The organism is Staphylococcus sp. 231237_7MaSpsaltlick (assembly GCF_043107035.1).
Genome location: NZ_JBICNX010000019.1, coordinates 1 through 82,265 on the forward strand (window position 1 = coordinate 1; position 82,265 = coordinate 82,265).

The 82,265-nt window shown below is 33.1% G+C and carries 78 protein-coding genes, 2 tRNA genes and 1 riboswitch; of the genes, 28 read left to right on the forward strand and 52 right to left on the reverse strand.

Annotated features, from left to right (window positions below; genetic code table 11):
* Positions 1–273 precede the first annotated feature (273 nt).
* Positions 274–2,121: a translational GTPase TypA gene (gene typA, locus ACF91D_RS23650; protein ID WP_107513333.1), complete on the reverse strand. Its 1,848-nt coding sequence runs from the start codon at positions 2,119–2,121 to the stop codon at positions 274–276.
* Between the two features lie 98 nt (positions 2,122–2,219).
* Here typA and ACF91D_RS23655 point away from each other — a divergent pair, with 98 nt between their 5' ends.
* Positions 2,220–2,411, forward strand: coding sequence for a DUF5325 family protein (locus ACF91D_RS23655; protein WP_042738981.1), 192 nt, complete (start codon positions 2,220–2,222; stop codon positions 2,409–2,411).
* Between the two features lie 140 nt (positions 2,412–2,551).
* Here ACF91D_RS23655 and ACF91D_RS23660 read toward each other — a convergent pair whose 3' ends face one another.
* Positions 2,552–3,373 (reverse strand): inositol monophosphatase family protein, encoded by an 822-nt coding sequence (locus ACF91D_RS23660; RefSeq protein ID WP_107527696.1) that lies wholly within the window; start codon positions 3,371–3,373, stop codon positions 2,552–2,554.
* Positions 3,374–3,633: 260 nt separating this feature from the next.
* On the opposite strand from ACF91D_RS23660, the gene ACF91D_RS23665 reads away from it, so the two are divergent.
* On the forward strand, positions 3,634–4,245 hold the full coding sequence (locus ACF91D_RS23665) for a YktB family protein (RefSeq protein ID WP_107527695.1): 612 nt from the start codon (positions 3,634–3,636) through the stop codon (positions 4,243–4,245).
* A 92-nt stretch (positions 4,246–4,337) separates the two neighbouring features.
* Here the strand turns inward: ACF91D_RS23665 and ACF91D_RS23670 are convergent, their stop codons facing one another.
* Positions 4,338–4,850 (reverse strand): DUF4064 domain-containing protein, encoded by a 513-nt coding sequence (locus ACF91D_RS23670; RefSeq protein ID WP_107527694.1) that lies wholly within the window; start codon positions 4,848–4,850, stop codon positions 4,338–4,340.
* Between the two features lie 190 nt (positions 4,851–5,040).
* Here ACF91D_RS23670 and ACF91D_RS23675 point away from each other — a divergent pair, with 190 nt between their 5' ends.
* A complete protein-coding gene (locus tag ACF91D_RS23675) occupies positions 5,041–6,381 on the forward strand; it encodes an Nramp family divalent metal transporter (protein WP_392437807.1) in 1,341 nt (446 codons plus the stop codon).
* A 250-nt stretch (positions 6,382–6,631) separates the two neighbouring features.
* Here the strand turns inward: ACF91D_RS23675 and auxB are convergent, their stop codons facing one another.
* From auxB to ACF91D_RS23735, 12 genes are all read right to left on the reverse strand, one after another.
* Entirely contained in the window at positions 6,632–7,825 is a 1,194-nt protein-coding gene (gene auxB, locus ACF91D_RS23680) for a lipoteichoic acid stability factor AuxB (protein WP_107527504.1), read from the reverse strand.
* A 73-nt stretch (positions 7,826–7,898) separates the two neighbouring features.
* On the reverse strand, positions 7,899–8,972 hold the full coding sequence (locus ACF91D_RS23685) for an ABC transporter substrate-binding protein (protein WP_042738987.1): 1,074 nt from the start codon (positions 8,970–8,972) through the stop codon (positions 7,899–7,901).
* Positions 8,969–9,781, reverse strand: a complete 813-nt coding sequence (locus tag ACF91D_RS23690; RefSeq protein ID WP_042738988.1) for an ABC transporter permease — start codon at positions 9,779–9,781, stop codon at positions 8,969–8,971. The genes ACF91D_RS23685 and ACF91D_RS23690 overlap by 4 nt, the downstream gene beginning before the upstream one ends.
* Positions 9,782–9,786: 5 nt before the next feature.
* Positions 9,787–10,590: an ABC transporter permease gene (locus ACF91D_RS23695; RefSeq protein WP_107513109.1), complete on the reverse strand. Its 804-nt coding sequence runs from the start codon at positions 10,588–10,590 to the stop codon at positions 9,787–9,789.
* Positions 10,577–11,677, reverse strand: a complete 1,101-nt coding sequence (locus ACF91D_RS23700; RefSeq protein ID WP_107513108.1) for an ABC transporter ATP-binding protein — start codon at positions 11,675–11,677, stop codon at positions 10,577–10,579. The genes ACF91D_RS23695 and ACF91D_RS23700 overlap by 14 nt, the downstream gene beginning before the upstream one ends.
* 13 nt (positions 11,678–11,690) lie before the next feature.
* A complete protein-coding gene (locus ACF91D_RS23705) occupies positions 11,691–12,230 on the reverse strand; it encodes a helix-turn-helix domain-containing protein (protein WP_042738991.1) in 540 nt (179 codons plus the stop codon).
* Positions 12,231–12,383: 153 nt separating this feature from the next.
* Positions 12,384–12,662: a UPF0223 family protein gene (locus tag ACF91D_RS23710; RefSeq protein ID WP_107527501.1), complete on the reverse strand. Its 279-nt coding sequence runs from the start codon at positions 12,660–12,662 to the stop codon at positions 12,384–12,386.
* Between the two features lie 131 nt (positions 12,663–12,793).
* Positions 12,794–14,200: a dihydrolipoyl dehydrogenase gene (gene lpdA, locus ACF91D_RS23715; protein ID WP_042738993.1), complete on the reverse strand. Its 1,407-nt coding sequence runs from the start codon at positions 14,198–14,200 to the stop codon at positions 12,794–12,796.
* Between the two features lie 3 nt (positions 14,201–14,203).
* Positions 14,204–15,496, reverse strand: coding sequence for a dihydrolipoamide acetyltransferase family protein (locus ACF91D_RS23720; RefSeq protein WP_042738994.1), 1,293 nt, complete (start codon positions 15,494–15,496; stop codon positions 14,204–14,206).
* 147 nt (positions 15,497–15,643) lie between these two features.
* On the reverse strand, positions 15,644–16,621 hold the full coding sequence (locus ACF91D_RS23725) for an alpha-ketoacid dehydrogenase subunit beta (RefSeq protein WP_042738995.1): 978 nt from the start codon (positions 16,619–16,621) through the stop codon (positions 15,644–15,646).
* Positions 16,622–16,624: 3 nt separating this feature from the next.
* Complete coding sequence (pdhA, locus tag ACF91D_RS23730) at positions 16,625–17,737, reverse strand: pyruvate dehydrogenase (acetyl-transferring) E1 component subunit alpha (protein ID WP_042738996.1); 1,113 nt, start codon at positions 17,735–17,737, stop codon at positions 16,625–16,627.
* Positions 17,738–18,003: 266 nt separating this feature from the next.
* Complete coding sequence (locus ACF91D_RS23735) at positions 18,004–18,630, reverse strand: YkyA family protein (RefSeq protein WP_042738997.1); 627 nt, start codon at positions 18,628–18,630, stop codon at positions 18,004–18,006.
* A 123-nt stretch (positions 18,631–18,753) separates the two neighbouring features.
* Between ACF91D_RS23735 and def the strand changes: the two genes are divergently transcribed.
* Positions 18,754–19,305 carry a peptide deformylase gene (gene def, locus ACF91D_RS23740; protein ID WP_107528026.1) on the forward strand — a complete coding sequence of 184 codons (552 nt, stop codon included), beginning with the start codon at positions 18,754–18,756 and terminating at the stop codon, positions 19,303–19,305.
* Positions 19,306–20,077: 772 nt separating this feature from the next.
* On the opposite strand, the gene ACF91D_RS23745 is transcribed toward def, so the two are convergent.
* Entirely contained in the window at positions 20,078–20,350 is a 273-nt protein-coding gene (locus ACF91D_RS23745) for a hypothetical protein (protein ID WP_042738999.1), read from the reverse strand.
* Between the two features lie 499 nt (positions 20,351–20,849).
* Between ACF91D_RS23745 and ACF91D_RS23750 the strand changes: the two genes are divergently transcribed.
* Positions 20,850–21,065 (forward strand): DNA-dependent RNA polymerase subunit epsilon, encoded by a 216-nt coding sequence (locus tag ACF91D_RS23750; RefSeq protein WP_042739000.1) that lies wholly within the window; start codon positions 20,850–20,852, stop codon positions 21,063–21,065.
* Entirely contained in the window at positions 21,065–22,939 is a 1,875-nt protein-coding gene (gene rnjA, locus ACF91D_RS23755; RefSeq protein WP_107528037.1) for a ribonuclease J1, read from the forward strand. The genes ACF91D_RS23750 and rnjA overlap by 1 nt, the downstream gene beginning before the upstream one ends.
* Positions 22,940–23,481: 542 nt before the next feature.
* Here rnjA and ACF91D_RS23760 read toward each other — a convergent pair.
* The 3 genes from ACF91D_RS23760 to ACF91D_RS23770 all read right to left on the reverse strand — a co-directional run bounded on the left by ACF91D_RS23760 (position 23,482) and on the right by ACF91D_RS23770 (position 26,605).
* Positions 23,482–24,141: a potassium channel family protein gene (locus ACF91D_RS23760; RefSeq protein WP_042739002.1), complete on the reverse strand. Its 660-nt coding sequence runs from the start codon at positions 24,139–24,141 to the stop codon at positions 23,482–23,484.
* 95 nt (positions 24,142–24,236) lie between these two features.
* A complete protein-coding gene (locus ACF91D_RS23765; RefSeq protein ID WP_107527967.1) occupies positions 24,237–25,253 on the reverse strand; it encodes a cytochrome d ubiquinol oxidase subunit II in 1,017 nt (338 codons plus the stop codon).
* A complete protein-coding gene (locus tag ACF91D_RS23770) occupies positions 25,250–26,605 on the reverse strand; it encodes a cytochrome ubiquinol oxidase subunit I (protein WP_042739904.1) in 1,356 nt (451 codons plus the stop codon). The genes ACF91D_RS23765 and ACF91D_RS23770 overlap by 4 nt, the downstream gene beginning before the upstream one ends.
* 197 nt (positions 26,606–26,802) lie before the next feature.
* On the opposite strand from ACF91D_RS23770, the gene ACF91D_RS23775 reads away from it, so the two are divergent.
* On the forward strand, positions 26,803–27,036 hold the full coding sequence (locus ACF91D_RS23775) for a glutaredoxin family protein (protein ID WP_042739890.1): 234 nt from the start codon (positions 26,803–26,805) through the stop codon (positions 27,034–27,036).
* A gap of 262 nt (positions 27,037–27,298) precedes the next feature.
* On the opposite strand, the gene ptsP is transcribed toward ACF91D_RS23775, so the two are convergent.
* The 5 genes from ptsP to auxA all read right to left on the reverse strand — a co-directional run bounded on the left by ptsP (position 27,299) and on the right by auxA (position 32,727).
* Positions 27,299–29,014, reverse strand: a complete 1,716-nt coding sequence (gene ptsP / locus ACF91D_RS23780; protein ID WP_107527898.1) for a phosphoenolpyruvate--protein phosphotransferase — start codon at positions 29,012–29,014, stop codon at positions 27,299–27,301.
* 1 nt (position 29,015) lies between these two features.
* Positions 29,016–29,282 carry a phosphocarrier protein HPr gene (locus ACF91D_RS23785; protein ID WP_042739888.1) on the reverse strand — a complete coding sequence of 89 codons (267 nt, stop codon included), beginning with the start codon at positions 29,280–29,282 and terminating at the stop codon, positions 29,016–29,018.
* A gap of 164 nt (positions 29,283–29,446) precedes the next feature.
* Positions 29,447–29,989 carry a hypothetical protein gene (locus tag ACF91D_RS23790; RefSeq protein WP_042739887.1) on the reverse strand — a complete coding sequence of 181 codons (543 nt, stop codon included), beginning with the start codon at positions 29,987–29,989 and terminating at the stop codon, positions 29,447–29,449.
* 57 nt (positions 29,990–30,046) lie between these two features.
* The gene (locus ACF91D_RS23795) at positions 30,047–31,216 is read right to left on the reverse strand and encodes a class I SAM-dependent rRNA methyltransferase (protein ID WP_107527899.1); all 1,170 of its coding nucleotides are present in this window, start codon (positions 31,214–31,216) and stop codon (positions 30,047–30,049) included.
* Positions 31,217–31,425: 209 nt separating this feature from the next.
* Entirely contained in the window at positions 31,426–32,727 is a 1,302-nt protein-coding gene (gene auxA / locus ACF91D_RS23800) for a lipoteichoic acid stability factor AuxA (protein WP_107589486.1), read from the reverse strand.
* Between the two features lie 263 nt (positions 32,728–32,990).
* On the opposite strand from auxA, the gene graF reads away from it, so the two are divergent.
* From graF to ACF91D_RS23820, 4 genes are all read left to right on the forward strand, one after another.
* A complete protein-coding gene (gene graF, locus ACF91D_RS23805; protein ID WP_198643875.1) occupies positions 32,991–33,125 on the forward strand; it encodes a glycopeptide resistance-associated protein GraF in 135 nt (44 codons plus the stop codon).
* Between the two features lie 220 nt (positions 33,126–33,345).
* Positions 33,346–33,447: riboswitch (TPP riboswitch) on the forward strand.
* Positions 33,448–33,536: 89 nt separating this feature from the next.
* A complete protein-coding gene (locus ACF91D_RS23810) occupies positions 33,537–34,112 on the forward strand; it encodes an ECF transporter S component (protein ID WP_107527998.1) in 576 nt (191 codons plus the stop codon).
* Between the two features lie 12 nt (positions 34,113–34,124).
* On the forward strand, positions 34,125–35,540 hold the full coding sequence (locus tag ACF91D_RS23815; protein WP_107527997.1) for an ABC transporter ATP-binding protein: 1,416 nt from the start codon (positions 34,125–34,127) through the stop codon (positions 35,538–35,540).
* Positions 35,533–36,339: an energy-coupling factor transporter transmembrane component T family protein gene (locus ACF91D_RS23820; protein ID WP_232161364.1), complete on the forward strand. Its 807-nt coding sequence runs from the start codon at positions 35,533–35,535 to the stop codon at positions 36,337–36,339. The genes ACF91D_RS23815 and ACF91D_RS23820 overlap by 8 nt, the downstream gene beginning before the upstream one ends.
* Positions 36,340–36,510: 171 nt before the next feature.
* On the opposite strand, the gene purD is transcribed toward ACF91D_RS23820, so the two are convergent.
* From purD to purE, 11 genes are read right to left on the reverse strand one after another with little or no spacing between them, the layout of a single operon-like run.
* Complete coding sequence (gene purD, locus ACF91D_RS23825) at positions 36,511–37,749, reverse strand: phosphoribosylamine--glycine ligase (RefSeq protein ID WP_107527380.1); 1,239 nt, start codon at positions 37,747–37,749, stop codon at positions 36,511–36,513.
* A gap of 20 nt (positions 37,750–37,769) precedes the next feature.
* On the reverse strand, positions 37,770–39,248 hold the full coding sequence (gene purH, locus ACF91D_RS23830) for a bifunctional phosphoribosylaminoimidazolecarboxamide formyltransferase/IMP cyclohydrolase (protein ID WP_042739880.1): 1,479 nt from the start codon (positions 39,246–39,248) through the stop codon (positions 37,770–37,772).
* Between the two features lie 15 nt (positions 39,249–39,263).
* Entirely contained in the window at positions 39,264–39,830 is a 567-nt protein-coding gene (gene purN, locus ACF91D_RS23835) for a phosphoribosylglycinamide formyltransferase (protein WP_107512253.1), read from the reverse strand.
* A gap of 1 nt (position 39,831) precedes the next feature.
* Entirely contained in the window at positions 39,832–40,860 is a 1,029-nt protein-coding gene (purM, locus tag ACF91D_RS23840; RefSeq protein ID WP_107527379.1) for a phosphoribosylformylglycinamidine cyclo-ligase, read from the reverse strand.
* Complete coding sequence (gene purF / locus ACF91D_RS23845; protein ID WP_107512255.1) at positions 40,853–42,340, reverse strand: amidophosphoribosyltransferase; 1,488 nt, start codon at positions 42,338–42,340, stop codon at positions 40,853–40,855. Before purF ends, purM begins: the two co-directional genes overlap by 8 nt.
* On the reverse strand, positions 42,319–44,508 hold the full coding sequence (gene purL, locus ACF91D_RS23850; RefSeq protein WP_042739876.1) for a phosphoribosylformylglycinamidine synthase subunit PurL: 2,190 nt from the start codon (positions 44,506–44,508) through the stop codon (positions 42,319–42,321). Before purL ends, purF begins: the two co-directional genes overlap by 22 nt.
* Positions 44,501–45,172 carry a phosphoribosylformylglycinamidine synthase subunit PurQ gene (purQ, locus tag ACF91D_RS23855; protein ID WP_042739875.1) on the reverse strand — a complete coding sequence of 224 codons (672 nt, stop codon included), beginning with the start codon at positions 45,170–45,172 and terminating at the stop codon, positions 44,501–44,503. Before purQ ends, purL begins: the two co-directional genes overlap by 8 nt.
* The gene (gene purS, locus ACF91D_RS23860) at positions 45,172–45,432 is read right to left on the reverse strand and encodes a phosphoribosylformylglycinamidine synthase subunit PurS (RefSeq protein ID WP_042739874.1); all 261 of its coding nucleotides are present in this window, start codon (positions 45,430–45,432) and stop codon (positions 45,172–45,174) included. The genes purQ and purS overlap by 1 nt, the downstream gene beginning before the upstream one ends.
* Positions 45,433–45,434: 2 nt before the next feature.
* Entirely contained in the window at positions 45,435–46,136 is a 702-nt protein-coding gene (gene purC / locus ACF91D_RS23865; RefSeq protein ID WP_042739873.1) for a phosphoribosylaminoimidazolesuccinocarboxamide synthase, read from the reverse strand.
* Positions 46,136–47,263, reverse strand: a complete 1,128-nt coding sequence (gene purK, locus ACF91D_RS23870) for a 5-(carboxyamino)imidazole ribonucleotide synthase (RefSeq protein WP_042739872.1) — start codon at positions 47,261–47,263, stop codon at positions 46,136–46,138. Before purK ends, purC begins: the two co-directional genes overlap by 1 nt.
* Positions 47,250–47,732, reverse strand: coding sequence for a 5-(carboxyamino)imidazole ribonucleotide mutase (gene purE, locus ACF91D_RS23875; RefSeq protein WP_107512257.1), 483 nt, complete (start codon positions 47,730–47,732; stop codon positions 47,250–47,252). Before purE ends, purK begins: the two co-directional genes overlap by 14 nt.
* Positions 47,733–47,952: 220 nt before the next feature.
* Between purE and folD the strand changes: the two genes are divergently transcribed.
* Entirely contained in the window at positions 47,953–48,810 is an 858-nt protein-coding gene (gene folD, locus ACF91D_RS23880; RefSeq protein ID WP_107527377.1) for a bifunctional methylenetetrahydrofolate dehydrogenase/methenyltetrahydrofolate cyclohydrolase FolD, read from the forward strand.
* Positions 48,811–49,095: 285 nt separating this feature from the next.
* On the opposite strand, the gene ACF91D_RS23885 is transcribed toward folD, so the two are convergent.
* On the reverse strand, positions 49,096–50,241 hold the full coding sequence (locus tag ACF91D_RS23885) for a globin domain-containing protein (protein WP_107527376.1): 1,146 nt from the start codon (positions 50,239–50,241) through the stop codon (positions 49,096–49,098).
* A gap of 242 nt (positions 50,242–50,483) precedes the next feature.
* Here ACF91D_RS23885 and ACF91D_RS23890 point away from each other — a divergent pair, with 242 nt between their 5' ends.
* From ACF91D_RS23890 to rihC, 6 genes are all read left to right on the forward strand, one after another.
* Positions 50,484–50,801 carry an immunoglobulin-like domain-containing protein gene (locus tag ACF91D_RS23890; protein WP_107527699.1) on the forward strand — a complete coding sequence of 106 codons (318 nt, stop codon included), beginning with the start codon at positions 50,484–50,486 and terminating at the stop codon, positions 50,799–50,801.
* 254 nt (positions 50,802–51,055) lie between these two features.
* Positions 51,056–52,177, forward strand: a complete 1,122-nt coding sequence (gene qoxA / locus ACF91D_RS23895; RefSeq protein WP_042739867.1) for a cytochrome aa3 quinol oxidase subunit II — start codon at positions 51,056–51,058, stop codon at positions 52,175–52,177.
* Positions 52,177–54,165 carry a cytochrome aa3 quinol oxidase subunit I gene (gene qoxB / locus ACF91D_RS23900; RefSeq protein ID WP_107512261.1) on the forward strand — a complete coding sequence of 663 codons (1,989 nt, stop codon included), beginning with the start codon at positions 52,177–52,179 and terminating at the stop codon, positions 54,163–54,165. The genes qoxA and qoxB overlap by 1 nt, the downstream gene beginning before the upstream one ends.
* Positions 54,155–54,760, forward strand: coding sequence for a cytochrome aa3 quinol oxidase subunit III (gene qoxC / locus ACF91D_RS23905; protein ID WP_042739865.1), 606 nt, complete (start codon positions 54,155–54,157; stop codon positions 54,758–54,760). Before qoxB ends, qoxC begins: the two co-directional genes overlap by 11 nt.
* Positions 54,757–55,047 (forward strand): cytochrome aa3 quinol oxidase subunit IV, encoded by a 291-nt coding sequence (qoxD, locus tag ACF91D_RS23910; protein ID WP_042739864.1) that lies wholly within the window; start codon positions 54,757–54,759, stop codon positions 55,045–55,047. The genes qoxC and qoxD overlap by 4 nt, the downstream gene beginning before the upstream one ends.
* A gap of 141 nt (positions 55,048–55,188) precedes the next feature.
* Positions 55,189–56,103: a ribonucleoside hydrolase RihC gene (gene rihC / locus ACF91D_RS23915; protein ID WP_107527700.1), complete on the forward strand. Its 915-nt coding sequence runs from the start codon at positions 55,189–55,191 to the stop codon at positions 56,101–56,103.
* An 88-nt stretch (positions 56,104–56,191) separates the two neighbouring features.
* Here the strand turns inward: rihC and ACF91D_RS23920 are convergent, their stop codons facing one another.
* Positions 56,192–57,394 (reverse strand): serine hydrolase domain-containing protein, encoded by a 1,203-nt coding sequence (locus ACF91D_RS23920; RefSeq protein ID WP_107527701.1) that lies wholly within the window; start codon positions 57,392–57,394, stop codon positions 56,192–56,194.
* A gap of 20 nt (positions 57,395–57,414) precedes the next feature.
* Positions 57,415–59,073 (reverse strand): phospho-sugar mutase, encoded by a 1,659-nt coding sequence (locus ACF91D_RS23925; protein ID WP_107589494.1) that lies wholly within the window; start codon positions 59,071–59,073, stop codon positions 57,415–57,417.
* A gap of 360 nt (positions 59,074–59,433) precedes the next feature.
* Here ACF91D_RS23925 and ACF91D_RS23930 point away from each other — a divergent pair, with 360 nt between their 5' ends.
* The 4 genes from ACF91D_RS23930 to ACF91D_RS23945 all read left to right on the forward strand — a co-directional run bounded on the left by ACF91D_RS23930 (position 59,434) and on the right by ACF91D_RS23945 (position 66,060).
* Entirely contained in the window at positions 59,434–60,747 is a 1,314-nt protein-coding gene (locus ACF91D_RS23930; protein WP_107589495.1) for an LCP family protein, read from the forward strand.
* Between the two features lie 22 nt (positions 60,748–60,769).
* Positions 60,770–61,240: a DUF2538 family protein gene (locus ACF91D_RS23935; RefSeq protein WP_042739859.1), complete on the forward strand. Its 471-nt coding sequence runs from the start codon at positions 60,770–60,772 to the stop codon at positions 61,238–61,240.
* Between the two features lie 62 nt (positions 61,241–61,302).
* Positions 61,303–61,728, forward strand: a complete 426-nt coding sequence (locus tag ACF91D_RS23940; RefSeq protein ID WP_107527824.1) for a GNAT family N-acetyltransferase — start codon at positions 61,303–61,305, stop codon at positions 61,726–61,728.
* Positions 61,729–61,956: 228 nt separating this feature from the next.
* Positions 61,957–66,060, forward strand: a complete 4,104-nt coding sequence (locus ACF91D_RS23945) for a glucosaminidase domain-containing protein (protein ID WP_257044416.1) — start codon at positions 61,957–61,959, stop codon at positions 66,058–66,060.
* A gap of 112 nt (positions 66,061–66,172) precedes the next feature.
* Here the strand turns inward: ACF91D_RS23945 and ACF91D_RS23950 are convergent, their stop codons facing one another.
* Positions 66,173–66,592 carry a MarR family transcriptional regulator gene (locus tag ACF91D_RS23950; RefSeq protein WP_042739857.1) on the reverse strand — a complete coding sequence of 140 codons (420 nt, stop codon included), beginning with the start codon at positions 66,590–66,592 and terminating at the stop codon, positions 66,173–66,175.
* Between the two features lie 198 nt (positions 66,593–66,790).
* Here ACF91D_RS23950 and ACF91D_RS23955 point away from each other — a divergent pair, with 198 nt between their 5' ends.
* A complete protein-coding gene (locus ACF91D_RS23955; protein ID WP_042739856.1) occupies positions 66,791–67,795 on the forward strand; it encodes an acyltransferase family protein in 1,005 nt (334 codons plus the stop codon).
* Positions 67,796–67,912: 117 nt separating this feature from the next.
* Positions 67,913–69,073 carry an aminotransferase class I/II-fold pyridoxal phosphate-dependent enzyme gene (locus ACF91D_RS23960; RefSeq protein ID WP_392437824.1) on the forward strand — a complete coding sequence of 387 codons (1,161 nt, stop codon included), beginning with the start codon at positions 67,913–67,915 and terminating at the stop codon, positions 69,071–69,073.
* Between the two features lie 112 nt (positions 69,074–69,185).
* Here the strand turns inward: ACF91D_RS23960 and ACF91D_RS23965 are convergent, their stop codons facing one another.
* From ACF91D_RS23965 to ACF91D_RS23985, 5 genes are all read right to left on the reverse strand, one after another.
* Positions 69,186–69,635, reverse strand: coding sequence for a MarR family winged helix-turn-helix transcriptional regulator (locus tag ACF91D_RS23965; protein WP_107512716.1), 450 nt, complete (start codon positions 69,633–69,635; stop codon positions 69,186–69,188).
* A gap of 205 nt (positions 69,636–69,840) precedes the next feature.
* On the reverse strand, positions 69,841–70,659 hold the full coding sequence (gene menB, locus ACF91D_RS23970; RefSeq protein WP_042739853.1) for a 1,4-dihydroxy-2-naphthoyl-CoA synthase: 819 nt from the start codon (positions 70,657–70,659) through the stop codon (positions 69,841–69,843).
* Positions 70,652–71,458: a 2-succinyl-6-hydroxy-2,4-cyclohexadiene-1-carboxylate synthase gene (gene menH, locus ACF91D_RS23975; protein ID WP_107589505.1), complete on the reverse strand. Its 807-nt coding sequence runs from the start codon at positions 71,456–71,458 to the stop codon at positions 70,652–70,654. Before menH ends, menB begins: the two co-directional genes overlap by 8 nt.
* Positions 71,445–73,127, reverse strand: a complete 1,683-nt coding sequence (gene menD, locus ACF91D_RS23980; RefSeq protein WP_107527552.1) for a 2-succinyl-5-enolpyruvyl-6-hydroxy-3-cyclohexene-1-carboxylic-acid synthase — start codon at positions 73,125–73,127, stop codon at positions 71,445–71,447. The genes menH and menD overlap by 14 nt, the downstream gene beginning before the upstream one ends.
* Complete coding sequence (locus ACF91D_RS23985) at positions 73,120–74,472, reverse strand: isochorismate synthase (RefSeq protein ID WP_107512714.1); 1,353 nt, start codon at positions 74,470–74,472, stop codon at positions 73,120–73,122. Before ACF91D_RS23985 ends, menD begins: the two co-directional genes overlap by 8 nt.
* Positions 74,473–74,658: 186 nt before the next feature.
* Between ACF91D_RS23985 and ACF91D_RS23990 the strand changes: the two genes are divergently transcribed.
* On the forward strand, positions 74,659–75,597 hold the full coding sequence (locus ACF91D_RS23990) for a 1,4-dihydroxy-2-naphthoate polyprenyltransferase (RefSeq protein ID WP_042739849.1): 939 nt from the start codon (positions 74,659–74,661) through the stop codon (positions 75,595–75,597).
* A 105-nt stretch (positions 75,598–75,702) separates the two neighbouring features.
* Here ACF91D_RS23990 and ACF91D_RS23995 read toward each other — a convergent pair whose 3' ends face one another.
* A complete protein-coding gene (locus ACF91D_RS23995; RefSeq protein WP_107527550.1) occupies positions 75,703–76,257 on the reverse strand; it encodes a GNAT family N-acetyltransferase in 555 nt (184 codons plus the stop codon).
* Between the two features lie 175 nt (positions 76,258–76,432).
* Here ACF91D_RS23995 and ACF91D_RS24000 point away from each other — a divergent pair, with 175 nt between their 5' ends.
* Positions 76,433–76,645: a TM2 domain-containing protein gene (locus tag ACF91D_RS24000; RefSeq protein WP_107589507.1), complete on the forward strand. Its 213-nt coding sequence runs from the start codon at positions 76,433–76,435 to the stop codon at positions 76,643–76,645.
* Positions 76,646–76,987: 342 nt separating this feature from the next.
* Here ACF91D_RS24000 and arsC read toward each other — a convergent pair whose 3' ends face one another.
* Genes arsC through ACF91D_RS24015 form a run of 3 tightly spaced genes read right to left on the reverse strand, consistent with a single transcriptional unit; the run spans position 76,988 to position 79,008 of the window.
* Positions 76,988–77,389 (reverse strand): arsenate reductase (thioredoxin), encoded by a 402-nt coding sequence (gene arsC, locus ACF91D_RS24005; RefSeq protein ID WP_107527811.1) that lies wholly within the window; start codon positions 77,387–77,389, stop codon positions 76,988–76,990.
* A 12-nt stretch (positions 77,390–77,401) separates the two neighbouring features.
* Positions 77,402–78,691: an arsenite efflux transporter membrane subunit ArsB gene (arsB, locus tag ACF91D_RS24010; RefSeq protein ID WP_107527810.1), complete on the reverse strand. Its 1,290-nt coding sequence runs from the start codon at positions 78,689–78,691 to the stop codon at positions 77,402–77,404.
* Positions 78,688–79,008, reverse strand: a complete 321-nt coding sequence (locus ACF91D_RS24015; protein WP_107527809.1) for an ArsR/SmtB family transcription factor — start codon at positions 79,006–79,008, stop codon at positions 78,688–78,690. The genes arsB and ACF91D_RS24015 overlap by 4 nt, the downstream gene beginning before the upstream one ends.
* A 282-nt stretch (positions 79,009–79,290) precedes the next feature.
* Here ACF91D_RS24015 and ACF91D_RS24020 point away from each other — a divergent pair, with 282 nt between their 5' ends.
* On the forward strand, positions 79,291–80,427 hold the full coding sequence (locus tag ACF91D_RS24020; RefSeq protein ID WP_107527808.1) for a CapA family protein: 1,137 nt from the start codon (positions 79,291–79,293) through the stop codon (positions 80,425–80,427).
* Positions 80,428–80,548: 121 nt separating this feature from the next.
* Here the strand turns inward: ACF91D_RS24020 and ACF91D_RS24025 are convergent.
* From ACF91D_RS24025 to ACF91D_RS24035, 3 genes are all read right to left on the reverse strand, one after another.
* Positions 80,549–80,637, reverse strand: a tRNA-Ser gene (locus tag ACF91D_RS24025).
* Position 80,638: 1 nt separating this feature from the next.
* Positions 80,639–80,713 (reverse strand) — tRNA-Asn (locus ACF91D_RS24030).
* 154 nt (positions 80,714–80,867) lie between these two features.
* Positions 80,868–81,431, reverse strand: a complete 564-nt coding sequence (locus tag ACF91D_RS24035; RefSeq protein WP_107528054.1) for a competence protein ComK — start codon at positions 81,429–81,431, stop codon at positions 80,868–80,870.
* A 248-nt stretch (positions 81,432–81,679) separates the two neighbouring features.
* Between ACF91D_RS24035 and ACF91D_RS24040 the strand changes: the two genes are divergently transcribed.
* Positions 81,680–81,898 (forward strand): IDEAL domain-containing protein, encoded by a 219-nt coding sequence (locus tag ACF91D_RS24040; protein WP_042739842.1) that lies wholly within the window; start codon positions 81,680–81,682, stop codon positions 81,896–81,898.
* Between the two features lie 114 nt (positions 81,899–82,012).
* Here the strand turns inward: ACF91D_RS24040 and ACF91D_RS24045 are convergent.
* On the reverse strand, positions 82,013–82,265 hold a 253-nt coding region (locus tag ACF91D_RS24045; protein ID WP_392437829.1), incomplete at its 5' end, for a lipoate protein ligase C-terminal domain-containing protein.

An 82,265-nucleotide genomic window follows, 5' to 3' on the forward strand; every position in this document is an offset into this window, starting at 1 on the left:
TTTGTATTTTTTACCTAATTTTAAATTTAGTATTTTTTCTAAATTAAGAAGAAGTAAGGTATGTATCAAGGTTATGAGGTGATGTCTCTACTCTAAGCATTCTAGCTATGTTCGCTATATTTATACGATATATTAAAATAAAGAATGCCAACCCAAAAGATTAAAATTTAATCTTTTGGATTGGCATTTTTCAATGATTTATATCCGTAACTCCTATTGTAGTGAATAATCTAATGAGCGATTATATTTACATCTAAGAGATGAAAACTTCATTTATTCCTCTTCTTGCATCATTTGTTTTAAACGTTTAGATTCTTTTTCACGTGCTGACTTTTCTAAGATTGTTTTTCTAATACGAATACTTTCTGGCGTAACTTCTACTAATTCATCATCATTAATAAATTGTAAAGCTTCTTCAAGTGTTAATACTCTTGGACGTTTCATTGTAACTGTTTGATCTTTTGTAGCAGAACGAACGTTAGTTTGATGTTTTTCTTTTGTAATATTTACAGTTAAATCATTTTCGCGGTTATGTTCACCAACAATCATACCTTCATATACTTCTGTACCTGGTTCCATAAAGTTTGTACCGCGATCTTCAAGTCCCATAATGGCATATGAACTAGCTTGGCCTTGATCCATTGATACTAATGCACCATTTCTACGTCCACCAATTCTACCTTTAACACGTGGTCTAAATTCTTCAAATGTATGGTTAATAATACCATATCCACGTGTTTGTGACATGAACTCTGTTGTATAACCAATTAATCCACGAGCAGGTACCATAAAGATAATTCGCGTTAAACCATTATCTGTAGTAACCATATCCAACATTTCACCTTTACGTTGGCCTAATGATTCAATAACTGCACCTGTATATTCTTGTGGTACTTCACATTGTACACGTTCAAAAGGTTCACATTGAACGCCATCAATTTCTCTAATAATAACTTGAGGTTTAGAAACTTGTAGTTCAAACCCTTCACGACGCATATTTTCAATTAAGATTGATAAGTGTAATTCACCACGACCAGCAACAATCCACGTATCTGGAGAGTTTGTTGGAGTAACTTTTAATGAAACATCTGTTTCTAATTGTTGATCTAATCTTTCTTGAATTTGACGTGCAGTTACGAAGTCACCTTCACGACCTGCAAATGGTGAGTTATTAACTTTAAACGTCATTTCTAAAGTAGGCTCATCAATTCTAAGGACAGGTAACGCTTCTTGGTGATCGTGCGGTGTTACAGTTTCACCTACGTTAATATCTTCCATTCCTGAAACTGCAATTAAATCGCCAGCTTGTGCTTCTTTAATTTCTTCACGTTTCAAACCGAAGTAACCAAAGATTTTTGTAACACGGAAGTTTTTAACTGAACCGTCTAATTTTAATAGAGATACACTATCTCCTACACGCATTGTTCCACGGAATACACGACCTACACCAATACGTCCAACATAATCATTATAATCTAATAATGCAACTTGGAATTGTAAAGGTTCTTCTTTATTATCAACAGGTGCTGGTACATAGTCGATAATTGTTTCATACAATGATTGCATGTTTTCATCTTGCTTTTCAGCATCTAAACTTGCAGTACCATTAACTGCAGAAGCATATACAACTGGGAAATCTAATTGTTCGTCTGAAGCTTCTAATTCGATAAATAAGTCTAATACTTCATCCACAACACCTTCAGGTCTTGCTTCTGGTTTATCAATCTTATTTACTACTACTACTGGTTTTAGATTTTGTTCTAAAGCTTTTTTCAATACAAAACGTGTTTGAGGCATTGTACCTTCGTAAGCGTCAACAACTAATACAACCCCATCAACCATTTTCATAATACGTTCAACTTCGCCACCGAAGTCTGCGTGTCCTGGTGTATCTAGGATATTAATTCTTGTCCCTTTATAATCTACTGCTGTATTTTTCGCAAGAATAGTTATACCACGTTCTCTTTCTAAATCGTTTGAATCCATTGCTCTTTCATCTACATGCTCATTTTCACGAAAGATACCTGATTGTTTTAATAATTCATCAACTAGTGTTGTTTTACCATGGTCAACGTGAGCGATGATTGCTATGTTACGAACATCTTCTCTTAAATTAGTCATATTACAATTTCCTTTCTCGAGTAAATTCCCACTTTTCTTTGCAACTTTTTTATTATATCATATAATTGGTTAAAGAAAACTATAAAGGTGTGGTCGGGATGCAACAAAAAAAATCTAAAGCAATATTTTGGGTACTCGCTGTCGTAGCGATTGTATTCTTGCTTTTATTTAGCTTTAGTCTAGCAGCTACAAATGTTCCACTGATGATTTTAACACTTATATTATTCATTGCAACATTTGGTTACGGTTTCACGTTAAAAAAGAAATATCGTGAAAATGATTGGCTGTAATTCACTTTAAAAATAAACTTGTATAACAAAGATAACCATTCAAACACCTAAGATAAATCATAAGCTTCAAATTATAAGTAACAAAGCCCTTAAATGAAACATCAATTTCATTTAAGGGCTTTGTTCTTTTATAAATACACTCACTTATGACCTGTTAAACGTTGTTGAATCAACTCTATAATCTCTTTATTTTGAGGAAAGTGATGATATACAAGTTCTTCGTGAAGTTGAGGATTTGCCATAACAATTGAGTTGGCTCTGAATAAGGATAATGGTTGTCCTTGTAAATCAGTACCAACACCTTCTACTTCATTTAATATAATTAAACCACCTGCAAAATCCCAAGGTTGTAACCTAGGTGTTATATATGCTGCCAACCTTCCTGTTGCAACATGAATAATTTCTAATGCTGCCGAGCCATATGCTCTTGCACTTCTTGCTTCATCAACAATTGGCTTAAATACATCTTCTAATTTCGGTTTTGTTAACCAATTGGGATTTATCCCGATAATACTTTTCTTTAATGTAGTTGATTCTATAGGTGCAAGTGGCGTTTCATTTTCAAATGCACCTTCACCTACTTTAGCGTGATACAATACATCATTCATCACATCAAAGACAAAACCTGCATATGGTTTGCCATCAGAATAAATGCCTATAGATATTGCAAAGTTCTCCTTTTGATGTACAAAATTCAGCGTACCATCGATTGGATCAACTACCCAAATAATACCTTGTGTATCAGTTAATTCATGTCCATGACCTTCTTCACCTATCACTTTGTGGTCAGGATATGTCTTTTTTATTGTATCATATATAAATAATTCAGTTGCTTTATCTACATTAGTAACTAAATCATTAGGATTAGATTTCGTTTCAATTTCTATGTCTTGTTTCATAATTTTTTTAACATTATTGCCCGCTTCTAAAATCAGACCTTTTGCAAATTCATAAACTGTCATAGTCTCAGCTCCTTAACACTTCTATTATACATTACTTATTACATAAAAAGGTAACGGACGTATTTTTATCTATTTTCTTCATTATATGTATCAGTCCTATTTGAAATTTACATCCAATTTCGCTAATAATTTTGTTATACCCTATTTATTATCCCTTCACACGCGTGTTTACATTGTTTAACTTTGAAACAAACCAAATGTATGTTCTTAAAGAATGTGCTACAATACAACCAAACTATGAAGTTGTACAGGAGGTTAATATGACAAAATATACTTTTAAACCTAAGGATTTTAAATCATTCCAAGTAGATGGTTTAGATGCACGTATGCAAGCACTCGACGAACATGTTCGTCCACAACTCAATGCACTTGGAGAGTACTTCGCACAATACTTAGAGACAACTACTGGCGAACAATTCTATCCTCATGTTGCTAAACACGCACGTCGAAGTGTTAATCCACCAAAAGATACATGGGTTGCCTTTGCTACGAATAACCGAGGCTATAAAATGTTACCACATTTTCAAATTGGCTTATTTGAAGACCAATTATTTGTAATGTATGGTGTAATGCACGAAGCTAAAGATAAAGCCCAACGTGTAGAAGTCTTCGAAGATAAATTTGATGCAATTAAACAATTACCTACAGATTATAGCGTAAGTTTAGACCATATGAATCAAACAAAGACATATATTAAAGATATGTCTGACGACGAACTACATAAAGCAATTGATCGCGTTAAAAAAGTTAAAAAAGGTGAATTCTTTATTGCTCGTACTTTAACACCACAAGCAGCAGAATTAAAATCTGACAAAGCCTTTTTAAGCTATTTAGAAGAAACATTTGAACAACTACTTACTTTCTATAGATAATTCAAATTATCTCTCTATATAAAAGCCATGAATTAAAAATGCCGAGCCTCTTCATATGGCCCGGCATTTTTTATACTTTGCTGTAACTACTACTAATAAATGTATGGATCGTCATCTTTTTTTCTTTTACGTTGTTGTGTTTCCTCATCAAAGGTATTATTGTTGCTATTTATATTATGTTGCTTATCATTATTGTTGAAAGATTCACCATGATTGCTATTCTTGGTCTTGTTGTTTGGTCTTCTAGCGAATAACATGATACCTGCAATTAACCATAAAATTAATGCAATCAAGTTACTTGAAAAAATAGCAGTCAATGCTGCTACAATTAATAAACATGCAGCTAAAACTCTATTTTTCTTAATTAAAAATGTACCAATTACACCTAATACCAATGAAACTAACAAATAAATTGTCAATAAAGTCAATGAGGCTTTGAACGTACCTAATGACATATCTAACCCTTGTTGTTGATTCATTTGATTAAAGACTTCTTTAAAGTCAGGTACATTAATCATGAACAAACATAGTACGATAAACAATAAATATACAATACTTAAAGCATTGGCAATCCAAGATAGTATCTTTTCTGCTTTTCTATTCATCTTACTCCTCCTCTCAATGCTTTTCTTCTATCATAGCAAATTTTCATAAGTTTAAACATTCAAGTCAACTATTAATTTTAAGCGTTCAATATAGTACAATTCAAACAATTTCCAAATATTTTAGGTTGACCTAATATTTTTTTTGGGTTAATCTGATGATTATTAAGTTTTATATTGGAGGTGAGGCAATATGTCTCAACAAAATGATACACAACAAAAAAGTATGGACGAAATAAACAATACAGTTACTGTTGTTTCAGACGGTAAGTTCAGTCAAAAGCTATTGTCATATTTAGGACCGGGACTATTGGTTGCTGTTGGCTATATGGATCCTGGGAATTGGATTACATCTATGCAAGGTGGCGCACAATTCGGATACATTTTGCTATTCGTGATTTTACTTTCAAGTTTATCAGCTATGTTATTACAAAGTATGACTGTGAGATTAGGAATAGCAACAGGTATGGATTTAGCCCAAGCTACAAAGCACTACCTCAATAAACCCATGTCTTTTATATTTTGGATAATAGCAGAACTCGCTATTATTGCGACGGATATTGCAGAAGTTATTGGAAGTGCAATTGCACTCGACTTACTGTTTGATATTCCTTTACTTGTAGGTGCTTTAATCACTGTGTTAGATGTCTTTTTACTGTTATTTATTATGCGTTTTGGATTTAGAAAAATTGAAGCGATTGTCGGTACATTGATTTTTACTGTACTGGTTATTTTTATATTTGAAGTATTTATTGCTTCGCCAGATGTTACGAGTATGTTAAATGGATTTGTTCCTCATAGTAAAATTATAACTGATAATAGTGCCTTATTTATTGCATTAGGTATCATCGGCGCAACAATTATGCCCCATAATCTATATCTACATTCATCTATCGTACAAACTAGAATGTATGATAGACATGATATGAAATCAAAAGCGCAAGCTATCAAATATGCTATTTTGGATTCCAATATACAATTATCGATTGCATTTGTAATAAATTGTCTATTACTTATCTTAGGGGCGGCACTTTTCTATGGTGTAAATACTGAAAAACTGGGTGGCTTTTATGATTTATACACTGCATTACACTATCAACCAATTTTAGGCGCATCCCTTGGAGCAATAATGAGTACTTTATTTGCTGTTGCCTTGTTAGCTTCTGGTCAAAATTCTACAATAACTGGTACTATGGCTGGACAAATAGTCATGGAAGGTTTTATTAATTTAAAAATACCAAATTGGTTGAGACGTTTAATCACTAGATTACTTGCAATACTTCCTATTATTTTCTGTTTAATTATTTTCAATAGTAATGAAGCAAAAATGGAACAATTGCTTGTCTTTTCTCAAGTATTTTTAAGTATAGCCTTACCATTTTCACTGATACCATTACAACTTGCAACAAACAATTATGGATTAATGGGTCAATTTAAAAATAAAACTTGGATCAATGTAATCTCATGGATACTTATAACAATATTAAGTATTTTAAATATTTATCTTATTGTTCAAACTTTCCAAGAATTATAACTAAAACTTAGATTATATATACTAGAAATCCCCCAAAAATTCCAATGAATTTTTGGAGGGATTTTTTATATCAATGTTTGTTAGCGTTATGAAACTTAAACATAAGACTTGTAACGCATCTATTTTAATATATACCATATTGAGCCACTAACGTATGCTTTATTCCATAATAAAAAGGCAATTTCTATATTAATAGAAATTGCCTTTCTCCATAGTTCAGAAATTTAAATACTTACTGAAACATTTTTAGTTATTTTTCCTTATCTTGCGATTGAGAACCATCTTCTACTGAACGTTCAGCCTTTTGTTGTTTCTCATCATGTGACGTCATTTTTTTACGTTCTTCAAAATTCATTCGACGTTGGTTGGCTGCACTTGGCATTTGTTTACGTCGTTCTTTTTCACGTTGTTTTCGTTCTTTCTTTTCTTGCTTTATGCGCGCTTTTTCTTCTGCACGTTCTTGTTTTTCTCTTTCTTTACGTTGTGCTTCTTCGTATTTCAAGCGTTGTTGTTCTTCATATTCAGCTTGTCTACGTTGAGCCTCTTCAGCCTCGCGTTGTTGTCTTTCTCTTTCCAATGCTTCTTGTTGTTCACGCGTCATTTCATCTTCTTCTTTATGCGCAGTATTATCATTTACAGCATTGCCCTCTTCATCATAAACGCTACTGACATCACCAAAATCGTCTTGTTGTTTTTTATTTTTATAATTATACTTGGCTTGTCTAGATAACACTGCTGGCTCTTCTTCTGAATCGCCATTTGAAGCATTTACCTTTTGTGCCACATCAGAAGAGTAACCACCACGACGTAATTGATTATCTGCTGAACCTTGTTGCTCTTGAGTAGTTCCTGTGTTAGATTGCGGTTCCTCTCTTACAGGTTCTACCGGCTCACTATAATGACCTTCATTTGTTTGACGTTCAGGACGTTCGTAACGCTCATATGCATCATATGGTTCATCTGCATAATAACCAGGTACAGTTTCAACTTTATCCTTTCTCGCAAACATCATGATTGCTGTGATAAAGAATAGAATCGGTATAATGAGTGGTACAAATAGTAATACTAAAGGTAACGTTATTACAGACGCTACTAAAAATAAAATTCCAGATAATATTCTAATATTCATAGAAATTAAGGCCAAAAATGACACTAATAAACAAATAATGAAATAAACAATTACTGCCCAAATACCATTTTGTAGCCATATTACAAATTGAGTTGTATTTAGACTATTATTCGCGAGTATTTGTTGAATAAAATCATTGCCATTTAAAGATGTCTCTAACCTTTGAATCGATGTATCACTACTAAATGAAACTAGTGCGATAAACATCGTAATGATGGTTAATAATAGTAAAAATATCCAACTTAACCATCCCAATACTTTTTCAGCTATACGACTCACAGGTCGCCTAACTTGAGTATATTGATCTCCTGACATGTAATCACAACTCCTTATAATGCTTGTCAAATAATTATATCTAATTAATCCTAAAATAACTACTATCTACAATCTATTTTAAGGACATTTTAAAATTTAAAAATCTTTCATTGTATTCACTTAATGCTTCTTTTCCTAAATCTTTATAAACTTCCAATTTAGACTGTGTTTGTTGAGAAGGATAAAAACGGTTATCATGCTTAATTTCAGCTGGTAACGAAGCTCTCGCTGCTTTATTCGGCGTTGCATATCCAACCCATTCTGTATTTTGTTTGTTATTACGTTCATCCAATAAAAAATTCATGAATTTATACGCCCCTGCTTTATTTTGTGCAGTTTTAGGAATAACCATATTATCGAACCATAAATTTGATCCTTCTTTTGGTACGACGTAATCAAAATCATCATTTTCTTGTACAATTGGTGCTGCCACACCACTCCATACAACAGCAATATTAGCTTCGTGCTGTTCTAGCATCATCGTAACTTCATCACCTACCACACCTTTAACATTAGGACCGAGTTTCGTCAAATTACTTTCCGCTTCTCTTAGATGTGTGTTATTCGTGTCATTTAAACTATATCCTAATTTGTTGAGTGATAATCCTATAATTTCTCTAGCTCCATCAACAAGCAATATATCATTCTTATATTGTTTGTTATATAAGCTTTGCCAAGAGTCGAATGATGCATTCGGGTAAGCTTTCTTATTATATAAAATACCTACCGTACCAAAAAAGTATGGCATTGAATATTTATTGCCTCTATCATATGGCATATTCATATAATCAGAATCTAAATTTTTAATATTAGGTATCTTTTTATGATTTAAAGGTAATAAAAGATGTTCACTTTTCATCTTTTCTACCGTGTAATCACTCGGAAAGGCTACATCATAATGTGTACCACCGTTACGGATTTTAGCTTCCATAGCTTCATTCGAATCAAATGTCTCATATACTACTTCAATGCCGGTTTCTTTTTGAAACTTTTTGATTAAACTTGGGTCAATATATTCTCCCCAATTATAAACATAAATTTTCTCACCGCTCTTAGTATGTTCTTTAGCAGTATACTTATGACTGATAAATAAACAAATCAAACCAATCAAGATAGAAACAAGTATTAGTTGTAAAAATCGTTTCATCGTTCAATACCTCGCTTCATTTGACCTCTATGTTTGATGAGATTCTGTATTAAGTAATAGCCTAAGACACCTAACAAAATAACCACAAATAGAATTGTAGATATTGCATTAATTTCCATACTAATACCTTTACGCGCCATAGCATAAACCTCAACAGATAAGACGCTGAAACCATTACCAGTAACAAAGAAACTGACAGTAAAATCATCCAATGAATAAGTTAGTGCCATAAAGAATCCTCCAATAATTGCTGGGAATAATTGTGGCAACATGACTTTATTCATAATTTGAAATTCACTTGCTCCTAAATCTCTTGCAGCATCTAGAGTATGATGATTCATTTCATACAATTTAGGTAATACGATAATAACCACAATTGGGATACAAAAGGCAATATGCGAGATTAGGACCGTTGTAAATCCTAACCCTAATCCTGTGAAATGTCCAATTGCTGTAAACATGATTAAAAATGAAGCACCAATCACTACATCAGAAGAAACCATTAATACATTATTCAAAGTAAGTAATGATACACGTATTTTCTTATTTTTTAAATGATACAGTGCAATTGCACCCATCGTACCGATAACAGTAGCAATTGAAGCTGCTAACAAAGCAACTGCAATTGTATTAAAAATAACTGCCATCAACCGATCATCTTGAAATAAATCACGATAATGGTCCAACGTGAAACCTTCAAAGTGTATCATATTACCTGCTGCATTAAATGAATAAACCATCAAAAATAGTATCGGAATATATAACAACGCAGTTAACATAAAGATATATAATTTACCATACCATTTCATGTGATTCACCCTTTTCCATTCGTAGATTTAGTATTTGTAATAATAAGTACAATAGCCATAAAGACAATTAGACATAACGCTATTGTAGAGCCTAGTCCATAGTTTTGAATCACTAAGAATTGTTCTTCTATCGCCGTACCTATATTAATCACTTTATTACCTGCAATCAGTCTAGTAATCATAAACAATGATAATGCCGGAATAAATGTAACTTGTATCCCTGTAAGTACACCTTGTTTTGTTAATGGAATAATGACCTTTCTCAATGTGGTAAATGCATTTGCTCCCAGATCTGTAGATGCTTGTAGTACATTATTAGGAATATCTTTCATACTGTTGAAAATGGGTAAAATCATGAATGGAATATAAATATAACTAGCAACAATTAAAAAAGCAGGTGTCGTAAATAACAAATCAGCTTTTGGTAAATGTAGCATAGTCAACACTTGATTGATAATACCATCATGACTGAATATACCAATAAATGCATAGGTCTTTAGCAGTAAATTAATCCACGTTGGTATAATAAGAATTAATAACCATAAACTTTGGTGTTTCGAAGCACGAATAAAATATGCTGCAGGATAACTGATTAGTAATGTGATTATCGTAATTGCTAGAGCATATAAAATAGAATCCCATATCATTTTAAAGTAAGTTGCTGAAAATATTTTTTTATAATTTTCAAAGCTAAAATGACCTTGTAAATCAAAAAATGAAAAATAAATCAACAGCAATACTGGCACAATAATAAACAGTATCATCCATAAAATATATGGTACAAATAAAAATTTATTAATTTGCTTCATGTTCATGCTCCTCATAACTCTCAATACGCTTATCAAATTCCTCTTCTGTTTCACCAGGCACCATAATATGTATTGCTTCTGGATCAAAATATAGTCCTACTTTACTTCCAATTTCAGCCTTTTTAGTGGAATGTATCATCCATTCATAGCCTTTACGATCAATACAGTTTATTTCATAATGGACGCCTCTAAATAACATTGTATCTACCGTGACTTCAAACAAACCTTGTTCTGCTGCTATAAGTGAAATATCTTCAGGTCTAATAACAACTTCAACATGAGTCCCTTCTTCAATTCCCATATCAACACAATCAAAGTCTTGACCGTAAATATTAACAACATAGTCTTTGACCATTTGTCCTTGTACAATATTTGACTCACCAATAAAATCTGCAACAAATCGATTTACAGGTTCATCATAAATATCAGTTGGCGTACCAAATTGTTGTATCTTACCATCTTTCATAACAAAGATATAATCGCTTAACGCTAAAGCTTCTTCTTGGTCGTGCGTTACAAAAATAAACGTAATACCTAATCTGGACTGTATTTCACGTAATTCATACTGCATCTCTGTTCTCAATTTCAAATCTAGTGCCGATAACGATTCGTCCAAAAGTAAAATTTCTGGTTCATTAACAATTGCACGTGCAATAGCTACACGTTGCTTTTGTCCACCACTCATCTCATCAATTGAGCGAGTCTCATAACCAGATAATTTCACTAATGCTAAGGCTTCTTTAACCTTTTGCTTTATAGTTCGCTTATTTAATTTCTTTAATTTTAATCCAAATGCGATATTATCATACACATTTAAATGCGGAAACAAAGCATAGTCCTGGAATACTGTATTTACTTTTCTTTTATTTGCTGGTAAATCATTTATCACTTGGTCTTTGTAAACAATTTCACCATGATCTGTTTGTTCAAATCCAGCAACCAACTTTAAGATTGTTGTTTTTCCACATCCAGAAGGCCCTAATAATGTGTAAAAATGACCCGATTCGATATCTAAATCTATGTTGTCTAAAACAGTTGACCCATCAAACGATTTGCTAACTGATTTAAATGATAATATTGGTTTCATAAGTTTTATCCTCCTATAAATAAGATGCAGTAGCAACTACCATAACTCGAGCTTGTGATGTCGATGGATTAAATAGTTTATGTATTTGATTTGCCTTGAAATATAAAGCATCTCCTTGACTCGCATGATACGCTTTATCACCAAGCATCAATGAAATTTCACCTTCTAGACAATAAATAAAAGTATCTGACGGGGATGGCTTAAAATTTTTATAAGCACTTTTACCTTTCAATGTTAACAATAATGGCTCCATTTCAAACTCATTTGATCTTGTTACAGGCCATGTTAATAAGTAACCTTTATCATATTCATCATAAGTTTTTTGCTCAGCTTGCTTATATAGCACTTTTTCTTCCACTTTAGTTTGAAAAAAATCTCCCGGATTAGTTCCTAATACCTCAAGCACATTTAGAAATGTTTCCATACTAGGTGAAGCATGACCACTTTCAATTTGTGATATATAGCCCTTAGACAAATCCGTGCGTTCTGCCAATTCTTCTTGTGTTAAATTTTTAATACGTCTTAAATCTTTTAATTTTTTACCTATTTCCATAGCGTCACCTATTTTTCAATCTTTCTCATTTGCACTTTGAATTTCCAACTTTTTTTAAATAGAAATTAAAAAATGCTATATTCTGTTTACTATTATCAAACATTTTGTTTAATGCTTAATAAAAATATCAGAATATAGCAATCATGACAATAGTTATTTATCATTTACACTAAAATATTTTTGTTCTGGTGAACTTTGCACTGCTTTTACTGCTTTATAGCTATTATAGCCACTACTTTTTTCGAATTCTTTGAATATTTGTTTTTCTTCAGCTTTACCTGGCACAACATTTTTAAACTTCTTATATTTATCTATGAGCTGAGTTCCTTCAACTTTTGTTTCGTAATATGCTTCTACTGCGTTAAAAAAAGAAACGACATCCATCATTTCATCATTAGACCAATCTAAATCTATAGGATATTGATATTCCATACTATTAATCCTCCATTCAACGTGACAATATATACTTATTTAACCTAAATATTGTTTTAAATTAAAAAAATAGCCACTAGTTTGCACCAGTGGCCATTATTCATAAATTGTGTTATAGCACAATTACTATATTACATAGTGTGGATTGGGAATCCAATAGCTTTTTCAGCTGCTTCCATAGACATTTCACCTAATGTAGGGTGAGCATGTACAGTTAACGCTAAGTCTTCAGCATTCATACCAGCTTCAATTGCTAAACCTAATTCAGAGATAATATCAGAAGCACCAGTACCAACAACTTGAGCACCAACTAATGTGTTATCTTCTTTTAATGTTAACAATTTAACGAAACCAGTTGTATCATCTAATGATAATGCACGACCGTTAGCTGCATATGGGAATTTAGAAGCTTTTACTTCTAAACCTTCTTCTTTAGCTTGAGCTTCAGTGTAACCCACTTGTGCAAGTTCTGGCTCAGTGAAACATACAGCAGGCATACCGATGTAGTCTACTTCTGACGCTTCTCCAGCGATAGCTTCAGCTGCAACTTTAGCTTCATAGCTTGCTTTGTGTGCTAATGGTAAACCAGGTACGATATCACCGATAGCATAAATATTATCAGCAGAAGTACGGCTTTGTTTATCTACTTCTAATAAACCACGATCAGCGAATTTAAGACCAAGTTCTTCTAAGCCTAATTCATCTGTATTTGGACGACGACCTACAGTTACTAATACGTAATCTGCATCAATTGTTTGTTCTTCGCCTTTAACTTCGTAAGTTACTTTAACGCCATTATCAGTTTCTTCAGCTGATTTTGCCATAGCTTCAGTTACGATTTCAACGCCTTTTTCTTTCATACCTTTTTTAACAGGTTGAGTCATTTGCTTTTCGAATCCACCAAGGATATCTTTTGCACCTTCTAAGATCGTAACTTCAGAACCGAAGTTAGCAAATGCAGTACCTAATTCAGAACCGATATAACCGCCACCAACAACGACTAATTTACCAGGAACTTCTTGTAAATTTAATGCGCCAGTTGAGTCGATAACGCGGTTACCAAATTTGAAGTTAGGGATTTCAATTGGTCTAGAACCAGTTGCAATAATCGCGTTTTTAAAGTTATAAGTTTGCGCACTTTTTTCGTCCATAACACGTAAACTGTTGTTATCAACAAAATAAGCTTCACCTTTAACGATTTCAACTTTATTACCTTTTAATAAACCTTCAACGCCACCAGTTAATTTTTTAACTACTGATTGCTTAAATTCTTGAACTTTATCAAATTTTAAAGAAACACTTTCAGCAATTACCCCTAAATTTTCTGAATGTTTTGTTTCATCATAACGATGTGAAGCGTGTAATAAAGCTTTAGAAGGAATACATCCAACGTTTAGACATACGCCACCTAATTCGCCTTTTTCAACGATTGTTACTTTTTGACCTAATTGCGCTGCACGAATTGCTGCAACGTAACCTCCTGGTCCTGCTCCAACTACAATAGTATCTGTTTCAATTGGGAAATCTCCAACTACCATGTTTTACCCCTCCATTAATAATAATTCTGGATTATTTAATAAACGTTTGATATGGTTCATAGCATTTTGTCCAGTTGCACCATCAATTTGTCTGTGGTCAAAGCTTAATGATAATGATAATACTGGTGCTGCTACAATTTCACCATCTTTAACGATTGGTTTTTGAGCAATTCGACCAATACCTAAAATAGCTACTTCAGGATGGTTGATAACTGGTGTGAACCATTGTCCACCTGCTGAACCAATGTTACTGATTGTACATGTTGCACCTTTCATTTCATCAGAAGTTAATTTACCATCACGTGCTTTAACAGCTAATTCATTAATTTCATCTGAAATTGCGAACATTGACTTACGGTCAGCATTCTTAACAACAGGTACTAATAAACCTCTATCAGTATCAGCTGCGATACCAATATTCCAGTAATGTTTGTGTACAATTTCGCCAGCTTCTTCATTGAATGAAGTGTTAAGTGCTGGGTATTTTTTAAGTGCAGAAACTAAAGCTTTTACAACATAAGGTAAGAAAGTTAATTTAGTACCTTGTTCTGCTGCAACTTCTTTAAATTTCTTACGGTGATCCCATAACTCTTGAACATCAATTTCATCCATTAATGTTACATGAGGTGCAGTGTGTTTAGAGTTAACCATTGCTTTAGCAATCGCTTTACGCATTGCTGGGATTTTTTCAGTTGTTTCTGGGAATTCGCCTTCAGTAGCAACTGGTGCTGATTGTGTAGCACTTGCAGTTTCTTCAGCTTGAGGTGCTGCTGCACTTTCATTTGAAGCTGTTGCTTGTCCACCATTTAAGTAAGCATCAACGTCTTCTTTAGTAGTACGTCCATTTTTACCTGTAGCAGCTACAGCTTTGATGTTTACACCGTTGTCACGAGCGTATTTACGAACTGAAGGCATCGCTTTAACACGTTTGCTTTCATCTACGTCTGCATCGTCAGTAGCAACAGGTGCTTCTTCTTTAGCAGTTTCTTCAGCAGCTGGTGCTTCTTCACTTGCAGATTCATCACTATCGCTACCTTTAAATTGCATATCTTCTGCATCAGGTGCATCAATTTTAACAATTGTATCACCAACAACTGCTACTGTACCTTCCTCTACAAGTACTTCTTCGACTGTACCTGAAACAGGAGATGGAATTTCTACAACTGATTTGTCATTTTGGACTTCAGCTAATACATCGTCTTCTTCAATCTGATCTCCAGCTTTTACAAACCACTTTACAATTTCACCTTCGTGGATACCTTCACCAATATCTGGTAATTTAAATTCAAATGCCACGTTATTTCCTCCTAAAAAATCATATTAAGTCAAAATAAGAAAATGAGCGAAAGACATATATGTCAAAACCTCATGCTGTTTTTTATATAAACTTGAAATGAAGTAGGATTTAGCAATAGCTAAAATCCCACTTCTTCAAGGTTATAATTAAAATTCTAATGTTTCTTTTGCTTTTTCAACGATATCATTTTTGTTTGGTAACCAAACATTTTCAGCTTGTGTAAATGGATATACAGTGTCAGCTGCTGCAACACGTGCGATTGGTGCTTCTAATGAAAGAATAGCACGCTCAGCAAGTTCAGATGCAACAGTAGCACCAACACCAGCTTGACGTTGAGCCTCTTGAACGATTACAACGCGACCAGTTTTTTCAACTGATGCTACTAATGTTTCGATATCGATTGGTTGAACAGTTCTTAAATCGATAACTTCTACTGAATAACCGTCTTTTTCAAGTTCTTCAGCAGCTTTTAGTGATTCTTGAACCATAGCACCGTAAGCGATAAGTGTAATATCTGTACCTTCTTGTTTCACACTTGCTTTACCAATTTCAATTGTATACTCTTCTTCTGGAACTTCTTCACGGAAAGAACGGTATAATTTCATGTGCTCTAAGTATACGACTGGGTCATTACTTCTGATTGCAGAAATTAATAATCCTTTTGCGTCATATGGATTTGATGGAATTACAACGTGTAAACCTGGAGATTGTGCTAAGATACCCTCTAAGTTATCAGCGTGTAATTCAGGTGTATGCACACCACCACCAAAAGGAGCGCGGATTGTTACTGGTGCTTGTTTTGAGTTACCTGAACGGAAACGTGTACGTGCGATTTGACCTGCAACAGAGTCGAATACTTCAAATACGAATCCTAAGAATTGGATTTCCATTACTGGACGGTAACCTTCAGTTGTTAAACCTAGGGCTAAACCACCGATACCAGATTCTGCTAATGGTGTATCGAATACACGATCTTCACCGAATTCTTTTTGTAAGCCTTCAGTTACACGGAAAACACCACCATTAACACCCACGTCTTCACCGAAAAGTAAAACATTTTCATCGTTTTGTAATTCAGTTTTAAGCGCGTTGTTAATTGCTTGAACCATTGTCATTTGTGCCATTGGTTACTTCGACTCCTTCTCTTTATAGATTTCATATTGCTCTTGTAAATGTTGAGGCATTTCATCGTACATAATTTCCATTAAGTCAGTAACAGTTTGTTTTTCAGTGTTATCTGCTTCTTTGATAGCAGTTTTGATTTCTGCTTTTGCACGTTCGATGACTTCATTTTCTTTTTCTTCAGTCCATAACCCTTTATTTTCAAGGAATTTTCTGAAACGTACTAATGGATCTTTTTTCTCCCATTCAGAATCTTCGTCTGAAGTTCTGTATTTAGTAGGGTCATCTCCAGCCATTGTATGTGGACCATAACGGTATGTTATAGTTTCAATCAATGTAGGACCTTCACCATTAACAGCACGATCACGTGCTTCTTTAGTTGCTTGATATACAGCTAATGCATCCATACCATCAACTTGTAAACCTGGAATACCAACAGAGATAGCCTTTTGAGCTAATGTTGTAGCAGCAGTTTGTTTACTACGTGGTGTTGAAATCGCATAGTTATTATTTTGAATTACAAAAATTGCTGGCGCTTTGTAAGCAGACGCAAAGTTAATACCTTCATAGAAGTCACCTTGTGAAGAACCACCGTCACCAGTATAAGTAATTGCTACAGCTTGTTTACCACGTTTCTTCATACCTAATGCAACACCAGCAGTTTGTACATATTGTGCACCGATAATGATTTGTGGACTTAATGCATTCACACCTTCAGGCATTCTATTCCCTTTGAAGTGACCTCTTGAGAATAAGAAAGCTTCAGTTAAAGGTAAACCATGCCAAATTAATTGAGGCACATCACGGTAACCTGGTAAAATAAAGTCTTCTTTCTCTAATGCGTATTGTGAAGCTAATTGTGAAGCTTCTTGTCCAGCTGTTGGAGCATAGAAACCTAGTCTACCTTGTCTGTTTAATGAGATAGAACGTTGGTCAAGAATACGTGTCCATACCATTCTCTCCATTAGTTCAACGAGTTGTTCATCAGTTAAATCCGGTAATAAGTCTTCATTAACAACATTACCATCTTCATCCAAAATCTGGATCATTTCAAATTGAGACTCAGTATCTTTTAATACTTTCTCTGCATCGAATTGGGCTTGTAATTTCGGAGCCATTCAATTCACCATACCTTTCCCGTATAATAGAAATTCATTTTATCCTCTAGTATTGTATCACAAAACTGTTACACTGTTAAACATTTTAAAAAAGTTCTGTAATACTTAAAATGAGTACAGTTTTAGAACTGTATCATTCTTTTACACAACTCTGTATTAGTCCTAATTATTGCAATGTTGATACATTACAAGTCACAAGATGTAAGCGCATCCAATACCTATAGTATATCGCGTCATTTTAAAATTTCAAAATATAACTCACCCATTTAACTTATCGTGTCTACTTGTTGTTTTTCATCTTTCACTTTTTTCACTGTGTCTGAATATTTTTTAAATGCTTCATTCATTTTTTTGTATGATTCTGATACTTCTTTGGATTTTTTATCTATTTGTGATTGTTCCACATTATCGCCAGATGTATACTCAAACATTGCTTTTTCTTTTTTCAATACATCATCATAGGCATCGGCATATTTTTTATGTGCTTTATATTTATCAAGCTGTGCTTTGTCTAATTTTTTAACCATTTTTTGTTTCTGCTTGTTTTCAATATTATCTATATGCTTTTGACCTTTTTTGTACTGCGCTTCCGACTTATCAAATGCCTTTTCTTCTTTTTCAAATTCATCTTTTCTTTCTTTTACATTATCGACAATTTTCTCAGAAGTTTTTTGTACCTTTTCTTGATTTTTACCACTAACACTTTTAACTAATTTTTGTTTTTCTTGTTCAAGTGTATTTATTTTTTCACCTACAGAATTCACGATTTTTTCCTCATCGTTTGCTTTATCGACTTGTTTATTATAATTTTTTATTTCTCCTCTATCAGTTGTGCAACCTGCCATTAAAATTGTAGATGCAAGTAATACACTAACTCCGTGTTTAAATTTCATAGTTTGAAATCCTCCTTTATGTGAGTGTTATGTTATATAATATTATATAACAATTCAAATTTATCACTGTATTTTAACTATTAAACTTTGGTATATTTTATATTAAGGAAGGTGTTAGAACAAATGTTAACAATGAAAGACATTATAAGAGATGGACATCCTACTCTTAGAGAAAAGGCTAAAGAAGTTGAATTACCTATATCTGAAGAAGATCGCAATACTTTAAAAGAAATGCGAGAATTTTTAATAAATAGTCAAGACGAAGAGACAGCTAATAAATATGGATTACGCTCAGGTGTTGGTTTAGCTGCACCTCAAATCAATATTTCTAAAAGAATGATTGCTGTATATTTACCTGATGATGGAGAAAGCAGAAGCTATGACCTTATGTTAGTAAATCCTAAAATTGCAAGTCATAGTATTCAAGAAGCATATCTACCAACAGGTGAGGGTTGCTTAAGCGTTGATGAAAACATTCCAGGTCTAGTTCATCGTAAAAACCGAATCACAGTTAAAGCAAAAGACATAGATGGTAACGATGTTCAAATGCGTTTAAAAGGTTATCCAGCTATTATCTTACAACACGAGATTGATCATTTGAATGGCGTGATGTTTTACGATTATATCGATAACGATAACCCACTCAAACCACACCAAGATGCTGTGGAAGTATAGATTGGATGCACTGAAATTATTGTTAAGTTAGTAATTTCTTAAATTCATTTTTAATCAAACAAACGCTTTACATTATATAAAGATGATTAAAGTTAGTATAATTTATTGTACTTTTCCAACTTCTATCACCTTTGCTAATTAATAATTCGTTATACGAGGACATCAATTAACCAGTAAATGACAATATAATCATTTGCTGGTTATTTTATTTACAATAATTTCATTGTTAATCCATATCCCAGGACTATGTCTCAAACATCGCCTTAAACTGTCAGACATCATACTCTGTGGCATTCCGCAAAAATACTACATTTAAATTTATGTACAGATTATTTTATATAAACCTACTTTCTACTATTATTATAGAATTTCATACATCACCTTAGTCTTAACATATAATCCAATGATTTATAAATTGTCCATTTTAATACAATCTTTTATCAAACCTTAAAAGCATGAACTGTGAGTTAAACTTAATACTGATTCACATAAATTTGTTATAGCCATTATAAAGTTCATTTCATTTCGACATCCTATTTAACTAACAATACTATATATTGTCATCTTGAAATTATGCATACACAAAGCGTGCAAGTTAAATATATATTCTCACAACTGAAAATACTGCCAATTTAGACAAACGAATGTAAATTGACAGTATCATTATCCATATTCAGTTTAACGCAACCTGCTCTTAACATTACCAACACGTTGAAACAATGCACTGTTCCAGCCACTTAATCAAGTTAATAATCACTAAAGCCACTTTCAATTACATAAAAACATCTCTACGTTCATTAAACGGAATGTCTAATTTTTGCAATCCTTCTTTCAATTGGTTCAACTCTTGAATATCAATAAACTCAGGATCATGATTATGCTTCACGTAATACTGATTACCACTAATATTATCAACGATTTCACTATAATTAAAAAACATCAATACTTGCTCAGCGCGAATTTCAAATGTAATACCTTCAAAAATTTTGTCAGTTCTTTTTTTCTCGTTTTTCACATCTTCAATTATTCTAGTTACTTGTTCCATTCCAATCACCTTCACTTATTCTTCAAACTCAATTTGCTAATTATACTTTCCTTATAATATGTATCTATACTTTATTATCATAAATAAAAATTATAACCTACTCAAGCTTTTAGTAAATTAATTTAAAATTTTCAGAAAATTTTAAGGTTTCATTGCTCTAGCTGATATTAATTTTCACATAAATAATATGGCAAACCATAACTATATTAGCTTACAACAAGATAAAACTGCTTTATTTATTCAACTACATCATGTAAAATGAGATATAACTGAAAATATAAATATATTTGTATTTTTCAAAATGAACGATAATTAAAATAATCCGAAATCATCTAGCAACCATTTGCACATGGTTTACTTATATTTAGTCAATGAAACTACCCCATACATGATAATTCTCATGTTATTCATACAAAAGTTTGTTTTCATCATCTAAATTAAGGGATTATTTACTATAAAACATTTAATCAAGAAATAGAATCTTAGGAGGAACTATATAATGGCAGTATTTAAAGTATTTTATCAACATAACAAAGACGAAGTGATTGTACGTGAATCAACTCAAACAATTTATGTTGAAGCAGAAACAGAAGAACAAGTAAGAAGATATTTAAAGGAACGTAATTATAATATTGAATTTATTACAAAATTAGAGGGCGCACATTTAGAGTATGAAAAACAATCAGATCATTTCAATGTGGAGAAAGCTGAATAATGAAGCAAATTCATAAAAATGAAGTTGCGGTATACGCGCTTGGAGGCCTAGGTGAAATTGGTAAAAACACTTATGCCGTGGAATATCAAGATGAAATTGTAATCATCGATGCTGGTATTAAATTCCCAGATGATAACCTTTTAGGTATTGATTATGTAATTCCTGATATTACCTATTTAGAACAGAACCAAGACAAAATTGTCGGTCTGTTTATTACTCACGGTCATGAAGATCATATAGGTGGTGTGCCCTACCTACTTAAACAAATCAATGTACCTATATACGGTGGCCCATTAGCCTTAGGTTTAATCCGAAACAAATTAGAAGAGCATCATTTATTACGAACTACTGAGCTCATTGAAATCGATGAAAGTAGTGTAATCAAATCAAAGCATTTTGAAGTGTCATTCTATTTAACAACGCACAGTATCCCAGAAGCTTACGGTGTAATTGTCAATACGCCTGAAGGTAATATTGTTCACACAGGTGACTTTAAATTTGACTTTACTCCCGTTGGAGAACCAGCAAATATTGCAAAAATGGCAAGACTCGGCGAAGAAGGCGTACTGTGTTTATTATCCGATTCAACAAACTCATTAGTACCTGACTTTACGTTAAGCGAACGTGAAGTTGGCCAAAATGTTGAAAAGATTTTCCGCAATTGTTCAGGCCGTATTATATTTGCAACATTCGCTTCTAATATTTATCGTGTTCAACAAGCAGTTGAAGCAGCAATTAAATATAATAGAAAAATTGTTACATTTGGTCGTTCTATGGAAAATAACATCAAAATCGGTATGGAACTTGGCTATATTAAAGCACCACCAGAAACATTTGTTGAACCTAATAAAATAAATAGTATTCCTAAACATGAATTATTAATTTTATGTACTGGTTCTCAAGGTGAACCTATGGCAGCTTTATCAAGAATCGCAAACGGCACTCACAAACAAATTAAAATCATTCCAGATGATACAGTTGTCTTCAGTTCATCACCTATCCCAGGTAACACTAAGAGCATTAACCGTACAATTAATGCCTTATACCGTGCAGGTGCAGAAGTCATTCATCATAAAGTATCGAATATTCATACTTCAGGTCACGGTTCTCAAGGTGATCAACAATTAATGTTACGATTAATTCGACCAAAATTCTTCTTACCTATTCACGGTGAATACCGTATGTTAAAAGCGCATGGTCAAACTGGTATTGATTGTGGTGTAGATCCAGACAATGTATTTATCTTTGAAATTGGTGATGTATTAGCACTAACTAAAGATTCTGCAAGAAAAGCTGGACGTATTCCATCTGGAAATGTACTCGTTGATGGTAGCGGTATTGGTGATATCGGCAATGTTGTAATTAGAGATAGAAAATTATTATCTGAAGAAGGTTTAGTAATCGTTGTTGTTAGTATTGATTTCAACACTAATACTTTACATTCAGGTCCTGATATTATTTCGCGTGGTTTTGTGTACATGCGTGAATCAGGTCAATTAATATATGATGCACAACGTCGAATAAAAACTGATGTTATTTCAAAATTGAACCAAAATCCAGAAATACAATGGCATCAAATCAAGTCTTCAATTATCGAAACTTTACAACCTTACTTATATGAAAAAACAGCACGTAAACCAATGATTTTACCTGTTATCATGAAAGTTAACGAAGATGGTCAAACACCACCGCCAAGTAAACCAAAAGCGAAAGTAAATAAATCAAACAAACAAAATACAACTAAGAAAAATAATAATCAATCAGAGAAACAACAATCTAAGTCAACAAAAGTTGCTAAATCACCAAAGAAACCTAAAGCACCTAGAAAGCCTAAACAGCAAAACACAGAATCAGCAACTACGGACGAAAAATAAACGTATCATCGAAATTGTTTCGATGAACATAAAAGACAGTATCTATTACATTGTAATAGATACTGTCTTTTTCATTATTGTTAGTTGATTATACTACCTTAAATCTCATTCATATAAAGCCAAGTGTCAGGACAAGCTAAAGACTACAGGCTGAAGCTATCCCCTTGGAAAGCGAGCCATTTATACTAATATTAAACACCACTAGTATACGAGTATTGAGTATTGATGATTTATATTTAAATACAAAAAAGACATATTTATTTCAATAATACTAAGACTACATAATATACAATCATCATTATTCGAGGAAGTATTTTGGCGAGACTCCTGAGGGAACAGGACAAGCTGAAGACTACAGGCTGAAGCTGGCCCCTAGGAAAGCGAGCCATTTATACTAATATAAAACACCCACATCATTTTACATCAAATAAACCTCAAAGATATTTAATTATTATATATACAAAAGGACCAATCCACATTAATGGATTAGTCCTTTTTGATATCATAAATTAACGCTTACCTCTAGTATGAATCACATTACTTTAACGAACGACTTTCTTTTCAAAACGACTCAAATCGTTATCATGGCCAATCATAATTAATATATCTCCAATTTCAACACTTAAATTCGGATCTGGAGATACTAAAATTTCTCGACCTCTTTTGATAGCAATGATACTAATACCAAACTGTGCACGAATATCGAGTTGTATAATCGTCTGCCCTGCCATCTTTTCACTAGCTTTAATTTCAACAATAGAATGTTCATCAGCAAGTTCTAAATAATCAAGTACACTAGCACTTGCAACATTATGTGCGATACGTCTACCCATATCACGTTCTGGGTGTACTACCGTATCTGCACCAATTTTGTTTAAAATTTTAGCATGATAATCATTTTGCGCTTTGGCTGTTACTTTTTTAACCCCTAATTCTTTCAAGATTAATGTCGTCAAAGTACTAGATTGAATATTTTCACCTATAGCGACAATAACATGATCAAAGTTTCTTATACCTAAACTTTTCATTACTGCTTCATCTGTAGTATCAGCAACTACAGCATGCGTTGCAATATCACTGTATTCGTTCACACGTGCTTCGTTCGAATCAATCGCCATTACATCCATATCAAGTGCATTTAATTCTCTAACTATACTGCCACCGAATCGACCTAAGCCAATTACCACATATTCTTTATCCATATGCGTCCTCCAATTTAAAAATCGAGGCCATAAGCAGTTTGTTATCTATAAAACTTAGATAACAAATACTGCCTACACCTCTTTAATTAAAACTGTTATTTTTTGCCTTCGACATATTCTTTGTCAAAAACAAATAATTTCATAATTAATATTAACGATGGGATTAATAAAAGTAAAGCAAAAATAAATGCAGTGATTAACGTTATTGCCATACTTGGATTAGTCACGCCATGTTTAATATGAATATATGGGGTTAATATATATGGCAATTTACTTGCACCGTATCCAAAGAATGCGAATCCCATTTGCAACATGACAAAGATAAATGCTACACCGTGTCCTTTTTTTAGATATGTTAAAATCATTGCACCTATAAAGAAGATTAAGCTCAATAAGAACATCCACCAATAATTTGTGACTGCATTCATAAAGTGTGTCTCATTTTGCACTCTTAAAGATAAGAATACAAATATCGAAATCGCAATCATCGGCGGCCCCCAGAATAAGAACCAATATCTAAGTAAACGATATGCTTCAGTATCTCGCGCTCTTGCAGCATAAAATGTTAAGAATCCGGAAGAAATATACAATACCGAAATGACTGCTAAAAATACCACTGCCCATGCATATGGACTTAACAATAATTCCACCCAATTCAAATCGATGTTACCGGCATGCTCTTTAATAAAGCCACCTTCTGAAATTGTTAATGTCGTAGCTAATGCTGCAGGTATAAATAAACCAGCTATACCATATAAAGCTAACCACGGTAATTTTGTATCTGGACCATAATTTTCAAATGCATAAAAGCTACCTCTAATTGAAATCAAAATAACAGCAATAGAGGCTGGTAGTAATAGCACTGAACCGAAATATTTCGCAGTGTCTGGGAAAAATCCTACCATTCCAACAAAGAAGAAAACGAAGAATACATTCGTCACTTCCCAAACAGGATTTAAGTATCTTGCAATTAAATGATTTATCTTTTTATCTTGTTTCGTCACTTTCGCGTGTAATGTAAAGAATCCTGCCCCAAAGTCAATAGAGGCAACAATAATATAGCAAAATAAGAAAAACCATAGTACTGTGATTCCTATATATGCAAATATCATGATAAATCACCTCTTTCTTGCTTTAGTTTCTCAACGTCTTTATAAGCAGGCTTATGTTTAAACATCCTAATTAATACATAAGACGAAGTAACAATAAGAACGATATATAAGAGTGCGAATAATACCGTAACTAACGTTAATCCACCAGCTTGAGTTGCTGCGTCTGCAACCTTAAGATAGCCTCTAACCATCCATGGTTGGCGTCCTTGTTCTGTTAAGAACCAACCAAATTCTATCGCTAATAATGCTGCTGGCCCTGTTAATAACGCACCATATAACATAGCTTTGGAGTAAGTGAATTTCTTCAACTTTTTAAAGACTAATGTCATTACATAGGCACCTGAAACAACCATACAGAACACACCCATAAATACCATCAAATCAAAGTAGTAATGTACTATCATAGGTGGTCTTAATTCTTTCGGGAACTCATCTAAGCCTTTCACCTTTGTATTAAAGTTATTATCTGCTAAAAAGCTTAATACGCCTGGAATTTTAATAGCACCCGAAACTTCTTGTGTTTTTTCGTCTAAAGTACCAAATAACACTAGATCTGCCTTAGACTCAGTATCAAAATGCCACTCATAGGCAGCAAGCTTCTCAGGCTGTTCTTTGTGCAGAAACTTAGCTGACATATCTCCTGCTAACATTGAGCCTAATGTAAAAATTAACCCTAATATCATCGTAAGCTTAAGTGCCTTTTTATGATATTCGGTATCCTGAGCAAATTTATTCTTCAATAGTTTAAATGCTGCTACTGCAGCTAACACGAACGCCATTGTCATCAATGCTGTCGCTACAACATGGAATGAACGTACTAAGAATGAATCATTAAACATAGCTGCCCAAGGTTCCACATTAATCATTTTGCCATTTTTCATTTCAAATCCTGCAGGTGTATTCATAAATGAGTTAACTGCAGTGATAAAGAACGCTGAAAATGAACCACCTAAAATTACAGGTATACTAATCCAAAAGTGCGTCCATTTATTTTTAAATCGATCCCAAGTATATAAGTAAATACTCAAGAATATTGCTTCAAAGAAGAATGCAAAAGTTTCCATAAATAATGGTAATGCAATTACGTGACCACCCATTTGCATAAATGTAGGCCACAATAGAGATAGCTGTAAACCAATAATTGTACCTGTCACAACACCAACAGCTACAGTAATGGTATAACCTTTTGACCAACGTTTTGCTAAAGTTATATATTTAGGATCATTATTTCTAATGCCTAAAAATTCAGCAATTGCAAACATAAGCGGCATTCCCACACCGATTGTCGCAAAAATTATGTGCACTGCAAGCGTCATTGCAGTTAGAAATCTTGCTAATTCAACTGAATCCATATTATCACCTTTTATTTTTATTTGTGACAAAAATCACAACTTCCATCCATTATAAACCCGTTATATAATTTTTGAAATTATTTCTAACTATAAATTAGTGACAAATTGATGACTATAAGCATATAAATTACACACTTGATAAATATAATAAACTCTCTTATATTAATATAAGTGGATTCAAGAAAGGATGTCTTCAAATGAAAAGTGTCATAATTTATACACAGAATGACTGCCCTCCATGTACTTTTATTAAAAGTTACCTGACTGACAAAGGTGTGGCTTTCGAAGAAAAAAATGTTGCGAATGCACAATATAGAAATGAAATGATGGAATACGATGCATTTGCGACACCTTTTATACTCATTGATGATGAACCAATGTATCAAATTGATATGGAAAAAATTAATCGTACATTAGATATTGAAGCGTAATGAATCTTATTGAAAAAATATAATCATTTTGTACATTTCTACCCTTTTTTATAAAAGTTAAATTAATTTTTCCAATCCAATGATGATTGACTGATGTTAAATATAAATAGAGGCAACGTTTCAGCATAAATGAAACGTTGCCTCTATTTACATTAAAAAAAAGAATTGGCCAATTAATTTGACCAATCCTCCTACTATTTTATATGTTTTCATATGGATGATTAGCAATTATATTTCTTTGCCCAATCCATAATTATTAACATTATTTTGCATATTGATTAACTAATGTAGTAACTTCTTCAGTAGTTGCACAATTTATTGCTCTATCTGCTAATTCTTCCATTTCATTTTGACTTAAGCCTTTGATTTGACGGCGCGCTTTAAGAATCGATGTTGCACTCATTGAGAACTCATCTAAGCCTAAACCTAATAGCAATGGAATTGCGATCTCATCTCCAGCCATTTCGCCACACATACCTGTCCATTTACCTTCTTTATGAGAAGCTTCAATAACTTGTTTAACTAAACGTAAAATTGAAGGATTATATGGTTGATACAAGTATGATACACGTTCTGACATTCTATCTGCTGCCATTGTGTATTGAATTAAATCATTTGTACCGATACTAAAGAAGTCAACCTCTTTAGCAAATACATCAGCTAAAGCTGCTGTAGAAGGAATTTCTACCATGATACCTAATTCGATATCATCAGATACTTCAACACCTTCTTGTGTTAAATTGTCCTTCTCTTCAAGAAGTAATGCTTTGGCATCACGGAACTCTTGAATTGTAGCAACCATTGGGAACATGATATTTAACTTACCGAACGCAGATGCACGTAATAATGCACGCAATTGCGGTCTGAAAATATCAGGTTGATCCAAGCATAAACGTATCGCACGATATCCTAAGAATGGATTCATTTCTTCAGGTAAGTTTAAATATGGTAACTCTTTATCGCCACCAATATCTAACGTACGAACAACGACACGTTTGTCTTTCATTGTTTCTAACACTTTCTTGTAAGCTTCAAATTGCTCATCCTCAGAAGGCATTTCGTCTCTTCCCATATATAAGAACTCAGTACGATATAAACCAATACCTTCGGCACCATTTTCGATAACACCAGTTAAATCATCTGGCGTACCAATATTTGCTGCTAATTCGGCGTGCTTACCATCAAGTGTTGTCGTTTCTTCATCACGTAACTTTTGTAATTCTTTCTTATCTTCAAAGAAGCGTTCACGCTTATTTTGATAAGCAATCACTTCATCTTCAGTCGGATCAATAATTACCTCACCAGTTAAACCATCAACAATAATCATGTCGCCTTGTTTAACTTCTTGAGTAATTGATTTCGTTCCAACAATCGCTGGGATTTCTAATGAACGGCTCATGATAGCAGAATGAGATGTTCTACCACCAATATTCGTTACAAATCCTTGCACAAACTCTTTGTTCAATTGAGCTGTGTCTGATGGTGTTAAATCATTCCCGATGATGACAACGCTTTCATCAATCATACTAGGATTTGGTAATTCAACTCCCAAAATATGTGCCAAGACACGTTTTGAAACGTCTCTAATATCAGCAGCACGTTCTTTCATATACTCATTGTCCATTGATTCAAATATTGTGATGAATTGCCCTGTAACATCTGTTAGAGCTGTTGGAGCGTTAACTTGTTCGTTGTTAATCTTATCTTCAATCGGTTGAATTAATTCTGGATCATCTAAGACTAATAGATGTGCATCAAAGATTGCTGCTTTATCAGCACCAAGGTTCTCTTCTGCATTATTTCTAATCTTTGTTAATTCAACTTTAGATGTATCGATAGCATTTCTGAACTTTTCAATCTCTGAATCGACATCTGTAACCTTTTCACTATTGAATGAAAGGTCTGGTTCTACTAGTAAATATGCCTTGGCAATTGCTACACCATCAGATGCAGCAATACCATTAATATATTGTGACATATTAAGCAGTTAAACCTTCTTTAGATAAGATGTCTGTAATTGCAGAAATTGCATCAGCTTCATCGCTACCATCGGCATAGATTGTGATTTCCGCATCTTTACCTACACCTAAACTCATAACACCCATGATTGATTTCAAGTTAACTTTTTTACCATTATATTCTAATTGAATATCTGAATCGAATTTTGAAGCAGTTTGAACAAGCATAGTCGCTGGACGAGCGTGAATACCTGTTTCGTCAATAATTACATATGATTTTTGTTCCATAATATGATTTCTCCTTCGTATAGTTAGAATCGTTAGTTTATTATAAAACCTAGCATAGTTTTATATAATAACATTACCAAATTATAAATAGAAATTCAATTCGTTATTACCCTGATATGACAATAATCAGCAATAATTGAAGATTTTATGAAAACGCTCACGATTTAAAGTAATTCTTTAACTACTTTTTCACATTTTGCAATGTGTTCATCGCCTATTTTTTTCATAAAATAATAACTCACTGAAGCTGATATTGCTTGCCCTAAAATTGGGAACCATTTTGTTTGTTTCGCTAACACGCGTTTAGCTACATCACGAATGACTACTTTTAAGATAGCATCAGATATTTTCTTGCCAATAAATTGGCTCCCTTGTATAGCAGCTAGTGCATAGATACGTTCTCTAACACTATCTCCCATGCTATTAACTTGTTTATGGTCAAGGCCATATATTTTATTTACATCTTCTATAATATCTTTCATTAGTTTGATATCCACACCGAAGTCTAGCCCTGGAATAGGTACCACACTAACACTTGATGACAATAGCGATTTCTTTTTCACTAATGCTTGTGCGCGTTCACGTCTCTCATCTACCTCAAATAAATTAACAGGTAATTGATGTTTTTCTTTGATATCTTCTATATTTAAAACCTTATTTCCTACTTCTTTTGTAAATTTATTAGTAAATTTATTTTTCAAGCCCATCTTATACACTCCTTATAAAAAATGACCATATAAAATTTATACCCAAATTCACATATTTTATAGTACTTTAACAAAAATTGCTTTCAAATATTTTGAAGGTTTATAATGTGCATGCGTTTTAAAATCTTTAGGCAAACCCATTACATCTTGTAATTCATATGCTACACCAGCATTTTCTAAAGTTTCTTTAACAACTTTTTTAAAGGCTTTTAATGAAAAAGTACTATTGTTGGTACATAATAACATTGTGCCGTTTGGTGCTAAAATATCTAATGCTCCAAGAATCAATTTATCATAATCCTTTAATACTGAAAAAGTTTTCTTCTTATTTCTAGCGAAGCTAGGTGGATCAACAACAATTGTATCGTAAAATAAATCATGCCTTTTCGCATAGCCATAAAAATCAAAAGTATCCATAACGTAAATATATTGTGATTTAGGATCAATGCCATTCAAACCAAAGTTCTCTTCAGTTAAAGGTCTAGAGCGATTGGCTAAATCTACACTTGTCGTATTTTTGGCATTGTCTGCAGCAACAACTGAAAATGCTCCCGTATAACTAAACACATTAAGCATGTTGCGATTATCAGAATAGTGCTCTTTTAATTTTTTTCTTACTTCTTTTTGATCTAAAAATATGCCAGTCATTGGACCATCATCTAAATCTACATTATAAAAAGTAAAGTTTTCTTCGATTACAATTGGGAATTCTGGAGCTACTCCTTCTACAAAACCACCTGTAATCTCAGCATCTTTGAAACGCATTTTTTCAAAAATAGAAGTATAATCAAACACTGTCTTTAATGCTTCTAATATTTGATATCTGAATTTATAAATGCCTTTAGAATACCATTGAATTAATAGATGACCGTTATAGTTATCTATTGTTAATCCACCTATACCATCACCTTCACCATTAAATAATCTAAAAGCATTTGTACCGTCTATATTATAGAAATAAGTTCTTTCTTCTTTTGCTAGTTCAAACAATCTTTCAAAAAATGGTATATTAATTTCTTCGTCTTGCTCATAACTTAATACCCAACCAAGTCCCTTATGTTGTCTTCCTACATATGCTGTAGCAATATAAATACCTTGATCGTTAACGATATAAAATAAGTCCCCTTCTTTCAAATGGTCATGATCGTATATATCATCCGCTTCAACTAATGGATATTGATTTAAATATTTTGTTTCTTTTCCTTTATTTAATGTGGCAGTTTTCATAATATTATGACAGCCTTTCTACTATTTAGTATGATTTTAATTTGCTTATCTATTCTATCATTTCATATACATTGTTACATTAAAAATCTAAATATATCAGTACTTTTTAGTAATGTAAGATCCCGTTACTCAACTTTACTTAAATACATAAAAAAACCTACCTTCCTAAATCATATAGGAAGATAGGTAACGTCTACTCACATTATACTTTAATCATTTGAAGGTTGTCGTAACTTAATCGTAAACGCGACAATGACTGCTATTAACATGATAAATAAAATCGGTGTAATGAATATTGATAATAACAATCCATGAACCATAATATTTACAAATTCTGTTAACAATTTAAAGAATAATATGCTTACCATAAACAATTGAAGATAATAGAATCTGCCGCGTAAGAAATTTGTAAGTGTCGTCAAAATATATACAATAATAATAATCATTAGTAAGAACAATGTTACCCATTCAATTACATATTGCGTCTGTGAAATTTCCCAGTCTCCTGACACAAATAATGAATTTCTATTATTGAATTCAATTAATGTAAAAAATAGTAATACCGCACCACATATAAGTTCTACATATGCGCGCTTTAACCATTTTGGTTTCTTCATCCAATTTGGAACATCGTCCTCTTGAATATCAATTTTATTCTTCCATTTTTCGATAAACTTATCTTTCTTTTCTCTAGCCTTTTGAATATCCACACTTCTTCTTGTTTTACGTGTAAATTCTGTAGTTTTGTCTTGTAAATTTTTCCAATGTTCTTTAGTTTGATTTGATACCGAGTCTTTACTAGCTCTAGAAAGCTCTGGGGCTTCCTCACCCAATTCCTCTTTAGTTAAAGGCAGTGATCTTCTCAAGAATAAGAAGTTCCAAATTGCCATTTGACCTAACAACCACATAATTAAGAAAAATGTGTTAACACTAAGAATATCAACTGGGACAATCTCGTCACTATCAATTCTGCCATAAAGCACAATTTGCGTTAATAAATAACTAATACCATATGTGAAAATAATCCATAAATAATGGTACTTTCTATGATGCTTATTTAACTCATCCTTATACACAATGTAACCAATATGCACAGCAAAAGGAATGACAAAAATAATAGCAAAGAAACTATAAACTTGCGTCATTAAAATTAGTGTAATTAAGAAAAATAAAATTCCAATAACTAAAAAGAAGATTGAAATATCATAGTCATAACCTGTCGTTCTATACAGTGTCATACCTAATAATAGGACAACGACACCAAATAAAATAATGATTATGGCGCTTACTATTGGGAAGTTCCCTATATAGTTACTCATCACCCTAATTATTTCACTGAAAAAAGCATTAATAAAATCCCATACATTATGGATATGTAACTCTGGTTTACCTTTACCATTCAATTTATGAATTAAAGGTAAATTAACCAAAATGATGAGACCTGTGAAAAGCGAAACGATGCCTATGATATAGCTATATAGTATCTCGGCGTGTTTCTTTATAAAAGACATACCATTCACCTCAAAGTTATTATATATGAACATTTAGTTCTTGTCTTTAATAATCTAATAAATAAGTCTTTAGTATGATAGATTAGTTGTATTGTCAAAATTCCACATTACTAATGATATTAAACAATTATTTCATTAAATTCGTTAATTTTATTTTTTGTTTTAAAATTTAATGTAAATAACAGCACAATCAAGCTATGTTTATAGTTAATATTATGTGGTATACCATCTATATAATCAAACATCAATAAGGAGTGTCACATATGAGTAAAGAAGAATTAAACAAAAAAGCTGCTGAACAAGCAAAAGAAGCAGAAGAAAAATTAAAAGAACAAAAAGAGTCATCATCAGATGATGTAGAGGAAACTAAAAAGAATATTCAAGACACATTGGATTAATTAAAATAGACGTTTATAATGTCAAACATTATAAAGATTTAGGGTGATGCTTTACGCATCACCCTATTTATATGTCTATCAACCCTATTTAACACCAAAACTTCAGCTATACAGACACCAATTCATACGATTTATTAACTTGTCATTTACCCTTTTATTAAAAAAGTAACCTTGACATAATATTGAAAAAGTCATACATTATAATTAAATTTAAATATAACATTCGCACTAGGGGTGTTTTGTGACTGAGATGAGGTATACCCTCAAACCCTTTGAACCTGATCTAGATTAAACTAGCGTAGGAAAGTGTATTGCGATACTGAATAATTTATTTGAGTATCTGTATGCCAATATCTAAGCGCGCACTTTTTCTAGAAGGTTGTGCGTTTTTTTATTTGGGAGGAAAGTATTATGTCAAAAGATTTAAAACTATCTGAAATACTTGTTACTGTATTGATTGCAGTGGTATTTGCAGTGATTTATAATCTCTGGAACTTTGTTTATAAGGCAGTTCAAATTACAGGTTTGCATCTTGAAGAATTAACGTATGGCGCTTGGTTTATGGCGGCCGTAGTTGCTTATCTCATCATTCCAAAGGCAGGTATTGCCTTACTTGCTGAATTTGCTGCCGGTGCAGGAGAAACAATTATTATGGGACGTTTCGACATTGCTACAATGATTTATGCATTAGTTCAAGGCTTAGCCTGTGAAATTATCTTTTTAATTTTTAGATATAAATCACGTAGTGCAATGGTAGCAATGTTAGCAGGATTCTTAACTGCAATTGCAACGCTACCAATTGATTTTGCATATGGTTATTTAGGAGAGATTGCAGGTTGGAACTTAGCTTTATATATAGGTTGTAGAGTAATTAGTGGAATTGTTGTAGCTGGACTCCTTTCCTATTATATCGTCAGAGCCCTCGACCAAACTGGTGTTACAAAATTATTTAGACCAGCTACAAAACATGACTACGACAATTTATAAGGAGTCACAATATTGATATCCATAAAAAATTTACGATTAAAATATCCAAATGCAGATAAAAAAATATTCAATAATTTAAACTTAAATATAAATAGTAAAGAAAAGGTACTTTTACTTGGTCCATCTGGTTCAGGTAAAAGTACTTTACTCAATGTGTTAAGTGGTATTGTGCCAGAATTAGTAGACCTTCCAATGAAATATGACGAACTTCATATAGACAAAGATTGTGGGGTCATTTTCCAAGATCCAGATACACAATTTTGTATGCCTAAAGTATATGAAGAATTGGCATTTGTGTTGGAAAATTTACAAGTTCCTAGAGAAGAAATGGATGAACGTATCGACAATGCTTTGGCTGCAGTTGATTTAGACGTTGATAAAAATCAATACATCAATCAATTGAGTGGTGGTATGAAACAAAAACTAGCGATAGCCGAGACTATTTTACAAGAAACAAACACACTTTTCTTAGATGAACCTACAGCAATGTTGGATGTTTATGCCACAGTAGATTTATGGCAAAAAATCAAACAAATATGGGATAACAAAACAGTGATTATTGTCGAACATAAAGTAGAGCATATATGGCAACACATTGATCGTGTCATACTCTTCAATTATGATGGTGAAATCATTGCCGATGAGACACCTGAAATCATTTTAAAGCATTATGAGTCACTATTATCCGAATATGGTGTCTGGCATCCACATGCATGGGATTACGCACCAAAGCCTTTAAATAAACACTCACTGCACTTTACAACTCAGAGCGTTGTAAATTTCCAAGATATTACGATACAACGTGGAAAAAGACGGTTATTACAAATCCCTGAATTATCAATTAAATCAGGTGAATGGATTACCATAACAGGACGTAATGGAACGGGTAAAACGACATTACTCGAATCGATGATGCAACTCCTGAAATATTCAGGTGACTTATTCATAGATAACAAAAAAATCACAAAAATTAAGCAAGCTGCGCAACACATGTATTTAGTTTATCAGAATCCTGAATCTCAATTTATTACAAACTCAGTATATGATGAAATTTATATTCAATTTAAAAATAAGCAAAACACGGTTGAACAAGCCAAACAAGAAACTGAAAATATGTTAACAACATTACAACTCAATTCTGTACAAACGCAGCACCCTTTCGAACTTTCTATTGGTCAGAAAAGACGTTTAAGTGTAGCAATAGCGCTAAGTTCATCTTCAAGATTCATCTTGTTAGATGAACCTACATTTGGACTAGATAGCCATAATACATTTAATTTAATTAAACTATTCCAAAAGCGTGTTCAATCGGGCCAAACAATTATAATGGTCACACATGATAACGAGATAATCTCACGATATGCTACTCGAAAGTTTAATGTTGAAAATCAATTCTTAATAGAAGAAATGGGTGATATTAATGTTTGATCAATGGAAGAAGCAGCAGTCCTTCGTAGACGATGTTAATATCATCACGAAGTTAATACTTGGTGTATTGTTATTTTTCTTCGTTATATTAATACACGAATTTGATTATATGGTTTACTTTATGTCATTAATCTTAATATTTATGCTCATATTTAACGGTATAAAATTTAAGATCACGTTACCTTTTGTATTTTTTACAGTCATCTTTAGTATCATTTCCGCCTTATTTATGATTTTCTATGGTGATGGTACACATACACTGTTTAAACTAGGTTTCATTCATATTACAACTGAAAGTTTATATAGAGGGTTGCATTTAGCAATGCGTACTTCAACTGTTGCATTTTTCGGTATTCTTATTGCTTTCACTTCACAAATTGTTATGATTTTTTACAGTCTCATGCAACATTTAAAGGTCAAACCTAAAGTTGCCTATGCATTTATGGCTGCAATTCGTATGGTTCCGCTTATGTTTAGCTCTTTAATCGAGCTAAGAAAATCAGTGAAGATGCGCTATCAAATGATAGACCGAAGCAATTACAGTGGTTTAAAACGGATGAAACATTTAATTATCCCATTATTAAGTCAAAATATTCGAAAAGCACATCAACTATCAGTTGCCATGGAGAAAAAGGGCTTTAAAGACGGAAAACGTACTTACTATTATTACGCCCCGTTTTCTTATAAAGATATTCTCTTTGTCATAATAATTATCCTAATTGCAGTTTGCGCTTATTTTTTATCAGTATTATTACCAATTACTGGTATTCAAGATATTCGAATAACAAATATTTATTAATCTCAAAATTTTCATTTCAATTTATCCAATATTAAATACCGTATCATACTAAAAGCAATTGTCTTTATTAAATAGGAGGACAATTGCTTTTTGTACATTAAAATATTGTGAAATTTCCTATAATAAAAAAACGGATGAACATATCATCCGTTTCTAATCACATATAAATAATTATTTCATCGCTTTATCACTAATATCAGTACGATAAAATAGTGCATCACTTTCAATTTGGTCAACTGCTTTATAGGCATTTGCTTTTGCAGTCGCAATATCAACACCTTCGCCCAGTGCCAAAATCACACGACCTCCAGAAGTCACAAACGCATTATCTTCTTTCTTCAATCCACTAACAAAATAACTGCCATCAAGACTAAAGCCAGAAACCTTCTCGCCCTTATCATAACTACCTGGGTACCCCTTAGATGCCAACATAACACCTACCACCGCATCATCTTTCCACTTAAAATGCAACGGCTGTTTATTATCTAAATCAATGATATGTTGCATTAAGTCACTTTCCATACGCGTTAATAGGACCTGTGCTTCAGGATCACCAAAGCGTGCATTAAACTCAATCACCTTAGGCCCTTCTGCAGTAATGATGGCACCAATATATAACACTCCAAAAAACTGATACCCTTCTTTAACAAGTGCATTAGCAATCGGTTGCGCAATTGTATCATTTGTTTGTTGTAAGATATCTTGACCAATATGCGGTACCGGACAATATGCGCCCATACCACCCGTATTAGGTCCTTGATCATTGTCATAAGCTCGCTTATGATCTTGAGCGATGCAATCAAATGGTACAGCATAATCACCATTAACAAAGGTCATGAGTGAAAATTCTTCACCTTCTAGAAACTGTTCAAAGACAACAATACCTTCTTCTTCAGGATAAAGTTCCTCAATTCCAGCCAAGGCTTCATCATAATTATTGGCAATAATAACACCTTTACCAGCTGCTAAACCATCTTTTTTCAAAACGACTGGATATTCACAAGTTTGGATATAATCTATAGCGCTTTGCTTGTTAGTAATTTCTTTATATTCTGCAGTTGGAATATCATATTTCGCCATTAATTGTTTGGCGAACAGTTTAGAACCTTCAATTTGAGCCGCAGCTTGATTTGGTCCAAACACCTTGATATCTTCACTGTGTAACTTATCTGCTAAACCTTCAGTCAATGGTTGTTCTGGACCTATGATTACCCAGTTGATTTGATGATCTTTAGCAAATGCCACAATAGCTTCATGATTCGTTTCTGCAATTTCACTATGAACCTCTGCGACTGCAGTCATTGCATCGTTACCTGGAATTGCAAAAATTTCTTTTACGAGTGGTGACTGATTTAATTTATGTGCTAAGACATGCTCTCTTCCGCCTCCACCTACGACAAGTACTTTCATAATGTTATTGCCTCCATAAATTAATGTTTAAAGTGTCTTACACCTGTAGTTACCATTGCAATACCGTGTTTATTGGCCATATCAATTGAATCTTGATCTTTAATTGAACCACCTGGTTGAATTATAGCTTTAATACCGTGTTGTGCAGCTAATTCAACAGTATCATCCATTGGGAAGAAACCATCAGACACCATTACAACATCATCATTGATTTCAATCGCACGTTCAATTGCAATCTTCGCTGAACCTACACGATTCATTTGGCCTGCACCAATACCTACTGTTTGTTTAGTGTTACTTAAAATAACAGCATTACTCTTAACTGATGCTACTACTTTCCAACCCAGTAACATTGCATCCCATTGTGCTTCTGTTGGTTCAACGTCCGTAACGACTGTCATATCTTCACGTTTAGATACAACATTATCTTTATCTTGAACTAAATAACCACCCGACACTGAAACGATTTCTTGTTCGCTGTTATCAATAGTCATATCAATTTCTAACAAACGAATATTTTTCTTTTTACTTAAAACATCTAATGCATCTTGAGTAAACTTCGGTGCAATAATGACTTCTAAGAAAATACCATGTAATGATTCTGCTAATTTAGTGTCTACAGCTCTGTTTAAGGCAACAATCCCACCAAATATTGATTGGTCATCAGCTTCAAATGCGTGTTGATAAGCTTGTTCAATCGTATCAGCTACACCTACACCACAAGGGTTCATATGTTTAACTGCAACTGCTGCTGGTTGATCAAATTGTTTCACTAATGCTAATGCTGCATCTGCATCTTTAATGTTATTGTAGCTTAATTGTTTACCGTGTAATTGTTTTGCACCAGCTAATGTATGAGCTGCATTTGAAGTACGTACAAATGATGCTGTTTGTTGAGGGTTTTCACCATAGCGCAATGTTTCTTTACTATTTTTGAAAAATTCAACAATCGCTGCATCGTACTCGTTTGTATGATCAAATACTTTAACCATTAATGATTTGCGATAAGTTTCATCTAATTGATCATTTTTAATTCTATCAATTACTTCATTATAATCTGCAGGATGAACAATCGTTGTTACATGTTTAAAGTTCTTTGCGGCAGCACGTAGCATTGTAGGACCACCGATATCAATATTTTCGATTGCATCACTTTCTGTTACATCTGGGTTCGCAACTGTTTCTTTAAATGGATATAAATTAACGACTACCATATCGATTAAATCAATTTGCTGTTCCTTTAATTGCTCTAAATGCTCGGGTTTATTTCGATCAGCTAATATACCACCATGTACTGAAGGGTGTAATGTTTTAACTCGACCATCCATAATTTCCTCGAATTGTGTTAAGTCTGAAATTGATTTAACTGGTACATCCGCTTCGACTAAAGCTTTTTTTGTACCACCAGTAGAATATAATTCATAACCTAGTTCTGTTAAAGATTGCGCGAACGGCACAATTCCACTTTTATTTGAAACACTTAAAATTGCTTTTTTCATTAGTATTGGCACCTCTTATTGAATAATTTTTGCAATAACTTCTGGATAAAGTTGATGTTCTATTTCCTTGATTCGCTCTTCCAATTGTTCTTTTGTATCATCTGGATAAATCTTACAAGAACGTTGTTCTATAATCTCACCAGTATCCATACCACTATCAACGTAATGCACCGTAGTACCAGTAACTGTTTCACCACTGTCGAATGCTTGTCCAATAGCGTCTTTACCTTTAAACTTCGGTAATAAAGACGGATGGATATTCAATATACGTCGATCATAAGCATTTAAAATATGCTCACCGATTAATTTCATATAACCGGCCAGTACAATCCATTCTACTTTTTCAGCGGTTAACCACTCTATTATTTTACGTTCATAATCAGCTTTAGAATCAAAGTTTTTCAGCTCATTAATATGCACATCGAGATTAAATTTTCTAGCGCGTTCTATACAATAAGCACTCACTTGATCTGTATATAATGCTGTCACTTCAATATGAGATAAACGACCTGCTTCAATTTCTGTCATTATACTTTCAAAATTACTTCCAGAACCAGACGCGAAAATTGCTATTTTGGTCATTTTATACCCCCGTTAATTGAATTGGCTCTGTGCCTTCAACAATTTCACCAATTTTATATGCTTTAACATCATGCTCTTTTAATATTGCTAATGCTTTATCGGCATCTTGTGCTTCAACGATAATTGTAAATCCGATACCCATATTAAAAACATTATACATTTCAGCTGTTTCGATTTCGCCTTGTTGTTGCAACCAATCAAATATCGGTAATGTTGGGAATGAAGTTGTATCTACTTTTGCAGTAACACCTTCAGGCAATGCTCTAGGAATATTTTCATAGAAACCACCACCAGTGATATGTGTCATCGCATTAATTTTAATAGCTTCCTTTACAGCAAGAACTGGTTTTACATAGAGACGTGTCGGCTCTAAAAATGTTTCTAAATAAGTACGTTGAGCGTCAAATTTTTCTTGTAAATCAACGTTTGATTTTTTAATAAGGTTCCTAACTAAGCTATAGCCATTTGAATGGATACCACTAGACTCTAGACCAATAATCACTTGACCAGGTTTAACATTACTGCCATCAATATATTCGTCCTTTTCAACAGCACCTACAGCAAATCCAGCTAAATCATACTCACCTTCGTGATACATTTCACCCATTTCGGCAGTTTCACCACCAATAAGTGCAGTGTTTGTTTCCTCACATCCGTCACTAACGCCTTTAACAATTTGTTCAATAACTTCCGGTACCACTTTGTTTGTTGCAATATAATCTAGAAAATAAAGTGGTTCAGCACCTGTTGTTAAAATATCATTGACACACATTGCAACTGCATCCACACCAATCGTGTCATGCTTGTTATGATCGATAGCTAATTTTAATTTCGTACCCACACCATCTGTACCTGATACGAGTAAAGGTGCTTTCATATTTAATTGTGAAAGGTCAAATGTAGCTCCAAAGCCACCAAGTCCTCCAAGTACTTCTTTACGCATTGTTCGTTTGACGTGACTAGACATACGTTCTACTGCTTCATAACCTGCGTTTATATCAACACCTGCTTGTTGGTATGCTTTAGACATGAATATTCCCCTCTTTATCAAAATATTGTTTATTATTTTTCAAGTATGTTTTTTGGCGTTCACTTAAATGCTTCACATATTCTTCTTCATAGTCATATAATCCAGCAGGGTAGTCACCTGTAAAGCTTTCTACACATAACCCACTATATGGTACATCTTGATCAAGTCCAATAGAATCGATTAGACCATCAACACTTAAATAAGATAAAGAATCTGCACCAATATAATCTCTAATTTCTTCTGGTGATTTATTGGCTGAAATTAACTCTGCCGTTGTTGATACATCAATACCATAAAAGCTAGGAAACATAAATTCTGGTGATGCGATACGTACATGAACTTCGTTTGCACCTGCATCTTTCAACATTTGAACGATACGTCTACTCGTTGTACCACGTACAATTGAATCATCTACCAAGACAATATTCTTATCATGAACAATATCTTTAACTGCTGATAATTTAACTCTAACACCTTGTTCGCGTAATTCTTGAGTAGGTTGAATAAATGTTCTTGCAACATATTGATTCTTAACTAAGCCCATTTCATAAGGCAAACCACTTTCTTCAGCATAACCTGATGCTGCTGATAGAGATGAGTTTGGTACACCAATGACCATATCAGCTGTGGGTGCTGGGCTCTCTGTTGCTAACTGTTTACCAGATTGCTTTCTTACTGCATGTACATTTTTTCCTGCAATTGTAGAATCTGGTCTAGCAAAATAAATGTATTCCATTGCTGAAATTGCAGTCGTTGTATGTCGTGTATATGATTCAACTCTGATACCATCGTCGTTAATGACAACATATTCTCCTGCATGAATATCTCGAACAAATTCCGCACCAAGTACATCAATTGCGCAAGTTTCACTTGCTATTATATATGCACCTGTTTTCATTTTACCAACTACAAGCGGTCTAATTGCATTTGGGTCAACAGCGCCATATAAAGCATCCTTAGTTAATAATGCAAAAGTAAATCCGCCTTTAATTTTTCTTAAACTTTCTTGTAAAGCATCTTCAAATGTTGGTGCTTTACTACGACGAATTAAATGCATAATTACTTCTGTATCTGATGACGAATGGAAAATTGAACCTTGATGTTCTAGAGATCTTCTTAAGCTTTGTGCATTGATTAAATTACCATTATGACAAACACCAACACTCATATCATAAAAGTGATATAAAAATGGTTGAATATTCTCAATTCCTTTATTTCCTGATGTAGCATAGCGAACATGTCCAATTGCATGTTGATATGATTTAAATGATTCTAATTGAGTATCAGAAATTGCTTCTGTTAATAGACCTAGGCCACGTTCACCAATGAGGTTCTCCCCATTGGAACAAACGATGCCAGCCCCTTCTTGACCACGATGTTGTAAACTATGCAATCCCATATATGTTAGTTGTGCCGCTTCTTGGTGATTCCAAATACCGAATACGCCACACTCTTCATTTAATCCACTGATGTCATACATTTAGGAATAGCTCCTTCCCATATTTCATTGAGATTTGAAACTTCTCGTGATACCTTAATGTCATTATTAGCAACATTGAATTGGCCATTATCAGTAATTGAACCAATCTCTACAGCATTATCAATATCAAGTGTTTGACCTTCTTTAGCAATTACAATGTATCGACCTTGTGTTTCACTGAATAATTGTCCATTTGATAGGTTTACATTTACATCTAAACCTAAACGATAGTGTGCGCTGAATCTTGCTAAAGTTAGTAATAATCCACCTTTACCAACTGTTTGTACATGAGATGCGACACCCGAACGAATAGCCGATTTAATTGCTTCACCTTTTTTAACTTCATCTGATAAATCAATTGCTTCAAATTCATGATTTACTTCTTTATATAATAATTTCTCTATTTGACTTCCACCAAAATCATCCTTTGTATCACCAACTAAATATACCTTGTCGTTCGCTTTTGGTGTGAAATCATTTAAGAAATCAATGTCTTCAATTAATCCAACCATACCTACGACAGGTGTTGGGAATATTGAAGTGCCTCGTGTTTCGTTATATAATGACACGTTCCCAGATACAACTGGAGTACTTAATACTTCACATGCTTCAGCCATACCTTTAGTTGAATCGGCTAATTGTTGATAAATTTCTTTCTTTTCAGGTGAACCATAGTTTAAACAGTCTGTCATAGCTAATGGTGTTGCACCCACCGAAATTAAATTACGATACGCTTCTGCAACGACCATTTTCCCACCTTCATATGGGTTATTGAATACATATCTTGCTTCACCGTCAATTGTAGATGCAATAGCTTTCTTCGTATTCTCAACACGCACAACAGAAGCTTGTAAGCCTGGTTTTACAATTGTATTAGCACCGACTTGTTGATCGTATTGTTCATATAAATAGCGCTTAGAAGCAATTGTTGGATGTTGTAACAGCTGCTCAAATACATGATTAACGTCTACATTACTATAGTCATTCTTTTCATTATTATACTCAGGTGCTTCACCTTCTAATACATATACTGGTGCTTCATCAGATAGTGGTTGAACTGGGATATCAGCATATACTTCTCCTTCATAAGACAATACAAAGCGATCTGTATCTGTTACTTCACCAATAACTGCACTATCTAATTCATGTTTATCAAATAATTCTAAAAATTTATCTTCTGTTCCCTTTTCAACAACTAATAACATACGTTCTTGTGTTTCAGAAAGCATCATTTCATATGGCGAGATACCTTGTTCACGTGTTGGCACCTTTTCAAGTTGTAAATGTAAGCCGCTTCCACCTTTGGCCGCCATTTCCGATGATGAAGAAGTTAAACCAGCAGCACCCATATCTTGAATACCTACAAGCTCATCAAATGTAATTGCTTCTAGTGTTGCTTCCATTAATTTTTTACCTACAAATGGATCACCGATTTGTACTGAAGGACGTTTACTCTCACTATCTTCACTCAATTCTTCAGAAGCAAATGTCGCACCATGGATACCATCTCTACCTGTTTTTAAACCTACATAGATGACTGAGTTGCCAACACCTTTAGCTGTACCTTTTTGTACCATATCGTGATCGATAATTCCGACACACATCGCATTTACTAAAGGATTACCATCATAACGATCATCAAATTCAATTTCACCAGCTGTAGTTGGAATACCGATACAGTTACCATAACCACCTATACCTGCAACAACACCACGTAATAAACGGCGATTTTGCTTTTCTGATAATTCACCAAAGCGCAAACTATTAAGTAAATTAATTGGTCTTGCACCTATCGATACAATGTCTCTGATAATACCACCAACACCTGTAGCAGCACCTTGATAAGGTTCGACTGCTGAAGGATGGTTATGTGATTCAACTTTAAAAACAACTGCTTGTTCATCGCCAATATCAACTACGCCTGCACCTTCACCTGGTCCCATTAATACATGACTACCTGAAGTTGGGAATTGCGTTAAGAAAGGTTTCGAATGTTTATACGAACAATGTTCACTCCACATTACAGAAAAAATACCTATTTCAGTAAAATTTGGTTCACGACCTAGAATTTCACACACTTTATCATATTCTTTATCACTTAAACCCATATCTTGATATAGTTTTTCTAACTTAATTTCCTCTGCACTAGGTTCAATAAATTTAGACATTTTGTTCCCTCCAACTATTTACCATTGCTTCAAATAATTTCACGCCACTATCTGTACCTAAGATTGATTCAATTGCACGCTCTGGATGAGGCATCATTCCACAAACATTACCTTGTTCATTGACGATTCCTGCAATGTCATTATATGAACCATTAGGATTTTCATTATATTTTAAAATGATTTGATTATTAGCTTCTAAATCTTTATACATTGCATCAGTACAATAGTAGTGACCTTCACCATGGGCTACTGGATAAATAACATCTTCATTTTCTTCGTATAAATTAGTGAATGGTGTTTGGTTATTAACAATTTTTAACGATTCATTTCTGCTTACAAACAAATGTGAATCATTGTGCAATAAAGCGCCTGGTAACAGTCCTATTTCTGTCAAAATTTGAAACCCATTACAAACTCCTAGCACTGGCTTACCTTCATCTGCAAAGCGTTTTACTTCATTAATAATTGGAGCAACACTCGCCATTGCACCTGAACGTAAATAATCACCGAATGAGAAACCACCTGGAATTAGTACGCCGTCATATCCAGCTAATGATGTATTTCTATAATCAACGTAATCAGCCTCTACACCTGTTTTTAAAGCTGCATTATACATATCTCTGTCGCAGTTAGAGCCTGGAAATTTAAGCACTGCAAATTTCATTATGCTTTCTCTCCTTCTTCCAACACTTTATAGCTATATTCTTCAATAACTGTATTGGCAAATAATTTTTCACTTAAAGTAGTAATAACATTATGAACCGCTTCATCTGTAGCCTCATCTACTGTCATATATAAGACTTTACCTACACGAATATCATTAACTTGTTTATAACCTAAATCATGAACCGCACGATTTAAAGCTTGCCCTTGTGTATCTAATACCTGTGGTTGTAATGTGATGTGTAATTCGATAGTTTTCATTATTATAATGCCTCCAGTTTATTTAAAAATGTTTGATAAGTTTCAATAATTGAACCAGTGTCTTCACGATATACGTCTTTGTCAAAGTTAGTATCACTATTTTTATCCCAAATACGACATGTATCAGGTGAAATTTCATCTGCAAGGATCACACGTCCGTCTTGCGTTCTACCAAATTCGATTTTAAAGTCTACTAATCTCAATCCCATTTCATCCATTAATTGTACTAATTTAGCATTGATGGCTTTAGCAGATTGCTTTAAAACTTCTACTTCAGACTCACTTGCAAGATTTAATAAACCAATGTGATCTTCAGTAATAAGCGGATCATTTAAATCATCATTCTTATAGAAGAATTCAACTAAAGGTGTCTCAAATACATGACCTTTATCAAAGCCTAAACGCTTTGTAATTGATCCAGCTGCAATATTTCTTACCACCACTTCTAACGGAATTATTTCTACAGCTTCAACAAGTTGTTCTGTTTCAGAAATTTGTTCAATAAAATGACTACCAATTCCTTCTTTTTTAATATAGTCAAATATTCTTGAAGTGATTTGGTTGTTCAGACGACCTTTACCTTCGATATGATCTTTTTTGGCACCGTTACCTGCAGTAACTTCATCTTTATACTCAACTCTTAATACATTTTCTGTATCAGTTGAATAGATACGTTTCGCTTTTCCTTCATATAACAAGGACATTAGTGATGTCTCCCTTCAAATTTGTGTAGCAAGTCTACTTCTTGTTGTTCAATATCATCTGTTAGTACGGTTAAATGACCCATCTTTCTATCTGGTTTACGTACGTTCTTACCATATATGTGGACATGCCATTCTGGGTGTTCTGAAAATTGATCCTCTAAAATATCTAAATCTCTGCCTAATAAATTCATCATTATAGCTGGTTTTAAAAGTTCGATAGACTCAGGTAATTTTTGACCAGTAATTGCCAATATATGACTATCAAATTGCGAATAATCACAAGCTTCTATTGAATAATGACCTGAGTTATGTGGTCTTGGCGCAATTTCATTAACATAGAGTTTATTGTCAGTATCGATAAAGAACTCTACAGTGAATGTACCAACAAAATGAATCTTTTCGATTATCTTGTTAACTTCATTACGCGCTTCCTGTTCTTTGTCTACACGTGCAGGAACAATTGTTTTAAATAATATTTGATTTTGATGTTCATTTTCTTGTAATGGGAAATAAGTAATTTGATTGTCATTTCCGATTGTTACTGTTAAAGAAACTTCTTTATACAAATCTAAATACTTCTCTGCAACACATTCTTGATTCGAAATGAGTTCTTGTGCTTCTTCTAAATCCATTTCATCTCTGACTAAAATTTGTCCTTTACCGTCATAGCCACCAAATCGTGTCTTAACGATAAACGGATAACCAATTTCTGCTACAGCCTGAGTTATGTCATTTTTTTCTGTTAATTGTACAAACGGCGCAATTTGAGTATTTGCTTTTTGTAATGTTTCTTTTTCGGTTAATCTATCCTGTAACAATTGGATTGCTTCATAACCTTGAGGAACGTTATATTTTGAGACTAGTGTTTGTAGTTGGTTAGCTGAAATATTTTCAAATTCATAAGTGATGACATCTGATGCTTCTCCTAATGACTCCAAAGCTGCTAAATCATCATAGTTTGCATTGATAAATTGATGCGCAACATGTTGACATGGACAATCAGCATCTGGGTCTAAAACAATAACTTTATAACCCATTTTTTGTGCGGATTGTGCCATCATCTTACCTAATTGACCTCCGCCTATGATGCCAATTGTTGAGCCGAATTTTAACTTATTGAAGATCATGCTGCATTTCACTCACTTTCTCGACTAACGATTTTTCATAATTTTCCAAATTCTTTTGGATTGTTTCATTACCGATACTTAACATTCTGGCTGCAAGTATTCCGGCATTTTTCGCACCAGCTTTACCAATTGCTGTTGTAGCGACTGGGATACCACCTGGCATTTGCACGATTGAGAGTAAAGAATCCAGCCCTTTTAAACTCTTCGATTCGATAGGCACACCAATGACTGGCAATGTTGTCATAGAGGCTACCATTCCTGGTAAATGCGCTGCGCCTCCAGCACCTGCAATAATGACATCATAACCATTCGCTCTCGCTTCATTTGAAAATTCAAACATTAATTGAGGCGTACGATGTGCGGAAACTACTTTTTTATCGTACGGTATTCCAAATTGGTCTAACATTTGGCAACTCTCTTTCATTGTTTCCCAATCAGAAGAACTACCCATAATGACTACCACTTTCAAGTTGAACACCCTTTCAGATATTTGAAATAATACTGCTAATAGTTGTATATTACAGATATAGCATAACAACTAAACTATGCTTTTTCAATCAAAAATCGAACTTTATTATAAAAAAATAACTCAATCTACGTCTTTTGGTTGAAATTTATGCTGTGTTTTATGTTAAAGTTAAGTTAAGGAAGTTAAGTGAAGTTTAAACATTCGAGGAGGACATATTTACATGGTCGCAAAAATATTAGATGGAAAACAAATTGCAAAAGATTATAGACAAGGTCTAAAAGATCAAGTTGAAGCATTACAAGCGAAAGGTTTCACTCCAAAGTTATCAGTTATCCTTGTTGGTAATGATGGCGCGAGTCAAAGTTATGTTAATTCTAAAAAGAAAGCCGCAGAAAAAATTGGTATGATTTCAGAAATCGTCCATTTAGATGAAACTGCTACTGAAGCGGAAGTTCTTGGAGAACTTAAACGCTTAAACGAAGATGAAACAGTAAGTGGTATATTAGTACAAGTACCGCTCCCTAAACAAGTGAGTGAACAAAAGGTTTTAGAAGCAATCAACCCAGCAAAAGACGTTGATGGATTCCATCCTGAAAATATTGGTAAACTTTATATCGATGAGCAAACGTTTGTACCTTGTACACCTTTAGGTATTATGGAAATATTAAATCATGCAGATATCGATATTGAAGGTAAAGAAGCAGTAATTATTGGACGTAGCCATATTGTTGGACAACCAGTATCAAAATTATTGCTACAAAAAAATGCGACTGTTACGATTCTTCATTCAAGAACAAAAGACATGCATAAACATTTAAAAGATGCAGATATTATTGTAAGTGCCGTTGGTAGACCTGGTCTCGTTACAAAGGATGATGTTAAAGAAGGTGCTGTTGTTATTGATGTCGGAAATACACCTGATGAAAATGGTAAATTAAAAGGCGACGTCGAGTATGATGAAGTGAAAGAAATTGCCGGTGCAATCACACCAGTTCCAGGTGGCGTCGGTCCAATGACAATCACAATGGTATTAAATAATACATTAATTGCAGAAAAATTACGTAGAGGTATTGAGTAAGATAATAGTCTGGATGTTAAGATATTTATCCAGTTAAAAAGGCAATTTCTATCGAATGTGATAGAAATTGCCTTTTCCTTTTATTATTAGCTACACAAATGTTTGGCATTTCGAACATCATAACCTATTCGTACCAAACAAATAATGATTGTTTTTACTATAAAAATGCCCCCCCAAGAGATTACTTTAATCTTTGGGGGCATTTTTCTGAGATTTAATTCCCAGTCACTTCTATATATCATTTTTAAAGGGTTAACTTGGTTTTAACGTTATATAAATTATATATTATACTCCGACACTTAATTTTGGAATAAATGATTCAAAATGTACACGCTCAGTTGCTACTCCAATTTCTTTTAATATACCGATGATAGATTTCAAGAACTCTGTTCCACCACAAACATAAATTTCTGTATCATCTGTTAAATACTGTTTTAAATATTCAGCATCGATATAACCATTTTGGTTTTTGTCGTGAATGATATAATTAGCATTATCTTCATTATTTGCAATTTCAGATAGCTTATCTTGGAATGGAATTTGGTCAATATCATTCGTGTTTTGAATGAATTGTGCTGTTCCTTGACTAGATACAACGTGTCTAAACATTGGCACTAATGGTGTTACACCGATTCCAGAACCGATAAACAATTGTGGTTTAGACACATTATTTAATGCAAAGTCACCAACTGGTGCAGATAAATTAATCATATCACCAACTTTGAACTCATCGTGTAAAATTGTTGAAACTTCTCCCTCATTATTCTCTGTAACATCTCTTTTAACAGCAAAACTTAATTGATCAACATTACCTTCTACAATAGAATAATGACGTTTTGCACGATATGGTAATTTCTCACTCTCAACATCTACCGTGATATATTGTCCTGGCTCAAATTGACTTAAATCTATTTCAGTTGATTTAATCGTAAATAACTTAATATTGTCAGTAACTCGTTCTATATCAATGAGTTCGAATGGTTTGAAACCACTCCATGCCATTTGTTCATATATTTCTTTTTCAACTGAGATAAACACATTTGCAATTTCACCATAAGCTTTTGTCCAAGTTTGAACGATTGGATTATCATTTTCCAAACTTAGCACATGTTCAATTGCAGCAATTAAATTTTCACCAACTATGTCATAACCTGCTGGCGGTACTTGTAGCGCACAATGCTTATATGCAATCTCTTTTACTACTGGTAAAATACGCGTTAAATCTTCAATGTTTAATGCAGCAGCTAATACACTTTGAGCTAATGCTGTGGATTGAAGTCCTCTCTTTTGATTCGTTTGGTTAAACATATTTTTTAATTCTGGATGTTGATTAAACATTCTTTTGTAGAAAAATGACGTGATTTCTGTACCCTTTTCTTGTAATACTGGTACTGTTTCTTTAATAATTGCTTTTTCGTTCTCTGTTAACATACTTGACACTCCCCTAGCCATTTATTCTTTCTTTCACAAATTAGTTTAATACAATTAATTTACATTTGAAAGGTTTACGTGATAAATTTCACAAAAAGTTCAATTTACTAAATTTTAACTGAAATTTTCATTTAAATTTAAAGTCGTACGGTATATTAAGACTATAGTATGATGATTTTAAACGTAGATTACAGTATAGTTAAGTTAAATAAATCAATGGCTTTCATTCGGAGGTTAGCGTTATGAACAAATTATTACAGTCTTTATCAGCATTAGGTGTTTCCGCAACGCTTGTTACACCTAACCTAAGCGCAGAAGCTACTGATAACTCTATTCCAGAATTAAAAGGTACAAAAGATACAATTATACATAAGGGAGACGCATATCAACCATTAAAAGGTGTCCGTGCGTTTGACAAAGAAGATGGCGACCTGACACATAAAATAACTGTAGATGGTGATATTGATACTTCAAAGCCAGGAAAATATAAAGTCGTTTATAAAGTCGAAGATTCAGATGGTGCAATTGGAAAATCAACACATTATATAGAAGTAAAATAATCAACTAAATTACGTTAAATTGCTTCCAATATACCTATATAAACAACTAAAATTATCAATTATATTAAAATATGGCACTTTTCACAAAATGTACACATAATTTTAACAAATCTTTAAAAGCCCGTCAGACCTTGAGTCTGTTGGGCTTGTTTTAATTTTACAATAATTTTTTCCTCAGAAAGACTTGTAAATATTGCGTAATATCTTAAAATTGATGGTAAGCCCTACAATTGTAGTATTAGGAGGTCAAAAAAGTGTCAAAATTTAAGTCTTTGCTTCTACTCTTTGGCTCACTAATTTTACTTAGTGGCTGTTCCAATGTAGAAGTTTTAAACCCAAAAGGGCCGATGGCAAGTGACTCGAAGTTCTTGATTATTTATTCAATCATCTTCATGCTTGTTATTATTGCCGCGGTGCTTATCATGTTCGCTGTGTTCTTATTCAAATACAGAATAGGAAATACATCAGAATCTGGTAAAATGCACCACAACTCTTTACTTGAAACAATTTGGTTTATTGTTCCTGTGATTATCGTAATTGCTTTAGCCATTCCAACGGTTAAATCACTTTACGAATACGAAAAACCACCGGCTAAAGAAGATGACCCACTTGTTGTTTACGCTACGAGTGCTGGTTATAAATGGTTCTTTAGTTACCCTGAAGAAAAAATCGAAACAGTTAATCACTTAACTATTCCGAAAGATCGCCCGGTTATCTTTAAACTCCAATCTATGGATATGATGACTAGTTTCTGGATTCCACAATTAGGTGGTCAGAAATACGCGATGACTGGTATGACGATGGACTGGACGTTAACTGCTGATAAAGAAGGTACGTTCAGAGGTCGTAACTCAAACTTCAATGGTGAAGGTTTCGCTCGTCAAACATTTGACGTTCACTCAGTAAGTCAAAGTAAATTCAAGGATTGGGTTAAAGATGCTCAAAGTCAAAAAGTATTAGATCAAGATACATTTGACAAGCAACTTTTACCTACTACTGAAAATAAAAACTTAACTTTCAGTGGTACGCACATGGCGTTTGTTGACCCTGCTGCAGATCCTGAGTATATCTTCTATGCTTATGATCGCTATAATTACGTACAAAAAGATCCAAACTTCAACTCTGAAAAACAAATTACAGAGGATATCTTAGATAAACCGGATCAACCTGCACGTAAACCGCAGATTACAAACGCTAACTACGAACGTCATGGTATGAAAGCCATGATCTTAGGCAACAAAGAGCCATATGATGGTAAATTCAAGAAAGATGAATCACATAATATGGACGAAATGGAAAAAATCTCAAAAGGTGCTAAAGATAAAGAAGCATCTAAAATTGAGAACAAAGATCAAGAGCATGGAGGTGGACATTAATGAATTTTCCATGGGATCAATTGATCGTTCATGGTAACTGGATGATTACAATGGCACAAATTGGTGCGCCATTCTTAGTTATCGGTGTGATCGCAGTAATTACTTACTTCAAGTTATGGAAATATCTTTACAAAGAATGGTTCACATCTGTCGACCATAAGAAGATTGGTGCAATGTACCTAATCTGTGCAGTATTAATGTTCGTTCGTGGTGGTATTGACGCATTACTTATTCGTGCTCAATTAACAATTCCAGATAATAAATTCTTAGAATCAAACCACTATAACGAAATCTTTAGTACGCACGGCGTTATCATGATTATCTTTATGGCAATGCCTTTCGTATTTGGTTTATGGAACGTAGTTGTACCATTACAAATTGGTGCACGCGACGTTGCATTCCCTGTATTGAACAGTATTAGTTTCTGGTTATTCTTCGCAGGTATGATTTTATTCAACCTTTCATTTATCGTAGGTGGATCACCTGCTGCTGGTTGGACAAACTATGCTCCACTTGCCGGAGAATTTAGTCCAGGACCTGGGGTTAACTATTACCTAATAGCAATCCAGATTTCTGGTATCGGAACATTAATGACAGGTATTAACTTCTTCGTAACAATACTTAGATGTAAATCACCTACAATGAAATTTATGGAAATGCCAATGTTCACTGTAACAACTTTTATCACTGCATTGATTGTTATCTTGGCATTCCCTGTGTTAACAGTTGCTTTAGCATTATTCACTACAGACAGAATTTTTGGAACAGCATTCTTCACCGTTGCTGACGGTGGTATGCCAATGTTATGGGCTAACTTCTTCTGGGTATGGGGGCACCCTGAAGTATATATCGTTATCCTACCGGCATTTGGTATATATTCTGAGATCATTCCTACATTTGCTCGTAAACGTTTATTTGGACACCAAAGCATGGTGTGGGCAACTGCAGGTATTGCATTCTTAAGTTTCTTAGTTTGGGTTCACCATTTCTTCACAATGGGTAATGGTGCATTGATTAACTCATTCTTCTCAATTACAACAATGTTAATTGGTATACCAACCGGTGTTAAACTATTTAACTGGTTGTTCACTTTATACCAAGGTCGTATTAGTTTTGAATCGCCAATGTTATTCTCATTAGCCTTCATCCCTAACTTCTTATTAGGTGGGGTTACTGGTGTAATGTTAGCGATGGCTGCAGCAGACTATCAATACCATAATACTTATTTCTTAGTGGCACACTTCCACTACACATTAGTTACTGGTGTTGTATTTGCCTGTCTTGGTGCTTTAATCTTCTGGTATCCTAAGATGACTGGTTATAAATTAAATGAGACATTAAACAAATGGTGTTTCTGGTTATTCATGATCGGATTTAACGTTTGTTTCTTACCACAATTCGTACTTGGATTAGATGGTATGCCTCGTCGTTTATACACTTATATGCCAGAAGATGGTTGGTGGTTATTAAACGTAATCTCAACTATCGGTGCCCTATTAATGGCATTAGGCTTCATGTTCTTAGTAGCAAGTATCGTATACAGTTTCTTCAAAGCACCACGTGAAGCAACTGGTGATAACTGGGATGGTTTAGGTCGTACTTTAGAGTGGTCTACTGCATCAGCAATTCCACCTAAATACAACTTCGCAATCACTCCAGATTGGAATGACTATGATACATTTGTTGATATGAAAGAACACGGTCGTCATTATTTAGACAACCATAATTACAAAGATATTCATATGCCTAACAACACTGCTGTTGGTTTATGGATGGGTATCTTTATGACGATTGGTGGTTTCTTCTTAATATTTGAAACTATCATTCCAGCAATTCTTTGCTTAATTGGTATCTTCGGAACAATGATTTACCGCAGTTTCCAAGTCGACCATGGTTACCATATCCATGCAGAAGAAGTTGCTGAAACTGAAAAACGTTTACGTGAAGCACGTATAAAAGAAAGGGAGGCTGTAAGTCATGAGTCATGATGCTAACACAATAGATTCTCGTTCGCATGAAGGTAATTTGAATAAACTTGGCTTTTGGATTTTCCTTACAGCAGAATTCTCATTATTTGGTACGTTATTTGCAGCTTTACTGACATTACAACATGGTGGCGACTATGCTGGTAAAATGACTACTGAGTTATTTGAATTACCACTTGTATTGATAATGACATTCTCGTTATTAATCAGTTCTTATACTTGTGGTATTGCAATTTACTACATGAGACAAGAAAAGCAAAAACTAATGATGATTTGGATGATTATCACTGTATTGCTTGGTGTAGTGTTCGTTGGTTTTGAAATCTATGAATTTGCTCACTATGCACATGAAGGTGTTAATCCAACTATTGGTTCTTATTGGTCTAGTTTCTTTATTCTATTAGGAACACATGGTGCCCACGTTTCATTAGGTATTGTTTGGATTACATGTTTATTAATCCAAATTGCAATGCGAGGGTTAAATAAAGATAATGCTCCTAAATTATTTATAGTAAGTTTATACTGGCACTTTTTAGATGTTGTGTGGATTTTCATCTTCACTGCCGTATATATGATAGGGATGGTGTATAGCGGATGAATACAATAGTAAAACACACTGTAGGCTTTATCGCTTCTATCGTTCTAACTATCTTAGCAATATTCGTAACATTGTATACTTCAATGTCATTGAACGCTAAGATTACAATTATTTTCGGATTTGCTTTCATTCAAGCAGCTGTTCAATTATTAATGTTCATGCACTTAACTGAAGGTAAAGACGGTAACGTCCAAGGATTCAAAGTAGTATTTGCGATTATCATTACTTTAATCACTGTTATTGGTACGTACTGGGTTATGCAAGGTGGACACTCAAGTCACTTATAATCCAAAGTAAAAGACTTCTCTTCGGAGAAGTCTTTTTTTATTGTTATGATTTAAAGTGCTTCACAACATTTATTCTTTATTTCATTGTAAAATAATATTATAAGCAAAATATTTTATTCTTATTATAGGAGGCTATTTATAATGTCTAATAAATTACCAATTATTATTGATACTGATCCAGGTATAGATGATGCTGCTGCCATTAGCATTGCGCTGAACCATCCTGAATTAGATGTAAAAATGATTACCACAGTTAATGGAAATGTAGGCATTGATAAAACTACTGCAAATGCATTGAAACTCAAACAATTTTTCAATAGCGATGTACCGGTTTATCAAGGCGCTGCGCATCCATTGTTAACAGATATCGTTGATGCAAGTGTTGTCCATGGTGAGTCTGGCATGAATGGTTATGACTTCCCTGCTATTGATCAATCGACCATAAGTGATATTCATGCTGTAGAAGCAATGAAAGCATTACTGTTACAAAGTGACACCCCTATCACACTTGTACCTATTGGACCGCTTACGAATATTGCACTACTAGTCTCTACATATCCAGAAGTAAAACAACATATCCGTCAAATAGTGCTCATGGGCGGCAGTGCTGGTCGAGGAAATATCACACCATTAGCAGAATTTAATATATTCTGTGACCCTGAGGCTGCACAAATTGTCTTTAATTCAAACCTACCCATTACTATGGTTGGTCTAGATGTTGCTAGAAGTTCTACACTCAGTCATGCTACTGTTAATCAATTAAATCAGTTAAATCAAACTGGCAAAATGTTACATCAATTATTCAGACATTATCGTGGCGATGATTTTGAGAAAGGTACAAACGTTTATGATGCTTATACCATTCTCTATTTATTACATCCTGACAAATTTGAAACAGCTCAAGCAAATGTACAAATAGAAGTATCAGGCCAATTAACTAAAGGTGCAACTGTGACTGATTTTAAATCACCACAGCCAAATTGTACTGTTGTATTATCAATTGATCCTGAAATTTTCAAAAATTTATTTATAGATTCCCTCCAACATTGCATCTAATATACTAATTATATACAAAAAGGTTAAGACAATTTTATCTCATTGTCTTAACCTTTTGTTTTGTTTCATCATAAATACTTACATAAAGTTATTGATTGCCCACTTGATAAGGAACACCCACCTCATTATAAGTACCGATCTGATTCAAAATATTTTTGTATATATATTCTAATAAATTTTCATTTTTAAAATCAAATGTCTCATAGTTAGAACCTAATACAATGATATAACGATTATTAAAATATACTGTGAACGTCTGTCCAAAAAACTTACCATTTATCCTATTCTTATCAGCAAAAGTATAAAAACCATATCTATAAGGAATTGGATACGACTTTGTGTAGCTTTCATGAATTAATGGTCCTGTCACTTGGCTATTGAAAAATTGATTGTTTTGTAATCCATAGACTAATTTACACATATCTAGCGGCGTCATATAAAGATTACCCGCACCATAATAATGATTTAAATATTTCGTACGTTGCGCATGTGGTTGCTCACTACCTTCATTTAATTTATAACCCGTTGCCATTTTATGCTTGAAATTTGGATTATTGTAAAATGCAGTATGTTGTAAATGTAATGGTTTTAACAAACGTTGATCAAAATTCTCCTCGAAAGATTTACCAGTGATCGTTTCGATAATTTGTGCAAGCACTAAATAATTCGCATCATTATAACGATACTTATTATAATACGCCTCATCTATGCCTTGTTTGTGAATCGCAGTGACAGCATCATCTAACTTTTTGTATTTTAAGTTAGGCTTATATTTTGCTAAACCACTCTTATGAAAAATTAACTGTTTGACGGTAATTGGTTTATCTGTTTTAAACCATGGTATATACGTTTCGATAGATTGATTTATATCAACTTTATGTTCTTCTTCAAGTTGCTTAATCATTATACCAGTTGTTAGTTTTTGTACAGAGCCAGTTAAATACATTGTGTCGGGCTTATTCGTCCGATTTTTTGTAAAGTTTTGCAAACCGTAACCTTTGTTTAACTTCAATTGGCCATTTTCATATATTGTTGCCGTTCCGTTATATTCATTTTCACTCAAATAATGATCAATATCCTTAATTTGCGGAGCATTACTCATAACTGTCGGAAGCTTTAAGGCTATATGTGATTCATTATTTTTTCTAACTAAATTCTGTTGCTGTTTATTCGTGGTGCGTGTTTCATTTTTGTTGTGAAATACCTGTATGCTAGTGTAATAAGCCATTAGGAAAATGCCAGTGATCAAAAAAACTGCAATAATTGTACGTATAATTGTTCTTGTTGTCATTCATGTTGCCTCTATACGTTTTATTTTATTGAATCAATATATTGATTCACAAATTCAGTTGATATTTTATCGATATCTTCTACATTTAAAGAGAAATAAATTTTCATTTTTGGTTCTGTACCTGACGGTCTTAATGCAATGAATCCTTCATCAAAAACAAATCTGATTAAATTAGCTTTAGGAAGTGTTAATGATTCTGTTGTTCCCTTTATTTTATCTGTTAAATAACCGGATTCATAATCTTCAACCTTTTTAACTTCTAAACCACATAAAGTTGAAAGTTCATTATTTCTAAAGTAATTCATAATACGATTAATTTTTTCGACACCTTCTGATCCTTCAAAAGATGGTGCCAGTGTTCTATCTTTAAATGTACCAATATTTTTATAAATATCTTCCATCTCATCTTTGAATGTCAAACCATTATTAGCAAGCAAATTCTTATACTTAATTAATAGAGGTACAATCTGAATTGCATCTTTATCTCTTGAGATCGTTTGTGCTAAGTAACCATGACTTTCTTCAAATGCTAGTAATAGTTGTTGTTCATTATTATTTTCCTTCTCTTCTAAAAGATTAGATATAAATTTAAAGCCAGTTAAGACATTATTTACTTCAACATCTAATGCAAGCGCTAATCTTTCTGCTAATTCACTTGTAACGATTGATTTAATAATAAATTGAGACTTATTTGCATCAGCTAAATCTTGAAATCTTAATTTCATTAATAACAAGCCTATTTCATTACCATTGAAATAACGATAATTATGATCATCATATCGTTCAATAAATCCAAGACGATCAGCATCTGGATCTGTCGCAATAATCAATTGTGCATCAGTTTCATTTGCCAATGCTAAACCACGCTCAAACGCTGCTTCATCTTCAGGATTCGCAATTGCAACAGTTGGAAAATTACCATCCGGTAACGATTGTTCTGTCTCTATAACATAATTATTGTATTCAAGTTCTGATAATATCTCGGATACAACTGGTAAACTTGTACCATGTAGACTGGTTAAAACAACTTTAGAATCTTTAATATCGATTGAACCAACAAGTTGCTTTACATTTTCTTTATAGGCATTAGTTAAATCTTCATTAATATATAAAATTTGCTCTTGCTCGACTTGTTGTTCGAAGTCACCTTTTTCAATTTCTAAAGGAGCTTGTATACGATTTATGTATGAGCTGAGTTCTTCTGATTGTTCCGGTAACAACTGGCCGCCTTTTGCGTCATATATTTTAATACCATTATAATTTTTAGGATTATGGCTCGCTGTAATCATTACGCCTGCATCAGCCTTTAAATGTCTAACTGCAAATGATAATTCAGGCGTTGACTTATAATCTTTTGCTAATATTGGCGTTACACCATTCTGAGCTAAAACACTAGCCATTTCTTGTGAAAATGCCTTAGATAATAATCTAGTATCAAAATGAATGACTACATTCGCACCTGTTACCTGCTCATTTAAGTACTGTGCAAGTCCCAAAGCAACTTTACGCACTGTAAATGCATTAAGTCTAGCAGGACCTAATCCAAATGTACTTCTTATGCCAGCAGTACCAAACGTTAAGTCACCTTCAAATGCTGCAGCTCTTTCTGTTTCAGTTTGTTCATTATAAAATGGTTTAACTAAACTCTCATCTAATTTATCTAACCATAGTTGTTTCATTCTCTGAGTTCCTCCTTATATCAATCACACAAGGTTAATAATAATTTTCATATTTTAATATTAATATATGTATCATTATATCGTATGTCTTTAAAGAAATCATTTTTCAGACGTGCCATCAATTATTTAACAATAAATTTTAGTTGTGCAAAATTATTGTTTGACCCTATTTTTTAGCTTAAACAAAATTTCTTAAATTTACGACTATATTCCTAGTTGAATTTTTTTAATGTTAGTTATAAAATTATAAGTTATAGTACATTTTCTTCTTTACAATAATTTAACAAAGTTAAAAAGAACTATAACTTTTCAGAAAAATATAGTAATATGTACAAATCATATGCATGGGGAGCTTCAAACATGAATAAATTTTTTAAATATTTTTTAATATTTCTATCTTTAATTCTTGTAGTTGTTCCAGTAATATTTGCTGTTATTTTATTAAAATCATCCCAAGGTGCTTTTGAAAATTCATTTAACAATGGAGATTCTTCGCGACAATCTAATATTCGTAGCGAAAAGGTGAATCCTTCAAAAGACCCGGTTTCTATTTTATTTTTAGGTATCGATGAAAACAGTGGGCGTGAGAAAAATGGGCAAACTACTGAACATTCAAGAACAGACGCAATGATTTTATCCACTTTTAATGCAGATAAAAACCAAATCAGAATGCTTAGCATTCCTCGAGACACAATTAGTTATATTCCAAAGGTCGGATTCTACGATAAAATTACACATGCGCACGCATACGGTGGCCCTACTGCTTCAATGGACTCAGTAGAAGCAACACTAAACGTTCCAGTTGATTATTACGTAAGAATTAATATGGAAGCATTCGTAGATGCAGTCAATGAACTTGGTGGCATATACTATAAAGTACCATACGATATAAATGAACCCAACACGAATGATACAGGAAAGATTAAAGTCAAGAAGGGCTACCAAAAATTAAATGGTGATCAAGCGCTAGCTGTAGCTAGAACAAGACACCATGATTCTGATTTAAAACGTGGTCAAAGACAAATGGACTTATTGAAGATATTATTCGCAAAAGCTCAAAAATTAGATTCATTTGATAAATTAGACGATGTCATTCAAATCGTCGGCGATAATTCGAAACATAATTTTAGTTCCAAAGAAGTAAAGGCATTAGCAACTAAATATTTACAAAATGATATCGATATTAAAAGTAAGCAACTTAAAGGTGAAGATGATTATTTAGATGGTATTTATTATTATAATCCTAGCCTTAAAAGTATTATGAGTACATCTAACTTATTAAGAAAAGACTTAGGTTTACCAAAAATTAAAGATAAAGATGACTTTTTAAATAAACGTGTGAAAGATTTTTATGGTACACTCGTACCACAGACAGAAATTGATAAGAGCTTATTGCGTAAAAATCAAAACGATAGCTCGGATGATAATGACAATCAACAAGATTCAACATCTACCGAACAAAATAATTCTACCGAGTCGCCTGATTCAACACAAGACAATACCAGCCAACAATATGACTCAAGTCAAGATCAATCAAATTCTCAACAAAGTGACGTTGACCAACAACAAGACGCTAACCAACAACAGCAAAATGATGTAAATCAACAGCAGGCACCATCCACAGAACCTTCACAACAAGCGCCTACCGGAGACGTGCCTACTAACCAATATTAATCTGTAGAAAGGAGCTCAAATGATGTCGCGAAAAACATATGAAAAACTTGCACACGTTAATGGGATGTTCAATGTTTTAGAACAACAATTGATTCACAGTAAAGATATGGCATTATTTAGAAATGAATTTTTCTATGTAAACCATGAACATCGTGAAAATTATGAAGCATTGCGTATTTACTATAAAGATAGTGATGAAAATCCAGTCGTTGACGGTGCATGTTACATTGTTGCCCTTCCAGAAATATTTGATAAAGTAGATGTATTTGAATCTGAATTGCCATTTACATGGGTTTATGATCAAAACGGTATTACAGAAACAATGAAACAAATCAGTATACCTATCCAATATTTAATTGCAGCTGCTTTAGAAGTAACAGATGTCCATCTTTTCAAACCATCAGGTTATACAATGGGAATGAATAATTGGAATATTGCACAAATGCGTATTTTTTGGCAATATACTGCAATCGTTAGAAAAAATGCACAGTAAGCACTACCCTATCGTATAAACGGTAGGGTTTTTTTAATAATCAAAAGTCAGGAGATAAAAATATGTTTGAAATTGTAATAAACGAGAAAATGATGAATGATGCGTTAGACATTAGAAAAGAGGTTTTTGTAGAAGAACAAGGCGTACCTATTGAAAATGAAATAGATGAGTTTGAAACCATCGCCACACATATTATTGGATACGACCAACACGGAACCCCTTTTGCGACAGCTCGCTTTAGAAATGTAGATAATGTAGCGAAAATAGAACGTGTAGCTATTCTAAAGCAGTACCGTAAACACGGGTATGGTAAACAACTCATGCAAGCCATAGAACATGCCACTGTTGATGAAGGTTACGATACAGTAAAACTTAATGCACAATGTCACGCTCAAGCATTTTATGAATCAATAGGTTATCTATCATATGGTTCAGTATTTTTGGAAGAAGGTATTGAACATATCACCATGAAGAAATCTTTAAAATAAACTTAATCAAAGAATTACATTTAAACTTCATTTATCATTTGTAACATTTAACACAGTGTAATTTTATAACAATATAATATTAAAGCGTTATAACGCTTTAATTAATATTTTCTTAATTATCCGACATTGAATAAGATTAATTTTATATTACAAAATGATGAAATTAAACAACTCATACTTTAGACGTATTATAATGACACTAAATAATTTTGTTAAAGGGGCAGTTTAATGATTAATAAAAAGTTTACTTATAAGGTACCTTCAATTGTAGCACTTACATTTGCTGGAACCGCATTGACAACTCATCATGCTCATGCAGCAGAAAACACACAAGATCAAACAAAAAATAAAAATGTGTTAAACGATGAGCAAACTCAACAACATGGTAAGCAAATTCAAGCAGAAATCAGTAAACCAACAACTAATATTTCTGGTACACAAGCCTACCAAGACCCTACGCAAGTTAAGTCTCAAGACACTGACCAAGTATCTAATTATGATGCACATCTAGATGATTTAAACAGCGACTCAACAGAAGAAGCAAATACATACACAAATGAAACAGCTTCAAATTCAGAAACTGATGCTGTTGCAACTCAACAATCAGATGCGACAGCTGATCAACAAAATACTGAAGCTAACGAGAAGAACTCAACTCAAGTAGATACTACTTCTAAAGATGAAACAACTGTTGATCAACAAAATACTAAAGCTAATGATGAGAACTCAACTAAGGAAGATACGTCGTCTAAAGATGTAACAACAGATGATCATACAACTACTCAAGAGACTTCGTCTGTTGACTCACAAGAAATGAAGTCTCAGGACTCAAATGTAACTGAAGATGCGACTACTAAATATGCGACAACAAACAGCAATACTTCAGAAAGTTCAGTTAATGAACAACAAAATGCAACTTCAGAACAACAAAGCACTGAAGATACAAATGAACAGTCAGCCCAACTTGATACAAATAACACTAATGTTGAAGCAACACAACAAGACGAAGTTCCAACTACATCAAATAGTAATGTTGCAACACAAGAGAGTGATGCTAATTCTGATCAAGCTTCTACTTCAACAAATGAAGTGAAATCAGATGATAATGAAGAGGATACATCAGCAAAGAAACAAGATGATAATACTACTAATGAGCAAATTTCTAGTGATTCAACAGTAAGCGCGAAGCAAGTTTATGATAGTGCTGATTCAACAGTTTCAACTCAAGACACTAATGATAACAACAGTGCATTAGAAACTAATCATGAAGATGGCGCTGTTGCAGTAGCTACTAAATCAGATTCAACAGACAATGCTTTAGAGTCAAATGAGCAAACTACAACTACTGAACCAGTTGCAAGAAAGATAGCAGTAACATCAAACAACGACACAGATGAAGACACTACATCTGATGTAACGCCTATGCTAAGAACTGCGAATTACACTGCGAATACTTCACAAGCTACAACTACACGTGCTGCAGTTAAGAAAGAAGCAACTACTAAGTCGACATTAAAAAGATATACACCACAAGTCAATTCTTCAATCAATAATTATATCCGTAAAAATAACTTTACGGCGCCAAATTATGAACAAGATATTGCTAGTTATTTACCGAAATATAACTATCGCTATGGTAAACCTGAAGGAATCGTTATGCATGATACAGCAAATGATAATTCAACAATTACTGGCGAAATTAACTATATGAAGAATAATTACAATAGTGCTTTCGTTCATGCGTATGTTGATGGTAATAGAATTATTGAAACTGCGAATACAGACTATTTAGCTTGGGGTGCAGGTGCGCCTGCTAACGAACGTTTCATTCATGTTGAATTAGTACACACACATGATTATGATTCATTTGCACGCTCTATCAATAACTATGCCGATTATGCCGCAACTAATTTACGTTACTATGGTTTAAAACCTAATAGCGCTGAATATGATGGTGCTGGAACAGTGTGGACACACAAAGCTGTAAGTACTTATTTAGGTGGTACGGATCACAGTGACCCTCATGGTTATTTAGCTGCACACAATTACAGTTATGATGAATTATATGATTTAATATATGAAAAGTATTTAATCCAAACTGGTCAAGCTGCTGATTGGGGTACTACATCATCAAATAATAGTGGTAGTACGAACACAGATGACACACCTAAAACAGGACAATTATCAGTTAAGGCAAATAGTGGTGTAGGACGTATCAATAGTAAAAACAATGGTATTTACACAACTGTATATGACAAAAATGGTAAAGCAACAAACCGTACAAACCAAACCTTAAAAGTTACAAAAACAGCTACCCTAGGCCAAGAAAAATACTATTTAGTATCAGATTATAATAAAGGTAATTTAATTGGTTGGGTTAAACAAAATGATGTGAATTATAACACTGCAAAATCAGTTGCTAAAATTAATAAGAGCTACAAGATTAAGCCAGGCGAAGTCCTTTACAGCGTACCTTGGGGAACAAGTTCACAAAAGGTAGGCACAGTATCTGGTAAATCTGCACAAACATTTAAAGCAACGAAACAACAACAAATTGGCAAAACAAACTACCTTTATGGCACAGTTAATAAAGTATCTGGATGGGTAAGTTTAAGTAAATTAACATCAAACAGTACTACAACCCCTTCTACTGATACAAATAAATTAGTTGTAACTAACTTAACAAACCAACAAGGTACAGTTAATAAAACAAATAGCGGTGTTTATACATCTGTTTATGATAAGCAAGGTGTACAAAAGTCATACGTTAATGGTAAAACATTTAAACTAAGTAAAAAAGCTGCGCTAGGTAGTAAACAATTTTACTTAATTACAGATAATAAGACGAATACAAATATGGGTTGGATGCTTACTAAAGATATCCAAGTCAAAGAAGCTACAAAAGCAAACAACACTGTAAATAAAACAACAAATGTAAGCAAAATTGGTCAATTAAATACGCAAAATTCTGGAATCAAGACAACAGTATTTGATGAGCAAGGTAAAGATGCTTCTAAATTCTCAGGTAAGACATACACGATTACAAAGCAACGTACTCAAGGCGATAATACGTATGTATTAATTCAGAATACAAACCAAAAAACACCTATCGGTTGGGTTAACACTAAAGATATTAATACGCGTAACTTAACTAAGGCAGAAGCTAAAAAAGGTCAATATACAATTAAACCTACAAATAATGGTCTATATGCGATTCCTTGGGGTACAAAGGCACAACAAATTGATACTTTAAACAAAGTTGGTAACAATAAATTTAATGCATCGAAATCATTATTTGTTGATAAAGATGAGTATATTTATGGAAATGTAAACAATAAGACAGGCTGGATTGCTGCTAAAGATTTAAACCAAGCAACAACTCAAAGCAACCCTACACCACTCAAATATGATTACATTATCTATAATGAAAATGGCCAATATTACTTAGACCCTACTGCTACTAAGGGTGCTGGTTCATTAAGGGACTTCTATGAAGGTATCTTTGATGTATTTGAACAACAAACAATTAATGGTATTACTTGGTATCATGGTAAGTTATCGAATGGTAAAACAGTATGGATTAAAGCATCTGATTTACGTAAAGAACTTGTAAAATACTATGCAACTGGATTGACATTAGATCAAGCAGTTGCGCTACAAAAAGGTCTAAATACAAAACCACAAATCCAACGCGTACCAGGTAAATGGGAAGATGCAACATCTGCTGAAATCAAATCAGCAATGGATTCAAACAAATTAGTTAAAGATGCAACTCAAAAATACCAATTTTTACGTTTAGATAAAGCTCAAAATATTAATGCAACAGATTTAAATAAACTATTAGTTGGTAAAGGTATCTTAGAAGGTCAAGGTGCTGCATTTAGTCAAGCTGCTAAAGAAAACAATATCAATGAAGTGTATTTAATTTCACATGCCTTATTAGAAACTGGTAACGGTACATCTACCCTAGCTAATGGTGGCAACGTCGTGAATAATAAAGTAGTTACAAACCAACCTACTAAATATTATAATATGTTTGGTATTGGCGCTGTTGATCACGATGCTGTTAAGCAAGGCTTTATTACTGCTAAAAATAACGGTTGGGACTCAGTTAAGAAAGCGATTGTCGGTGGTGCACAATTTATCGCAAGCTCTTATATCAATCAAGGACAAAACACATTATATAAAATGCGTTGGAACCCTGATAATCCTGGTGTACACCAATATGCAACAGACGTTGCTTGGGCCAAACATAATGCTACAAGAATTAAATCATTCTATGATTCAATGGACAAAGTAGGTAAATACTTTGATGTAAACACTTATAAATAAAGCTTCAATTTCATAAAATTTATGAAAAACTAAATAAAGAGAACATGTATCCTACTACAAGGATTCATGTTCTCTTTAATTTTTAATTTAAGACTTATTACAAATAGATCAACTAAATATGAGCATGATGGACATTTAACTTATTGAGTAATGCATTTAAATTTTCTATATCCACTGCTGTTAAGTTTTGACAACGTGCTTCTATTAAAGCAACGCGTACTTCATTGATTTGTCGTACTAATGCTTTAGCTTCATCCGTTAACGTTAAATCTTTACATCTTAAATCACGACTTGATTGTTTACTAGTAATATAACCCATATTACATAACTTCTTTATCCATCTCGATACAATGGATTGTTCTTTGTTAATTTTCATCGTAAGATCATATTGCGATAATACATCATAACTATATAAGATTCTTAACATTTCTAATTGCTCTGATGTTAAATCTGTACGCTGACCAAAGCGTCTACTTACCAAGTTTAAATCATTGCTTGTTAATGTGATTAATTGTTCTAGCTGTTTATACATGTTGTTTCATCTCCACTATTTAGTTGTTATCTATCTATATATTTAATTATTTTATTCTATAATATTATAATGTTATTCGGGTATATATACAATAAAAATCTACAATGTGACCTATTTCGTTGCATAACCCATTCATTTTATAATAAATTAGTAACAGTAGTATTTAATTTCTACAGAGTAAACAAAAGGAGAATCATGATGAATCAATTAAAAAACAGGGATTACTTCTTTGACAATGCAAGAGCGTTATTGATTTTCCTCGTTGTATTCGGTCATTTATTACAACCATATTCTGGTGAAAGTCGTTTTTTATCATCTTTATATCTGACAATATATAGCTTCCATATGCCTGGTTTTTTATTTATATCAGGATACTTTGCCAAAAAAGCTGGTGAAGGTAGATATATTGAAAAAGTATCAAAAAAACTATTAATTCCATACTTTATATTCTTTGCATTCTTTTCGATATATTACTTTTTAACTGGCAAAGAAGACAGTGTTAGTATGGATCCATTTGATCCAGTATTCGCATTATGGTTCTTGCTCACACTATTTTTCTTCCATGTTATTTTAGTGATTGTAAAGGAATATAAATCATACATTGTTTTACCGATAGCAATTATTGTATCTCTATTTGCCGGATACTCAGACGATATTGATACGTATTTGAGTTTTTCAAGAACAATTATGTTCTTCCCAATTTTCTATTTGGGCTACTTATTTAAATTTGAACATACTAAACTATTTAGAAATAAAAAATTTATACCAATAGCGTTACTTGTATTGGCTGGGTTCTTTACAATTTATTACCTTCACCCTATCAATTCTGATTGGTTACTCGGAGATTCACCATATATCTCTTTAGAAGGTAAGCAAGATTTATATAGTCCAGTTAAAAGATTGCTTTTATACTTTGTAATATTAATTACAATGTTTTCATTTTTAATTTTAGTACCTAAAACAAAAAGATTCTTTACATACATAGGTAAAAGAACCATGTATATTTACTTACTACATGGTTTAGTTATAGGCGTTCTACGTGGATACAAAATATATCCATTTAAAGATGATATTTCAACACTTACTTATGTATATTTAGTCTTAGTTACAACGCTTATAGTTTTTATATTATCTACGCGGTTTGTAACAAAATGGACGAACCCAATAATCAATTTACAATCCCCTTCTAACTTTAAGGGTTAATTTTAAAATACTGAATTGTAATTATTTCAAATATGTTATGATAGATATACTTTACAATGTATCGACAATCATACATATGATTACAATTCGGTATTTTTTTCTTGAGGTGGAATATAAATGAAATTATCTTTAAATGAAAACTTAAAATTTTTAAAGGCACCAAGTATACGTCAATTCTCAAATCGCATGAAACATATCGATGATTGTATTAACTTAACCATTGGCCAACCTGACTTTCCAATGCCAGAAGTAGTTAAGGATGCCTATATTAATGCAATTAAAGAGAATAAGACGACTTATTCGCACAATAAAGGATTACTAGAAACTCGAACGAGTGTTAGTAAATATTTCGAGCAACGTTATCATTTTACATATGATCCAGAGGAAATAATTATTACAAATGGTGCTAGTGAAGCTTTAGATACGGCATTAAGAAGCATTATAAATCAAGGGGATGAAATTTTAATTCCTGGTCCTGTATATGCTGGTTACATACCATTAATTCAAACTTTAGGCGGTATTCCGGTCTTTATTGATACTACGGAAAGTAGCTTCAAATTAACTCCAGAATTAATAGAATCACATATAACCCAAAATACAAAAGCCATTTTGCTAAATTATCCAACCAATCCAACTGGTGTCACATTAAGTTATAATGAAGTGGAAGCTTTAGCTCAGTCCTTACAAGACAAGGAAATATTTATAATTAGTGATGAAATTTATGCTGAAAATACATTTTCTGGAGAACATACATCATTTGCTCAATTCACCCAATTACGCGACCAATTATTATTAATTGGTGGCCTGAGTAAGTCACACTCAGCAACAGGTATTCGTATAGGCTTTTTAATTGGGCCAGAATATTTAATTGAAAAGCTAACATTTATGCACGCATATAATTGTATTTGTGCAAATGTGCCTGCTCAAATAGCATGCATTGCTGCTTTAAACGAAGGCCTAGAAGCGCCACAATATATGAATGAAGCATATATTGAACGTCGTGACTATTTAATCGAACGTCTTGAAGCATTAGGCTTTGAATTAGACGCAAAACCTGAAGGCGCATTCTATATATTCCCTAGCATCAAGCAATTCACTGACAATGACTTTGATTTTTGTGTAGATGTCTTGGAAAAGGCACATGTTGCCATGGTTCCTGGATCTTCGTTTACTGATATTGGACAAGGCTATGTTCGTATCTCATATGCATATGAATTAGATGCGTTAAAAGAAGGTATGCGTAGATTAGAAAGTTATATTAATCAATATTACAAGTAATTATTTTTAAACAGCACAACATTTCAATAAATCAAAAAGACACCATGTTTACATTATTCGTAAATGTGGTGTCTTTAATATGTATATACTTTTTAATAAATGCACGATCTGTTTATCTCTCTTCTATATTGTAAATATTACGCTCTGCAAAGTTTCTTAACATATCGTGATAAGCAAAAGACTCATCATCATTCATATTAAACTGACTAATTACATCTTCACTAATTTGGTTAAAATGTTCCTTTAATTCTATACCTTTATCAGTTAATTGTACCTTTACTCTACGTTCATCATCTTCATTTCTCATACGTTTGATCAATGATTTCTTCTCTAACCTTTTAATAATAGGACTAATTGTACCTGAGTCTAGATATAATTCATCACATAATGTTTTAATATATATTGGTTTATCATTTTCAATATATAGTAATACAATGTAATTTGGAAAGCTAATATCATACTGCTTTAAATATCTATTAAAACGATTAACAACTTCTTTACTAGTTATATAAAACAGATAACACATTTCTTTTCGCATTTTATTATCTACAGTTGATGTCATTGTTCTCTCCTCAATCCTTTTATTATAATATTAATATATAGTTTAAATTTAGTCAAATATAATAACAAACGAGAAAAGAACTTTATGAAACTCAATTTACACAAGCAATTCAATCCTACAAAGTCTAATTTAAGAAATTAATTAATATATTTTTGATATATCATAAAAAAAGATTAATCCAGTTATGGATTAATCTTTTTCAATATTATGGGAATTTAGGGAATTGATCGAAATCTGGATCGCGTTTTTCTTTAAAGGCATCTCTACCTTCTTTAGCTTCATCAGTTGTGTAGTATAGTAATGTTGCATCTCCAGCCATTTGTTGTAAACCTGCTAATCCATCTGTATCAGCATTCATTGCTGCTTTAAGGAATCTTAATGCAGTTGGAGAATGTTTCATGATATCTTGACACCATTTTACTGTTTCATCTTCAACATCTGCTAAAGGTACAACAGTATTTACAAGACCCATATCTAAGGCTTCTTGTGCATTATATTGGCGACATAAATACCAAATTTCACGCGCTTTTTTATGGCCTACGATTCGAGCTAAGTACCCAGAACCATAACCAGCATCAAATGACCCCACTTTTGGTCCTGTTTGACCAAAGATTGCATTGTCTGCAGCAATCGTTAAATCACAAACAACATTTAATACGTTACCGCCACCAATTGCGTATCCTCTTACCATTGCAATGACTGGTTTAGGTATAACACGTATTAATCTTTGTAAATCTAATACGTTTAAACGAGGAATTTGGTCGTCACCAACATAGCCACCATGGCCGCGCACTTTTTGGTCTCCACCTGAACAAAATGCTTTGTCACCTTCACCAGTTAAAATAATCACTGAAATACGTTGATCATCTCTAGCTCTAGAAAATGCATCCATCATTTCTTGTACAGTATTTGGTGTGAAGGCATTTCTTCTTTCAGGTCGATTAATCGTAACCTTTGCAATACCTTCAAAAAATTCATATTTAATCTCTTTATATTCTTTTAATGTTTCCCACTGTCTAGTCATTTTGCTCCTCCTTATGAATAAAACCTAATACTATTTTATCAAATTCTTGCTGTTGTTCCACATGAACTGTATGACCACTTTTAGAAATATCATAGATATCACTCTGTGGAATCAATTGTTTCATAGACTCAGCTATCTTACAAAACTTTTTATCTAATTCACCAACTATTATACAAGTAGGTGTTGTGATTTGTGAAATCATTGGCCATAAATTTGGCATTACTCCTGTGCCATAATCTCGCAATGCTTTGGCTAAACGAGTTGGGTCTTGGCTTAAGCGCATCTCTCTGATACGTTTTTTTAGTTCCTTATCTAAATCATATTGTGTATAAAATAATGGTAACTTTTCCCAATCATTTACAAATATTTCTAATCCGGCAATATCCAGTACCTTGGCTCTAGCAAAATCAACTTGCTGACGTTCTGTTCTTGCTGCATCTTCTTGTAATCCTGGTGAAGTACTTTCCAATAGTAATCCTTGAAGCTTAACTACACCATTTAAAGCATAATACAGTGCAATTCTGCCTCCCATTGAGTAACCGTGCAAATATATTTGATAATCTGTAAAATTTGCCAATGTATCATTTAATTCATTACAAATAAAGTCAAAATCCCACACTTTATCTTTATCAGATGCATCTTGACCATGTCCTGGTAAATCAACGGTCAAGATATTAACAGCTTCTGACATGGTCTCTAAATGCTCATCAAACGTACTCTGATCACTTATGAAGCCATGTAACATAATTAATAGCTTTTTCGAATTTTGTTGTGATTGATGAAATTTATAATGTAACATTGATAATATCACTCAACTTTTTATATAATTTTTGATGTTGTTCTAAATTATCCTGTCTATCCGTTATAATTTCATAAATATGTGCGCCAAAATTTGAGAGAGCAGCATATTTAAATGACTCTATACTTTCAAACCTTTCAAATGTAAAGTTATAAAGTAATGCCGTATGTTCAAAGTTTAGACCAGTTGGCGTTCCAAATAGACGTTCGAAATACTGATCAGCTGCATCCTTCTGAGGTAAATAAGAGAAGATGCCACCACCGTCATTATTTAATAAAATAATATTTAGACTTATATCATTTAACTTAGACATTAATAAGCCATTCATGTCATGATAAAATGCCAAATCACCTATTAAGAGTGTCGTCTTTTTATGGACTGCCATACCTAAAGCCGTTGATATCACACCATCTATACCGTTGGCTCCTCTATTAGCATAGATATTTGCTTCACAAGTCATAAATAAATTATCTATATCTCTAATAGGCATACTATTACTCACAAATAAAGCGTCTTCGTTAGTCAATTTATCTAATACATTTCCTACAAAAGCAGCCTCATCTGTTGCAGATTTAATGTAATCCTTAACCTCAACTTGAGCTTGCTTTTCAAGGGTTTGCCATTTTTCTAACCAACGCTTACGTTCGACTGTCGCTGTTTCAGACAATTGTCTAAAAAAGTCATTGGCTGACATTTCAAATGATATGCTAGGTGGAATAGGAAAAGCATCTGGAACATCATTATTTTGTACCAATATTTGAAATGCATCCGTTTGTTTCAACCATTGATTTAACTTTTTAGAAATCACAGGCTTGCCAACACGAATAATGAAATCCGGATCAACATCTAAACCTGATCTATACAACAAGTCATACGTTGTAACTACATTCGGATGATGTTCCTTTCTAAGTTGACTTAATGGATCAGCCAATATGGGCACATCATGAATAGTCGAATATGTTAGGACTTGTGTAACATCTTGATGTTGCGTATCACCGACAATAATCAAGCCTTTACGTTTTTGTACAATATTTAAAATGTTATCTAAACTAGTCGTTTTTTGATAATGTGGTAATTGTTTCGTTTCAGTTGTTAATAAATAATCTTTGTCTAAATCAGGTGTTAATGGCTCTCTAAATGGTAAGTTAAAATGAATTGGCCCTCGATGTGGTCCAAATAAATATTGACTTGCCTTTTGCATTTGAAATTGTATCGTTTGAATCATATGATTAGCAGTATCACCTGAATCCGCTATTGGTAAATCAAATTGATAATTAACAAAGTTCTCAAACATATTCGTTTGATTAATAGCTTGAGGTGCCCCAATGCCTCTCAACTCATGAGGACGATCGCTCGTTAATACAATTAGTGGCAAATGACTTAATTGGCTCTCTGAAACAGCTGCAGTATAGTTAGCAGCAGCACTCCCAGAAGTGCATAAAATCGCAACAGGTTTCTCACTACCCTTTATCAATCCAAGCGCAAAAAATGCCGCACTACGTTCATCTGGATGAACCCAAGACTTCATTAACGGATGCGCCTCAATTGCTATTGCTAGCGGTGTCGAGCGTGATCCAGGACTAATTACTACTTCTCGCACACCATATGCATATAATTCTGAAACAAAAGTAAATACTTGATTGGTTAAAGCTTCAATATGCTTACTCATAATCATCGACTCCTAAAGCTTTCATCATAGGATTAAATTTGACCGCTGTTTCTTCAACTTCACTATCGGCATCCGAATCAAATACAATACCGCAACCAGCATATAATGTAGCTTGGTTCTTTTTAATAAGCATCGAACGAATTGCGACAATAAATTCACAGTTATCATACATATCAATATAACCAGCCGGTGCGCCATACAAACCTCGTGTACCGAATTCATTTTGTTCAATATACTCAATGGCTTCTTTCTTTGGAAAGCCACCTAACGCAGGAGTTGGATGCAAACTATCCAACAAACCAATATACGACTCATCAATTAATTGTCCCTTGATTTTTGTATATAAATGATACAAATGATCATTAGTTAAAATTTGTGGTTCTTTATTAAATTCAATATGTTCAACATATGGTTTAATATCATGCAATATACTTTCAACAACAAAACGATGTTCATTTAAGTTCTTTTCATCATTTAAGAATGCATCAATATTTGCTTTATCGATTGCCTCTTCATGCGTGCGCTTAATCGTCCCTGCAACAGCTTTAGTTGATAATACATCGTCATTCACTTCCATTAATTGTTCTGGAGTTTGTGAGAAAAATACACTTCCTTGTGATTCCAGAACAAATAAATAGCTATTTCGTTCACCTTGTATTGCTTGTTTTAATATATAGGGGATGTTTATATTTTTATCAAATTGAATCATTCGCTTACGCGCAAGTACAATTTTTTTATTTTCGTCTAAAATATCGATTGTATCTTTAACTAAATCACGCCACTCATCTTTATATATATCTTCGATGCGTTTAATCTCTCCACGTTCAAAATCTGGTGAAATATTCGGTTGAGTTAATTTCTCAATAATTGCTAAAAATGTTTCAATTTCAAATTTATCTGTCTCAACAGTATAAGTGATATATGATTTCCCATGTTCCATTGTTACCAACACTTCAGGTAAAATAAAGTGATTGATACCAAATTCACGCCATTCATCTCCCGATTTATGAGAAGAAAATTGAAATCCTCCACATATCTTAAGATGATGCTTTGTAGAACTCGGATGTATTAAAGCAATGTCATTTTTATATTTTTCCCATTCTCTGAAAATAGACTGTTTATTTTCAAAGTCATTTTTAAACCTCTTAATAGCATGATAGCCAAAGAATGAAGTTTCGTTGTCATTTTTTCTAAAATAAAAACGGTCACCTGCACTATCTTCTGTTATATGAAATAATTCAGTCGGGTCTAATTCATAGTCCAATGTTGCTTCAACTGAAACCCAAGTATGCTTACTCTCATATACCGCTTCGACAATTTCACTTTCCTTGACGTCCAATGTCATCTATTTCACTTCTTTCATTTATCAGTTTTCACTCATTATAATATTGTACCACTTTTCACAATGTGTGTACGGATATGAGCTTAATTCGTTTGTACTAATTTTACGTTATTTGACCTAAATAACATCTTCTATTAAAATTGATTTGATAAAATATTATTAATTTAAAGGATAAGAGGTATTTACACTATGGCATCTCAATATCAACAATATTCAACTGTCAAAAAATATTGGCACTTGATGAGACCACATACATTAACAGCAGCTGTCGTTCCAGTGCTCGTAGGTACTGCTACTGCAAAGATTTTCTTATTAGGCAGCGAAGACCATCTCAGCCTTAGTCTATTCTTAGCGATGTTACTTGCTTGTTTATTAATTCAAGCGGCAACTAATATGTTTAATGAATACTATGATTTCAAAAAAGGGCTAGACGATCATACTTCCGTGGGAATCGGTGGTGCGATTGTACGTAACGGAATGACGCCAAAGCGTGTAATGAATTTAGCTATTGCATTTTATATCATTGCCGCATTACTAGGTATATTCATTGCAATGAATAGTTCATTCTGGTTATTACCTATTGGTCTCGTTTGTATGGCCGTTGGTTATTTATATACGGGTGGACCATTCCCTATTTCATGGACTCCATTCGGCGAACTATTTTCTGGTGTGTTTATGGGTATGTTTATTATTTTAATTTCATTCTTTATTCAAACAGAAAATATTCAGAGTTTAGCGATTTGGATCAGTATTCCAATTGTTATAACGATTGGTTTAATTAATATGGCCAATAATATCCGAGATCGTGTTAAAGACAAAGAAAGCGGTCGTAAAACGTTACCTATTCTTTTAGGCAAACGCTTCTCTATTTATTTCTTAGCATTTATGTATATCGTCGCATATGTCCTAGTAATCTATATAACATTTTTCAAACCTGGTGGCTCTATTTTCTTCTTATTAGCGTTGCTTTCATTCCCTTTACCAATAAAGGCTGTTCGACGTTTCAAAAAATATGACACGCCTGAATCAATGATGCCTGCAATGGCAGCAACAGGTAAAACCAACACATTTTTCGGTGTTTTATATGCACTAGGTATTTATATTAGCGCATTACTGGGTGGTATTTAATTTTAGAGTTCCATCTCACCTAATTCATAATACAAGCGATACAACAACTTAATACGAGTTATTTAGCAGTCGGTACCTTTAGTCAATAGGCCGGCTGCTTTTATATTATTGCGTATAAATCATATGGTGATGCATATGACCATACAAGTCTATTTGACGTTCACTTACAAAGCCCAACTTACTATATACACTCAAAGCAATAGAATTATTTAAATCACAATTTAAACTCCATTTTTGGTCGGGTGCTGTATTGATTACATGTTTAATCAATTGTGTAGCAACTCCTTGACCTCTGTATTCTGCAAATGTTGCCACTGTTTCAATGTACCACTCATCATCGCTTGCTTCTTTAGTTGGCATTGGCGTCCCCAAACGTGAGACATCTTCATCCAATTCTAGCTCGAGCCAAGCATTTTCATATGCTAATTCCTTATCACCTGGATAAGCAATTAAACATCCTGCAACTGCTCCATCTATTTCATAAACCCAAATATTGTCTATATGTCCCCTATAAGGTACCTCAATCATACTGCGCTCTATAATTTGCAACAAACGCTCCTTTTGCACATGACGTACCAACGGAATTTCTAGTTCTTCCCATATGATATAACATAATTGCGCTAACTGTTGTCTATCTTTAGGTTGTGCCTTTCTAATCATAATTGCTCTCCTCATTTACACATTTAATCACCTATTATTATATCTGAAATTATTTTAAAATTCGAAGTTCTTACTTACAATGTCACTAATTTTCACATTTAATAGTTTTTAATTGTTGTTTATACTAATTTATAAGATAATTTATTTATTATTATTCAAAGAGAGGTAAGAGATCGTGAAAGTTAACAAAGTGATATATGTTGTATTATGCTTCTTTCTTGGCTGGATAGGCGTTCACAAATTTTATTCCAATCAATTGTTACAAGGTATGCTCCATTTAGTGTTCTTTTGGACAGGGATTCCATATATTATCGCAATTATAAGTGGGATTATTACTATATTTTTCAAAAAAGCTGATGATGATGGCTTAATTTCATTTGAAAAATAAATCATAATATACTAGTTAAAATAACAAAAAACGGGTATGTACTTTTATATAGCATTTTGAATAAATTGCATAATTGTTAAGGGGGTACTACCTATGGGAAATATTATCAAACGTGTATTTAGAGCTATTGCTGTAAGTTATATAGTAAAGGCGATAAAGAATTTAATAAGTAAAAAATAAACCAACCATTATATATTATAAAAACACCGAGTGAGGCACTATAAATGTCTCATCCGGTGTTTTGTATTTTTCTATATATGCAACTAACTAATTAATAAGTAAACACACATTTAAGTTAAAAAGATAGCTAATTTTAATTTATAATGCAATTTGACCACTATACTAACTATTTTCTAATTTGAATTGTTGAATTCTATCTCCTATTTCATCACGTACGCTTTGAAATTTTGTCCAATCCTGTCCAGCTGGATCATCAAATCCCCAATGCTGCTTAGTCACATGCTTAGGTAATACAGGACAATTGTTATCAGCATCACTGCATAACGTAACAACTAAATCAGCCTGGTTCAATATTTCACTATCAATTAAATCCGAGGTATGATTTGAAATATCGATACCTACCTCTAACATAGCTTCTACTGCTTTCGGATTAACGCCATGTGTCTCAATTCCTGCAGAATAGACATTCCAATTATCACCTAAAATTTTATGTGCCCATCCTTCTGCCATTTGACTTCTACAAGCATTACCTGTACATATAAAATAGATCGTTTTCTTATTCATTTTATTTCTCCTTTAAAATATAATAAGTGTTAAATATAATCCTAATAACGTAAAAAACAACACTGGGATTGTTATTACAATACCTGTTTTAAAATATGTTCCCCAAGATATTTTGACACCTTTTTGTGATAATACATGTAACCAAAGCAATGTAGCCAAAGAACCAATAGGCGTAATCTTTGGACCTAAGTCAGAACCAATGACATTTGCATATATCATGCCATCCTTTAACACTCCTGTTACATTTGATTGCCCTATCGCAATAGCATCAATCAGGACCGTTGGCAAATTATTCATAACAGATGAAAGTATTGCAGAAATAAAGCCCATTCCCATTACACTACCAAATAAGCCATAATGAGCAATATCATTTAACAAACTACTTAATAGCGTTGTTATGCCAACATTTTTCAAACCATATACTACTAAATACATTCCTACTGAAAAAATAACGATATTCCAAGGTGCTCCCTTAATTACCGTCGTAGTATTCACTGCAGCTGAACGTCTGGCTAATAATATAAATAATAAAGCACACACTCCAGCTATAATTGAAACTGGTATTTGAATAAATTCACTTATTAAATAACCAATCAATAATATAATCAGGACAACCCATGAAAATTTAAATAATTTCATATCTTTTATTACCGTTACAGGCTCTGCAATATGTTTCGTTTCAAATGAATTTGGAATTGATTTGTTAAAATATAACCACAGAACAATGATACTTGCTATCAATGCAAAGCAATTTGGAATTATCATTCGTACCATATATTCCACAAAACCAATATCAAAATAATCCGCAGATACTATATTCACTAAATTACTTACTATCAGTGGTAACGATGTAGTATCTGCTATGAAACCACTTGCGATAATAAATGGGAAAATAACTTTTTTATTAAAACCTAGCGTCCGAACCATTGCTAACACAATCGGTGTTAATATCAACGCTGCCCCATCATTAGCAAAAAATGCTGCGACGACCGCCCCTAATACCATTATATAAATAAACATCTTTAGACCATTACCATTCGATGCCCGGACCATATGTAATGCTGCCCATTCAAAGAAACCTATTTCATCAAGTATTAGAGAAATTAATATTACTGCGACAAAAGTTAACGTCGCATTCCAAACAATTCCAGTCACCTCAAACACATCTGAGAAACTCACTACACCAGTTATAATGGCAATTATTGCACCGATCATCGCCGTAATACCAATATCTAACCCTTTAGGTTGCCAAATTACAAAAAATAAAGTCACTAAAAACAAGACAATTGCTAACACAGTCATGAATTACACTCACCTTTATTGAGATCTCTACAAATACAACGTACATGATTCGTGTTTATATTATCCAAATGCTCAGTCACTTCAGTCATCAACTTATGATTCAACTGATACATCCGTTTATTGCCTAGTTTACGCATTGTTATTAGTTCAGAATCTAATAACGCCTTCATATGATGACTCAATGTAGGTTGAGAAAATTGAAAATGCCCTAATAAATCATGTGCACAAAGCTCATCACATGATAATAAATCTAATATCTCGAGTCTATTTGGATCTGCTAATACCTTTAACAGCCTTGCAATTTTTTGATATGCCAATCATAGCACCTCCATAGTTCTATATAGATTACCATCTATATAGATATTTGTCTATATACTTTTCAAATTAATAGATTACTAGGACTGATATTCAAATTATTTTTAATAAAAAAGCCACCTAATCATTATATTTCTTATTTTTAAGGGTAATGTATTTTAACAACATTAAATTGCGATTCAAATTTAATAACTGCTCGATTTATATAAGTGACTTTATTAATTAACGGATAGATTATGGTATCAATGCAAATAGCTATTATTCACATTTATAGGAGTGACACGATGAAAAGAATATTTACATACATTCTGATATTCGTAATAACTTGTTGGATGTTTATCAGCTTGTTAATCAATCATCAACGACAACAAATTGATTTTATAGCTGTAGGTGATAATTTAATACATCCAGTTGTCTATCAAGATGCTAATAACGGAAAAGATTCATATAATTTCCAAAAAATGTACCGACCAATTGCTCCTTACATACAAGACAAAGACCTTGCATATATTAACCAAGAATCACCTCTAGGTGGAGATGATCGTCCATTTTCAGGTTTTAAAAGATTTAATACCCCTTCTGTAGTCGCAAAAGCTGTAATTGATACTGGATTTAATCTTATTAATGGATCAAACAACCACTCCTTAGATCAAGGCACTAGTGGTATCAATAACAGTTTATCAACATGGCATAAATACCAAGATAAAGCACTATTCACTGGTATGTTTAAAAGTAAGAACGATTATAATAAAACACCTACCATAAACATCAAAAATACTAAAGTATCCATGTTAAGTTATACATTTGGCACAAATAATTTAACACCCAAATCACCCTATCAAATAAAATATATAAACAAGCAACAAATCAAAAGAGATATAAAAAAAGCAAAACAACATAGTGATTTTATTGTCATTTCTATGCATTGGGGTAAGGAAGGCAGCCACAAGCCAAGTAAAAAACAAAAGGAATATGCTAAATTCTTAGCCAAACAAAATGTCGACGTCGTTATAGGTATGCATCCACATGTAATACAACCTGTTGAATGGGTTAAAGGTACACAAAACCATAAGACATTAGTCGCTTATTCTCTCGGAAACTTCTTAAATGGCCAAGAAACGGGGACTGAAAGTAATCATTTAGGAGGCAGTATTCAATTTAAAATTGCAAATAATCATAACGACACCAAAATCTCCGACGTAAAATGGCGCTCAATCGTTAATCATTATGAAATGACTGCTCCATACAATAATGACAGTAGGCATCACTTCAAAGTTTATATGTTAAATGATTATCCTAATAAATTAGCTGATCAACATGGTTTGCAATATCAAAGAAATACTAATATGTCTAAATCACAATTACAACAAATTACGACAAATGTTATTGATGAACGTTTTTTAGACAATAACAGCTATTAGCATTATGAACGTGTTGTTAGGGTGAAGGTTAATTATCTCTATTAACGATATTTATCCAAACACAACAAAAAACCCGTTAAATCAACGTTTAATTACGTTAACTTAACGGGTTTTCTCTATACGGAAACGGAGGGATTCGAACCCTCGCGCCGCTCTCGCGACCTACACCCTTAGCAGGGGCGCCTCTTCAGCCAACTTGAGTACGTTTCCATGGCTCCACAGGTAGGACTCGAACCTACGACCGATCGGTTAACAGCCGATAGCTCTACCACTGAGCTACTGTGGATTAATGTGTTCTCTTATCAAGCACAAATATAATTATATCAATAACAGCAGATTTTTCAAGTATAAATGTTAAAAAAATATGCGGAATATTTACACTAATTTAATATAATATTCCACATACTTTATCTTTTACATTTAAAATTCATTTTCGTTAGCTATTTGTGCTCGAATAAAGAGTATTTGGCTAATGCTTCATAAATATTTAATTGTGGTTTTGTATAATCGATTGGGGAATCAGGATCAAATGTAGCTACTCTAGCTGCTCTATCCATCATGTAGTAATAATATATACCATTCAAGTATTGATGATGCATACTGTGAGCAGAGATATTAACTGTTATCGTTTGATTGTCTACAAAGATAACTTTACATTTTTTATCCTTTAGTGGCTTTATTTGTTCAACATAGTGAATGTTAATCCATGTGTTTTCATCTTTTCTATCAGAGTGAGTTGGGAAAAAATAAGTGGGAAATAATGGAGTAAATAGAAGTGGTGGTTTACTACTAATGCCCGTAATTCGCATTGTATCCTCTTTTTTAAAATTATAACTACTACCGTAAAACCTACATGAGCGATCAATAATTTTAGGTGTTCGATCTTTGATTACTGTACATTCATCCTTATATTTAAACACCCGGGTACCTTCTAACAAACCAAATGACACATTACAAGGTTGCAATGCCATATCACCTTTTTTAATTACATAATGCAAATTCATAATTGATGCCTCCTTATACTTTGGTGATAAGCAAATAATATAACACAAATAATTTAAAATCAACAAAATAATATAAAATTCTTTCTTAATTACCATCAACTTAAATTTCGCAAAAAAGTTTTTGCCATTTTTTATTTTTTGAAAGTTGCATTTTACACTTATTTTTTCGGAATAGTCAGAATATTTGTTGATTTCAATATAAAAAAACTGTATACTACATGTAAATATATAGAAAGGCAGTGGTTAAAATGAAACATAACACACATGTTAAATATAATACATTAGAGTCCTTTGTATCTACTATCAATGATTTGGGTATCGAACTAATAATTGATGAATCGCTACGTAACGTTCGTAAGCATGAGTTAGAACATTTAATAGACGATGCTCTAAAAAATAAAAACGAGAATGATTTCAAACGCTATACAGATGAATACAAAAACTTGGAGGAATTTCTCGTTGGATAATTTAATCGATTGCCATTTAAAATAAGGTCTATCCCTACTTATCAGTTGATAATGTCGGTGGATAGACCTTTTCGTATTTTATATATTCATTTTTATGAATTATCTGTTCAATTATTAAGACATTAATCTAATTAATTCGTTTCTATCAATTGCACCAAAGTAATGGTGTATATCGTAATCAGCTAACGCTTCTTCTATACTATTAAAATCATGTAAAGTGCCTTCTAGAGCTGCTTCTAATTCTGTTATATCACCTTCACCAAAGAAATCACCGAATATTCTCGCATGTTCAATTCTACCTTTTTTAACATCTAGCTTAATTTGAACAAAACCTTTTTCAAATTTTTCCTCACGCTCAAAGTTATAT

Bases quoted from the DNA above. Each gene is read 5' to 3' on its own strand.
- typA (WP_107513333.1), bottom strand. From the start codon at position 2,121: ATGACTAATTTAAGAGAAGATGTTCGTAACATAGCAATCATCGCTCAC.
- ACF91D_RS23655 (WP_042738981.1), top strand. From the start codon at position 2,220: ATGCAACAAAAAAAATCTAAAGCAATATTTTGGGTACTCGCTGTCGTA.
- ACF91D_RS23660 (WP_107527696.1), bottom strand. From the start codon at position 3,373: ATGACAGTTTATGAATTTGCAAAAGGTCTGATTTTAGAAGCGGGCAAT.
- ACF91D_RS23665 (WP_107527695.1), top strand. From the start codon at position 3,634: ATGACAAAATATACTTTTAAACCTAAGGATTTTAAATCATTCCAAGTA.
- ACF91D_RS23670 (WP_107527694.1), bottom strand. From the start codon at position 4,850: ATGAATAGAAAAGCAGAAAAGATACTATCTTGGATTGCCAATGCTTTA.
- ACF91D_RS23675 (WP_392437807.1), top strand. From the start codon at position 5,041: ATGTCTCAACAAAATGATACACAACAAAAAAGTATGGACGAAATAAAC.
- auxB (WP_107527504.1), bottom strand. From the start codon at position 7,825: ATGTCAGGAGATCAATATACTCAAGTTAGGCGACCTGTGAGTCGTATA.
- ACF91D_RS23685 (WP_042738987.1), bottom strand. From the start codon at position 8,972: ATGAAACGATTTTTACAACTAATACTTGTTTCTATCTTGATTGGTTTG.
- ACF91D_RS23690 (WP_042738988.1), bottom strand. From the start codon at position 9,781: ATGAAATGGTATGGTAAATTATATATCTTTATGTTAACTGCGTTGTTA.
- ACF91D_RS23695 (WP_107513109.1), bottom strand. From the start codon at position 10,590: ATGAAGCAAATTAATAAATTTTTATTTGTACCATATATTTTATGGATG.
- ACF91D_RS23700 (WP_107513108.1), bottom strand. From the start codon at position 11,677: ATGAAACCAATATTATCATTTAAATCAGTTAGCAAATCGTTTGATGGG.
- ACF91D_RS23705 (WP_042738991.1), bottom strand. From the start codon at position 12,230: ATGGAAATAGGTAAAAAATTAAAAGATTTAAGACGTATTAAAAATTTA.
- ACF91D_RS23710 (WP_107527501.1), bottom strand. From the start codon at position 12,662: ATGGAATATCAATATCCTATAGATTTAGATTGGTCTAATGATGAAATG.
- lpdA (WP_042738993.1), bottom strand. From the start codon at position 14,200: ATGGTAGTTGGAGATTTCCCAATTGAAACAGATACTATTGTAGTTGGA.
- ACF91D_RS23725 (WP_042738995.1), bottom strand. From the start codon at position 16,621: ATGGCACAAATGACAATGGTTCAAGCAATTAACAACGCGCTTAAAACT.
- pdhA (WP_042738996.1), bottom strand. From the start codon at position 17,737: ATGGCTCCGAAATTACAAGCCCAATTCGATGCAGAGAAAGTATTAAAA.
- ACF91D_RS23735 (WP_042738997.1), bottom strand. From the start codon at position 18,630: ATGAAATTTAAACACGGAGTTAGTGTATTACTTGCATCTACAATTTTA.
- def (WP_107528026.1), top strand. From the start codon at position 18,754: ATGTTAACAATGAAAGACATTATAAGAGATGGACATCCTACTCTTAGA.
- ACF91D_RS23745 (WP_042738999.1), bottom strand. From the start codon at position 20,350: ATGGAACAAGTAACTAGAATAATTGAAGATGTGAAAAACGAGAAAAAA.
- ACF91D_RS23750 (WP_042739000.1), top strand. From the start codon at position 20,850: ATGGCAGTATTTAAAGTATTTTATCAACATAACAAAGACGAAGTGATT.
- rnjA (WP_107528037.1), top strand. From the start codon at position 21,065: ATGAAGCAAATTCATAAAAATGAAGTTGCGGTATACGCGCTTGGAGGC.
- ACF91D_RS23760 (WP_042739002.1), bottom strand. From the start codon at position 24,141: ATGGATAAAGAATATGTGGTAATTGGCTTAGGTCGATTCGGTGGCAGT.
- ACF91D_RS23765 (WP_107527967.1), bottom strand. From the start codon at position 25,253: ATGATATTTGCATATATAGGAATCACAGTACTATGGTTTTTCTTATTT.
- ACF91D_RS23770 (WP_042739904.1), bottom strand. From the start codon at position 26,605: ATGGATTCAGTTGAATTAGCAAGATTTCTAACTGCAATGACGCTTGCA.
- ACF91D_RS23775 (WP_042739890.1), top strand. From the start codon at position 26,803: ATGAAAAGTGTCATAATTTATACACAGAATGACTGCCCTCCATGTACT.
- ptsP (WP_107527898.1), bottom strand. From the start codon at position 29,014: ATGTCACAATATATTAATGGTATTGCTGCATCTGATGGTGTAGCAATT.
- ACF91D_RS23785 (WP_042739888.1), bottom strand. From the start codon at position 29,282: ATGGAACAAAAATCATATGTAATTATTGACGAAACAGGTATTCACGCT.
- ACF91D_RS23790 (WP_042739887.1), bottom strand. From the start codon at position 29,989: ATGGGCTTGAAAAATAAATTTACTAATAAATTTACAAAAGAAGTAGGA.
- ACF91D_RS23795 (WP_107527899.1), bottom strand. From the start codon at position 31,216: ATGAAAACTGCCACATTAAATAAAGGAAAAGAAACAAAATATTTAAAT.
- auxA (WP_107589486.1), bottom strand. From the start codon at position 32,727: ATGTCTTTTATAAAGAAACACGCCGAGATACTATATAGCTATATCATA.
- graF (WP_198643875.1), top strand. From the start codon at position 32,991: ATGAGTAAAGAAGAATTAAACAAAAAAGCTGCTGAACAAGCAAAAGAA.
- ACF91D_RS23810 (WP_107527998.1), top strand. From the start codon at position 33,537: ATGTCAAAAGATTTAAAACTATCTGAAATACTTGTTACTGTATTGATT.
- ACF91D_RS23820 (WP_232161364.1), top strand. From the start codon at position 35,533: ATGTTTGATCAATGGAAGAAGCAGCAGTCCTTCGTAGACGATGTTAAT.
- purD (WP_107527380.1), bottom strand. From the start codon at position 37,749: ATGAAAGTACTTGTCGTAGGTGGAGGCGGAAGAGAGCATGTCTTAGCA.
- purH (WP_042739880.1), bottom strand. From the start codon at position 39,248: ATGAAAAAAGCAATTTTAAGTGTTTCAAATAAAAGTGGAATTGTGCCG.
- purN (WP_107512253.1), bottom strand. From the start codon at position 39,830: ATGACCAAAATAGCAATTTTCGCGTCTGGTTCTGGAAGTAATTTTGAA.
- purM (WP_107527379.1), bottom strand. From the start codon at position 40,860: ATGTCTAAAGCATACCAACAAGCAGGTGTTGATATAAACGCAGGTTAT.
- purF (WP_107512255.1), bottom strand. From the start codon at position 42,340: ATGTATGACATCAGTGGATTAAATGAAGAGTGTGGCGTATTCGGTATT.
- purL (WP_042739876.1), bottom strand. From the start codon at position 44,508: ATGTCTAAATTTATTGAACCTAGTGCAGAGGAAATTAAGTTAGAAAAA.
- purQ (WP_042739875.1), bottom strand. From the start codon at position 45,172: ATGAAATTTGCAGTGCTTAAATTTCCAGGCTCTAACTGCGACAGAGAT.
- purS (WP_042739874.1), bottom strand. From the start codon at position 45,432: ATGAAAACTATCGAATTACACATCACATTACAACCACAGGTATTAGAT.
- purC (WP_042739873.1), bottom strand. From the start codon at position 46,136: ATGTCCTTGTTATATGAAGGAAAAGCGAAACGTATCTATTCAACTGAT.
- purK (WP_042739872.1), bottom strand. From the start codon at position 47,263: ATGATCTTCAATAAGTTAAAATTCGGCTCAACAATTGGCATCATAGGC.
- folD (WP_107527377.1), top strand. From the start codon at position 47,953: ATGGTCGCAAAAATATTAGATGGAAAACAAATTGCAAAAGATTATAGA.
- ACF91D_RS23885 (WP_107527376.1), bottom strand. From the start codon at position 50,241: ATGTTAACAGAGAACGAAAAAGCAATTATTAAAGAAACAGTACCAGTA.
- ACF91D_RS23890 (WP_107527699.1), top strand. From the start codon at position 50,484: ATGAACAAATTATTACAGTCTTTATCAGCATTAGGTGTTTCCGCAACG.
- qoxB (WP_107512261.1), top strand. From the start codon at position 52,177: ATGAATTTTCCATGGGATCAATTGATCGTTCATGGTAACTGGATGATT.
- qoxC (WP_042739865.1), top strand. From the start codon at position 54,155: ATGAGTCATGATGCTAACACAATAGATTCTCGTTCGCATGAAGGTAAT.
- qoxD (WP_042739864.1), top strand. From the start codon at position 54,757: ATGAATACAATAGTAAAACACACTGTAGGCTTTATCGCTTCTATCGTT.
- rihC (WP_107527700.1), top strand. From the start codon at position 55,189: ATGTCTAATAAATTACCAATTATTATTGATACTGATCCAGGTATAGAT.
- ACF91D_RS23920 (WP_107527701.1), bottom strand. From the start codon at position 57,394: ATGACAACAAGAACAATTATACGTACAATTATTGCAGTTTTTTTGATC.
- ACF91D_RS23925 (WP_107589494.1), bottom strand. From the start codon at position 59,073: ATGAAACAACTATGGTTAGATAAATTAGATGAGAGTTTAGTTAAACCA.
- ACF91D_RS23930 (WP_107589495.1), top strand. From the start codon at position 59,434: ATGAATAAATTTTTTAAATATTTTTTAATATTTCTATCTTTAATTCTT.
- ACF91D_RS23935 (WP_042739859.1), top strand. From the start codon at position 60,770: ATGTCGCGAAAAACATATGAAAAACTTGCACACGTTAATGGGATGTTC.
- ACF91D_RS23940 (WP_107527824.1), top strand. From the start codon at position 61,303: ATGTTTGAAATTGTAATAAACGAGAAAATGATGAATGATGCGTTAGAC.
- ACF91D_RS23945 (WP_257044416.1), top strand. From the start codon at position 61,957: ATGATTAATAAAAAGTTTACTTATAAGGTACCTTCAATTGTAGCACTT.
- ACF91D_RS23950 (WP_042739857.1), bottom strand. From the start codon at position 66,592: ATGTATAAACAGCTAGAACAATTAATCACATTAACAAGCAATGATTTA.
- ACF91D_RS23955 (WP_042739856.1), top strand. From the start codon at position 66,791: ATGAATCAATTAAAAAACAGGGATTACTTCTTTGACAATGCAAGAGCG.
- ACF91D_RS23960 (WP_392437824.1), top strand. From the start codon at position 67,913: ATGAAATTATCTTTAAATGAAAACTTAAAATTTTTAAAGGCACCAAGT.
- ACF91D_RS23965 (WP_107512716.1), bottom strand. From the start codon at position 69,635: ATGACATCAACTGTAGATAATAAAATGCGAAAAGAAATGTGTTATCTG.
- menB (WP_042739853.1), bottom strand. From the start codon at position 70,659: ATGACTAGACAGTGGGAAACATTAAAAGAATATAAAGAGATTAAATAT.
- menH (WP_107589505.1), bottom strand. From the start codon at position 71,458: ATGTTACATTATAAATTTCATCAATCACAACAAAATTCGAAAAAGCTA.
- menD (WP_107527552.1), bottom strand. From the start codon at position 73,127: ATGAGTAAGCATATTGAAGCTTTAACCAATCAAGTATTTACTTTTGTT.
- ACF91D_RS23985 (WP_107512714.1), bottom strand. From the start codon at position 74,472: ATGACATTGGACGTCAAGGAAAGTGAAATTGTCGAAGCGGTATATGAG.
- ACF91D_RS23990 (WP_042739849.1), top strand. From the start codon at position 74,659: ATGGCATCTCAATATCAACAATATTCAACTGTCAAAAAATATTGGCAC.
- ACF91D_RS23995 (WP_107527550.1), bottom strand. From the start codon at position 76,257: ATGATTAGAAAGGCACAACCTAAAGATAGACAACAGTTAGCGCAATTA.
- arsC (WP_107527811.1), bottom strand. From the start codon at position 77,389: ATGAATAAGAAAACGATCTATTTTATATGTACAGGTAATGCTTGTAGA.
- arsB (WP_107527810.1), bottom strand. From the start codon at position 78,691: ATGACTGTGTTAGCAATTGTCTTGTTTTTAGTGACTTTATTTTTTGTA.
- ACF91D_RS24020 (WP_107527808.1), top strand. From the start codon at position 79,291: ATGAAAAGAATATTTACATACATTCTGATATTCGTAATAACTTGTTGG.
- ACF91D_RS24035 (WP_107528054.1), bottom strand. From the start codon at position 81,431: ATGAATTTGCATTATGTAATTAAAAAAGGTGATATGGCATTGCAACCT.
- ACF91D_RS24040 (WP_042739842.1), top strand. From the start codon at position 81,680: ATGAAACATAACACACATGTTAAATATAATACATTAGAGTCCTTTGTA.